Genomic DNA, 95,037 nt, shown 5'->3' on the forward strand with positions numbered 1-95,037 from the left:
GCCGCCCGTGGCGAAGGCCACGCCGTCGGCCTCCCAGCTGTAGCTGATGGGGCCCAGACCGTCCTCGTCCGCCAGATCGTTGCTGGCCGTCAGGGTCTGGTCTTCCGTGGCCGTGCCACTGATCGTCACCGTGCCCACCGGGGCGTCGTTGACGTTGGCAATCGTCTGCCCCGTGCCCTCGAACACCGTCGTGCCACCAAACGGGTCGGTGCTCGTGGCCACCGCGCGCACTTCCTTGCCCACGTAGCTCTGGTTCCCCGGGATCGCCAGGGCGCCGGTGTTCGCGCCAGCGATGTCGGTCCACACCCCGGCAATCTTTTCCTGCCAGCGGTAGGCCGTCGTGATCGAACCGTCCGCGTCCGTGGCCGTCAACGCAGCCACCAGGCTGCCGCCCTCTTGGGCTGTGCCGGTCACCGCGAGCGTGCCCGTTGCTTCGTCTTCCACGTTGGCGATCACCTGCCCCGTGCCCTCGAACACCGTCGTGCCGCCAACCGGGTCCGTGCTCGTGGCCACCGCGCGCACTTCCTTGCCCACGTAGCTCTGGTCGCCGGGGATCGCCAGCGTGCCGGTGTTCGCGCCGGCAATGTCCGTCCACACGCCTGCAATCTTCTCCTGCCAGCGGTAGGCCGTCGTGATCGCCCCGTCCGCGTCGGTGGCCGTCAGCAACGCCACCAAGCTGCCGCCCTCTTGGGCGGAACCCGTCACCGCCAGCGTGCCCGTCGCCTCATCCTCTGCCGGGGTGATATCCAGCGTGGCACTGCCCGCCGCCGAGAGACTGCCGTCGCTCACCAAATAGCTGAACTGCACCGACGTCGAATCGTTCGTGGCCGGGGTGTAGGACCAGGTGCCGTTGCCGTTGTTCACCAGGGCACCACCGCCGGTGGCTATGGCCAGGTTGGTGGCGGTGAGCGGGTTGCCGTCGGGGTCGCTGGCGTTGGCCAGGAGTTGGGCCTGCGTGATCAGGTGCGGGCCACTGTCTTCCGCGATGGCGGTCAAGGTCACGGGTGTTGTGGTGGGGGCGTCGTTGACGGGCACCACCACAACCGAATGGGTGTCGGTGCCGACGGTGGGACCACCCGACTCCGTTCCCGTGACGGTGATCGTTCCAGGACTGGTCGGCGATTCACTCGAATCGTGGTACTGGACACCCCGCAGTATCAGTTCCCACGCTGTATTGGTTTCGTTGCTGCCAGTCAAGGTCAGCACGCCCGTGGCCACGTTGTAGCCGACGGTGACGCTGTTGGTGCTCGCCGTTGCTGCGGCGCTGGCGTTCAGCGACAGCGTGCGGGTGGCCGCCGGATTGGCCATGCTCACCGTGACGGTGTCGACCTTGTCCGCATCGTTGCCATTGGGGTTGAAGATGGCCGAAGGAAACAGGTCAACCGCCGTTTGCTCCGTGAAGTTCGTGGAGCCCACACCCGTGGCGCCGTTCAAATTTATCCGGACCTGGAACACCTCCGCATAGTCCGGTGCCGAAATGGCCTGGGCCTCCACCGTCCCCGCGCTCGCCTCCAGCACCCAATCCCCGCCCAGCGCCGCGCTGCCCGTGAGGTCGGTCGAGGCCGCCACGTCGGCGCCGGTGGCCACGGAGAGCGCTTCGATGAAGGCCTGCCCCTGTGTTCCCGACGCCACGTCGCAGCCATAGATCAGGATGTCCGCCCCATCGGCCAGGTGGCTGCCGATGTCGGCCAGCACGTCCTGGTAGGCGGCCAGGTTGCCGGCGGACAACACCGTGCTGCCCAGGGTGACTTCACCGGCACCGCCGTGCGAAATGAGGTCGACCGTGGCGACATCGGTGATGATGTCCACGGCCGTGACCAGGCCCTCGTTGTGCGCCAGGAAATCGCGGATCTGCTGCACGCCGTCGCTGTGGGCGTCCAGCACCACCACGGTGGCGTCGGCGGGCAATTGCGCGATCAGCGACTGGTGGTCGGCCACGCCCGGATCGACAAACACCACCCGCGCGTTGAACAGGCCCGACGTGCTGTCGGACGCCGTCACCACATTGATGGTGGAGAGATCGATCTGGTGCGCCGTCAGGTAGTCCTGAATCTGCACATGGCCATTGGCTGCCCCATCGAAATAGGCCACCTGGTACACAGCGGGGTCGTACAGCGCCGCGAGGCTAGCGTGGCCATCCAGCTGGGTGTCGATCAAGACGGTGCGTGTGTTCATGTCGGTTTCTCCGGTATGTCGATGCATTCAACGAAGGCAGGTGCCTGAAAACAGATGGGTCAAGGGCATGCCGGCATCAGCCGGGTTCCAGCCGACTGGCCACGAACTTCAGGCCCACGCCGGTCTTGCCGTCCTTCACCTCGACCCGGACGACCTCGCCCGTGGCGCAGAGCTTCATGGGCCCGCCGGGTGTGTCCAGTGCGATTTCCAGCTCGATCAGGCTGCCCATGACCTGCAGGCCATCGGTCTGCAGAAACAGGCCAGAGGCACTGATGTCGCGGGTCACGCCCAGGCCACCTTGCCCGGACGTGACGGGCAGGGACACCGGTTCCCTTGGTTCGGATCGCTGATCGGCGCGCATGGCCCCAGTGTCAAAGTTGCAGGGAGAAACTTCATGATGGAGTTGTCACGATTTCGCCCGGCCACACTCCCAGCCAAATGGGCCCCAACCCATGACAAAGCTGTTGGTTTTTAGTCAAACTTTGTAAAAATTAAGGGCCTGCGTGTTACATATGAGGCACAGGATCGCCACCAGGCATCCCCCTCAAACCATCCAGCTTGTGACCTCTTTGAAGGCTGCCCTTGCCATCGTCCATACGTGTTCATGTGGTCGCCCCGGAGCTGTTTGCCTGGGGTCTGGCGCGGCTGGTGGAGACCGCCGCACCGGCGCTGGCGCTGGCCGGGGTGTCCCGCGACCTCGCCGCCTACCCCTCCATGGACGCCAGCGCGGAGCCCGACGTCGTGGTGGTGCACGTCGAAACGGCGGAAGCGAACGAACGGCTGCTGGACCTCCACGGCCAGAGCCGCGCGAAGATTCTGGCCGTCGGCGGCTCGGCCGACGACAGCCTGCTGGACGCGGCCATCCTCGCGGGTGCCCGGGGCTGGGTCCGTGCGAGCGACCCGCCCGACACCTTGCTGCGCGCCATCGAAAAGGTGCACCAAGGCGAGGTGTGGCTGGACCGCGGCGCGACGGGGCGGATTTTCGTGGCGATGGCACGGCAGCAAGGCGGCCGCTCGGGCCACCCGGAGCAGGACAAGATCGCCACGCTGACCCGCCGCGAGCGCCAGACCGTGGCGGCACTGACGCAGGACTCGTCCGCCAACGGAAAGCGTCTGGCGGAGCGCCTGCACATCAGCGAAAACACGCTGCGCAACCACCTGACCTCGATCTACAGCAAGCTGGGCTTGAGCAACCGGGTGGAGCTGTACGCCTTCGCGCAGCGGCACAAACGGCAGCTGGTGGATTGAAACAGCCCCTCGGGCGCAGCCATGGCAAACCGTCCACGATAATCGGCTGCCATGCCTGACGCGGCGCCCGGGCGCCTGTCCGCCCCGCGTTGGCCCCCGCCCGAACCACCCATGTCACCACGCCCCACGCCAGCGCAGGCCCACTGACCCGCCATGCTGTTCCATTCATCCATACGCAAGGAGCTGGGCCGCAGCTTTGGCGCCACCCTGGTGGTGCTGTTCACCATCGTCATCACGATGCTGCTGATCCGCACCCTGGGCCTGGCGTCCAAGGGCAGCGTCAACCCCGAGGAGGTGATGATCGTGCTGGGCTACACCGTGCTCGGCCGCCTGCCCACCATCCTCACCATCGCGCTGTTCATCTCGATCGTCTCCACCCTGTCGCGCATGCACAGCGACAGCGAGATGGTGATCTGGTACACCAGCGGCCGCGGGCTGATGGGTTTCCTGTCACCCGTGCTGCGTTTCGCCTGGCCCATCCTGCTGGCGGTGGGTGTGCTGGTGATGCTGGTCTGGCCCTGGGCCAACGAGCAGATCGACCTGCTGCGCGACCGCTTCGAGCAGCGCAGCGACCTGCAGCGTGTGGCGCCGGGCCAGTTCCAGTCGTCGTCCGACGGCCGCCGCGTGTTCTTCATCGACAAGGACAGCGCCGGCACGGCCGATGGCCGCAACGTGTTCATCTCCAACCAGGAAGACGACGGCAGCGAGAGCATCACCTCGGCGCGCTCGGGTCGGGTCGAGCGGGTGGACGGGCGGCAGATGCTGCTGCTGAGCAGCGGGCAGCGCCTGGACGTGCCTCCGCCCGATTCGGACAAGCCGGTGCGGGTCAGCGAATTCGCCGAATACGGCATACAGATCGGCGAGGAACACCCGCTGATCGGCGCCGACCGGGGTGTGAAATCCATGCCGACCTGGGAGCTGCTGGGCAACGGCGACCGGCAACGCTCGGGTGAGCTGGTCTGGCGCATCGGCATGCTGCTGACAGCGATCAACTTCGTGCTGATCGCTGTCAGCGTGTCTTCGGCCAACCCGCGCGCCGGTCGCGGGGGCAACCTGGCCTTCGTGCTGTTCGCCTTCGTCTTCTACTACAACCTGCTCAACCTCAGCCAGAGCTGGCTGGTCAGTGGCCGGCTTGGTTTCTGGCAGGTGATGCTGGGGCTGCACGGCGTGGTGCTGGTGCTGGCCGCCGGCTGGATGCTCAAGCGCCACCACAACTGGACCCTGCGCGACTTGCTGCCCGCGCCCACACCCGCAGGCGGAACCACACCATGAGCACCATACGCCGCCTGATCTACGGCGAGATCTTCAACGCCGTGGCCTATGTGCTGCTGGCCTTTCTCTCGCTGTTCTTCTTCTTCGACTTCGTCGACGAGCTGCCCTCGCTGGGCAAACCCTCGGTGTTGGGCACGGGCGACAGCTACGAGCTGCGCCACGCCCTGTTGTACGTGCTGCTGCTGGTGCCCAACCGGATCTACGAGCTGATGCCCATCGCGGTGCTGATCGGCTCGGTGTTCGTGATGGCGCGGCTGGCCCAGGGCTCGGAATTCACCATCCTGCGCACCAGCGGCCTGGGGCCTTGGCGGGCCTTGCGCACGCTGCTGGGCCTGGGCGCCATCTTCGTCTGCCTGACCTTCGCGGTGGGCGACTACATCGCGCCGCTGGCCGACCGCAGCGCGCAGGTGCTCAAGGCGCGCTTCCAGGGCCGCATCAACCTGGGCCAGACCGGCGCCTGGCTCAAGGAACGGCAGGCTTACAGCAGCTACTCGGTCAACGTCGGCTCGGTCAGCGCGCTCGGTGCCCTCAAGAACATCCGCATCTTCGAGCTCGACAACCGCGGCTTCCTGGTGTCCTCGCTGCAGGCCGAGACGGGGCAGATCGGAGACGACAGCGCCTGGCACCTCAAGCAGGTGATGCGCCGCGAGTTCAACACCGGCAGCCGCGACGCGCTGCAACTCACCCAGGAGGCGCTGCCCGAGTACCGCTGGCCGACCGAACTCAGTACCGAAATGGTGTCGGTCGCGCTGCTCAACCCGGACCGCATGCGCACCGCCGACCTCTACGCCTACATCCAGCACCTGCAGTCCAACGGGCAGACCGCGCAGAAGCACGAGATCGAATTCTGGCGCAAGGTCTTCTACCCGCTCAGCTGCCTGGTGATGGTGGTCCTGGCCCTGCCCTTCGCCTACCTGCACTTCCGCTCCGGGGGCATCGCCGGCTACGTGTTCGGTGGTGTCATGACCGGCATCAGCTTCTTCCTCCTCAACAACGTGTTCGGCTATATCGGCAACCTCAACCAGTGGCAACCCTGGCTGGCGGCCGCCTCGCCGGCCCTCATCTATTCGCTGATGTCGCTCGGCGCCTTCGGCTGGCTGGTGCTCCGACGATGACCCACACTCCCCATGACGGCCTGGCCGTGATCGTTTTTGCCCACGGCTCGCGCGACCCGCTCTGGCGCACACCGGTGGAGGCGGTCGCCGCCCGCATCGCCGCGCGTGCGCCCGGCAGTTTTGTCAGTTGCGCCTACCTCGAACTCTGCACCCCCGACCTGCCCGGCGCCGTGGCGCAGGCCCTGGCCGCGGGCGCGCGGCGCATCCGTGTGCTGCCGTTGTTCTTCGGCATGGGCAAACACGCCCGCGAAGACCTGCCCGAACTGATGACCACGCTGCAGACCACCCACCCCGACGTGTGTTTCGAGTTCATGCGCCCAGCCGGTGAAGACGAACGCCTGACCCGCTTGCTGGCCGACCTGGCACTGGAAGGCCCGGCATGAACCTGCACCAGTTCCGATTCGTGCAGGAAGCGGTGCGCCGCAACCTCAACCTGACCGAGGCCGCCAAGGCCCTGCACACCTCGCAGCCCGGCGTCTCCAAGGCCATCATCGAGCTGGAGGACGAGCTGGGCGTGGAGATCTTCGCCCGCCACGGCAAGCGCATCAAGCGCGTGACCGAGCCCGGCCAGCACGTGCTGCAAAGCATCGAGATCATCCTGCGCGAGGTGCAGAACCTCAAGCGCATCGGCGAGCAGTTCTCCAAGCAGGACAGCGGCAAGCTCAGCATCGCCACCACCCATACCCAGGCGCGCTACGTGCTGCCCCAGCCGGTGGCCAAGCTGCGCCAGATCTACCCCAAGGTGGGCATCGAGCTGCACCAGGGCTCGCCCGACCAGGTGGCCCAGATGCTGATGACCGACGTGGCCGAGATCGGCATCGCCACCGAGTCGCTGTCGCAGTACGAAGACCTGGTCACCCTGCCCTGCTACGAGTGGCAACACGTGCTGGTGCTGCCCTTCGGCCACCCGCTGCTGGACAAGGAGCGCATCCACCTCGAGGACCTGTCCAAGGTCCCGCTGATCACCTACCACCCCTCCTTCACGGGCCGCACCCGCATCGACCGCGCCTTTGCCGCGCGCCAGCTCACGCCCAACATCGTGCTGGAAGCCATCGACTCGGATGTCATCAAGACCTATGTGAAGCTGGGCATGGGCGTGGGCATCGTGGCCGAAATGGCCATGGCCGGCGAGGAAAAGTCGCCCGAGCTGGTGGCCCGCCCGGCCGGTGACCTGTTCGGCCAGAACATCGCCCGCGTCGCCTTCAAACGCGGCATTTATCTGCGCCACTTCGTGCTGCGTTTTGCCGAGCTGCTGAGCGACCGCCTATCGCGCGAACTCATCACCAAGGCCATGCAAGGCACGCCCGACGACTACAACCTCTGACCCATCCTTCCGCGACGAACGATGAACACACCCGCCCTCACCTCGCGCCTGCCCAACGTCGGCACCACCATCTTCACCGTCATGTCGGCGCTCGCCAGCGAAACCGGCGCAGTCAACCTGGGCCAGGGCTTCCCCGACTTCAACTGCGACCCGGCCCTGGTTGACGCGGTGACCCGGGCCATGCAGCAAGGCCTCAACCAGTACCCGCCCATGCCGGGCGTGCCGGTGCTGCGCGAAGCGATCTCGGCCAAGATCGAGACGCTGTATGGCCGCCGCTATGACGCCGGCAGCGAGATCACCGTCACCGCCGGCGCCACCCAGGCCATCATCACCTGCATCCTGTCGGTGGTGCACCCGGGCGACGAGGTCATCGTGCTCGAACCCTGCTACGACAGCTACGTGCCCAACATCGAGCTGGCCGGTGGCGTGGTGGTGCGTGTGCCGCTGACACCCGGCACCTTCCGCCCCGACTTCGACAAGATCGCCGCCGCGATCACGCCCAGGACCCGCGCCATCATCGTCAACACGCCGCACAACCCCAGCGCCACCGTGTGGAAACGCGAGGACATGCTCAAGCTGCAGGAGCTGCTGGCGCCCACCCAGGTGCTGCTGATCAGCGACGAGGTCTACGAACACATGGTCTTCGACGGCCAGCCCCACGAAAGCGCCGCCCGCTACCCTGGCCTGGCGGCGCGCGCCTTCATCGTCAGCAGCTTCGGCAAGACCTACCACGTCACCGGCTGGAAGGTCGGCTTCGTGGCCGCGCCGGCGTCCCTGACGGCCGAGTTCCGCAAGGTGCACCAGTTCAACGTCTTCACCGTCAACACGCCGGTGCAGCACGCGCTGGCCACCTACATGGCCGACCCCAGGCCCTACCTGGAGCTGCCGGCCTTCTACCAGCACAAGCGCGACCTGTTCCGCGCCGGCCTGGCCAAGACCCGCTTCAAGCTGCTGCCCAGCGAAGGCAGCTACTTCCAGTGTGTGGACATCTCCGACCTGGCCGTGCCCGAGCGCAGCCTGCCCGAGGCCGACTTCTGCCAGTGGCTCACGCGCGAGATCGGCGTGGCTGCCATCCCGCTGTCGGCCTTCTACGGCGACGGCTTCGACCAGCACGTGGTGCGCTTCTGCTTCGCCAAGAAGGACGAGACGCTGGTGTCGGCGCTGGAGCGGCTGGCGCGCCTGTGACCGGCCCCCGATGCGCGGTCGCGCAACGGACATGAGCGCGTCATGAAGGTGTCACGTGCCTCACCAGAATGAAAAGACCTGCCGATCCGGCAGGCTTCATCTCCGGGAGACACCCCATGTTCCGCCCCACACGCGTCGCGCTTGCCCTGACCACCCTGGCCCTGCTGCAGGCCTGCGGCGGCTCCGATCCCGCCTTCAACACCCTCAGCGGTGACGCGCCGCTGGTGATCGGCCACCGGGGCGCCTCGGGCCTGCTGCCCGAGCACACGCTGGAGGCCTACCGCAAGGCCATCGAACAGAACGCCGACTTCATCGAGCCCGACCTGGTGCTGACCCAGGACGGCGTGATGATCGCCCGCCACGAACCCATGCTGGACGGCACCACCGACGTGGCGGCCAAGTTCCCGGCATCGCGCCAGACCACGCGCAACGTGGACGGCGTGCCCACCACCGCCTACTTCGCCAGCGACTTCACCCTGGCAGAGATCAAGACCTTGCGCGCGGTGCAGGCCCGCGCCGGCCGCGACACCTCGTTCAACGGCCTCTACGCCATCCCCACCCTGGACGAAGTGATCGCGCTGGCCAAGGCCGAAGGCAACAAGCGCGGTCGCACCGTGGGCATCTACCCCGAGATCAAGCACTCGGTCTTCCACGCCACCGAAGCCGGTTTTGGTGCCCACGTGTTCGAGGACAAGCTGCTGGCCACGCTGCACGTGGCCTACGGCAACACCGGCAGCGCGCCGGTGTTCATCCAGTCCTTCGAGGTCGCCAACCTGCAGTACCTCAACACCAAGACCAACATCAAACTGGTGCAGTTGATCGACGCCGACGACGTGAAGGACGACGGCAGCATGTCGCTGGTGGCGCCCTACCACAAGCCCTACGACTTCGTGGTCAACAACGATGCGCGCAGCTTTGCCGACCTGCTCAAACCCTCCGGCCTGGACTTCATAAAGACCTACGCCGACGCCGTGGGCCCGTGGAAGCCCTACCTGCTCAAGACCGTGAAAGATGGCGTCGACCGCAACGGCGATGGCGTGGTCACCATCAACGACCGCCGCGTGGACGGCAGCACCGGCGTGATCGAGGCCGCCCACGAGCGCGGCCTGATGGTGCACACCTGGACCTTCCGCGACGACGCCAGCGGCTACGGTTTCAAGGACCCCAAGGCCGAGATGGCGGCCTACATCAAGCTGGGCGTGGACGGCGTGTTCACCGACTTCCCAGCCACCGGCGTGGCGGCTGTCGCGGCATCGCACTGACGGCCCCGTCCGGGCTCAGCTGGACAACTGGGCCCAGACCTTCTCGATCCGCTTGACGCTGACCGGCTGCGGCGTGCGCAGCTCCTGCGCGAAGAAGCTCACCCGCAGTTCCTCCAGCAGCCAGCGCAGCTCCACCATGCGCGGGTCGAGCACACCCTTGCGCTCGGCCACCAGGCGCCAGAAGCGCTGCTCCTGCGGGCGCAGCTCGGCCAGTTTGGTGGCGTCGCGCGCCGGGTCGGCACGCCATTTGTCCAGGCGCAGGGTGATGGCCTTGAGGTAGCGCGGCAAGTGCTGCAGCTGTGCCCAGGGCGTGTCCATCATGAAACGCTTGCCACACAGGCGCTGCAACTGCTGCTGCGCATCGGCCACCGCCTCGGTGGCGTTCTTGCTGTCCTTGATCTTGCGCGAGGCGATGGCGAATTCGGCCAGCACCGTGGCAGCCAGGCGCGAAACCTCGTTGGCGATCAGCGTGAGCCGGCCCCGGCCTTCGTCAATGCTGCGCTTGAAATCGGCCTCGTTCGTGGGCAAGGGGTCGAGCAGGAAGGCGCGGTCCAGCGCCACCGCGATCAGCTGGTCGCGCAGCTCTTCCTGCGTGCCCAGCGGCATGTAGGCCACGGCCATCTTCTGCAGGTCGGGCAGGTTTTTTTCGAGGTACTTGAGGGCGTCGCGTATCTGCAGGGCGAACAGCCGGCGCAGGCCGGCGCGGTGCCTGGCCGCCGCCACCTCGGGCTCGTCGAAGACCTCGATGCTCACCGCGTCGCCCTGGTCGATCAGGGCCGGGAAGCCGATCAGCGTCTGCCCGCCCTTGCGGATCTCCATCAGCTCGGGCAGCTCGCCAAAGGTCCAGGCGGTGTGGCGCTGGGCGCCGTCGGCCGCCGGCGTGGACGCCACGGCCCGGGGGCCGGCGGGCGCCTTGCCCGGCGCAGCGGTGCTGGCGGCCGGCGGCGGCACGGCGGCAGCGGTCTTGAGCCCCGCCAACGCCTGGAAGGCCCCGCGCGCCTTGGCGCCGAGTTCGGCCTTGAGCGCGCCGAGGTTGCGCCCCTGCCCCAGCTGGCGGCCGTGTTCGTCCACCACCCGCAGGTTCATGAACAGGTGCGGCGGCAACATGTCGAGCTTGAAATCACCACGCTTCACGTCCAGGCTGGTTTCGGCGCGCACCTGCCTGAGCAGGGCGTCGGTGAGGCCGCCCACACACCAGCGTTCGGGCGCGCTGAAGAACTCCGCCAGGCGCGCGGCGCTCTCGGGCAGGGGCACGAAGCGGCTGCGCGGCTTCTGGTGCAGGCTCTTGAGCAGGGCCTGGATCTTGTCCTTGAGCATGCCGGGCACCAGCCACTCGCAGCGTTCCTCGCTGACCTGGTTGAGCACGAACAGCGGCACGGTGACCGTGAGGCCGTCGCGGGCATCGCCGGGTTCGTGCAGGTAGTCGGCCGCGCAGTCCACCCCGCCGAGTTTGAGCACCTTGGGGAAGGCGCTGGTGGTGATGCCGGCGGCCTCGTGCCGCATCAGTTCCTCGCGGCTGAGCTGCAGCAGTTTGGGGTTCAGGCGTGAAGCCTCGCGCCACCAGCGCTCCAGCCCGGTGCCGCTGCACACGTCGGCCGGGATCTGCGCGTCGTAAAACGCAAAGATCAGTTCGTCGTCCACCAGCACGTCCTGGCGGCGCGACTTGTGTTCCAGCGACTCGACCTGGGCGATCAGCTTGCGGTTGGCGGCCAGGAAAGGCAGGCGGCGGAACATCTCGTCCGACCACTCCTGCCCCACCAGCGCCTCGCGGATGAACAGCTCGCGGGCGCCGGCCGGATCGACCTTGCCGTAGTTGATGCGCCGGCCCTGGTAGATCACCAGGCCATACAGCGTGGCCCGCTCCAGCGCCACCACCTCGCCGGCCTTCTTTTCCCAGTGTGGGTCGAGCAGCTGCTTCTTGAGCAGGTGGCCGCCGACCTGCTCCAGCCAGGGCGGCTCGATAGCGGCGATGCCACGGCCGAACAGGCGCGCGGTCTCCACCAGCTCGGCACAGACGATCCAGCGCCCGGGCCGTTTGCTCAGGTGCGCGCCCGGGTGCCGGTGGAACTTGATGCCGCGCGCGCCCAGGTAGACATCCTCGGTCTCGTGCTTGAGACCGATGTTGCCGAGCAAGCCGGACAACATGGACAGGTGCAGTTGCTCGTAACTGGCCGGTGTGGTGTTGATGGCCCACTTGTGCTCGGCCACCACGGTGTGCAGCTGGGTGTGGATGTCGCGCCATTCGCGCACGCGGCGGATGTTGACGAAGTTCTGCCGCAGCAGCTGCTCGTACTGGCGGTTGCTCAGCTTGTGTTCGCCGTGACCACCCCGCGCCTCGTTGATCCACTTCCACAGCTTGAGGTAACCGCTGAATTCGCTCTTGTCGTCGTCGAACTTGGCGTGCGCCTGGTCGGCCTGGGCCTGGGCTTCCAGCGGGCGGTCGCGCACGTCCTGCACGCTCAGCGCGCTGGCGATCACCATCACCTCGTCGAGCGCGCCACGCGTGCGCGCCTCCAGGATCATGCGGCCCACGCGCGGGTCCAGTGGCAGCTTGGACAGCTCGCGCCCCAGGGCGGTGAGTTCGTTGTTGTCGTCCACCGCGCCCAGCTCCTGCAGCAGCTGGTAGCCGTCGGTGATGGCTCGGCGGCTGGGCGCTTCCAGAAAGGGGAAGTCGTCCACTGCCCCAAGGTGCAGCGCCTTCATGCGCAGGATCACGCCAGCCAGCGAGGAGCGCAGGATTTCGGGATCGGTGAAGCGGTCGCGGCCGTTGAAGTCGACCTCGTCGTACAGGCGCAAACAGATGCCGTTGGCCACCCGGCCGCAGCGGCCCAGGCGCTGGTTGGCCGCGGCCTGGCTGACCGGCTCCACCAGCAACTGCTCGACCTTGCTGCGCAGGCTGTAGCGCTTGACGCGCGCCGTGCCGGTGTCGATCACGTAGCGGATGCCGGGCACGGTGAGCGAGGTCTCGGCCACGTTGGTGGCCAGCACGATGCGCCGGCCGGTGTGGCCGTCGAACACGCGGTCCTGCTCGGCCTGGCTGAGGCGGGCAAACAGCGGCAGCACCTCGGCGTTGCGCAGCGCCGGCTGGTGGCTGAGGTGTTTGCGCAGGTGGTCGGCGGCCTCGCGGATTTCGCGCTCGCCCGGCAGGAAGACGAGGATGTCGCCACTCTGGCGCGGGTCCAGCCACAGCTCGTCCACGCCGTCGGCGATGGCGTCGTTCAGGTCGTACTCGCGGCTTTCTTCATAAGGCCGGTAGCGGCATTCGACCGGGAAGGTGCGACCGCTGACCATGATGACCGGGGCAGGACCTTTGGACGATGCGAAATGCTGCGCGAACCGGTCGGCATCGATGGTGGCCGAGGTGACGACAATTTTCAGATCGGGCCGGCGCGGCAGGATCTGGCGCAGGTAGCCGAGCAGGAAATCGATGTTGAGCGAGCGCTCGTGGGCCTCGTCGATGATCAGCGTGTCGTAGGCTTGCAGCAGCGGATCGGTCTGGGTTTCGGCCAGCAGGATGCCGTCGGTCATGAGCTTGACCGACGCGTTCTTGCCCAGGCGGTCGGTGAAACGCACCTTGTAGCCCACCACCTCGCCCAGCGGGGTCTGCAGTTCCTCGGCGATGCGTTTGGCCACCGAGCTCGCGGCGATGCGCCGCGGCTGGGTGTGGCCAATCAGGCGCGGCTTCTCGCCGGGACGGGCGTTGGCGCGGCCACGGCCCATGGCGAGCGCGATCTTGGGCAACTGCGTGGTCTTGCCCGAGCCGGTTTCGCCGCAGACGATGACCACCTGATGGGCTTGCAGGGCGGCTTCGATCTCGTGGCGTTTGCCGCTGACGGGCAAGGCCTCGGGAAACTCAATGGTGAATGGCAGGGAAGACAAACGGCAATTTCAGTGAAAATCGGGCAACCACCGATTATCCGTTGCCCTTCGGTCCTCCCCCTCGCCACCTGCCCCGCCCATGTCCGCCGTCTTCAACTTCACCTTTGTGCCCTGGTTCCGCTCGGTGGCGCCCTACATCCACAAGTTCCGCAACCAGACCTTCGTGGTGGGCGTCTGTGGCGAGGCGATCGCCGCTGGCAAGCTGCCCAACCTGGCACAGGACCTGGCCCTGATCCAGAGCATGGGCGTAAAGATCGTGCTGGTGCACGGTTTTCGCCCACAGGTCAACGAGCAGCTGCGCGCGAAGGGCCACGAGGCCAAGTACTCGCACGGCATCCGCATCACCGACCCGGTGGCGCTGGACTGTGCGCAGGAGGCGGCGGGCCAGCTGCGCTACGAGATCGAGGCGGCCTTCAGCCAGGGCCTGCCCAACACGCCGATGGCGGGGGCCACGGTGCGGGTGATCTCGGGCAACTTCATCACCGCGCGGCCGGTGGGCATCGTCGACGGGGTCGATTTCCAGCATTCGGGCCTGGTGCGCAAGGTCGACGTGGGCGGCATCAGCCGCACGCTGGACATGGGTGCCATGGTGCTGCTCTCGCCCTTCGGCTTCTCGCCCACGGGCGAAGCCTTCAACCTCAGCATGGAGGAGGTGGCCACCTCGGTCGCCTGCGAGCTGCAGGCCGACAAGTTGATCTTCATCACCGAAATCCCGGGCATCCGGCTGCGCCCGGACGACGCCGAAAGCGATGACAACCCGATCGACACCGAACTGCCCCTGGCCCAGGCCGAGCGCCTGCTGGCCGCGGCGGCGCCGGCGCAAAAACCCACCGACACCGGCTTCTACCTTCAGCACTGCGTGAAGGCCTGCAAGGCCGGCGTGGAGCGCAGCCACATCATCCCCTTCGCGGTCGATGGCTCGCTGCTGCTGGAGGTCTATGTGCACGACGGCATCGGCACCATGGTGGTGGATGAAAAGCTGGAAAGCCTGCGCGAAGCCACGCCCGACGACGTCGGCGGCATCCTGCAGCTGATCGAGCCCTTCGAGAAGGACGGCACCCTGGTCAAGCGCGACCGCACCGAGATCGAGCGCGACATCGGCCACTACACCCTGATCGAGCACGACGGCGTGATCTTCGCCTGCGCCGCGCTCTACCCCTACCCCGAGGCCAAGACGGCCGAGATGGCCGCCCTCACCGTGTCGCCGCAAAGCCAGGGCCAGGGCGACGGAGAGAAGATCCTCAAGCGCGTGGAGCAGCGCGCGCGCGCCATGGGCCTGGACAGCATCTTCGTGCTGACCACCCGCACCATGCACTGGTTCATCAAGCGCGGCTTCGCGCAGGTCGACCCCGACTGGCTGCCCGAGGCCCGCAAGCGCAAATACAACTGGGACCGCCGCAGCCAGGTTCTGGTCAAGAAGCTCTGAGCGCTCAGCGGCGGGCGCGCCAGGCGCCCAGCAGCACGCCCAGGCACAGGGCCATGATCAGGCAGAAGTTGAGGAAGGACCAGTTGGCGATGCTCAGGCCAAGGAAGGTCCAGTCGATGGCCGAACAGTCGCCGCCGCCCTTGAAGATCATGGGCACGGCCCGCTTGAGCGGGAAGGTCTCGATCATTCCGTAGAAATCGCGCCCGCAGGTGACCACCTCAGGCGGGTACCACTGCAGGAAGCTCTGGCGCGCGGCCACGAAAGCGCCAAAACCGGCCAGCAACACCACCAGCCCGCTGGCGCCCAGCAGCACGGCACGGCTGCGGAACAACGCCGCCAGGCCAGCGACCAGCGCCACCAGCAGCAGCGCATAACGTTGCACGATGCACATCGGGCACGGCTCCAGGCCCACCACGTGCTGCAGGTAGAGGCCAAAGCCCAGCAAGGCCAGGGAGCCCAGGGCAATCAGGAGCAGGATGCGGCGGGGAATGAGGCCCATGCGCTCGACGAGGCCGGGAAGGGTGGTGGGCAGAACGGACGACAAGACAGAATCCTTGAACAAGACGGCAAACGACAGGGGCAGACGACACAAGGGGCCAGGCCCGGATTGTCGTGCAAGTGGCGCGCAGCGGACGCAGCCGCGGCACCCGTCAACGGATAGGGGCGCGTGGCATTAAGTTCCGCGTCACGCGGCGATATCCGCTGCAGGCCATGGACGGCGCCGGCCACGCCACCTAGAATCATTCTTTTCATTTTGCCCCGCCCTCTACCATGCCGGACACCGCTCCCAGCACCCACACCGCGCCCGCCGCGCCGGGCGGTGACCGTGGGCGGCCGCACTGGATCGTGGTGACACACCACCGCATGCGGGCGGCGTCCTTTGCCAACGCCTTCGTCTTCTGCGCCGTCCACCTCTGGGGCCAGGCCCCGGCGCCGTGAGTCTGGGCGCTGCTGGGCCTGCAGTTCCTGGTCTACCCGCACCTGCTCTACTGGCGGGCCCTGCGCGCCAACGACACCCAGCGCGCCGAGCTGGAAAACCTGCTGCTCGACTGCCTGCTGATGGGCGTCTGGGTCGCGGCCATGGGCTTCCCCCTGTGGATCACCTTCACGCTGTTCATCAGCACCACCATCAACAACGCCATCAGCCAGGGGCACAAGGGCGTGGCGATGGCGGTGGGCCTGTTCGGGCTGGGCACCAGCCTGGGCGCCTGGGCCACCGGTTTTGTCTGGGCCCCCGAGCACGGCCCCTGGGTCACCGCGCTGTGTGCCTTCGGTCTGAGCTGGTACCTGCTGGGCATTGGCCACGTGGCCTTCGCACGGGCACGCGCGCTGCGCTCCACCCGCGAACGGCTCAAGCACAGCGAGCTGGAACTGCAGCGCGCCAACGAGGCCCTGACCCAGCGCCTCACCGAAATCCAGCAGTTGCAGCAGCAGTTGCAGGACCAGGCGCACCGCGACGTGCTGACCGGCCTGTTCAACCGCCGCTACCTGCAGGACATGCTGGCGCGCGAGCTCGCCCGCTGCCACCGCGAAGGCACGCCGCTGTGCGTGATGATGATCGACATCGACCACTTCAAGCAGGTCAACGACCGCCACGGCCACCAGGTCGGCGACGAGGTGCTGCGCCGCCTGGGCCTGCTGCTGAGCACCGAGGCACGGCACGAGGACGTGCCCTGCCGCTACGGTGGCGAGGAATTCGTTCTGCTGCTGCCCCGCATGTCGCTGGAAGCCGGCCGCATGCGGGCCGAGCAGTGGCGCGAAAGCTTCAGCCGCATCGTGGTGCCCACCGCCACCGGTCACCACGCCACCACGCTGTCCGTCGGCGTGGCCGCCTTCCCTGCCCACGGCCGCACGGCCGACGAACTGCTGCGCTGCGCCGACCTGGCGCTCTACCAGGCCAAGGCCCTGGGCCGCGACCGGGTCGTGGTGCATGCCACGCCCAGTCCCGCCGTCCAGCCGGGTTGAGAGGCGCGCGCCGGCCACCCGGTCCAAAGCTTGATACAGTCGGCGCCTTGCCTGCCGCGCGCAGCGCGACCCACAGGCCATCCATACACGAAGGAATCACCATGGCACGCACCGTCCAATGCATCAAGCTCGGCAAGGAAGCCGAAGGCCTCGATTTCCCGCCCTACCCCGGCGAACTCGGCAAGCGCATCTATGAAAGCGTGAGCAAGGAAGCCTGGGCCGCCTGGCTCAAGCACCAGACCATGCTGCTCAACGAAAACCGCCTGAACCTGGCCGATGCGCGCGCCCGCCAGTACCTGGCGCGCCAGATGGAAAAACACTTCTTCGGCGAAGGCGCCGACGCCGCGGCCGGCTACGTGCCGCCCAGCGCCTGAGCCCCCTCCAGGGGTGAAGACCGCCCTGGTCATCGGCGCCGGCCTGGCCGGCGCCGCGTTGGTGCGCAGCCTCACGCGGCTCGGGGCCCAGGTCCACTGGCTGGACGCGGCCGCCGGCCCCGCTGCCGGCGCGTCGGCGCTGCCGGTGGGCATGCTCAGCCCCCACATCACCGCCCAGCCCACGCCGCTGTCGCGCCTCACCACCTGGGGCGTGGCCCACACCCGCGCCGAACTCGAACGCCTGCTGCCACCCGGCCAGGGCTGGCTGGCGACCGAGGTGGACAACCTCGGCCACGACGCCGGCCGCCACCTGGCCGCGCTGGTGCGCCCCGGCGCCCTGGTGGCGGCCTGGCACGCCGAAGCCCAGGCCACGGGCCGGCTCGGCACACACTGGAACACCCCGGTGGCGCGGTTGCGGCTGGCCGCCAACGGCGCCCCGCCCGGCTGGGAGGCCCTGGACGCGGAGGGCCAGGTGCTGGCCCGCGCCGATGCGGTGTTTGTTGCCGCCGCACACGGCAGCCTGCCCCTGTTGCGCGAGGCGGCGGACCTGGACGAACACGCGCTGCCACTGCGCCCGGTCAAGGGGCAATTGAGCTACGGCCCGCTGGACAGCGCGCCCGACGCCGAACGGCCGCAGCGCCAGGACGGCGTGTTCGTGCCCTGCTACATCGAAGACCCGCCCGGCCCCCACGCGCCGGCCCGGCTGTGGGCCATGGGCTCCACCTACACCCGGGGCACCGACGACTGCGCCGTGACCGAGGCCGACCACGCGCGCAATGCCCTGAGCCTGGCGCACCTGAACCCCGCCGCCGCCGCGCGCATGCACCGGCAGCAGGCCAGCGGCGCCCTGCTGGGCTGGGCCGGCGTGCGCTGCGCCTCGCTGGACCGCCTGCCGCTGGTGGGCGACCTGCCCGACGTCGCCCGGCTGGCCACCCTGCTGGGCCAGCCCCCGTTCCACCGCCGCAAGCCGGCGGCACACGAGTTGCCGCGCCTTCCCGGGCTGTACGTGCTGACGGCGCTGGGCTCACGGGGGCTGACGTTGGCCTCGCTGTGTGCCGAACACCTGGCACGCCAGGCCATGGGCACGCCCACCCTGTCCCATGGCGAGGCGCCGGATGGGGCGCTGTGGGCCGCCCTCGATCCGGCGCGCTTCCTCTGGCGGCGCCTGCGCCGCCAGCCTCAGCTCACTTGACGATGCCACTCATGGGCGCGGCCACCTGCACCCATTTGCCGCCCTGCACCTGGTCGATGGTCGCCATCTCCGGGCCCACGTGGTTGGCGCTGAAACCCTGGGCGGCGTAGGTGGTGAAGTCCTGGTGCTTCACGCCCTGCACCGCCTTGGCGAAACCCTCGGCCGTGAGGTTGCGCCCGGCGGCCTGCAGTCCGGCCACGAACCACGACATGTAGGAATAGGCGTTGGCGGCATTCTCGTCCGCATCGGCGTTGAACTTCTGCTTGTAGGCGGCCAGGAACTTCTGCGCCTCGGCGTCCTTGGTGTCCGCATCGTGCAGGCGCCAGCCGCCAATGCCGTAGAGGCCTTCCACCGCGTCCTTGCCCAGGCGGGCCACGATGCTGCTGCGCCCCGGCAGCGCGGTCAGCACCCGGACATTGTTCCAGCCCAGCTTCTTCACCTCGGCCATCACGCCCACCGTTTCACGCACCACCGTGCCGGCCAGGATCAGGTCCACGTTGGCGGCGCGCATGCGGGCCACCTGCGACGAGAAGTCGATGTCGCCCACCTTGTAGGCGGCCTCGGCGGCCACGGTCTGGCCGGTCTCCTTCATGGCCTGGGCCACGCCGGCGCGGATGAGGTCGCCAAACGGGCCTTCCTGGTAGATCACGCCCACCCGCTGCACCTTCCAGTTCTTGATCGCCCAGGACAGGCCGGTGGCGGTGGTGCTGTCGTAGTTCTGCACCGTGGTGAACAGCAGCGGGCTGTTGCCCGACACCTTCTGGATGATGGCCGACGCGGCCCAGGGACCGAACACCACGACGCCGGCGTCGGTCGCGGCCTTGACGGTGGCGGCATTGGGGCCGGAACCAAAGGAGTTGACGATGGCAAACACCTCGTCGCTCTTGATGAGCTTCTGCACCGCACGCACCGCCATCTGTGGCTGGCTGCCGTTGTCTTCGGTGACCAGCCGCAGCTTGCGGCCGAACACGCCACCGGCCGCGTTGGCCTCGTCGATGCGCATCTGCATGGCGTTGCGCAGCATGGGCGACCCCGCGGCCGTGGGGCCGGAGAGGTCGAGGTGGGTGCCGAGCACGATTTCGGTGTCGGACACGCCGGCGGCGTGTGCGCCGCCCATCAGCAGCGCGGTGGTGGCGGCAATCGCCTGGCGTCGGTTGAGTCTCATGCTTGTCTCCTTCTGGTGGCTACACGGGGTAAAAAACGGCAGCTCAATCGCTGGTGTACATCTGTTCGATCAGCGCGGCGTATTTCTGCGCGATCACCTTGCGCTTGAGCTTCATGGTCGGGGTCAGCTCCTCGTCCTCAGCGGTCAGCAGCTCGCCGATGATGCGGAAATCCTTGACCTGCTCCACCCGCGCCAGCTGCGGGTTGATGCGTTCGATCTCGGCACCGATCAGCGCCATCACCTCGGGGGCGCGCGTGAGGCTGGCGAAGTCGGTGTAGGGCACCTGGTGCTCCTGCGCGTGGCGCGCCACGTGCTCCTGGTCGATCATCACCAGACAGGTCAGGTACTTGCGGCCGTCGCCCACCACCACCGCATCGGTGATGTAAGGGCTGAACTTGAGCAGGCTCTCGATGTGGCTGGGCGTGATGTTCTTGCCGCCCGAGGTGATCAGGATGTCCTTGATGCGGTCGCGTATGGCCAGGTAGCCGTCGGCGTCGAGCTCGCCGCAGTCACCGGTGTGCAGCCAGCCCTCGGCGTCCACCGCCTCGGCGCTCTTGTCGGGCTGGCGCCAGTAACCGGCAAAGACATTCGGGCCACGGATCTGGATCTCGTTGTCGGCGCCGATGCGGATCTCGCTGCCTTCGGCCCGCACACCGGCCCAGCCCAGGCGTATGCCGCCCTTGGGCGTGGCGGTGCAAAAGCCCGTGGTCTCGGTCATGCCAAAGGCCTCTCGCAGCTCGATGCCACAGCCCAGGTACCAGCGGATCAGGTCGGGCGGCACCGGGGCCGCACCGGTGAGCGCGCTGCTCACGTTCTGCAGGCCCAGGAAGACGCGGATGTTGCGCAACGCGACCCACTGCAGCGCACGCGCCCACAGCCCCAGCGGCGGCGGCGTCTCGCCCCGCAGGCGGGCTTCCACGCCGGCCGCGCCGAGCGCGCGCGCGCGGGCATAGGCCCAGCGCGCCGGTGCGATGGCGTCGCGCATGAACAGGTCGATCTGCGAATACATCTTTTCCCAGAAGCGCGGCGGCGCGAACACCACATGGGGCGCGACCTCGCGCAGGTCGTTGAACACGGTGCCCGCATTTTCAGGAAAGTGGACGATCAGACCCATGGCCAGCGGATTGAACACCGAAGCCATGCGCTCTGCAATGTGGCACAGCGGCAGAAAGGACACCGACTTGTCCCCGGGCCGCACATCCAGGTACTGCGGTGCGCGGCTGAGCTGAAACACCACGTTGCGCTGGGTGATCATGGCCCCCTTGGGCGCGCCAGTGGTGCCCGAGGTGTAGACGAGAAAGGCCAGGTCATCCGGCCGGCCGGCGTCGATGGCGGCCTCGAAAAAATCCGACCGGCTCTTGGCCAGCGTACGGCCGCGCGCCAGCAGTTCGTCAAAGAACAACACGGCCGGATCGCTGAAGCCGCGCAGTCCCTCGCGCTCCATCACCACGATGTGCTGAAGCCCGGGGCAGCGCGCGCGCACGGCCAGTGCCTTCTCCAGCTGTTCCTGGTTCTCGACGAACAGCACCCGCGCGCCCGAATCCAGCAGGATGTGCAAGACCTGTTCGGCCGACGACGTCGGGTAGATGCCGTTGCCCACCAGACCCAGGCACTGCGCGCCGAGGTCGGCGTACAACCATTCGGGCCGGTTCTCGGCCAGCACACACACCACCTCGCCGCGCTGCAGGCCCAGATCGGCCAGCGCCAGGCCCACCGCGCGCACCTGCTCGTAGTAACCCGCCCAGGTGACGCTCTCCCACAAGCCCCGGTGCTTGCGGCGCAGCGCGGGCCTGTCCGCCCATTCGGCGCAGCGCGCACGAAACACGCGGGCTGGTGTGTCCTGGCCCAAAAAACGGACCGGTGATGTGCTGACATGCAACGTGGTGGCCATGGTGTCCTGGGTGTATGTCATCGCCATGTCTTGCGGCGCCTCCATCGCTGGGCCGTGCCACTGAGGCCCTGGCCCGCGGCACCGCCGAGGTAGGCCTCGCGCACATCGGCCTTCTGGGCCAGCGCCTCGCAGGTGTCGGCCGCGACGATGCGGCCCAGCTCCATGATGTAGCCGTCATCGGCATGGGCCAGCGCGATGGCGGCGTTCTGCTCCACCACCAGCACGGCGGTGCCGGTCTCGTCGCGGATGCGGCCGACGATGCCGAAAATCTCCTTGGTCAGCAGCGGCGACAGGCCCAGCGAGGGTTCGTCGAGCATGAGCAGGCGCGGCCGGCCCATGTAGGCGCGGCCGATGGCCAGCATCTGCTGCTCGCCACCCGAGAGCAGGCCCGCGTGCTGTGACTCGCGCTCCTTAAGGCGCGGGAACCACTGCTGCACCCGCGCCAGGTCGTCGCGCACCCCATCGGCATCGCGCCGGCTGTAGGCGCCCATGGCGAGGTTGTCGCGCACGCTCAGAAACGGATACACCTGCCGCCCCTCGGGCACCAGCACCAGGCCACGGCGGGACACCGCATCGGCGTCGCGGCCATGCACCGCCTCGCCATTGAAAATCACCTGCCCCTTGAACGGATCGATCACCCCGGCCAGGGTGTTGAGCAGCGTGGTCTTGCCGGCGCCGTTGGCACCGAGCACCGCGACCATGCGCCCGGGCTGCACCTCGATGTTGACGCCCTGCATGGCCACGATGGGGCCGTACCAGGTTTCGAGGTTTTGGACTTGGAGCAAGGGAGTCATGGGTGAAACACCCCCATCGCTGCCGTGGGCGCTGTTGGAAGATATGGGCGTTCGTGGCAGGCCGGGTCTCGGCCCGGCGGCCGCCTCACTTTCTTTGCTTCGCCAAAGAAAGTAAGCAAAGAAAGGCGACCCCCACTGCCCGTGACCCCTGCGCTTCTCTGCGGGGCAACCTGCGCTGCTCGCGCCGCGCGGGAAGGCCGCAAACTCGCTTCGCTCAAACATGCGTCCTTCTTTTTCCGCGCTCTGCTGCACTGCTCGGCACGGTCAGAGGGGGCCTTCTCCGGCGGCGAGTCGTCTTGGCATGAAGGGAAGTCCGAACCCGATCCCGCTTGCGCCCTTTTGGCTGTGCCGAGGAGCGCAGCGCCAGGCGGAAACAGGGACGTGCATGTTTGAGCCGCAGGCGAGTTTGCACGGTCCCCGCCTGGCGCGAGCACCGCAGGTTGCCCGCAGCGCAGCGCAGGGACACAGACGGTAGGGGTCGCCTTTCTTTTGGGTACTTTTCTTTGGCGAAGCAAAGAAAAGTACCTCGGCCGCCGGGCCGAGACCCGGCTTGCAACGCACGCCGATACCTGTCGAACAGCAGCCATACATTTCAAACAACGTGCAGCCATCTCATGCCCCCAGATACGCCGCCACCACCGCCGGATCGCTCTGCACCTGCGCCGGCGTGCCCTGCGCCAGCAGCCGCCCCTGCGCCATGCAGATCACCCGATCGGCCACGGCGTTGACCAGCGACATGTCGTGTTCGACCATCACCACGGTGATGCCGAGCTCGCTGCGGATGTCGTCGATCCAGAAGGCCAGCTCGCGCGTTTCCTCGGGGTTCAGGCCCGAGGCGGGTTCGTCCAGGAACAGCAGCTCGGGTCGGGCGCACAGGGCGCGGCCCAGCTCCACCACCTTGCGCACGCCATAGGGCAGGCCGGCGATCAAAGCGTGGCGCCAGGGCGAGAGGTCGAGGAACTCGATCACCGCCTCGACCTCGGCGCGCGCGGCCTCTTCCAGCCGGGTCACGGCCGGGGTGCGCAGCAGCTGCTGCCACCAGCGGCCGTGGTCGAAGCGGTGGCGGCCCAGCAGCAGGTTGTCCATCACGGTGGCGGCCTCGAACAGCTCGATGTTCTGGAAGGTGCGGGCCAGCCCGAGGTGGGCCACACGGTGGCGCGGCACCTGCGTCATGTCCTGGCCCTTGAAATGGATGCTGCCGGCGCTGGGCCCGAACACGCCGGTGACGGTGTTGAGCAGCGAGGTCTTGCCTGCACCGTTGGGGCCGATGATGGCCAGCACCTCGCCGGCGTAGACATCGAGGCTGAGGTCTACGATGGCCTTGAGGCCACCGAAGGACAGCGCCAGCTGACGCACGCTCAGCAGCGGCAGGGGCAAGGCTGGGTTCTGGCTCACCGGTAACGCTCCGATTTCATGTAGCGCTTGTTGCGCTTGAAGGTGTCACGCCGGTAGAGCGGGAAGCTCTCCAGCAGCGCGCGGGCCTTGAGCCAGCGGCCGTTGAGGCCGGTGGGCTCGAACAGCACGAACAGCGCCAGCACCAGACCGAAGATGAAGATCTCCAGCCCGAACTGCTTGGCCACGGACTCGGGCAGCCAGGGCTTGAGGCGCGAGATGGCGGTGGGCAGCAGGCTGATCAGCACCGCCCCGAGCAGGGCACCACGCAGGCTGCCCAGCCCGCCGATCACGACCATGAGCACCAGTTCCAGCGAGAGGATGAGGGTGAAACCGTCGGGCGTGAGGTACTTGAGGTGGTGGGCCAGCAGCGCGCCGGCGAGCCCGGTGACGCCGGCCGACAGCGCAAAGGCGCCGGCCTTGACGCCCTGCACGTGGATGCCCAGGGCGTAGGCGGCGGCCTCGGAGTCGCGCACCCCCACCATGGCGCGGCCGATGGCCGAGCGCAGCAGATTGAGCAGGCCCAGCAGCACGGCCACCAGCAGGGCCAGACAGAGGTAGTAGAAGGCGCGTGGCTTGCCCAGATCGAAGCCGAACACGCGCGGGTCGGCCACGGCCAGGCCGGTGAAGCCGCCGGTGACCGAGTTCCAGTGGCCGATGAGCTGCTCGACGATGATGGCAAAGGCCATGGTCACCATGGCCAGGTACAGGCCCGACACGCGTATGGCCGGGATGCCCACCAGCAGGCCGGTGGTGCCGGTGAGCACCGCCGCCAGCAGCAGCGACAGCGGCAACGGCAATCCCTTGGACAGGCACCAGGCGTGTGCATAGGCACCGATGGCGACAAAGGCCGCGTGGCCGAGCGAGACCTGGCCGGTGAAGCCGGTCAGCAGCATCAGGCCCAGGCTGGCGATGCACAGGATGAACACATAGGCGAGCTCGCCGAGCAGGAAGGGCGTGACCACCCAGGGCAGGACACACAGGGCCAGCAGCAGCAGGCCATAGAGCACACGCTCGTCGGTGTGGCGCAGCAGCGCGAAGCTGTCGCGGTAGCGGGTGTGGTAGTTGAATCTCATCGCTGTTGTTGTTCTTGTGGTTCTCGTGGTTCAGGTCCCACGCTGCTTCGGCCACGGGCACTGCCTGCCCGACTCCGCTCATGTCCCCCGGGCGCTGCGCGCCCTCCTCCTTCACTTCGCTGCATCGGGCAGGCAGCACCCGTGGCTACCAACACGTGGGTGGTGCGGCGATGGGCCAACCGAACATGGTTTGGCCCGGGGTGGTGTGCTGCCCTGCAGAGCGAAGTGAAGGCGGAGGCCGGCGCAGCCGGCCGGAGGACATGAGCGGCGCAGGGCAGCACGCCGCCCCGGGCCCGCGAAGTGGTGGCGCGAAACAAAAAAGACAGAAGCAACCTCACACCCGCCTCCCATGCGCTTCACCCAGCAGCCCCGTGGGCCGCACGATCAGCACCGCGATCAACACCAGGTAGGCCACGATGTCCTTGGAGCCGTCGGGCATGTAGACGCCGGCGTACTGCTCGATCAGGCCGATCAGCAGGCCGCCCACGATGGCACCGGGCACACTGCCGAAGCCGCCCAGCACCAGGGCCGCCAGGGCCTTGAGGGTGACGAACCACAGGCTGATGTCCACCAGCGTGATCGGTGCCAGCAGCACACCTGCGACAGCCGCCGTGGCGCCGGCCAAAGCCCAGACCAGCGAATTCACCCGCTTCACGCGCACGCCGTTGAGGTAGGCCGCCAGCTGGTTCTGCGACGCCGCCTGCATGGCCACGCCCAGGCGCGTGTTGCGAAAGAACACGAACAGCACCGCCGTCACGCCCATGGCCACACCCAGGATGACCAGCTGCAGGTGCGCCACCGCCAGCCCGCCGATCTGGCTGCTCTGCCCCGTCCAGGGCGTGGGGTAGTTGCGCGACTCGGGGCCGAAGAACATGCTCACCAGCCCCCGCAGCATGAAGGCCAGGGCGATGGTCAGCATGACGCCGGCAAACTGCGGCTGGCCAGCGATGCGGCGGATCACCAGCGCGTCCAGCCCGTAGGCCAGCACGGCCACCAGGGCCACGGTGAGCAGCAGCGCGGCCCAGAACGGCAGGCCGGCCACCGTGATCAGGCCCCAGGCCGAAAAGGCCGAGACCACCAGCAGGTCGCCGTGGGCGAAGTTCAACACCTCGGTGGCCTTGTAGATCAGCACCAGGCCCAGGGCCACCAGCGCGTAGATGGCACCGACCGATATGCCGTTGATGCCCAGCTGCGCCCACACCTGCAGCGACGTGTTCATGCCTGCGGTCCTTTCGCCATGTCAAAGGCCACTTCCCAGGGCTTGAGCGGCTGGTGGCAGTGGCCACAGGCCACGCGCGGCACGAAGTCCTTGCCACAGGCGTGGTGGAAGGGCCGGATGGAGCTGGGTTCGTGGAAGTGCTCGCGGCTGGCCCAGGTGGACAGGCAGACGATGTAGCCGAACAGCCCACGACTGGCCGCCGTCAGCCGGTACACACGGCGGCGCGCATCGTTGCGGTCCACCTGGCATTGCAGCAGGCCCGACTCGACCATGCTGGCCAGACGCCGCGTGAGCACGCTGGGGCCGATGCGCAGCACCTCGGACAGCTGGTCAAAGTAGTGGCAGCCCAGGATCACCGCCGACACGATCAGCAGGCTCCAGCGGTCCACCCGCAAGCCCAGCCCCATGCCGGGCGCGTCGCTGCGGGTCATGCGCGGGGTGCGCAGGGGCGAGGCGGTGTCGTGGGGCAGGCGCGGGTTGGGCAACAGCTGGAAGCGCAGGTCCGTCATGCTGGCCGCCTCGCCACAGGCGCTGCAGGCCAGCTCGGGCATGAAGGCGTGGCCACAACGCAGGTGGGTCAGGCGGGTGGGCAGTGCCACGTCGCGGTCGCCGAAACGGTGTTCCCACTCCCACACCATCAGCACCGCGTCGTACATGGCCATGCCCTTGGCGGTCAGGTGGTAGGCGTAGCGTTCGGGGCGCTCCTGGTACAGGCGCGGGCGCAACATGTCCATGAGCACCAGCGACTTCAGGCGATCGGCCAGGGTGTGGCGCGGGATGCGCAGCTGGGCCTGCCAGTCGTCGAAACGGCGCACGCCCATGAAGGCGCCCAGCAGCACCTGCGCGGTCCAGCGGTCGCCAAACACCTTGAGCCCATGGCTCAGCGTGCTGGTGGACAGCGCGTCGCGGGTCAGTTCGAGGTTGACGGAATGGGGCATGGGTGGCGGGACCGGCGTGGAACGGTCAGAGGCGCTCGATGACCATGGCCACGGCCACACCGGCCGCACCACAGATGGCGATGACAGCGCGCCGGGCATCGCGCCGCTCGAGCTCGTCCAGCGCCATGCCCACCAGCGCGCTGCCGGTGGCCCCCATGGCGTGGCCCAGCGCGATGGCGCCGCCGTTGACGTTGAGCCGATCGTGCGGCACCTGCAGGTGTTTCATGTAGTGCAGCATCAGCGCGGCAAAGGATTCGTTGACCTCGAACAGGTCGATGTCGGGCACGCCGAGGCCGGCGCGGGCCAGCGCCTTGCGGGTGGCGTCGACGGCGCCAGTCAGCGCCAGCGTGTGGTCCACCGACACGTCGGCCGTGGCCAGGATGCGCCCGCGTGGCCGCAGGCCCAGGCGTTGTGCCGCGCCCGCACTGGCCACCAGCACGGCGGCCGCGCCATCGGCCATGGCGGGCGAGTTGCCCGCGTGTTGCACGTGGTCGATGCGCGCCAGGCCATAACGCTGGGCCATCAGGGCGTCCACGCCCGATTGTCCGCCCAGGGCGGCAAAGGCCGGTGCCATGGCGGCCAGGCCCTCGGCCGTGGTCTGGGGGCGCGGTGTTTCATCGGCGTCCAGCAGCACACGGCCATCGTCCGCGTGCACCGGCCGCAACGACACAAACCGCCCACCCTCCCGCGCCGCCACCGCGCGTTGCTGCGAGGCCAGCGCGTAGGCGTCGCAGTCGGCGCGGCTGAAGCCTTCGAGCGTGGCCACCACGTCGGCCGCGATGCCGATGGGCACCAGCCCGGTCTGGCGCTGGAAGTCGAGGTCGTGGGTCAGCGGGCCCCGGTCGGCCGCCATGGGCACCCGCGACATCATCTCGATGCCGCCGCCCAGCGCCAGCGCGTCGTTGGCCAGCGCCTGCTGGGCCGCGAACTGCAGCGCGCTCAGGCCCGAGGCGCAGTAACGGTTGATGCTGACGCCCGGCACGGCGTCGCTCCAGCCGGCGCGCACCAGGGCCAGCTTGGCGATGTTGGCGCCCTGCTCGCCGGTCTGCGTGACACAGCCGATCACCGCGTCGGCCACCTCGGCGGTGTCGAAGCCGCCGCGGGCCTGCAGCGCGGTGAGTTGCTGCGCCAGCAGGTCCACCGGCTTGAGGGGTTTGAGGCTGCCCTTGTCGTTGCCACGGCCGCGCGGGGAGCGCACGGCGTCGATGATGAGTGCGTGGGTCATGCGGCGCCCTGGGTCAGAGCCCACGTTCGACGACGAAGCTCACCACCGTGCCACAGGAGCCGCCGATGTTGAGCGTCTGCATGCGGCTGGCGCCGTCGATCTGGCAGTCGCCGGCCTGGCCCGTCACCTGGCGCGCCGCATCGAACAGCATGCGCGCGCCGGTGGCGCCCACCGGGTGGCCACCGCCGATCAGTCCGCCGCTCATGTTGACCGGGCAGCGCCCACCGGGCTCGATGACACCGGACTCCACCGCCTGCCAGCTCTGGCCGGGAGGTGTGAGACCCAGGTGGTCGATGGCCATGTACTCGGTCATGGTGAAACAGTCGTGGGTTTCGATGCCGCTCATGGCTTCGACTCCAGGCACACCGGCGCGGCGCCAGGCGTCTTCCAGCGTCTGGCGAACGTGCGGGAACACGTAGGGCTGGCCCTGGCTGCGCGCGATCTTGTCGGACAGGCGCAGGCCCGCGTTGTGGTGGCCCCAGCCCGCGATGCGCGCGAGCCGGTCCAGCGTCTGGCCGCGCCGCGCCGCGTGGGCCTGGGCGAAGCGGGCCGAGGCCAGCACCACGGCGCAGGCGCCGTCGGTGATCTGGCCACAGTCCTGCCGGCGTGTGCCGGGCTCGATCACCGGGTTGGCCTCATCGTCGTCGGTGAAGCTCAACGCGTCGAAGCGCCACTGGCGCGTCTGCGCCAGCGGGTTGCGCCGCGCGTTGGCGTAGTTGAGTTCGGCGATGCGGTTGAGATGGCGCCGGTCCAGGCCGTAGCGGCGCTCGTATTCCTGCGCCAGCAGACCGAACACCGCTGGCCACATGTAGGTGCAGCTGATGCCCTCGTGGCCCTGCCAGGCGGCGGCGTTCTGGTTGACCGAGGCGGTGTTGCCGTCGGTGTTCTTGAACTCCTCCACGCCCAGCACCAGCACGCAGTCGTAGCGGCCAGCCTCGATCTCGGCCATGGCGCTGAGCACGCCCAGCGAGGACGAGGCGCAAGCGCCCTCGTGGCGCATGGCGGGCACGCCCCACAGCTCGGGCACGACCTGCGCGACCATGGAACCCAGGTGGGCCTGCTGGCGCTGCAGCTCGGCAAAGGCGTTGCCCACGTGGATGCTCTGGATCTCGGACGCGTCCAGCGCACTGGCGGCCAGCGCGCCCAGCGTGGCCTCGCGCACCATGTCGGAGATGTCCTGGCCCTGGCGGGCCCAGGCCTTGGCAAAGTCGGTCTGGTGACCGCCGAGGATGAAGACCGGTTCGTTCATCTGCTGCTCCTTCACATGCCGTAGGGCAAGCCCGCCAGGCGCCGCGTGGCCTGGGCGTATTCGGTGGCCAGGCGGTCCACCACCGTGGCCACCGGTTCCACCGCGCGCACACTGCCCAGCCCCTGGCCGGCGGCCCACACGTCCACCCACTTCTTGCCGGCAAACGACTGGCTGCTGTCGTACTGGCGCGAAGGCGCGGCCGGCATGTTGTCCGGGTCCAGGCCATTGGCGCGCAACGAAGCCTTGAGCCAACTGGCTGGCGTGCCGGTGACGCCAGCGCTGACCACCAGGTCGTCCACCGTGCCCTCCACCACCATCTGCTTGTAGGCCTCGGGCGCCAGGCTTTCCACCGTGGGAATGAAACGGGTGCCCATGTAGACCAGATCGGCCCCGGCCGCCACCGCACCGGCCACGCCCCAGCCGTCGCTGATGCCACCGCCCACCACCACCATGCCGTCAAAGAAGTCGCGGATCGCGCCCACGAAGGCAAAGGGCGACAGGAAACCGGTGTGCCCGCCCGCCCCCGCCGACACACAGGCCAGGCCGTCGGCGCCCGCCGCCACGGCCTTCTTGGCCAGACCGATGCTGATGACGTCGGCCAGCACCAGGCCACCGTAGGCGTGCACCACCTCGATGGCCGGCTTGGGGCTGCCCAGCGCCGTCACCACCACGGGTGGCTTGTACTTCGCGATCAGCTCCAGGTCCTGCGGCAGCCGGGTGTTGGACGAATGGGTGACGAGGTTGGCGCACCACGGCCCGATGGTCGCCGCCGGCTGCGCCTCGCGCGCCGCCGCCAGGCCTTCGGTGATCTGCTTCATCCAGTCGTCCAGCGCTTCGATCGGGCGGGCGTTGGGCGTCGGGAAAGCACCGACGATGCCGGCCCGGCACGCGGCCAGCACCAGTTCCGGCCCGGAGATCAGGAACATGGGGGCCGCGACAACGGGCAGGCGCAGGGAGAAAGAAGGAGTCATGGGTGTCTTGTCGTGTATTGGGCGTTGTGGTGGCTGAATGGGTCTGCGTGGCAAGCCAAACGAAAACGACACGCCTGTCACTCTGTCGCCTTGAACCCCGAAATCCGCACCGCCTCCGCCCAGCGTTTCGAATCCGCCGCCATGAAGCGGCTCAGCTCGTCGGGCGTGGAAGGCAGGGTCTCGAAGTCCATGGCGCGCCATTTCTCCCGCACCTCGGGCGACTGCAGGGCCTTGACGAACTCGGTGTTGAGGCGGCCGATCACCGCGTCGGGTGTGCCCGCCGGCGCGCTGATGGCGGCCCAGATGTAGATTTCCAGGTCGGGGTAGCCCTGCTCCTTGAAGGTGGCCACGCCCGGCATGAGCGCCGAGCGCTGCGGGCTGGTGACCGCCAGCACCTTGACCTTGCCAGCCTCCCAGTGTGGCTTGACCGCCAGCAGCGGCAGGAAGGCGGCGTTGACCTGGCCACCCACGAGGTTCTGCACCGCGGGCGGCGTGCCGTTGAAAGGCACGTGGGTCATGTCGATGCCGGCGCGCTGGTTCAGGATCACGCCGCTGAAATGCGAGGAATTGCCCGCCGTGAAGGAGGCGTAGGACACCTTGCCGGGCTGGGCCTTGGTCCAGGCCACGAACTCGGCCAGGTTGTTTGCGGGCACGCTGCTGTGCACCGCCATCACCATCGAGGTGCCGAGGAAGTTGCTCACCGAGCGGAAGCTCTTCTCGGGGTCGTAGGGCAACTTGCCGAAGGTGTGCGGGTTGATGGTCATCATGCTGGTGTTGCTCAACAGCAGGGTATAGCCATCGGGCGCGGCCTGGGCCACGGCCTGGGCAGCGATGATGCCGGAGCCCCCGGGCTTGCTGTCGATCACCAGCGCCTGGCCGGTGTTCTGCTTGAAGACCTCGGCCACCACGCGCAGCGCGGTGTCCAGCGTGTTGCCCGGCGCGAAAGGCACGACGATGCGCACCGGGCGATCGGGAAACGCGGGCTGGGCCCAGGTGCCGCCCAGGGGCAGCGTGGCGCCCAGCGCGACGGCGCCCAGGGCTTGCAGAAAATGACGACGTGGCATGTGGGTGTCTCCGGTCAGGCATCAGACGGGCTGCGGCGCGGCGCGCCACAACGTGCGCAAGGCGGCCGCCACCTCCGTGGGCCGCTCCATCGGTGCCATGTGGCCGGCACCTTCAATCCAGATCAGTTCGGCGCCGGGGATCAGGGCCGCGGCTTCCTGTGACAGCTCCGGGGGCGTCACGCGGTCGCCCCGCCCACAGACCACACGCACCGGCAAGGCCAGCGCCGCCAGCCGTGCACGGTGGTCGGCGCGGGCGGCGATGGCACGGTTCTGGCGGATCGCCACCTCGGCCCCCACGTCCAGCAGCATCCGGCGCATGCGGTCCATCAAGGGCACATCGCCCTGGTTGGCCGGGTCGGTGCTGAAGGCCAGCACACCCTCCACCACGGCGGGAAACCGGCTTTGCATCGCGGCGATGGTCTTCTCGCGCAGCGCGGCGCTCTCGGCGGATTCGGGCCGCGTGTTGGTGTCGATCAGGGCCAGGCCTTGCACGGTGCGCGGCGCCCGGGCCAGCATCTCCATGGCCACATAACCGCCCATCGAGAAGCCGGCCAGCAGCAGCGGCGTGGCGACGGGCACATCGGCCAGGGCGGACCAGCTGTCACGCGCCATGTCGACGAGGCTGGCCTGGGCGAACAGGCCGCCCACCCGCAGCTCGACCTCGGGCGCCAGCACGGCCGCCACGTCGGCCCAGACGCGGGCGTCGTTGAGCATGCCGGGCAAGAGCAAGAGCACCGGCTTCATGCGTGCACCTCCGGCGCGGCCAGCGCCCGGGCCCGCACACGCAGTTCGCGCTTGAGCACCTTGCCCACCGGGTTGCGCGGCAGTGCGTCGAGCAGCAGCAGGTGTTCGGGCAGCTTGTAGACGGCCACCCGCTTTTCGCGCTGCAGGAAGTGCTTGATGCCAGCCAGCGTGACCTCGCAGTCCGGTGCGGCCACCACACAGGCGCAGACCTTCTCGCCCAGCACCGCGTCGGGCACGGCCACCACGGCGGCCTCGCGCACGCCGGGGCAGGCCATCAACAGGTTCTCCACCTCTTCCGACGAGATGTTCATGCCACCACGGATCACCAGGTCCTTGGAACGGCCCACGTAGCGGTAGAACTGGGCCTGGTCGCCCGCGATCTCGAACAGGTCGCCGGTCTTGTAGAAGCCCTGCTCGTCGAAGGCGCGGGCCGTGAGTTCAGGCGCACGGAAGTAGCCGCTGAAGATGGTCGGGCCATCAAAACGCAACTCGCCGGCCTGGCCGGGCGCGGTGATGTCCTCGCCACTGTCCAGGTCGACCAGGCGCGTGCGAATCTTGCGGGAGGTGGAGATGCGCCAGTCGAATCCGGGCACACCGGCACGCGGGAAAAACTGCGCGCGCAGGGCCGGGTCGGGGATGTCGACGTCGCTGCCCGACAGCGCCGCGCCTTCGTTGGAGCCGAAGTAGTTGACGATGCGCACACCGTGGCGGTCCTCGAAGCCCCGCACCATCCAGTCGGACAGCGGCGCCGATCCCGAGCCGATGCGCGACAGGCGCTGGAAGTCGATGCCCTGCAACAAGTCCTCGTTCTGCAGCAGCATGTTGAGCACGGCCGGCGGCGCCACGGTGTAGTCGATGCGCTCGTCGCGCAACTGCTGCAGGAACACCGGCAGGTTGAACGGCTGGTGCTGCACCACGGTAGCGCCCAGCACCAGCCAGGCGGTGAAGGCGGTGGAGAAGCCCGCCATGTTGATCAGCGGAAAGGGGTTGAGCAAGCGCGCGTGCGGCGACAGGCCACCGGCCTCGATGATGGAGGGCGCCACCACCAGCCACTCGTTGTGGCTGCGCGGCACGCCCTTGGGCGCCGCCTCGGTGCCCGAGGTCCAGCAGACCGTGAAGACGTCGTTGGCGGTGACCGCCGCCGCCCGTTCGGCCTCTCGCAGCCGGGTGTGCTGCACCCCCGCGAGCGGCTGGTCGGCGGCGTCGGGTGTATCGGCATCCAGGGCCATCACCTGCCGCAGGCTGGGGTGGCGGGCCTGCAGGCCACGCCACATGGCCGCGCAGTCGTGGCCCTTGCCGGGCAGGCCCACGGGGCCGATGTGTTCGAAGGTGGCCACGGCCACGGCCTGCGTGAGGCCCAGGATGTGGTCCAGCTCGTGCTCGCGGTACTGGATGGGCACGGGCGACACCACCAGGCCCAGGCGCGCGCAGGCCAGGTAGACCACGTACTGCTCGACGCCATTGGGCAACTGCACCAGCAGCAGGTCGTCGCGTCGCAGGCCCAAGTCCAGCAGGCGCAGCGAGAAGCGGTCGATCTCGTCGGCCAGCGCCCGCCAACTCAGGCGGCGCGGCGCACCGCGGGCAAAGTCGGCGCGGTTGGCCGCGTCCACCACCGCCTCGGCCTGTGGCTGTTCGCGCAGGTTGCGCGCAAACAGGTCCCACAGCGTCTGCTCGCCCCACCAGCCGGCGGCCGTGTAGCGCGTGATCTTGTCCCGGGATACCAGCACCATGTCGTGTCTTGCCTCGGTCGTGTGGTCGGACTCAGTGGCCGCGCTGGAGGCGCTCGCCGCTGACCCAGGTGGCGTGGAAGCCGTTGGGCACGCGCTGGGGCAGGCGGATGCGCGCCACCGGGCCCTTGGTGATGTCGTGGGCGTCGAAGATGGTCACATACGAGGCCTGCTTCACGTCGTCCCACAGGAAGCCGACCAGGTAGCCATCGTCCTCGTTTTTCCAGTTGTCCTTGGGCGCAAACGGCGCTTCGCTGAACCACTTGTGCACACCTTCGTGGTAGCTGGTGCAGCTGTCGCGTTGCAGGTCGTAGCGCACCAGGCCACAAAAGCGCGGGTCCTCGGCACGGTTGCTGCGGCCCATGAGCACGTTCCAGGAGTAGCGCGTCTTGAAACCTTGCATCCAGGAGTTGATGACCGGGAATTCCTGGTTGACGATGTCGTCGATGACACGCTCCCGGGTCTGGCCGGTGCGCAGGTTGAAGCGCCATTCATAGAACATGAAGTCGTGTTCGAGGTTGGCCAGCATCTTGGGGAAACGGTCCACGTCCACGTTGCCGCGCCAGTCGCGTGGCAGGCGGAAGGGTGTGCCGGTCATGACGATCTCGGTGCCACCTCGGCCGTCGTCTTCCTCCCACGCGTTGGACACGTGGTACATGTAGGTCGGGCTGGCCTCGAACCAGCGGATCTGCTCGGGTGTGCCGTGGCGCGGGATGACGCCGAAGCGCGACGGGATCTGGTGGTGGAACTTGAGCTTGTGGCGGCCTGCCGCGAAGGCATCCATGTCGTAGAACAGCGGGAAGTCGTGCACCACGCTGTAGTTGGGCGTGATCGCCATGTCGTGGGGCAGGCGCGGGCCGGGCAGCTGCACCGGCATGAAGGTCTTGAGCGCGCCAAAGCGGTCCATCACGCCGTAGTGCATGTAGGGCGCTTCCTTGCCGTAGGCGAAGAACAGGAACTCGCCGGTGCGCTCGTCCACCTTGGAGTGGGCCGACACCGGCAGGCCCTTCAAGCGCGGATCGAATTCGAGCTTGCCCACCGTGGACAGGTCGTCGGGCCGGACCTGGTAGACCGCGCCGCCCAGGTACCACATGGACACCAGGTGACCGTTGTAGAACTTGACATCGGTGTTGGAGGTGTTCTTGAGCGGCGCGTCGGGACGGTCCTTGCGCGGCGGGTCCTTGATGCCTTGCCACAGGGCCTGACCGGCGCCCAGCTCCTCGCGCAGGCCGTCGGTCATGACCCAGCGGTTGCGGTACTGCGCCCGGCCGCCCTCGAAGTGCACGGCGTGCAGCATGCCGTCGCCGTCGAACCAGTGGTAGCGGCCCGCGGCCTCGAAGCGGCGGTTGGGCCCGTTGCGCACATAGACGCCGGTGAGGTCCTTGGGGATCTCGCCCTCGACCTCGGTCAGGTCCAGCGTGAGCTCATGGTCGATCGGCGCGAAGCCGCCTTGCAGGACCGGGATTTCATTCATGCCCATGGGAAGTCTCCTCAGGTGGACGCTCGTGCCGGGCGGCGCGATTGCGAAATGCAGAAGCGGCTGGCGACAAAGGCCAGGTTCGTGAGGCTGGCGTTGCCGGCCGGGTTGAGACCGGTGACGTGGTAGTCGCTGTAGGCGGCGGCGAAGTTCAGCGGCATGGCGCCGGTCAGGTTGATGGTGAGCTGGGCGCCGGCCCGGGCGTAGGCGCGCTCGGCGCGGGCGATGAAGGCCTCATCGGTCGCGTACAGGAAGGCGGTGAGGCCGCCGAACTCGCGCACGTCGCGGGTGGCCTGGTCCAGCGCGTCGTCGGCGTCGGCACAGGCGATGACGAAGCTGACCGGGCCGAAACGCTCCTCACCGTAGAGGTCGCGGTCCTGGGTGCCGAGCTGCAGCATCAACGGCGTGCTGGTGCGGGCGTCGGGGAACTCGGGGTGTGCATAGGCGCGCGGCTCCAAAAGCACCTGGCCCCGCTGGGCGCCCTGGTCGCGCAGGTGCTTGAGCAGCGCCAGGGTCTGTGGGCTCTGGAGGGTGGCCAGGATCATGGCCGCCTTCTTCGGGTCGGCGGTCAGGGACTCCACCGCCGCCGCCAGCCGGCGCGCCACCTCGTCCAGGGGCACGGTGCCGGCCGGCGTGTGCACACCCTCGCGCGGCACGTAGATGTTCTGCGGGCTGGTGCACATCTGGGCGCTGAACATGCACAGCGTGGTGGCCAGGCTGCGCAGAGCGGCATCCAGGTCGTCGGCCGCGGTCAGCACCACCGTGTTGCAGCCGGCGGTTTCGGTGAAGGCCAGGGCCGGGTGGGCGTGGCGCTCCACCCACTGGCCAAAACGCACGCTGCCGGTGAAGTCGACGATGGCGGTGCGGGGGTGCTGGACCAGCAGCTTGCCGATGGGGTCGTCCACCGTGTCCAGTGCCAGCGTCACGAGGTTGGGGTCGAAACCAGCCGCCCGCAGCACCTGGCGGAACACCCGCACCGTGATGGCCATGGGCAGCACCGTGGCCGGGTGCGGCTTGACGATGACGGCGTTGCCGGTGGCCAGGCTGGCCAGCATGGACGGCCAGGCGTTCCAGGTGGGGAAACTGGCGCAGGCGAAACACACGGCCACCCCGCGGGGCACCAGGCGGTAGGTCTTGTCGAGCACGATGTCCGAAGGCCCGAAGCGGCGCGCCCAGCGGGCCTGGGGGGTGACGGCGCGCATGGCCTGCTCGGCGTAGACCAGGGCCTCGATGCCGCGGTCCAGCGCGTTGACGCCCGAGCCGGCGTAGGCCATGTTGAAGCTTTGCCCCGCGGTGTGCATCACGGCCTGCGCCACCTCGAACAGGTGCTCGCGGTAGATCACGTCCAGCGCCTGCATCAGCACGCCGATGCGGGTCTCGATGCCGGCATCGGCCCAGGCGGGCATGGCGGCTTCGGCGGCGTCGAACAGCTGCTCGATGTCGGCCTGCGGGTAGTGGATGCCCAGGGCCTGCTGGGTGTAGGGCGAAACTTCCTCGCCCACCCAGCGCAGGGGGCCGGGCTGGTCGAGTTCGAAACGCTGGCCCCGCTGCGCCTCGAAGGCCTGGCGCCCGCGGGTCTGGGCGACCTCGGCGTCGGGGTACTTGGCCGGCATCTCCGGAAACGGACTCCAGCAGTGGCGCTCGCGGCAGGCCTGCTGGGCGCGCTCAAAAACAGCGCGGTGGGTCTCGTACAGCAGGTCGCTCACTGGGTAACCTCCGTGCTGTGCACTGCGGTGCGAGCTTGCTTGGGGCGGCCCGGCGCGGCGCTCATGCCGTGACTCCCCGGGTCCAGATCAGCCGGTGGTGGCGCAGGACGGCGCTGCCGGGCAGTTGGTCGGACGCCGACAGGGTCAGCGTGCCGTCGGCCCCGAAGTCCATGCGGCGCACCTGCTCCGTGCCAACGAAGTTGGGGTTGAGCGCGTGGCTGACGTGGTGCACCACGTGGGGCTGGCCGTCGATGTCACGTATTTGGTAGCGGCCGGCGTACTGGAAGTAACTCTCGAACGCGGCCAGGCGCTCGGCTTCGGGTGCGCTGCGCACGCTGTCGCTGGACAGGCGAGCGCGGCCGGCGCGGGCGATGCAGGCCGACATGCCGCCGTCGTGGGTGTACTGGATCAGACCGGTCGCGTCCGGACCAAAGGGGTGGCTGCTGGGCCGGCCGTCGCCGTAGGCGATCTCCCAGCGCAGCAATTGCCAGCTGCCCAGCAAGGGATTGTTGGCCAGTTCATCGGCGATGTTGTCGGAACGGCTCACACCTTGTCTCCATTCACTGTCTTTATTGAACCAAGTTTAGGCAGCAAAACCGGCGCCTGACAAGGGTGCAAACCCCGGTCAAGTGCGAAAAATGCCCCGTTGTGTCACACGGGTGTCAGCGGGCAGGCAGGGCCAGCGGGCCGTCGCGCAGGTCGGTCCCGTTGGCCCAGCACGAATGGGTGCCGCTGCACAGCTTGTGCGGCAACTCGACGCGGCAAACCGGACCGGCCTCGAAGCGTTTGCAATCGATCAGCAACAGCTCCGAGCGCTGGGTGTTCTCGTTGGTGATGAAGGTGACGAGGTAGCCATCGTCCTCGTCCCGCGCGTGGATGCGCGGGGCAAAAGGCGCCTCGCTGGCGTACTGGCCCTCGGGCAGGCGGAACTCCCAGGAGGCGCCGCTCACCAGGTCGTGCTTCACGTAGCCGTGGAAGAGAAACCAGCCCGGCACCTGCACCGCGCTGTACGCGTAGCGGTAGGGCCGGGTGGCGTAGCGCTGGTTGAACATGCCGAACTCGAGCACCCGGTCGTCCAGGCGCTGTTCGGTGGTCTGGCCGGTGCGCAGGTTGAAGCGCCAGCGGTGCAGGTGGGTGCCCATCTTGTGCTGATCCAGGTAGGACATCATGCGCTCGTAGCCGGCCGGCGCACCGTCGTAGTTGCGCGGCATGGGCTCGTCCTGGAAGTAGCCATCGAGCACGATCTCGTCGCCCTCCTCGTAGGCGTTGAGCCAGTGCAGCACGAAGGTGGGTGCGGCCTCGAACCAGCGGATGTCCTGCGGCTGGCCACGGCGCGGAATGATGGCGAAGCGCGAGGGCTGGTCCTTGAAGTAGCGCACCACGTGTTTGCCCTCTTTCAGCAGCTCGGGATCCCAGTACAGCGGAAAGTCGTTGAGGATGGCGTGGTGTTCGGTGTAGGCCATGTCGTGCGGCAGGCGCGGCCCGGGCAGGGGCACGGGCACGTAGTGCACGAGTTGGTCGTTCCTGTCGACCACGCCGTAGTGCATGTAGGGCGCGTGTTTCGAGTAGTTGAAGAACAGCATCTCGCCCGTGCGCTCGTCGACCTTGCAATGGGCCGAGATGCCGTCCAGCGGCGACCACGGCGGAATGCCCTGCTGCTGCAGTGTCAACGGGTCGAGCCGGTAGCCCTCGCCACACTGGTAGTAGGTGGTCAGCGCCCGGCCAGCGTGCACCACCACGTCGGTGCTGGACGCGTCCTTGATGCCGCCGTGTGCGCCCCAGCCCGGGCGCTGCGACAGGGCCGGGTCCTCCAGCAGGCCGGCCCACAGGCGGTGGCCTGCCTCCATCTCCGCGCCCAGACCCTTGGTCTGGATGAAGCGGTTGCGGTAGCTGACCCGGCCGTCGCGGATGGCGGCCATGTGCAGCATGCCATCGCCATCGAACGGGTGGTAGCGGCCCAGCGCCTGGTAGACCGGGTTCTGCGTGTTGCGCAGGTAGACGCCATCGATGTCGGTCGGCACCTGGCCTTCCAGCACCTTGAGGTCGGTCGCGTTGACCTCCTCCAGCAGCGGCGTCCAGGCGCCCTGCAGGTAGGGGTGGTCACCGGGCAACAGGTCGCTGCGGTAGCGGCGGACGATTTCCGTGGGCATGGTTGTCTCCTGGGGTCCACTGGAAGCATTTCACTTCTCTTGTTGGACCCAGTATAGGCAGACACCCACGGCCCGGTGAGTAACCCAGATGACAGCCCGGCCAGGCGGTCAGCCCAGGTGCACCGACGGCTTAATTACCCAAATACATATATCCATCACGAAAAGATAGTTTGGGATATGAGGGGATGCTTTTACAGTCGCCGTCCATGCACGATCTCGCCTTTGTCTTCGCCGGTTTTTTTGTCGGACTGGTCGTCGGTCTGACCGGTGTCGGCGGCGGCTCGCTGATGACGCCCATCCTGATCTTCTTCTTCGGTGTCAAACCCTACCTCGCGGTCGGCACCGACCTGCTCTTCGCCGCCTTCACCAAGCTCGGCGGCACCGTCAATTTCGCCCGCCAGCGCCTGGTGCCCTGGCGCGTGGTGGGTCAGCTCTGCGCCGGCAGCATCCCGGCCGCATTGGTCACCCTGTGGGTGCTCCACACGGTGGGGCCGGCCAACCCGCAGGTGCAGACCGTCATGACCACCGCCCTGGGCGTGGCCCTGCTGCTGACCGCCGCCGCCATGCTCTACAAGGCCGCCCGGGGCAAGACCGCGCCGCGCACGCTGGATGCCGCCCACGCCGCGGTGGCCACCCGAGCCCGCCACTGGAGCCTGCCGCTGCTGTTCGGCGCCGTCATCGGCACCCTGGTGACGCTGACCTCGGTCGGCGCCGGCGCCATCGGCGTGACCGTGCTGCTGCTGCTGTTTCCCTTGCTGCCGCTGCCGCGCATCGTGGCCGCCGACATCGCCTACGCCGTGCCACTGACCTTGGTGGCCGGCCTGGGCCACGCCTCGTTGGGCTCGGTCGACTGGCCGCTGCTGGCCAAGCTGCTGGCCGGCTCGCTGCCCGGCATCTGGCTGGGTTCGCGGCTGATGCGCCACACCCCCGAGCGCCTGGTGCGCTCCCTCCTCTCGCTGCTGCTGGCCTACGCCGGCGTCAAGCTGATCGCCATCTGATTTTTTGAAGCAGACACCATGTACCAGTACAACGCATTCGACCGCCAGTTCGTGCAGCAACGCGCGGACCAGTTCCGCGACCAGCTTGAGCGCTGGCAGGCCGGCACGCTGAAGGACGACGAATTCAAGCCGCTGCGCCTGCAGAACGGCTGGTACGTGCAGCGCCACGCCCCCATGCTGCGCGTGGCCGTGCCCTACGGCGAGCTGTCCAGCGCCCAGGTGCGGGTGCTGGCCCGGATCGCCCGCGAATACGACCAGCCCACGGCCCAGATCTTCCAGGGCGCGGTGGCCGCGCAAAACCGCCTGGGCGACATCCAGCTGCGCAACGGCCAGGCCATCGGCAGCAAGCTGACCACCGGCTACGCCCACTTCACCACGCGCCAGAACGTGCAGTACAACTGGATTCCGCTGTCGGACGCCGCCGACGTGATGGACCTGCTGGCCAGCGTCAACATGCACGGCATCCAGACCAGCGGCAACTGCATCCGCAACATCACCAGCGACGAACGCGCCGGCATCGCCGTGGACGAGATCGCCGACCCGCGCCCCATCGCCGAGATCCTGCGCCAGTGGAGCACGCTGCACCCCGAATTCGCCTTCCTGCCGCGCAAGTTCAAGATCGCCGTCACCGGCGCCAAGGAAGACCGCGCCGCCACCGCCTGGCACGACGTTGGCCTGCAGTTGGTGCGCAACGACGCCGGCGCCCTGGGCTTTCGCGTGCTGGTCGGCGGCGGCATGGGCCGCACGCCGGTGGTGGGCACCGTCATCCGCGAGTTCCTGCCGTTTGACCAGATCCTCAACTACCTCGAGGCCGTGGTCCGCGTCTACAACCGCTGGGGCCGCCGTGACAACATCTACAAGGCCCGCATCAAGATCCTGGTGAAGGCCGAGGGTCAGCGCTACACCGACGAGGTGGAAGCCGAGTACAAGCGCATCGTCGAGCAGGACGGCGCCCCACACACCATCAGCGCCGCCGAATACGAGCGCGTGTCGGCCTTCTTCACCGCGCCCGCGCTGCAGCAGTGCGACCGCAAGAGCGCCGACGCCAAGATCGCCCACATCCTGCGCGCCGCCGCCGAGGACGATGTCGAGTTCGGCCGCTGGCTGCAGCAGAACGTGGCCGCGCACAAGAACCCCGACCTGCGCGCCGTGACCCTGTCCTTCAAGCGCCTGGGCCAGGCACCGGGCGACGCCACCGCCGACCAGCTCGACGCCGTGGCCGCCCTGGCCGACACCTACAGCGCCGGTGAAGTGCGCGTGACCCACGACCAGAACCTGCTGCTGCCCTGGGTCAGCTGCGACCAGCTGCCCGAGCTGTGGCGCGAAGCCCGCCGCCTGGGCCTGGCCAAGCCCAACATCCGCCTGCTGACCGACATGATCGCCTGCCCCGGCGGCGACTTCTGCGACCTCGCCAACGCGCGCTCCATCCCGGTGGCCGAGGCCATCACCGCCCGCTTCCAGGACATGGACGAGCTGCACGACCTGGGCGAGATCGACCTGCACATCAGCGGCTGCATCAACAGCTGCGGCCACCACCACAGCGGCCACATCGGCATCCTGGGCGTCGACAAGGACGGTCAGGAGTGGTACCAGATCACGCTGGCCGGCTCCGACGGCTCGGCCCTGAGCGGTGCGCCGGTGGCCGGCAAGGTGGTGGGTCCGTCCTTCGCCGCCAACGAGGTGACCGAGGCGGTGGAAGCCATCCTCGACGTCTACCGCGCCGAACGCGCCCCGGGCGAAAACTTCATCACCGCGCTCAAGCGCGTCGGCCACGACCCCTTCAAGGCCGCCGCCAACGCGGTGCGCGTGGCCACCGCCCGCACCCCGGCCACCGAGGCCGCCTGAGCAGGCACGGAGAACAGACATGCAATTGATCAAAGCCCAAACCGCCGCCTTTGAAGACGCCAGCGTGCTCCGCGTGGCCAACGACACCGACATCGAGGGCGTGAGCCTGGACGGCATCACCACCGTCGTGCTGCATTTCCCCAAGTTCACCGATGGCCGCGCCTTCAGCCAGGCCTTCGAACTGCGCCGCCGCCGCGGCTTCAACGGCAGCGTGGTCGCCACCGGCGACGTGCTGGTGGACCAGCTGCTGCAGATGAAGCGCTGCGGCTTCAGCGCCGCCGTGCTGCGCGAAGACCAGAGCCTGCCGGTGGGCGAAAAACTGCTGCGCCACTACCCCGCCTTCTACCAGGGTGACGTGGAGCAGGCCGCTCCCCTGTTTGCCCGCCAGGCCGCCTGACCGGCCAAGGACAGCCGCCATGAGCGCCATTGCCCTCTACAACCGCCCCTCGGCCAACTTCGACGCCAAGGTCGCGGCCAGCATCGCCCTGCTGCGGCAGAGCGCGGCCCTGCACCCGGCCCTGACCCAGGCCTCCAGCCTGGGCGCCGAGGACATGGTGGTCACGCATCTCCTCCACCTGGCCGGTGTTGAATCTGGCGTGTTTGTGCTGGACACCGGCAAGCTGCACGCCGAGACCCTGGCCCTGGTCGCCAAGATCGAGCGCCGCTACAACCGCAGCGTCGAGGTCTACCGCCCCAAGGTGGAAGCCACCATCAAGTTCGTCAAACACCATGGCGAAGACGCCATGTTCCAGAGCGTGGACCTGCGCAAGCAGTGCTGCGACATCCGCAAGATGGAGCCGCTGGCGCGCGCACTGGCCGGCAAGGACGGCTGGATCACCGGCCTGCGCCGCGAGCAGTCGGGCGCCCGCGCCGACGTGCCCGACGTGGTGCAGGAGCCCGGGCGCGTCAAGATCAACCCCCTGGCCGACTGGACCTGGGGCGATGTGTGGCACTTCATCGCCACCCACGCGCTGGACTACAACGAGCTGCACGACCAGTTCATGCCCAGCATCGGCTGCGCGCCCTGCACCCGCGCCATCGCGGTGGGCGAGGACTTCCGCGCCGGCCGCTGGTGGTGGGAAACCAGCACCAAGGAATGTGGCCTGCATGTGCAAGCCCTGCCCGAAACACCAACCCAAGGACAGCCGGCATGAACGCCCGCACGGAACCCCAATTGCTGCAAGCCCAACGCTCCGCCCTGCCCCAGCGCTCCCACCTGGACGCGCTGGAAGAAGAAACCATCTTCATCCTGCGCGAAGTCGCGGCCGCCTTCGAGCGCCCGACCCTGCTGTTCTCGGGCGGCAAGGACTCGCTGGTGCTGCTCAAGTGCGCCGAAAAGGCCTTCGGCGTGGGCCGCATCCCCTACCCGCTGCTGATGATCGACACCGGCCACAACTTCCATGAGGTGACCGATTTCCGCGACCGCCGCGCCGCCGAACTGCAGGCCCGCCTGATCGTGCGCAGCGTCGAGGATTCGATGGCCCGCGGCACCGTGCGCCTGTCCCGCCCCGACGAGTCGCGCAACGCCCACCAGTCGGTCACCCTGCTCGAAGCCATCGACGAGTTCCGCTTCGACGCCCTGATCGGTGGCGCCCGCCGCGACGAGGAAAAGGCCCGCGCCAAGGAACGCATCTTCTCGCACCGCGACAGCTTCGGCCAGTGGCAGCCCAAGGCCCAGCGCCCCGAGCTGTGGAACCTGTTCAACACCCGCCTGCAGCCGGGCGAGCACTTCCGCGTGTTCCCCATCAGCAACTGGACCGAACTCGACGTCTGGCAGTACATCGCCCGCGAGAACATCGAACTGCCGTCGCTCTACTACGCCCACCAGCGCGAGGTGGTGGAACGCCGTGGCCTGCTGGTGCCGGTCACGCCCATCACGCCGCCGCGCGAAGGCGAGACTGTCGAGACCCGCACCGTGCGTTTCCGCACCGTGGGCGACATCACCTGCACCTGCCCGGTGGAGAGCGAAGCCGCCACCGCCGACGACATCGTGGTGGAAACGCTGACCGTGAGCGTGAGCGAACGCGGTGCCACCCGCATGGACGACAAGACCAGCGACGCCTCGATGGAGAAGCGCAAGAAAGAAGGGTATTTCTGATGAACGCACTGAAATTCATCACCTGCGGCTCGGTCGACGACGGCAAGAGCACGCTGATCGGCCGCCTGCTGGTGGACAGCCGCTCGGTCCTGCAGGACCAACTGGCCAGCGTCACCTCCGCCGGTGCCCACGGCGCCGATGACGAGGTCGACCTGGCCGCGCTGACCGATGGCCTCTCCGCCGAACGCGAGCAGGGCATCACCATCGACGTCGCCTGGCGCTATTTCAACACCCAGGCGCGCAAGTTCATCATCGGCGACAGCCCGGGCCACGAGCAGTACACCCGCAACATGGTGACCGCCGCCAGCAGCGCCGACGCCGCCGTGGTGCTGGTCGATGCCACCAAGCTCGACTGGGCCGACCCGGCCCTCAAGCTGCTGCCCCAGACCCGCCGCCACAGCCTGCTGGTGCACCTGCTGCGGGTGCCCTCCATCGTCGTGGCCATCAACAAGCTGGATGCCGTCGAGAACCCGACCGTGGCCTTTGAGCACATCCGCGCCGCGCTGGAAGGCTTCGCGGCCGAAGCCGGCATTCCGCTCAAGGCGGTGGTGCCGATCTCGGCCCTCAAGGGCTACAACGTGGTGACCGCCGCCGATGGCTGGGCGGGCTACCAGGGCCCCAGCCTGCTGGACCTGCTGGAGCACCTGCCCAACACCGTGGCCGAAACCGAGCTGCCGTTCTCGTTCGCGGTGCAGTGGGTCGAGAAATTCTCGTCGTCCTCGGACACCTCCCAGGGTCGCCGCGTGTTCTGGGGCCGGGTGACCACCGGAGGCGTGCAGGTCGGCCAGACCGTGCGCGTGCTGCAGGGCCCGCAAGGCACCGGCCAGACGGCCACCGTGGCCCAGGTGCTGGACCACGCCCGCCAGCCCCATGCCGTGCTGGCCGGGCACAGCGCCGGCATCGTGCTGGACCGCGAACTCGACGTCTCGCGCGGCGACTGGCTGCTGGCCGTCGACGCCAGCGCCCCGGGTGCCGACGAATTCGACGAGGCCCCGGCCTCGCCCATCCCGGTGGCCCGCGAGGTGAGCGCCACCATCGCCTGGCTGGACAACGAGCCGCTGGTGCCTGGCCGCGTCTACTGGGCGCTGCATGGCCACCGTTGGGTCAAGGCCAAGGTGCGCCGCATCGTGCACCAGATCCACATCGAGACGCTGGCCGAAACCGACGCCACCCAGCTGCCGCCCAACGCCATTGGCGTGGTCGAACTGGTGCTGCAGGAGCCCATCGCCACCCTGCCCTACACCCGCTCGCGCGGCTTGGGCGCGCTGGTGCTGGTCGACACCGCCAGCCATGCCACGGCCGGTGCCGTGATGCTGCATTGAATGCCAACTGAGCCCCGTCGCTTGACTTCCATCAATCGGCGGGGGCATTGCGCACCTTGTCCTGCCCAAAACCCTAAAATCTGGGGTTTCCACCGATTTCGCTCTACACCATGACCCACGTTGTCACCGAAGCCTGCATCCGCTGCAAATACACCGACTGTGTGGATGTCTGCCCCGTCGACTGCTTCCGCGAAGGCCCAAACTTCCTGACCATCGATCCCGACGAGTGCATTGACTGCGCGGTGTGTATTCCCGAGTGCCCGGTCAACGCGATCTACGCAGAAGAGGACGTGCCGCGCGACCAGCAGCACATGACCAAGCTCAACGCCGACCTGGCCCGCCTGCCGGGCTGGAAAAGCATCACCAAGCGCAAGGCCCCATTGCCCGACGCCGACGACTGGAAAGACCGGACCGGCAAACTCGACCAACTGGTGCGCTGACACGCATCGAAGCGCGCAATGGGCCGGTCGCCCCACGAATCCGTTATCACCGCTGAACCCCTATGGACCCGAAATTGAACCAGCAAGTCATTGACACCGCCAACGCCCACGAAGGGCCGATCGAAGCCGACGCCGTGATCGTGGGCGCCGGCCCGGTGGGCCTGTTCCAGGTGTTCGAACTCGGCCTGCTGGAGATCAAGGCACACGTCATCGATTCACTGGCCTACCCGGGTGGCCAGCCGGTGGAGCTGTACCCCGACAAGCCGATCTACGACATCCCCGCCATTCCGGTGTGCACCGGCCAGGAACTGACCGACGCCCTGCTCAAGCAGATCGAGCCCTTCGGCGCGACCTTCCACCTGGGCCAGGAAGTCACCACTGTGCAGAAGCAGGACGACGGTCGTTTCTACGTCGAGACCTCGAAGGGCACGCGTTTCCTGACCAAGACCATCTTCATCGCCGCCGGCGTGGGCGCCTTCCAGCCGCGCACCCTGAAGGTGGACGGCCTGGAGCAGTTCGATGGCTCGCAGCTGTTCTACCGCGTCAAGAACCCGGCCACCTTCGCCGGCAAGAACCTGGTGATCGTGGGCGGCGGCGACTCCGCCCTGGACTGGACGCTGAACTTCGTGGCCGAAGGCCCGAACAAGGCCGAGAGCGTGATCCTGATCCACCGCCGCGATGGCTTCAAGGCCGCGCCGGCCAGCGTGGCCAAGATGCGCGAGCTGTGTGACCAGTACGAGATGCAGTTCATCGTCGGCCAGGTGACCGGCTACGAGGAAAAGGACGGCAAGCTCACCGGCGCCAAGGTGACCGGCGCCGACGGCGTGACCCGTGTCGTGCCCATGGACATGATGCTGGTCTTCTTCGGCCTGTCTCCCAAGCTCGGTCCGATCGCCGAATGGGGCCTGGAGATCGAGCGCAAGCAGCTGATGGTCGACACCGAGAAGTTCTCGACCAGCATCCCCGGCATCTTCGCCGTGGGCGACATCAACACCTACCCGGGCAAGAAAAAGCTGATCCTCAGCGGCTTCCACGAATGTGCCCTGGCCGCCTTCGGCGCCGTGCCCTTCATCTTCCCCGAGAAGAAGGTCTTTCTGCAGTACACCACCACCAGCCCCAAGCTGCACAAGGTGCTGGGCGTGGAATCGCCCGTTTTTGACTGACCAGATGACAGCATGACCCCGCCGCTGCGCGGATGTGATGACTGCGCTTCGCGCGATGACAAGACCCAGGTATCCGGGATACCTGGGTCTTTTTTTCATCCAGTGCATCCGCGTCGTGCCTGGCCGCGCAGCAGCGGCGTCACGATGTCATCAGCCCACAAAAAAACCGCCCGAAGGCGGTTTTTTTGTGGGAGCGTGAAGGCTCAGGCGGTTTCGCCCAGCACGGTCACGCTGACTTCGACGTTGACGTCGGTGTGCAGGGACACGTTCACGGTGTAGTCACCGACGGCCTTCAGGGGGCCGTTGGGCATGCGGACTTGCGACTTGGCAACGGCGAAGCCTTGCTTGGTCAGCTCTTCCGACACGTCGTGGTTGGTCACCGAGCCGAACAGGCGGCCGTCAACGCCGGCCTTCTGGGTCAGCTTGACGGTGATGCCGGCCAGCTTCTCGCCCAGGGCCTGGGATTCGGCCAGCTTGGCGGCAGCCACTTTTTCGAGTTCGGCACGGCGTGCTTCGAACTCGGCAATGGCGTTCTGGGTGGCACGGCGGGCGCGGCCAGAGGGGATCAGGAAGTTGCGGGCGTAGCCGTCCTTGACCTTGACGATGTCGCCGAGGCCGCCGAGGTTGACCACTTTGTCGAGCAGAATGATTTGCATGTTGAGGCTCCTTCTTACACGCGGTGCTGGTCGGAGTACGGCAGCATGGCCAGGAAGCGCGCGCGCTTGATGGCGGTGTTGACCTGGCGCTGGTAGATCGCGCGGGTACCCGTCAGACGGGCGGGGATGATCTTGCCGTTTTCGGCGATGAAGTCACGCAGGACATCGACGTCCTTGTAGTCGACTTCTTCCACGCCTGCCACGGTGAAGCGGCAGAAACGCTTGCGCTTGAACAGCAGCGACTGGGTGTTGCGCTTGGGGCGCTTGTCTTTGTTGAAACGCTTGGGTGCAGCCATGATGGAGCTTCCTTAGGATTCTTTGAATGCTTGAATGTGGAACACAACGCCTTTGTGGTTCCGTGCGGTCGTCAGAAAGCCGTCGAATTCGAGCGCGGTGTTCAGGGCGAGCCTGCTCAGTGTTTGCGCATCGGCCCCGAAAGCCACGGCTTTCAGGATCAGACTGACTTGTCGCTTGAGGCCCATCTCCAGCACATCGGACTGGTGCTCCAGCACCAGGTTGACGGCGGGCACACCGGCCGGGGTGTAGCGCAGGGTATCGACCTGCACCACCACGGCCGCGAGGCTCAGATGGTTCAACTGACGACGACCTTCACGGCCATTTACGCTGCGGTCTCCTGCTGTGCGGACTTGCGAGCTTCTTCGCGCTCGACGGTCTTCATCATGGAAGACGGGCCGGTGTCGGCCTTCTTCTTGAGGACGGTCAGGTGACGCAGCACGGCATCGTTGAACTTGAACGCGTGTTCCAGTTCGGCCATCACGGCCTGGTCGGCTTCGATGTTCACGCACAGGTAGTGCGCCTTCGACAGCTTGTTGATCTGGTAAGCCAGCTGGCGGCGGCCCCAGTCTTCCACACGGTGGATCTTGCCGCCACCGTTGGTGATCATGCCTTTGTAGCGCTCCAGCATGGCGGGGACTTGTTCGCTTTGATCCGGGTGGATCAGCAGAACGATTTCGTAATGACGCATGGACACTCCTTTTGGATGAGGCCGCCGTATCAGGTGGCGACTCGGGTTTCAGCCGCCCCCGGCGTCAGACGGGGTGCAGCAAGGGAAAGCCCATGATTCTAACAAATTCCCGGCGCCCTTCCAAGACAGCCCCGGCCAAGCCTCATTCGCGCCGCTCCGTCGCCTCGGCGCGCAGTTCCGGGTAGCGCACGTGGTCGACCAGCGCCTGGGCCCGTGCGGGCGGGCGTGGCGTCACCAGGCTCAGCAGCACGATGACGGCAAAACCGACCGGCACGCCGAACAGCCCGGCCGAGATGGGCTGTATGCCCCACCAGAGCTCGATGGGCGAGGTGACGCCGAAGAGGCCGCGCAGCCAGGGCTGGTTGAGCACCATGTAGTAGAAAGTCACGCCGACCCCGGCCACCATACCCACCGACGCCGCGAGGCCGTTGGCGCGCTTCCAGAAGATGCCCAGCACCAGCGCCGGGAAAAAGGCCGCCGCCGCGAACGAGAAGGCCGCCGAGACAAGGAACAGGATGTCGGCCGGCTTTTGCGCCGCGACGTAGGCGGCCGCCAGCGCCACGATGAGCAGCAGCACCTTGGAGATGGTGACGCGCCGCGCGGTGGAGGCGTTGGGGTCGATCATCTTGTAGTAGAGGTCGTGCGAGAGCGCGCTGGCGATGGTCAGCAGCAGGCCGTCCGCCGTGGACAGCGCCGCCGCCAGGCCACCGGCCGCCACCAGCCCTGAGATCACATAGGGCAGCCCCCCGATCTCGGGCGTGGCCAGCACCACGATGTCGCCGCCGATGGTGAGCTCGTTGAGCTGCAGCAGGCCGTCCTTGTTGACGTCGGTGATGGACAGCAGCGCCGGGTCCACCTTGTTCCAGGCCGACACCCAGCCGGGCAGCTTGTCGATGGGCATGCCCACCAGCACGTTGAACACCTCGTACTTGACCAGCACCGCCAGTGCCGGGGCCGTGAAGTAGAGCAGGAAGATGAAGAACAGCGACCAGGTGACCGACTCGCGCGACTGCCGCACGCTGGGCACGGTGTAGTAGCGCATGAGGATGTGGGGCAAGGCGGCCGTGCCCACCATCAGGCAGAACACCAGCGCCAGGAAGTTGCGCCGCGAGTGATCGAAGGCCTCGCGCGCCTGCGGGCTGCCGTCTGGGTCGCCAGCGTACTGCTGGGTGTGGGGCGGCATGCCGTTGAGCGCCTGGGTTTTGTCCTGCGCCACTTTCATCTCGCGGGTCCACTGGCTGCGGGCCGCGTTGGCGTCCGAGGGCAGGGCCGCCAGCGCGCGCTCGGCCGCTGCCACGGCGGTCAGGCTGGCATCGCGGTCGCGCAACTGTGCCAACCGGGCTTCGGCGCGGGCCTTGTCGGTGGCCAGCGCGGCCGCCGGGTCCTTGAGCTTGTCGCCCAGACTGTTGGCGCGCGCCTCGAACAGGCGGCGCACCTCCAGCTCTTTGGGGTCGGACGCCAGCGCCAGCTCCTTGGCCGAGACCTTTTCCAGCTGGTAGCCATACACGAGTTGGGGCACCGGCACGCCGGTCTGCTTGACCGACAGCCACACCACCGGGATCAGGTAGGCCACGATGAGCACCACGTACTGGGCCACCTGCGTCCAGGTGACGGCGCGCATGCCCCCCAGGAAAGAACACACCAGGATGCCGCCCAGGCCCAGGAAGACGCCCAGCTCGAAGGCCACGCCCAGCAGGTGCGAGGTGATCAGACCGACGCCATAGATCTGGGCCACCACGTAGATGAAGGAGCACAGCAGCGCCGCGCAGATGCCGACAAAACGCGGCAGGTTGCCGCCGTAGCGCTCGCCCAGGAAATCGGGGATCGTGAACTGGCCGAACTTGCGCAGGTAGGGCGCGAGCAGCAGGGCCACCAGACAATAGCCCCCGGTCCAGCCCATGATGAAGGCCAGGCCGTTGTAGCCCGACAGGTAGAGCGTGCCGGCCAGGCCAATGAAGGAGGCGGCCGACATCCAGTCCGCCCCCGTGGCCATGCCGTTGTACATGGCCGGCACCCTGCGCCCGGCCACGTAGTATTCGGCGGCGTCGGTGGTGCGGCTCATGATGCCGATGCCGGCGTACAGGCCGATGGTGGCGAACAGGAAGATGAAACCGATCCCGCGGCGCGACAACCCCAGTTGCTCCAGCCCGGCCAGCACCAGCACGAACAGCAGAAAGCCCAGGGTGTACCAGGCGTAGACCTTGTTCAGCTGGCGCTTGAACGCGCGCTGGGTGGCGCCGCTGCCGGAGCCTGTGCGGGGCAATCCGGGCATCTTCAATCCTCGAACTCGTCGACGCCATGCAGCACATCGAGGCGGTGCATGTACCAGGCGTAGCAGCCGACGATCAGCACGTAGACCAACAGCGCGCCCTGGGCGGCCATCCAGAAGCTGAAGGGCCAACCAAAAAAGCGAAAGCTCAGGTCCCGGGCAAAGTAGCTGACCACGAAGGTCACCACGAACCAGATCGACAACAGCACGGCCGTGAGCGCGAGGTTCTTGCGCCAATACCGCTCGTGGTGGGGGGTCAATGCCATCTGCTCTGTCTCCGGGCCGGTTGCTGCGCTGCTGCGCGCGCTGGCGCTAGCGTACCGCATGCCGGCCCCCTGCCCTGGCCAGACCACCGCCCAAAGACAAACGCCACCCGCGGGGGTGGCGTTTGACGCGCCCGGCCAGGCCGGGTCACACCACAGGTCAGCTGGCTTGCTGGATACCCGCAAGCACCCAGCCGCCGCTGCCCTGGCGCGGCTTGACCAGGTGCCACAGCTCGTCAAACGCCTCGGCCGGGGCCTGGGCCTGGGCCTGGGCCGCCTCGCGGATGGTGCCGGTGAAACGCACGCTGACCACGTAGCGCTGCGCGTCTTCGACGACCTCGATCACATCGGCGTCGAGCTGCAGCACCTCGGTGTTCTGCACGGCACCGGCGCGCTCGGCCATGTCCATCTGGATCTCGGCAAACATCTCGGGCGTGGTGAAGCCACGGATGTCGTCCAGGTTGCCGGCGTCGTTGGCGGCCTGCAGGCGGATGAACTGGACCTTGGCATTGCGCACGAAGCTGGCGACATCGAAATCGGCCGGGATCTTGCCGCCCACCGGGGCCGGCGCCAGGTTGGCACCGATCATGGAGCCGCCCGTCGGCGTGGCCGCCGGTGCGGGCATGGCCACCTCGAAGGCGCGTGCGCCCGGCTCGGCGCCACCGGCACCCGCGCCGGCAAAGGCGGTGCGGGTGCCCTGGGCACCCGCCTGCGCGGCGGCGCGCTTGCGCATGACAAAACCCACCACCGCCAGCACGGCCATCACCGCCAGGCCAATCATCAGCATGGAAGCCAGCTCATCGCCAAAGCCGAAATGCGAGGCCAGCGCTGCCAGGCCCAGGCCGGCGGCGATGCCGGCCAGGGGCCCCATCCACGAACGCTTGGGCTGTGCGGCGGCGGCGGTGCCGGCAGCCGCAGCGGCGGGAGCCGCAGGGGCGGCGGCCGAGGCTGGCGTGCCGGGCGTCTGCGCCGGCGTGGCCGTGGGTGCCTTGTCGGGGGTGGTGGCCTGCCGCTGCATGCCCACCGACTTGCCGCCGCCAATGCGGCGGGCGGCTTCGGCGTCACCGGCGCTCATGCCCACGCCCAGGGCCAGCACGAGAGCGATCACGGAAAAGAATTTCATGAGGGTGTCTCCATCGGAAAAAATTGAAACGCTGCCCAGCATAGCCGATTCAATTCACACAAAAAATCAGATAAACAATGAACCACCCTTCGAAAATACCGATCAATCAAGCCTTGTCAGGCGCGGCGTCCGTTCACCACCGAGGCCCCCGCTGACGCGCGGGGCCAGGCGCAGCGGACCCAGCCGTGCCCACTGACCAGCAGAATGCCGGCCAGCACCAGGCCGCTGCCCAGCACAAAACCCAGTTCGACCGGTTCGTCCAGCAGCCAGATGCCCAGCACGACACCGAACACCGGGGTCAGGAAGGAGAACACGCCCAGCGGCGTGGCCAGGTAATGCCGCAGCAGCCAGAACCACAGCAGAAAACTGGCGAAGGAGACGATCAGAACCTGGAAACCCAGGTGAGCCCAGGCGGCCGACGTGGCCTCGAAGCGGAACTGGCCCAGCAGCGCGGACGCCGGCAGCAGCAGGCCACAGGCCACCACCAGTTGGTAGAGCAGGGTTTCGCTGGCCGGCGCCGCCGCCAGGCGGGTGCATCGGATGGTGACCGTGGTCGCGCCCCAGGCCACGCCGCCCAGCAGGGCCAGCAGGTCGCCCAGCAGCACATCGCCGCTGAGGCCTGGCGCGCCGGGCGTGCGCCCCAGAAAGGCCAGCGAGATGCCACCGAAGGCCACGGCGATGCCCACCCACTGCAGCCAGCGCAGGCGCTCGGCCGGCAGTTTCCAGTGCAGGCCCAGGGCCGCGAAGATGGGCGCGGTGTAGAGGAACACCACCACGTGCGAGGCGTGGGTCAGGCGCAGCGCCTCGGCCACCAGCAGGTATTCAAGGGCGAACAACGCGCCCACCACCAGGCCTGGCCGCCAGCGGCCGGTGTGCAGCATCAGGCCTTCGCCGCGCGCCCGCATCAGCGCGGCCACCATCAAGCCGGCCAGGCCCGAACGCAGGCCCACCATCAGCATGGGGCTGATGTCGGCGGACACCGCCTTGAGCGAGATCTGCTGCAGGCTCCAGACCAGGCACAGCAGCAGCATGGCGCCGGTGGCGCGGGCATCCAGGGGAAGGCGGGTGGGCATGGTGAAAACATCCATCGAGAACGAAGGCGGCGATTGTGGTGTTGGCGCCTTTGCATCAGATAACGAAAATCCGACAATCGATACCGCCCCCCGGACAAGCCCGCCCCACCCCATGCCCCGACCCGCCCACAGCCTGCACCAGCCGCCCTTTCACGACGCGTTGCCCGCGCCCATCGTGTTTCGCAGCGCGCAGATGCCGGCCCACGCCAGCTTCCCGCAGCACAGCCACGCCTGGGGCGAGTTCGTCTATTCCTTCAGCGGCGTGATGGAGGTGCAGCTGGCCGATGAACACCTGATGTCAACGCCGCAGTACGGCGTCTGGCTGCCGCCCCATGTCGAGCACATCGGCCTGAACCGGCAGGCCACGCTCTACAGCTCGCTCTACATCACCAGCCACCTGTGCAAGGACCTGCCCGACACCACCTGCGTGCTGACCGTCAGCCCGCTGGTGCGGGCCATGCTGGAGCACCTGCGCCAGCACCCGCCCACCCTACCCCAGAGCCGGGCCGACCAGCACCTGCTGCAGGTGCTGGTGGAGCAACTCGAGCAGGCCCGCCGCGTGGGCAACTACCTGCCTCACTCCAGCGACACGGTGCTGGGCGCGCTGCTGCAGGCGCTGATCGAGGCCCCGGGTGACGAACGTTCGCTGGCCGAACTGGCCGCCGCCTTCCACAGCACCGAGCGCACCCTGAGCCGGCGCTGCCAGCGCGACCTGGGCATGTCCTTCGCCGAATGGCGGCAGCGGCTGCGCGTGGTCAAGGCCTTGCCGCGCCTGGAGGCCGGTGACAAGGTGGAGGCAATCGCGCTGGACCTGGGCTACGCCAGCGCCTCCGCCTTCATCGCGATGTTCCGCCGGATGACGGGGCTGACGCCGGACGAGCACCGGCGCGGGCGGGGCTGAACACGGAAGGATGCCGTCAGGCGGCGGGCGCCACCGACAGCAGCGGTTGCCCGGCGAAAAACGCCTGCAGGTTGTCGAACACGCGGTCGGCCATGGCCTGGCGCGTCTCGCGGGTGGCGCTGGCGATGTGGGGCAGCAGCACCACGTTGTCCAGCGCCATCAGCTCGGTGGGCACGTGGGGTTCGTCGGCGAACACGTCCAGCCCGGCACCGGCGATGCGCTTGTCCTGCAGCGCCCGCACCAGCGCCGCCTCGTCCACCACCGAACCCCGCGCCACGTTGATCAGGAAACCGTCCGGCCCCAGGGCCGTGAGCACCTCGTCGTTGATCAGGTGGTGGGTGGACGGCCCACCGGCGGTGATCAGCACCAGGTAGTCGCACCAGCGGGCGAGTTCGATCAACGACGGCTCGTGCGGCAGTTCCACCTCCGGCACGGGCCGTCGGGTGTGGTAGCGCACCGTCATGTCGAAGCCGGTGGCGCGCCGCGCGATGGTGCGCCCGATGCGCCCCATGCCCACGATGCCCAGGCGGGCCCCGCTGACCTTGCGCCCCAGCGGGAAGGCGCCGGCCGGCCAGCGCCCGGCGCGCACGAAGCGGTCGGCGCTGCTGGCGCCCCGCGCGACATCGAGCAGCAAGGCGAAGGCCAGATCGGCCACACAGTCGTTGAGCACGTCGGGCGTGTAGCCCACGGCCACGCCGCGCTGCTGGGCAAAGGCCACGTCCACCTTGTCCAGCCCGACGCCGAAGTTGGAGATCACACGCAGGTTGGGCAAGCGCTCGATCACCGCGCGGCCCACGCCGATGGCGGCCGAACTCGTCAGCGCGGTGAACTCAGCGCCACGCTCGCGCAGAAAGGCCTCGGGGTCGGACACGTCCGACAGGGTGGTGAGCGTGTAGGCCTCGGCCAGTTGTTTTTCCAGCGAGGGCGGCAGCCGCCCGACATTGAGCAGGGAAGGTTTCATGGAGGCGAGTATCAGTCCACGGTGATGTTGCCATCCTTGACGATCTTGGCCATGGCCGGGATCTCGCTCTTCATCCAGCCCTGGAACTCGGCCGGCGTCATGCCCGACGGCTCGGCGCCCAGGGTCGCGAGGCGCTCGCGGATGTCGGGCAGCGCGGTGATGCGCGTGACCTCGGCGTGCCACTTGTCGATCACCGCCTTGGGCGTGCCGGCCGGGGCCAGCAGGCCCTGCCAGCTGCCGGTCAGGAAGCCGGGCAGCGTCTCGGCCACCGTGGGCACGTTGCCCAGCTCGGCGTTGCGCTTGGCGCTGGACACGGCCAGCAGCTTGATCTTGCCGGACTTGACATGGGGGTAGGTGGCCACCATGCCGTTGAAGGTGGCGTCGACCTGACCGCCGATCAGGTCGGTCATGGCCTGGGCGCCGCCCTTGTAGGGCACATAGCCCCACTTGATGCCCGCGCGCTGGGCGAACACCACCCCCGCCAGGTGGGTGGCGCTGCCGGTGCCGGCGGCGGCGGCGAAGTTCAGCTTGCCGTTCTGCGCCTTGGCATAGGTCACGAACTCGGCCAGGTTGTTGGCCGGCACGTTGTTGCTGACCACCAGCAGGTGGGGCGAATAGCCCACCATGGCCACCGGCGCGAAGTCGTTGAGCACGTTGAAGGGCAGCTTGTAGAGCGCCGGGCTGATGACCAGGTTGCCCACGTCCATCAGCACCAGGGTGTGGCCATCGGGCGCGGCCTTGGCCACCGCGTCGGCGCCCAGGTTGCCGTTGGCGCCGGGGCGGTTCTCCACCACCACCGGCTGGCCCCAGCTTTCGGTCAGCTTCTGCCCCACCAGGCGGGCCAGCACGTCCGAGGTGCCCCCGGCCGGGAAAGGCACGACGATCTTGATCGGCTTGCTCGGAAAGGCCGGCGTCGCCGACTGGGCCCAGGCGGGCAGCGTGAGGGCCAGGGTGGCGCAGGCCAGCAGGCTGCGGCGGAAGGAGTGGAACATGGTGATGCCTTGCAGGGGTCGGTGGGTTGAATCGGATGGTTGGACACGAGCCTTGGCTCATGTTGTACGACATCCTATATCTAACAAGCTCATCAACCACCAAGGGTTTGTACCCATCCGTCACCCACCCGTGTTCGTGCACGCACGTTCAAACGAAAAAAAGCCGCTCCAGGAGCGGCCGTTGCCCGCAGCGGCTTGCCTCAAGCCTTCTTGAGCATCTCGGTATCAAAAGGCAGGCTGCGCAGGCGCTTGCCGGTGGCGGCGAAGATGGCGTTGGCCACCGCCGGGGCGATGGGGGGCGTGCCGGGCTCGCCGATGCCGCCGGGCTTTTCGGTGCTGGCCACGATGTGGACCTCGACCTTGGGCATCTCGGTCATGCGCAGCACCGGGTAGTCGTGGAAGTTGCCCTGCTCGACCCGGCCGTCCTTGAGCGTGATCTTGCCGTAGAGCGCGGCACTCAGGCCGTAGACGATGGCGCCCTCGACCTGGCGCTCGATGATGGCGGGGTTGACCGTCTGGCCGCAGTCCACCGCCGCCACCACGCGGTGCACCTTGGGCGTGCCGTCGGCCGCCACCGACACCTCCACCACCTCGGCCACGTAGCTGCCGAAACTCTGGGCCACCGCGATGCCACGGAACACCCCGGCCGGCAGCGGCTTGCCCCAGCCGGCCTTCTGCGCGGCCAGCTCCAGCACCTGCTTGTAGCGCGGCTGCTTGTCCAGCAGGCTGCGGCGGTATTCGTAGGGGTCCTTGCCGGCGGCGGCGGCCAGCTCGTCGATGAAGCCTTCGATGAAGAAGATGTTCTGCGAGTGGCCCACCGAGCGCCAGAACCACACCTGCGGCCCGGGCTCGACGCGGCCATAGCTGAGCTGCTGGTGGGGAATGTCGTAGGGGTGGTCGCTGATGCCTTCCATGGCGAAGTTGTCGACGCCGGTGTCCGGGATCTTCATGAAGCCCGAGGCCTCCATGATGGACGGCGAGCCGACGCCGGCCTTGAGCACGGCTGGCCGGCCGCTGGCGTCCAGCCCGCCGGTGAATTTGGTGACCGAGGCCGGGCGGTAGAAGCCGGCGGCCATGTCGTCCTCGCGGCTGTAGACCAGCTTGACCGGCGCGCCGCTGATCTTGGACAGCAGCGTGGCGTCGATCACGAAATCGGGCGCGAAGCGGCGGCCGAAGCCCCCGCCCAGCATCATGGTGTTGACATTGACCTTGCCAGGATCGACCGAGGCCACCTGGCCCAGGATGCCCTGCACCGGCCCCTGGCTCTGGGTGCCGGCCCAGATCTCCACGCCGTCGGGCTTGACCCAGGCGGTGCAGTTCATGGGCTCCATGCAGGCGTGGGCCAGGTAGGGGGCCTCGTAGGTGGCTTGCACCGTGCGCGCGGCGGCGGTGTCGGGCGCGCCAGCCTTGAGCGCCACCTTGTCGGCCTGGGTGGCGCCCTCGCTCAGCTGGGCCGTGACCTTGGCGCTGGACAGGCCGGTGCTGGCGCCCAGGTCCCAGTCGACCTTGAGCGCGTCGCGCCCCTTCTTGGCCGCCCAGTAGCCGCCGGCCAGCACCGCCACGCCGGTGGGCAACGTGATGACCTGCCGGACGCCCTTGACGGCCTTGGCCGCGCTGTCGTCCACCTTGAGCAGCTTGGCGCCGGGCTGTGGCGCGCGCGCCATCACCGCCACCAGCATGCCGGGCAGGTCGACGTCGATGCCGAACTTGGCGCTGCCGTTGGTCTTGCCCACGGTGTCCAGGCGGGCCTTGCGCTGGCCGATGATCTTGAATTGTTTGGGGTCCTTGAGCGCCACCTTCTCGGGCGCGGCCTGGCGGCTCGCGGCCTCGGCCAGCTGGCCGTAGGTCAGCGACTTGCCGCCGTGGCGCACGCGGCCGGCCTCGGTGCGGCAGGCGCTGGCGGGCACCTTCCACTGTTCGGCGGCGGCGGCCACCAGCATGGCGCGCGCGGTGGCGCCGGCCTGGCGCATCACGTCCCAGTGGCCACGCACGGTGGTGGAGCCGCCCGTGGCCTGCATGCCGAAGGCCGGGTTGTTGAAGGCGGTGTTGGCGGGCGCCTGCTCGACCCGCACCTGGGCCCAGTCGGCGTCGAGTTCCTCGGCCAGCATCTGCGGGATGGCGGTGAGCACGCCCTGCCCCATCTCGGCCGAGCCACAGACCACGGTGATGCGGTTGTCGGGCGTGATGCGCAACCAGGCGTTGGGCGTGAAGGCCTGGGCGGCGGCCTGGGCGTGCACCCGGCCGGCCACCGGCAGCGTGAAGCCCACCACCAGCGCGGCACCGGTGCCGGCCATGAAGCCGCGGCGGTTCAGGCGCGGCGTGTCAAGCGTGTTGTGGTCCATGCTCAGGCCCCTTTCGACAGGCTGGCCGCGGCGTCCTGGATGGCGACGCGGATCTGGTTGTAGGTGCCGCAGCGGCAGATGTTGCCGGCCATGGCGCCGTCGATGTCGGCGGCGCTGGGCTGGCGCTTGCTGGCCAGCAGCGCGCAGGCGCTCATGATCTGGCCCGACTGGCAGTAGCCGCACTGCGGCACGTCGCGCTTGACCCAGGCCGCCTGGATGGCCTTGCCGGCCGGCGTGGCGCCCACGGCCTCGATGGTGGTGACCTTCTTGCCGGCGGCGGCCGACAGGGGCGTGGAGCACGAACGCACGGGCTGGCCGTCCAGGTGCACGGTGCAGGCGCCGCACAGGGCCATGCCACAGCCGAACTTGGTGCCGGTGAGCTTGAGGTCCTCGCGCAAGGCCCACAGCAGGGGCATGTCGGGTTCGGCGTCGAGCGACGCCGATTTGCCGTTGACGTTCAGGGTGATCATGGGTGCTCCTCTGTTGTTGGAATCAACAGCCAGCGTGCCCGAGCCCGCACCCGTGCGCGGGACGCCGGAATTTTGTCCCAGCGCCTCAGTGGGGTATCGGCGGCCTGGCCCTTCAGCGCAGGTGGTGCACCGCCGCCTGGCCATAGACGGGCGTGGGGATGCCCTCGTAGCGCGCCTTGAGCTGCAGCGACAGGAACTGCGAGTAGTGCCGGCTCTGGTGCAGGTTGCCGCCGTGCACCCACAGCTGCGGCTGGTTGGTGGGCTTCCACATGTTGCGCAACTCGCCTTCCCACGGACCCGGGTCCTTGGTGGTGCTGGAGCCCAGGCCCCAGACCTTGCCCACGCGGTCGGCCACCTCGGGCGACACCAGATCGGCCAGCCAGTGGTTCATGGAGCCGAAGCCGGTGGCGTAGACGATCACGTCGGCCGGCAGCTCGGTGCCGTCGGTCAGCAGGACCGAGCGCGGGTTGATGCGCTCGATGTTCACGCCGCTCTTGAGCTTGATGCTGCCGTTGGCCACCAGCTCGCTGGCGCCCACGTCGATGTAGTAGCCCGAGCCGCGGCGCAGGTACTTCATGAACAGGCCCGAGCCGTCGTCACCGAAGTCGAGCATGAAGCCGGCTTTCTCCAGCCGGCTGTAGAGGTCGGCGTCGCGCTTCTTCATCTCGTCGTACACCGGGATGTGGAAGCTGTGCATGATCTTGTAGGGCACGCTGGCGAAGATCAGGTCGGCCTTGTGATGGTCGATGCCGTTCTTCACCGCCTCCTCGGAATACAGGCCGCCCAGGGCCAGCTCCATCAGCGACTTGGACGGCGCGATGTGGGTGCTGCTGCGCTGGAGCATGGTCACGTCCACATCGTTTTCCCACAGCGCGGCGCAGATGTCGTGGGCCGAGTTGTTGGAGCCCAGCACCACCACCTTCTTGCCCTTGTAGCCTTCCGGCCCGGGATGCTTGCTGGAATGGTGCTGGTCACCCTCGAAGGTGTCGGCACCCGCGATCCTGGGCACGTTGGCGTAGCCCGACACCCCGAGCGCGAACACCAGCTGCTTGGGCCGCAGCAGCACCTCTTCGCCATCGCGGTCCACCCGCACCTCCCACTCGCCCGTGACCTCGTTGAAGCTGGCCTTCTTGGCGGTGGTGGAGCCCCAGTAGTTGATCTCCATCACCTTGGCATACATCTCCAGCCAGTCGCCCACCTTGTCCTTGGGCGCGAACACCGGCCAGTCGTCCGGGAAGGGCATGTAGGGCAGGTGGTCGTACCACACCGGGTCGTGCAGGCACAGCGACTTGTAGCGGTTGCGCCAGCTGTCGCCAGGGCGGGGGTTCTTCTCCACCACGATGGTGGGCACGCCCAGCTTGCGCAGGCGCGCCGCCAGGATGATGCCACCCTGCCCGCCGCCGATGATCAGCACATAGGGCTGCTCCTCGTAGCCCAGCCGCGCTTCCTCGTCCTGGCGCCGCTCCAGCCAGCTCTTGCGCCCTTTCTGCGAGCCGTGCTCCGCGCCCGCGATGCGGTTCACGCCGCGCTTCTCCTCAAAGCCCTTGAGCTCGGTCATGGTGGTCAGCAGCGTCCAGGCCTGGTCGCCCGAGCCACCCGCCTTGAGCCGCAGGTGGCCACGGCCGCGCGCCACCTGGGTCTCGAAGGTGAACCAGGCGTCCACCACCCCGTCGGCCTCGGTCGCCTCGCCTTCCAGCGCAAAGCCGTGGGGCGCCGTGTCGGCCAGCCGGGCCGACAACATGTCCGCGATCGCCGCCCGGCCCTCCTGCGTGCGGATGTTCCAGGTGAAGGCCACCAGATCGCGCCAGAAGCCGTCTTCGGTGAAAAGCGATGTGGCCGCGTCGATGTCGCGTCGGGTCAGCGCGGCCTCAAAAGCCGCCAGCCAGTGGGATGCCCGTTGAGAAGGCGTAGGGGTCATGGGTCTTGTCTCCAGTGTTGTGGGCCGCCTTCACCATGAAGGGCGTCCAGGCGCTGTAGTTCAAGAGCCGTGCCATGGGGGTTGTGTGTTTAAGTGATTGATTTTTAAGGAGAAGCTGTGGTACGCGGGGTGGTGCAGGTGTAGAGGGTGTGACAGGTTGGGGGTGACAGGTGTCACGGGGAAGGTGTGGGTTGACCGGGGAGACAGCTTGCGACCCTGAAGAGTCATTGAGCCACAAGGCCCAAAGCCGTCGATCAGTCGCCAGTCAGCCGCCAAAGGCCAATGAATCCAACGGGCTGGCCGTGCCGCCAGCTGCCACCTTCAGCACATGGGTGTAAATCATGGTGGTGGACACATCGCTGTGCCCCAGCAGTTCCTGAACCGTGCGGATGTCGGTGCCAGATTGCAGCAAGTGCGTGGCAAAACTGTGGCGCAATGTGTGTACCGAAACCGGCTTGCAAATGCCCGCCTGCGCCACCGCCTTTTTGATGGCGCGTTGCAACCGCTCCTCAAACAAATGGTGGCGGCGCTCCACCCCCGAAACCGGATCAACCGACAGCGTGGGCGATGGAAACAGCCAAAACCACCCCCAAGTGCTGCCCACCTTGGGGAATTTTTGCTCCAGCGCGTGCGGGGTCTGCACCCCGTGTCGTTGGGCTTGCCGGTCTTGCTCCCAAACACTGCGGACAGCCCCAAACTGCTGCCGCAGACGAGGAGCCAACGAGCGCGGCAACATCACCACACGGTCTTTATTGCCCTTTGCCTCGCGGACGACGACGACGTGGCGGTCAAAGTCCACATCTTTGATGCGCAAGCGCAGCCCCTCCATCAACCGCATGCCCGTTCCGTAAAGCAACTGCGCCAGCAAGCGCATGTCATGGCCCAGAAATTGGAACAAGGTGCTTACCTCCTCTTTGGTCAGCACGCTGGGAATTCGGCGCTTTTGCGCCGGGCGGTTGACACCGTCCAACCAAGGCAGGTCAATGCCCAGCACCTCCCGGTACAGAAACAGAATGGCACTGAGCGCTTGATTGTGGGTTGAAGCGGAAACCCTGCGCTCATTGGCCAGCATGTTCAGAAACGCCTCCACCTCTGCCGCGCCCATGTCGCGCGGATGCCGCATTTCGCCATTGCGGCCATGCCACCGAACGAAAAACCGCACCCAATGCAGCTAAGCCTTCTCGGTGTTGAGGCTATAGTGAAGATAACGAATCCGCTCCCGCAACTGGTCAAGAAGCCGTGTGGAGCGAAAAACAGGCGTGCCGGGTTTCATGGTTTGTTTATGCCTGTGTTTTTGAACAGTAAATCGACCCCAAACCCAGGCAGCAAGCCATTCTCAGGAGGAAGCCGTGACCAGAATATCCCGCATCGTCCGTTTTATCCCGCAGGTTATGCGGGATACATTACGTTAGACCACTCATGATCTGGTTCGTCCTACTGCTATATCTCCTGATACCTGCGCTCGGCTTATTTTTGCTTTGGGTCGCGTATCAAGTGCAATATAAAAAGCGCTATTCGCTGCTGCGGGACCATCAAAGAACGCCGCTTGCCAACGGTCAGCTCATTGCGGGGCGCTTTGCATGCATGGCTGCGTGTGGCGGTATTCTTGTGCTAGCTCTGGCAGTGGCAATTCCTTTCGCGGGGCTCTCCTTCGGAACGTGGCATTTTTACATTGGCACCATTGCAGGTCTCTTGGGAATTTGTTGGAACCTGCTTATGCTGCGTTACAAGAGGCTGGAACGGTCTAACCCCAACTTCAAGCGGACGCCTGACGGCGCCGCTTAATTTGAACGTTAGGCGTCGCGGCCACCCCGCTTCGTGCGCAACGAGATAATCAAGGAATGGCGATCGAACTTCTTGGAGTCATTGCTGGTGGCGGAATTGGCCTACTTGGTGGCCTTGGCGGGGTGCTGCTCGGTCATGTCTTGGCCAGGAAGAGAGAGTCCGCGAATCGCTCGATTGATGGTCTTCGCTTGGTTGTACAAGAGATCAATCGCTTCAGTCGCATCGCTCTCTTCTTCGAGCAGCAGATCAATATCGCCATGCGTGAAGAGGTATCACCGTCAGCTTGCGCCACGCGCCTGATCGCAGTTCCCGACTGGCAAAAGGCAACGCACGAACTTCAGGAGGCCCACTGGCGCTTCCCGTGCATGGCTTATCTTCCAGAGGCAAAGGAAGACTTCGCCGCTTTGGATCGCCTGATTGGCTATGTGATGGACCCTTACGTTCGCACGCCGAACGACGTTCACGACAGAACAAGCGAGCAGGCATGGGAAGAAATGAAGCAAAGGATGGTGCGCATTCAGGAACTTGTCGAAGCGCGGCTCGCGCGGCTCCTGTGAACTCAGCGACGCCTAACCCCTCGGTCGAGGCGAGGCCCAACGGCAAGCCAACCCGCCCGCTTCCAGGTTGTACGCATCATCCCTCCAGCGGGCGGGTCGTCTCGCCGTCGGTCCCGCCTCACCTCGAACGTTAGCCGTCTCCAAATGACCGCCGCAGCGCAGCCCTGGTCGTACGCTCTGTCCGTCAAAGAGGCAGTTCGCCTACCCCTGCTTTCCGAAGATCTCACGTTTGCGGAACTAACGAGCAAGATCGTGAGCGGCCTTCGCGTCCTTTGCTGCCATCGCAGCGAGATCGCAGGAACCGACTTTCGGCGACCCGTCTACACACTCGACATCGGGCGCCCGCTCTTCGATTCGTTCTTCAACTCTCCGTTTGGGTACCGCGCTGCGTATTTCCGGTCTCCAGGCGCCGGACTCGACGCCAATGTCCAGTTTCTCGCTGCCGTCGCGGAGCGACTGGTCTCCGATCCGCAGAGCGCTACGGCAGCGCTCTCCTCTGAGTTCATCCGCGAATCGCTCCGTACCCCGTCGGCAAAGGCGTGGCTTGCCGAACACGGGAAAGAGGTTGATCGCAAGTGCCCGAACTGCAAAGGCGAATGGAGCATCGGAGCCTGCGGCTCACCTGAACTGGCAGAGATTCGAAATGGTCGATGGGAAAGTACACCCGGGCAGAATGCGGAGTGGGGGCGCAAGGCGCCGTATCTCACCAAGCTTCGCGTCATGGGAGCATTCCTCAATGATCGCTATCACGAGCTTGTGCCGCATGACAAACGACTTCGTGCGTACGACATTCACCAGTTTGGCTGGTCCTGAGAGGGCTAACCCTTCGCTCCAGCCGACGTGCTACGGCCTGCGGCCTTCGCACGCGGCTGAGCTCAAACGTTATGGCTCGCAAACGACACCGCGCTACGAACGGCAGGTCTCTGATGAGCAGCGGCCATAGGGTGAACCGCAGGTCGAATGTCAGGTGATGATCGACGCAGCCGCTGAGGCAATCGCACGCGAATGACTCAGATCAGCCTTTAACGGACTTGGTCCGATGACCTGTGACCGACCACTCCTGGCCGCCAACTGACAGCCAAACACCCCCTACCCCGCCCGATTCGGTGCTACCAGCCCCGCCCGCTTCATGCGCCGGTACAGCGTCATGCGCGACACGCCCAGGGACCGGGCGGCGGCGCTGACGTTCCAGTGCAGCCGGTTCAGGGTGTCGCGCAGGCTTTCGTCGCTGCCACCCTCCGGCGCTGAAGCCTCCACCGGCACCCGCGCCGGCGGCAGCGCGCCCAGGGCACGTAGCTCGGGCAGGTCGTCCACGGTGATGTGGTCGCCTTCGCACACGCTGGCGGCGAAGTCGAGCGCGTTGCGCAGTTCGCGCAGGTTGCCGGGCCAGGGGTGGGCCAGCAGGCGGGCGCGGGCGGCGGGGCTCAGGGTCTTGTCGCGCAGCATGCGGTCCATCATGGCGCCGAGGTCGGCGCGTTCGCGCAGCGGCGGCAGGCTGATGTGGGCGCCGTTGAGGCGGTAGTACAGGTCGTCGCGGAAGCGACCGGCGCGCACCAGGGTTTCCAGCGGCGCGTGGGTGGCGGCGATCACGCGCACGTTGACGGGCACGGGCTTGAGCGCGCCCACCGGCAGCACCTCGTGTTCGGACAGCACGCGCAGCAGCCGCGCCTGCAGGGCCAGGGGCATGTCGCCGATTTCATCGAGGAACAGGGTGCCGCCGTCGGCCTCGGGGATGAGGCCGCGCTTGCCCTTGGGCGCGGCGCCCGAAAAGCTGCCGGGCAGGTGGCCGAACAGCTCGCTTTCGATCAGGCTTTCGGGGATGGCCGCGCAGTTGACGGCCACGAAGGGTCGGTGGCGGCGTTCGCTGCTGGCGTGCACGGCCTTGGCGAAGTACTCCTTGCCCACGCCGGTCTCGCCAGTGACGAGCAGGCTGATGGGCGAGTTGACGAGGCGAGCGGCGCGGTCGATCTGGCGCTGCAGGGCCGGGTCGCCGGCCGAAAGCGCGGCCAGCGGGCCGGGCACGGGCGTGGCCTGGGTGGCGTGCACCACGGCCAGCCGGGTGGTGGGCGGCGTGGCCGACAGGAACAGCAGCTGCCGCTGGCCGCGTGGCATGAGGGCGCGCTGGTCGGACGGGCGGGCCTGCACGAAGTCGCCGATGCGCGAGAACGGCAGGTCGAACAGGTCCTCGAAGCGCTGGCCCAGCAGGGCCTGCCCCTGGGGGTGCTTCAAGGCCAGCTGGGCGCGGCGGTTGTGGCCAGTGACGCGGCCGTTGCCGTCCAGCGCGAGCATGAGTTCGGGCTGCACGTCCAGGAACTGCGGCGCCGCCGACAGGCGCAGGATCCAGTCGCGCCGGTGCTGGTGCAGAAAGGCGGCGTTCTCGATGTCGCGGGCGAACATCTGCACCAGCTGCAGCGCCAGGTGCTGGCTGTCCTTGGGCTGCTGCGAACTCAGCTGCGAGATGTCCAGCACTGCGCTGAGCTGGCCCCGGCTGTCGAAGATGGGCGCGGTGGTGCAGGTCAGCGGGATGTGGGTGGCGTCGAAGTGGTCGTCCAGGTGGACCGTGAGCGCCTGGCCGGTGCTGATGCAGGTGCCCACGCCACAGGTGCCGGCATGGGGCTCGCTCCAGTCGGCGCCCAAGTAGAGGCCGGCGCGGCGCAGGCTGGGCTCGAAGACGAGGTCGCCCAGGAAGTCCACCGTGACGCCGCGCGCGTCGGTCAGCAGCACCACGTAGCCCAGACCGGCCACCTTGCTGTAGAGCGATTCCAGCCCGTGCCGGGCGATGTGCAGGAAGGCCTCCATCTGGTCCTGGTGCTCGCGCAGCCGGGCCTGGGGCAGGATCACCGCCTCCTGCATGCGGGTCGGGTCCAGCCGGTGCTCGTGCACGCAGCGGTGCCACGACTCGCGGATGATGGCCTCGCGCGAGGCGGCGGCGCTGGCGCGCAGGCCGTTTTCGGCCACCTGCATCACGCGGGTCATGTGCTGGTGCTGGCTGGCGTTCATGAAGGGGGTGTCCAGGTCGGGGGTAAAGCGTGGACGTTCCGGCCTGGGCGGCGCGCTGTCAACCAAGGGATTACCCGAGGTTTTTGCACCACGGCGGCGCCGATGCCCCCTTTCCGGGGCGCCCGGCGGCCTGCCACGCCCGCCCTTGGTGCGGCACCCATCACTTTGCCGACCGTTCATCGGTGAAACACCCAAGGAAACGGGCACGGAAACTGCTGAATTCAACCCATGGATACCTGGCTTTGATGCCGTCATGCAGCACGTTTCCGGCACACGTCCCCCCTCGGCGCCCCCCACATGTCGCCCCTTCGGATCGCCATTCACCATGGACACCCACAGCGTGGCTGATGCGCTGGAGGACGCCGCGTCCTTCGGTCGCTGGCGTTACCAGCCCGCCACGGGCGAGGTGGAGCTGTCGGCACGCGCGGCGCGTTACCTCAACGTCGACCCCGGCACCCACGGCCACGTGGACACCTGCTTCGTCAACGTCGTGGACGAGGACATGCCGCCGCTGGTGCGGGTGCTGCGCAGCGCCACCCGGGCCAGCCCGCCGCCCACGGTCGACTTCCGCGTCATCCAGGTCCGCGACGGCATGCGCTGGATGCGCCTGGCCACCCTGCCCGGGCCGGCCCAGGCGCCGGGCTGGGTCGAAGGCGTGCTGCTGGACATCACGCCCGTCAAACACGCCGCCATCCGCGAGCGCCTGGGCTTCGAGCTGACCTCTTTCCTGGTGGGGTCGCACTCCCTGGGCGAGGTCATCACCAGCGTCATCCAGCTCATCTGCAAGAACCTGGGCTGGCAGTGGGGCGCCTACTGGGCGCCCAACAACAGCACGGACGGCGAGAGCACGCAGCGGCTGAGCTGCCAGTTCCACTGGCACCCGCCGGAACACGACATGAGCGCCTTCAGCGCCGAAAGCCTGGCCCTGCAGATGGCGCCCAGCGAAGGCCTGGTGGGCACGGTGTGGCAGACCGGCGAGGCCAGCTGGGTGGAGGACATGGCGAACGACCCGCAGTTCCTGCGGCGCGCCGGCGCCAACCGCTGCAAGCTGCTGTCGGGCTACGTGTTCCCGGTCACCTACACCTCCGAGGATGGCCGCGTGCACAGCCCCGGCGTGCTGGAGTTCTACAGCTGCCTGACGCGCCAGCCCGACGCCCACCTGCCCGGCATGTCGGCCACCATCGGCGCCCTCATCGCCCAGGCCGCGCAGCGGCTGGAGGAGCAGGCCAAGATCCTCTACCTGGCGCAGGTCGACGAACTCACCACCCTGGCCAACCGCAGCCACTTCCACGCCCTGCTGAGCCAGGCCTGCGTCAGCGCGCGGCAAAGCGGCGCCACCTTCGACCTGATGTTCGTCGACCTCGACCGCTTCAAGCCCATCAACGATGCGTTTGGCCACGAGGTGGGCAACTTCGTGCTGCGCGAATTCGCGCGGCGCCTGCGCGAACTGGCCCCGCCCGATGCCGTCGTCGGGCGCCTGGGTGGCGACGAGTTCGCCCTCTTCATGCACCGCGCCAGCGGGGCCGAGATGCACGCGCTGGCCCAGGTGGTGCTGCGCGCGGCGCGCACGCCCTTTGTCTACGAAGGCGTGGAGCTCAGCGTGTCGGCCAGCATCGGCATCAGCACCTTCCCCGACAACGGCCTGAGCGGCGAGGAGCTGCTGCGCAACGCCGACGCGGCCATGTACCGCATCAAGCAGAACGGCCGCAACGGCGTGGAGCGCAGCCTGCCCGGCACGCTGGAGCAGCAGCAGGCGGCACTGGCGCGCCGCCTGACCATCGAGACCGAACTGCGGCACGCAGTGCTGGGCAACGAGCTGTTCCTGATGTACCAGCCCATCGTCGACGCGGTCAGCGGGCGCATGCACGCGGTGGAGGCCCTGGTGCGCTGGCGCCAGCCCGACGGCACGGTGGTGCCGCCCGACGTGTTCATCCCCATAGCCGAACAAAGCCACCTGATCGTGCAGCTGGGCCGCTGGGTGGCGCAGCAGGCCTGCCGTGACCTGGCCCAGCTGCACGCCGCCGGGCTGCCGGGGCTGCGGGTGCACGTCAACATGGCGGCCTCCGAATTCGCCAGCGACAGCCTGCCGCTGGAGCTGCTGGCCATCGCCGAGGCCGCCCGGCTGCACCCCAGCCACGTGTCGCTGGAGCTGACCGAGGGCATGCTGATGCGCCGCCCCGAGCAGGTGATCCCGGTGATGGCGCGGCTGCGCCAGGCCGGCTTCGAGATCAGCCTGGACGACTTCGGCATGGGCCACTCCTCGCTGGCGCTGCTGCGCAACCTGCCGATCTCGTCGATCAAGATCGACCGCTCCTTCGTGCGCGACCTGGCCCAGAGCAGCCAGGACCGCGCGGTGCTGCAGACCATCGTCGACCTGGGCCGCCACATGCACCTGGCGGTGGTGGCCGAAGGGGTGGAAACCGCCGAGCAGCTGGCCGTGCTGCGCCAGTCCGAATGTGGCCTGGTGCAGGGCTACCTGCTGGGCCGGCCCATGCCGCTGCAGGACCTGATCGCCACCCACGCCCGCCAGGCCTGCGCCGGCGCGAATTGACCGGCAGCGGGCCCCACAAGACCCGCGCCACCCGCAAGAGAGCGACCGTCAGGGAGACGCCTTGGAACCACCATGTTGCTGCAGAAATTGAGTTTGTCCCGCAAGTTCGTCGTGCTGGGCCTGATGGCCTTGCTGATGGCCGCCATCCCCACCACCTTGCAAATGAGCCGCTCGCTGGCGGACATCCACACCGCGCAGCGCGCGGTCAGGGGCATGGCGCCCCTGATGGCGCTGCAGAAGGTGGTGCAGTTCGCGCAGCAGCACCGGGGCCTGTCGGCCGGCATGCTCAACGGCAACGAGGCCATGAAGGGCCGCCGCCCGGGCGCGCGCGACAAGGTCAACCAGGCGGTGTCCGAGGTCGACCGCCTGCTGGCCGCCGCCGGCGCCGACCCGACCGCCACCGCCCACTGGACCGAACGCAAGCAGCGCTGGGCGGCGATCGAGGCCGCCGTCGCGGCCGGGCAGCTCAGCGCCGCCGACAGCACGCGCGAACACAGCCAGTTCATCGCGTCGGTCATGGGCCTCACCGGTGAGCTCATGGACGGCTTCGGCCTGACGCTGGACCCCGACATGGCCACCCACCGGCTGATCCGCGCCTCCTTCGTGAGCGCGCCCTGGCTGACCGAAAAACTGGGCGTGATGCGCGCCATGGGCAGCGGCTTCCTGACCCAGGGCCAGTTGCCGCCGCAGGGCAAGGGCACGCTGATGGGCCTGCGCGACCGCGTGACCGAGCTGCACGACGAGACCATGAACCACCTCGGCGTGGCCACCGCGCTCAGCCCATCTTTCGAGCAGGCGCTCAAGGCACCGGCCCAGGCGCTCAAGGCCCAGGTGGGCCAGACCCTGGCCCTGGCCGACCAGCAGCTCATCAACGCCACCGAACTGAACCTGCCGGCCACCACCTACTTCGACGAATTCACGCGCACCATCGACGCCGTGTACCAGTTCAACGGCCAGGCCATGGCGGTGCTGCAGGACGAGCTGGCGCGGCGCGTGCGTGGCCTCTACCTCGACATGGCCTGGGTGCTGGGCGCGCAGCTGGCCTTGCTGCTGGCGGCCATCGGCGTGGCGGTGCTGTTCGTGCGCAGCATCACGGTGCCGGTGCGCCACGCCGTGCGCGTGGCCACGGCCGTGGCCCAGGGCGACCTGACCGTGCCCTGCCCGCCCCACGGCAGCAACGAGATCGGCCAGCTGCTGGCCGCCCTGGCCGCCATGCAGCACCAGCTCTCGACGCTGGTGGCCACGGTGCGCGCCGACGCCGAAGGCGTGGCCACCGCCAGCACCCAGATCGCCGAGGGCAACCACGACCTGTCGGCCCGCACCGAACAGGCGGCCAGCGCGCTGGAGCAGACGGCGGCATCGATGGCCGAACTCAACAGCCACGTGCACAAGAACGCCGACCACGCCCGCGAGGCCAACCAGCTCGCGCAGCAGGCGCAGGACATCGCCGTGCGCGGCGGCGCGGTGGTGCACCAGGTGGTCAACACCATGGGCGAGATCAACGACGCCTCGCGCCGCATCGCCGACATCATCGGCGTGATCGACGGCATCGCCTTCCAGACCAACATCCTGGCGCTCAACGCCGCCGTGGAAGCCGCGCGCGCCGGCGAGCAGGGACGTGGCTTCGCGGTGGTGGCCGGGGAAGTGCGCAGCCTGGCTCAGCGCAGCGCCGGCGCGGCCAGGGAAATCAAGGACCTGATCCAGGCCAGCGTGCTGCGTGTCGATCAGGGCTCGGCCCTGGTGCAGCAGGCCGGCGCGACCATGGACGAGGTGGTCTCCAGCATTCGCCGGGTGACCGGCATCATGTCGGACATCAGCGCCGCCAGCGTGGAGCAGAGCACCGGCGTGGCCCAGGTCGGTGAGGCGGTGAGCCTGATGGACCAGGCCACGCAGCAGAACGCGGCGCTGGTCGAGGAGATGGCGGCGGCGGCCTCGGGCCTGAGCTCGCAGGCCGGCCAGCTGGTGAGGGCGGTGTCGGTGTTCCGCACCGACGACAGCGACAACAGCGGCCTGCTCCAGCTGCAGGCGCCGCGCCGGCAGCCGCGCCTGCTCGCGCTGTCCTGAGTCAGGTGGCCTTGGACTGGCGTGCCTCGGCCGCCATTTCCACCAGCGCCCGCAGGCCCATGGTGTAGGAGCGCCAGCCCAGGCCCTGCAAGGTGGCCTTGACCGCAGGCGAGATGATGGAGTGCGCGCGCCAGGCCTCGCGCGCGGCGATGTTGGACATGTGGACCTCCAGCACCGGGAAGGGCATGGCCTTGATGGCGTCGTGCAGCGGCACGCCGTGCTGGGTGAGCCCGGCCGGGTTGAGCAGGGCGCCGTCCACCTCGTCGATGCGCTCGTGCAGCTTGTCGATCAGCACACCCTCGTGGTTGGACTGCAGGATCTCGATCTCGACGCCCAGCTCGGCGGCCAGCGCCGTCAGCCGGGTGTTGATCTCGGCCAGCGTCATGGTGCCGTAGATGTGGGGTTCGCGGCGGCCGAACAGGTTGAGGTTGGGGCCGTGGAGGATGAGGAATTTCATGGCGGGTGTCTCTTGGGCGGCGGCTGACCGGTTCAGCGCTGGACGCGGGCGAGTTCGTCGTTGTAGAGCTTGACCACGGCGGCGTCGTAGCCCGCGGCCAGCTTGTCGGTCACCGGCTTGACGGTCAAGGCGATGCGGCGCTGTTCGGCGGCGCTCAGTTCGTTGTAGGCCATGCCCTTGGCCTGCAGCTCGGCCACCGCCTTCTGGGCGGCGGCACGGCTGGCCTGGCGCTGGTAGGCGCGGCTTTCATCGGCGGCCTCGTGCAGGATGCGTTGCTCCACCGGCGAGAGGCGGTCCCAGAAACGCTTGCTGACGAGCAGGATGTTGGCGGCGTAGACGTGGTTGGTGGCGCTGACGAACTTCTGCACCTCGTAGAACTTGTTGGACAGGATCACCGCGAAGGGGTTTTCCTGGCCGTCCACCGCGCGCGCCTCCAGCGCGCCGTACAGCTCGCCAAAGGCCATGGGCACGGGGTTGGCCTTGAGCGCCTTGAAGGTCTCCAGGAACACGGGGTTGGGGATCACGCGCAGCTTCAGGCCCTCGAAGTCCTCGACCTTGGTGATGGCGCGGCGGCTGTTGGTGGCGTTGCGGAACCCCAGGTCCCAGTAGCCCAGCGAGACCAGGCCTTTTTCGGGCAGGCGCGCCAGCAGGGCCTGGCCGAAAGGGCCGTCGAGCAGCGCGTCAGCCTGGGCGAAGTTGGCGACCGAGAAGGGGAAATCGATCAGGCCGAATTCCTTGACGATGCCGGCCAGCGAGGTGGTGGCCGGCGCCGTCATCTCCTGCACGCCACCCTGCAGGGCCGACTGCTGCTGCATCTCGTTGCCCAGGGTGGACGATGGGAATTCCTGCACCTTGAGCTTGCCGCCACTCTTGGCAGCCACCAGCTCGCCGAAGCGCTTGACGCCCAGGCTGACCGGATGGTCGGTGTTGTTGAGGTGGCCGAACTTGATCACGCGGTCCTGGATGTCCTGCGCGCTGGCCAGCGAAGCGGCGGCGGCGATGCACAGGGTGATCAGGCTGCGAACAAACAATGGGCGCATGGAAAGGTCTCCTTTGTGGTTGATGGCGCTATTCTTCGGTGCCGGCAGGAAACACTTTCCTGATTGGAAAATCGTTTCTTAATACGAAATATCGGAAACCCATGAGCGTTGCACTGGACCGGGGCCTGGCCCTGCTGGAACAACTGGCCGCCCACCCCGACGGCCTGCCGCTGGCCACGCTGGCGGCCGACCTGGACATGCCCCTGAGCGCCTGCCACCGCCTGCTGGGCGCGCTGCAGGCGCGGGGCTACGTGCGCCAGCCGCGCTCGCACGGCGACTATGTGCTGACCACCAAGCTGGTGTCGCTGGGGCTGGGCTACCTCAGCGGCGCCGGCCTGGTGGACATCGCCGAGCCGCTGCTGGAGCGCCTGGCCAAGGCCTCGGGCGAGCTGGTGCGGCTGTCCATCGTCGACGAGGACCGCCTGACCTGGGTGGCCAAGGCCCAGGGCGTGCGCAAGGGCCTGCGCTACGACCCCGACATGGGCGCCGAGGCGCGGCTGTCGTGCACCGCCTCGGGCCACGGCTGGCTGCTCACCATGAGCGACGAGCGGGCGCTGGCGCTGGTGTCGCGCCAGGGCTTTGGCCTGCCCAAGGACTACGGCCCCAAGGCGCCCACCACGGTGAAGGCGCTGCTGGGTTTCCTGCACGCCGCGCGGGTGCGGGGCTACGCCATGATCGACGAGGTCTTCGCGCCCGGCATGACGGCCATGGCCGCGCCGGTGATGCGCCGCCGAGAGGCCATCGGCGTCATCAGCATCGCCGGCCCGCGCATCCGCCTGACCCAGGCCCGCATGCACGAACTGGCGCCCGCCCTGCTGGCCGCCGCGGCCGAGCTGGGGCCGGTCAGCAACGCGTCCAGCCTGTTCGGGCGGCCGCCGCTGGGCAAGGGTTGAGTGAAACAGGCCACCCCGTCGCTTGCCCGCTGCGCGTGGCCGCATCCCCCTCAAGGGGCGACACCGGCCGTCCGGCCAAGCCGGCCCGGCGGCGTCCGCCGGTTCGACCGTTTCATGCGTCGCGGGTCGCGCTTCGGCGCGATGAAAAACCGATACGGCTTCGCCTCAGAACGTGTTTGCGATCTACAAGAGGTCGCGCAAGCGCCTTTTCGGGATGGGCTGCCAGGCGCAAAACGCAGACGGGCCGGTGGCCCGTCGAGGCTTTGCAACGCCGCAGGCCGCCCGAAAAGGCACTTGCCCTTCGGGTTGGGACGAAATCGGGCGATTTGCCCACCCATCCCCTTGCATGGCCATGAGCCCATGCGGCGGGTCTGTGCGGTCAACTCATCCCGATTGCGTTCCAACGCGACCCCTTGTAGATCGTCAACACGTTCTCAGGTTGTGTGCTTGCGCGCGATGCGCGCCCAGTCGCGCAGGGTCTGCAGCATGCGGTTGCGCGAGTTGGGGTGGCTGTCGCCGAAGGACTGGGTCAGGCGCGTTTGCAGCGCCTCGCCGGGGGGTGGCGTGCCGGTGGCCTTGAGCTGGTCGATCAGCAGCATCACGGTCTGGTAGTCCTGGGCGTCCAGGGCCAGTTCCAGCATGCTCTTGCCCCCGGGCGTGAGGTCCGCCACGTCGGCGCCGTGGGCGATCATGTGCCGGACCAGGCCGGCCTTGCCGTGCTGGCAGGCCCAATGCAATGGCACCAGGCCACCCTCGGCGGGCAGGTTGAAGTTGGCGCCGGGCGCCAGGGCCTCGGGGGCCAGCGGCCAGCCGGAGGCCTTGATCATCTGCCGGGTTTTCCAGTCGCTCATGCGGTTGGCCTGTCTTGGGGGGTTGCGCCGCCATCGGGCGGCGGATCGAGGGCGTCGCGGTCCAGCCGGCGCCGCAGTTCGGCCAGCGGCAGCGCCTTGGCGTAGAGCCAGCCCTGCGCATGTGTCACGCCCTGGGCCCGGAGGTAGCTGGCCTGGGCCTGCGTTTCCACGCCTTCGGCCACCATCCTCAGCCCCATGGACTTGCCGATCTCGATGATGTGCGTGATCACGTTCTTGGTCACGGCGTCGGTGCCTATGGTGTCGACGAACACCTTGTCGATCTTGAGCGCGTCCAGCTCCAGCATGGTGAGGTAGGACAGACCCGAGTAGCCGGTGCCGAAATCGTCGATGGCGATGTGGGTGCCCAGCTCGCGCAGCTTGCGTATGCTGTCGCGCACCTCGTTGGCCTGGATCAGGGCACGTTCGGTGATCTCCACCGTGACCTGCCCGGTGGCGATGCCACCGGCCGCCAGCGCATGCCGCAGCCGCTCGACCGAACACGCGCCGGCAAAATCGTGGGCCGAGAAATTGATGCTGAAGTGAAAGCCCGGGTGCCGCCGGTGCAACTGCGCCACGTCGCGGCCGAACAGCTCGATCACGCGCGCCGTCAGGTCCTGGATCAGCCCGTGTTTCTCGGCCACGGCGACAAACACATCCGGCGGCACCAGGGTGCCATTGGGCAGGCGCCAGCGCGCCAGCGCCTCGGCCCCGCTCCAGCGCCCCGACGCCAGCTCGACGATGGGCTGGTAGACCAGGAACAGTTCGTCGCGGCGCAAGGCCTGGCGCAGGCGGTTCGCCAGCGACTGCCGCCGCTTGGCCTGCACCACGATCAGGGCCGCCAGCGCCAGGCCGGACACCAGGGCCAGGGGCGCGAGGATCAGGGCGTTGGTGGCCAGCTCGTCCTGCATCTCCGACAGCGGCAGGGCGGCGTAGACCGCGTAGTCGAACTGGGCCGAACGCTGCACCACGACCAGGTGGCCGGCGCCCTGGAACACGCGGCTGGCGCCGGCTTCCAGGGGCTCTGCCAGCCAGGCCTCGGTCATCCGGAACGCGCCACGGCTGACCGTCAGCCGCCGGGTGGTGGCACCGAACACCCCAAAGGAGCCGGCGCTGGCGCCAGCCATGAGATCGCTCATCAGTCCGGGCACGATGAAGGCGGTGAAACCACTCTGCCCGTGGGTGGTGGAAACAAAACGGTTGTTGCCCGCGATCGGCAGCGCCACGGCCGAACGCAGCTCGAAGCCGTTCTTGCTCACGTGGTCGGGCGGCCCCATGGGAATGCCCTCGCCGTGGCTGCCGTAGGACGAACACATCAGGCGGTTGTTGCTGACGTGGCCGATCAGGCGCAGCGAGCGTGCGTTGATCGCCAGCCGGCGCATCATCTCGATCGAATCGGGGCTGCAAGGGTCGCGCGAGGGATGGGCCAGCAAGGCCTTGAGCGCCGTGTTGTCGAACTGCACGCTGACCGCCTGGCCCCGCGCCAGGACCTCGCTGGCCAGGTGCCGCGTCTGGTCTTCCAGCGACTGCAGGCTCTTCCAGTAGGCCAGCGCCCAGGCGACGGACAAGGCGAGCGCCACCACCAGCACGCCCAGGGCATAAGGGATGGGTCCGATGGTCTTGTCGTACTTCATGGGGCGGCGGGTGGTCCTTGGCCTCGCACTGGCATCCGTGCCAGCGGGATGGCCGATTGTCACACCGCCCCGCCCCCCGGGCGGTGCCCCGGCTCGGTACCTGTTCAGGCGCTCACTGCTCCAGGTTCTCGTGGTGTTCGGAGACGCCGCGTTTCCAGTAGGCCGCGACCCGCATGGCTTCGCGCGGGTGGCCCTTGGCGTCGATCAGGACCTGGCGCAGGCGGGCCATGCCGGACGCCTCCCCCGCGCCCCAGGCGAAGCCTTCGCCGGGCGGCAGCGGCAGGTCGCGCACGGTGGCCAACAGTTCGTCGGTGCTGACGACCCAGCGCAGGTCCAGGTCCACGTCGGTGGCCATCGTGCGCCGTTCGGCCGGGTCGTGGGCCTCCAGCACCGCCAGCACCCGCGTGCCGCGCGGCAGCTCCTCCAGGCGCCGATGAACCGCCGGCAAGGCCGTGGCATCACCCACCAGCAGGTGCCAGTCGTAGTCCATGGGAATGATCATGGAGCCGCGCGGGCCGCCGATGGTGGCGCGCTGCCCGGGCGCCGCCTGCCGCGCCCACCGCGCGGCCTGGCCTTCGCCGTGCAGCGCGAACTCGATGGTCAGCTCGCGGCGCACCGGATCGAAGCGGCGCGGCGTGTAGTCGCGGCGCACCGGCTCGCCGTCCGTGCCGTCAAAGATGAACTTGACGTGGTCGTCGAAGGAGGCGGAAACGAAGTCGGCGAGCGCCTCGCCCGCGAAGGTGACGGCGACAAAATGAGGACCGATGGGTTCGACGCGGGTGACTTCCACGTCGCGGCGTCGCAGTTCGTGGCGGACCCGCTGCACGCGGCGCACGGGATTCGGGATGCTCATGGATGTATCTCTTGGTTGATAATGTCATCCATTATGAGCAAATTGGTTGATACTGTCAAACAATCGACACCCGGACCGGCCGACGACGTGCTGGAAGCGGTGCACACGGTGATGCACCTGTTCCGCGCGCAGCAGTACCGCGTGCTGCGCGATGGCCCCCACAACGTCACGCACATGGACGGCAAGGTGCTGGGCTTTTTTGCCCGGCACCCCGGTGCCACCCAGAGCGAGCTGGCGACGCACTCGGGCCGCGACAAGGGCCAGATCGGCCGCCTGATCGCCGGCCTGAAGGAGCGTGGACTGCTGGAAGCGCGGACCGACGACACCGACCGCCGCAACGTGCGGCTGCAGCTGAGCCACGAGGGCAAGACCGTGCAGCAGGCGCTGGAGCGCCAGCGCCGCCGGCTCGCGGACGCCGCCGTGGCGGGCCTGAGTGCCGGCGAACGCCAGCAACTGGTGAGTCTGCTGGACCGGGTCCGCGCCAACCTCGACACGGCGCCCTGAGCGGGCCGGCCGGGCCGCCCGGCACCTGTTCAGGCGTTCAGAACGATTCCCAGTCGTCGCTGCCCTGGCCCATGGGCCGCGACACGGCCACCGGGGTGGACGCCGGGGCCTTGAGCGCCGCCGCCCTGGGCGCCGGCTTGGGCTTGTTCAGGACGGGACGTGGCTGCACCTGGGGCGCCGGACGCGCCGCGACGGGACCTTGCGCGCGCAAGGTGTGTGTGCCCGAGGACACGCTGTCGCCGGCCGACAGCCTGAACGTCGCAACCGACTGCACCAGCTCGTGGGCCTGGCCGCGCAGGCTGCTGGCCGCCGCCGCCATCTCCTCCACCAGCGCCGCGTTCTGCTGCGTGGCCTGGTCCATCTGCTGCACCGCCTCGCCGATCTGACCCACCCCCGCGCTCTGCTCGCTGCTCGCCGCGCTGATCTCCGCCATGATGTCCGTCACCCGCCGGATGCTGCTCACCACCTCGGTCATGGTCGTGCCGGCACGGTCCACCAGCGCGCTGCCCTGTTCCACCCGGCTCACGCTGTCGGTGATCAGGTCCTTGATCTCCTTGGCCGCCGCCGCGCTGCGTTGCGCCAGGTTGCGTACCTCGCCCGCCACCACCGCGAAGCCCCGGCCCTGCTCACCCGCGCGCGCCGCCTCCACCGCCGCGTTCAGCGCCAGGATGTTGGTCTGGAAGGCGATGCCGTCGATCACGCTGATGATGTCGGCGATCTTGCGCGAGCTGTCGTTGATGCCCTTCATGGTGTCCACCACCTGGGACACCACCTCGCCGCCCTGCAGGGCCACGGTGGAGGCGCTCTGCGCCAGCTGGTTGGCGGTCTGGGCGTTGCCCGCGTTCTGCTTGACGGTGGAGCTGAGTTCCTCCATCGACGCGGCCGTTTCCTCCAGCGCGCTGGCCTGGGCCTCGGTGCGCGCGCTCAGGTCCTGGTTGCCTTCGGCGATTTCGCTGCTGGCGGTGGACACCGATTCGGAGCCCTGGCGCACGTTGGAGACGACCTTGACCAGGTTGTCCTTCATGTGGCGCATGGCATCGAGCAGCTGGGCGACTTCATCGCTGCCCTGGGACCGCACCTCCACGGTCAGGTCGCCGGACGCCACCGTTTCGGCCACCTTCACCCCCTGCGCCAGCGGCGCGGTGATGCTCTTGGTGATGGCCATGGCCAGCACGCCCGACATCAGCACGGCGATCACGATGGCCACGATGGACAGCGTGTGCGTGCGTTCGCTGTCGATGTCGCTCTGGGCGTCCACCTGCTTGGCGAACTGGACGAGGAAGACCACCAGTTCGTTCAGCAAGTCGTCGGCCACCTTGAAGCTGGCGGCCGCCTCGCCGTTGACCACCGCCACGGCGTCTTCGGTGCGGTTCTCGTCGGCGAGCTTCATCGCCTTGTCCGCGGCTGCGGCATAGAGGGGCCAGGCCGCCTCGATCTTGGCGATCAGCGCCTTTTCCTCCGGCGCGAGTTCGGTGGCCTTGTACTTGGTGAACAGGCGCCTGTACTCGTTGATCCGCTCCGCAATGTGCGCCTTGACCTGGTCCTTGGCGGCGCGGTCGGAGGCGATGACGTAGTGGTAGAGGTCACGGTTGATGTAGAGCGCCTGGATGTTGGCGCTGGACACGTCGGCGATGGGCTCCAACTGGTTGCTGTACATGCTGCTCATGGCACGGGCCTGGTGGTCCGTCGAGCTCATGCCCAGGAGGCCGATCAGCAGCGTGATCAGGGTGGTGATCGCGAAAGCGGCGATCAGCCGGGCGCGTATGCGCAGCTTGTTCAGGATATTCACGGTGACTCCCTTTTTTAAGAATGCTTTTCAGGGAGGGTGCGCCCTCCCCACCCGACATAATGTAAAACATCGTTGAGGCATCACCGTGAACGCCCGCGCATGGGCCGCCGGGCGGTCGCCCCCGGCCGGGCTCAGGCCGCGTCGGCCGCAGGGTTCTCCAGCGCCTTGACCAGCACGTGCAGCAGCCGGTTGGCCGGCGTGGCGACACCGAGGCGCTCCCCCTGACGGACCACGTAGCCGTTGAGGTGGTCGATCTCGGTGCGCTTGCCCTTGCGCAGGTCCTGCGCGGTGGACGAGGACTGCGTCGGCATCGTGCGCGGAATGGCATCGACCGCCGCCCAGGGATCGCCCTGCACGGTCACGCCCAGGGACTGGGCCACGGCCAGGCACTCCAACACCACGTCGCGCACCACGGCGGCGATGCCTTCGCGGCGGACCAGGGGGCCATAGGGCAGGCCGGTGATGGCCGACAGGGCGTTGTAGGCGCAGTTGACGATCAGCTTGGTCCACAGGGTGCCGACCACGTTGTCGGAGACCAGCACCGGCACGCCGGCGTCGATGAGCAGTTGGGCCAGGGCCCCGCTGCCCGCCGAGGCCCCGATGACCAGCTCGCCGCGCCCGTGGTGTTTCACGTGCCCCGGCCCGGCCATCTCGGTGGCCACGTAGACCACCGCCGGCGTCACCACCTGCGGGATCAGGGCCTGCAGCCGCTCGGCGTTGTCCACGCCGTTCTGCAGGCTCAGCACCTGCGTCTGCGGCGCCAGGTGCGGCCGCAGCGCGGCGGCGGCGCTGTCGGTGTCGGTGGACTTGACACAGAACAGCACCAGCTCGGCGCCACGCGCCGCCGCCACGTCGGTGGACGCCTGCAGGGGCACGTGCTCCCGGAAAGACAGGGTGTCGAGCAACAGCCCGTGCCGCGACACCGCCGCCACATGCACCGGCCGCGCGATCAACGTCACCTCGTGGCCCGCGCGCGCCAGCATGCCGCCGTAGTAGCAGCCCACGGCGCCCGCCCCCATCACCGCGATCTTCATGCTTCGCTCCTTCATCCACAACAGCCCACATGCTGACACAGGTCCGCCCCGCCAGCCTTGCGCTTAGAATGCGCCCGTTGGTGCTCGCGGCCCGGTTCATGGGCTGCAGTTCAACGGGAAGCTGGGGGGAGTGGCCTGTCACGCAGGACCGCTCCTAACCAGCGCTGCCCCCGCAACGGTAAGCGGACGGGGTGGGTCACCACCCCCGCAGCCATCACGGCCACTGGGCGCCTGCCAAGGCGTTTGGGAAGGCGATGGCTGTTGTCTCCGCCAGCCCGGATACCGGCCAACAAGGTGGTGCCACGCCTGCGCGTCAGGGGCGGCACCGTAAGGTCCATTCACCGTCGGGGAAGGCGGTGCGGACATCCTGGCTTGTTCTTGTTCATGAAAACCCGCTTCTTCCGCACGCGCCGTGCCGCGTGGGTGATGGCCGCCTGCGCCACGCCGCTTTGCCACGCCCAGACCGCCCCCGCCTCGCTGTCCGAAACCCTGGTCACCGCGACCCGCACCGAACAGGCGCTGACCGACGTGGTCGCCGATGTCACGGTGATCGACCGCGCCGAACTGGAACGCAGCGGCGCCAGCGGCCTGGCCGACGTGCTGGCGCGCCAGCCCGGCCTGTCCATGGCTCGCAACGGCGGCCCGGCCGGCACCACCAGCGTCTTCGTGCGCGGCGCCGAAAGCCGCTTCACCGCCGTCATCATCGACGGCGTGCGCATCGACTCGCAGTCCACCGGCGGTGCGTCGTGGAACGCCATCCCGCTGTCGCAGATCGAGCGCGTCGAGATCGTGCGCGGCCCGGCCGCCGCGGTCTACGGCTCGGACGCCCTCGGCGGGGTGATCCAGATCTTCACGCGCCGTGGCGAGCAGGGCTTCGCGCCGGCCATCAGCGTGGGCGCCGGCAGCCACGGCACCTACAAGGCCGACGCCAGCCTCAGCGGCCGCGAAGGCGCGTTCGACTACGCGCTGGGCCTGAGCCGCGAGGTCAGCCAGGGCTTCAACGTCCAGCCCGCCGGCAACAACCCCGACCGCGACGGCCACCGCCACAGCGGGGCCACCGCCAGCCTGGGCTGGCAGCTGAACGCGGCGCACCGCCTCGAAGCCACCGCGCTGAGCAGCGACCAGGACGCGCAATACGACGGCAGCCGCGCTGGCCGCGACGACCACGCCCTGCAGCAGTTGCGCACCGTCGGCCTGCAGTGGCTGGCGCAGTGGAGCGACAGCCACCGCACCCGCCTGAGCACCAGCCAGAGCCGCGACCGCTACGAAACCCGTCCCTCGCCCTACGTCACCGACACCCGCATCACCAGCCACCTGCTGCACAACGAATGGCGGCTGGGCGCACACCAGTGGACGGCCGACATCGAGCGGCGCGAGGACCAGCTCGACAACGCCAGCACCGTCCCCACGCGCACACAGCGTTCGCAGGACGCGCTGGCCCTGGGTTACGGCCTGCACAGCGGCCCGCACACGGCCCAGCTCAACCTGCGCCACGACCAGGACAGCGAATTCGGCGGCAAGACCACCGGCAGCCTGGCCTACGCCTACGCGCTCACGCCCGCGTGGCGCGCCAGCGCCTCGGCCGGCACCGCCTTCCGCGTGCCCACGCTGTTCCAGCGCTTCAGCATCTACGGCACGCCCGACCTGCGGCCCGAATCGAGCCGCAACATCGAGTTCGCGCTCCGCTACGCCGGTGCCGGCCGCAACGCCAGCATCGTCGCCTACCGCAACCGGGTCGACAACCTGATCACCTACGTCAGCGGCCCGGGCAGCTGCATCAACGGCACCGCCAGCTTCCCCGGCTGCTACGGCAACACCGCGCGGGCGCAGTACAGCGGGCTCACGCTGTCGGGCGACCAGCGCGTGGGCGCCACCCTGCTGCGCGCCTCGCTCGACCTGATGAACCCCAAGGACCTCGACACCGGAAAGCAGCTGCGCCGGCGCGCGCAGCGCCAAGCCACGCTGGGCGCCGAACAGCGCGTGGGCGACTGGCATCTGGGCGGCGAGGTGCAACTCGTGGCCCACCGCTTCGACGATGCCAACAACACCCAGCGCCTCGGCGGCTACGGCGTGCTCAACCTGCACGCCAGCACATCGCTGGGCAGCGACTGGACGCTGCTGGCGCGCATCGACAACCTGGGCGACAAGTTCTACCAGACCACGCGTGGCTACGCCACCGCCGGACGCAGCCTGTACCTGGGCCTGAAATGGGCGCCGAAGTGAGTGCCGGCGCAACACCGCACGCACCGGTGTTGTGCCCGGTCGTGCTGGTCGCCGCCCCCGCCTCGGGCCAGGGCAAGACCACCGTGGCCGCGGCCCTGGCGCGGCTGCACAGCCGCGCCGGGCGCCGGGTGCGGGCCTTCAAGTGCGGGCCGGACTTTCTCGACCCGCACTGGCTGGGCCTGGCCTGTGGCCACCCGGTCGACAACCTCGACCTCTGGATGACCGGCGAGGACGAGGTCCGCGCGCGCCTGCACGCCGCCGCCAGCCAGGCCGACCTGCTGGTCGTCGAAGGTGTCATGGGCCTGTTCGACGGCACGCCCAGCGCGGCCGACCTGGCGCAGCGCTTCGGCCTGCCGGTGCTGGCGGTGATCGACGCCTCGGCCATGGCCGGCACCTTCGGCGCGCTGGCCTTCGGCCTGCAGCACTACCGCCCCGGCCTGCCCTGGGCCGGCGTGCTGGCCAACCGCGTGGCCAGCGCGGGCCACGCCCAGATGCTGCAGGCGGCGCTGCCCCCGGCCGACGGCGGCACCCGCTCGCCCTGGCTGGGCGCCGTGATGCGCGACGCCGCCTTCACCCTGCCCGAACGCCACCTGGGCCTGACCCTGGCCAGCGAGCTGCCCGACGCCATGGCGCGCCTGGACGCCGCCGCCGACGCGCTGGCGGCCACCCCGCTGGCCCGGCTGGACAGCGAGGCCATGGCCCGCTGCCAGGTGCGCTTCGAGGCGCCCGCCACCGGCGCCGCCGTGCCGCGCCTGCTCGATGGCCTGAGCATCGCCGTCGCCCGCGACGCCGCCTTCTGCTTCATCTACCCGGCCAACCTGGACAGCCTGCGCGCGCTGGGTGCCCGGCTGGTGTTCTTCTCGCCGCTGGCCGACGAGCCCCTGCCCGACTGCGACGCCGTCTGGCTGCCCGGCGGCTACCCCGAACTGCACACCCCCCTCCTGGGCGCCGCCGGCCGTTGCCGCGACAGCCTGCGCGCCCACGTGTCGGCGGGCAAGCCGGTGTGGGCCGAGTGTGGCGGCATGATGGTGCTGTTCGAGCACATCGCCGATGCCGAAGGCCGCGCCCAGCCGGCCTGGGGCCTGCTGCCCGGCGAGGTCCACATGCAGACCCGGCTGGCCGCGCTGGGACCGCAGCAGCTGACGCTGGCGGCCGGCACGCTGCGCGGCCACACCTTCCACTACTCGCGCTGCGACACCCCGCTGCCGGCCGTGGCCCGGACCACGTCGGTGCGTGGCGGCGTCACCCGCCCGGGCGAAGCCGTCTACCAGCAGGGCAGCCTGCGCGCGAGCTACTTCCACGCCTGGTTCGCCTCGGCGCCCGAGGCCACCGCCGCCCTGTTCCGGAGCGCGCCATGGTGAGCCCGGCCGTCGCACACAGCGAACTCATCCTGGGCGGCCAGAAAAGCGGCAAGTCGCGCCGCGCCGAACTGCTGGCCCAGGCCTGGCTCGCGGCCGACCCTGCCCACGAGGCGCTGCTGATCGCCACCGCCCAACCCTGGGACACCGAAATGCGCGAGCGCATCACACGCCACCAGCGCGACCGCGCCGAGCGGGTGCCCGGCCTGCGCACGCACGAGGAAGCCCATGCGCTGGCGCACGCCCTGCGCCAGCACGGCCAGCGCCACACCCTGCTGGTGGTCGACTGCCTGACCCTGTGGCTGACCCACCGGCTGATGCCGCCCGAGGGCCAGCCCGCGATGGACGCCGGACGCCTGTCCGCCGCCATCGACGAGCTGTGCCAGGCCATCGCCACGGCCCCCGGTCCGGTGGTGCTGGTGGGCAATGAAATTGGCCTCGGCGTGATCCCGATGGGACGCGAAGTGCGCGCCTTCGTCGACGCGCTGGGCCAGCTCAACCAGGCCGTCGCGGCCGGCTGCGAACGTGTCACCCTGATGGCCGCCGGCCTGCCACTGACCCTGAAGGACAAACCATGCGCACGGTAAAACGGTGGGCCCACGTGGCCTGGCTGCTGGCCCTGGCGGCGGGCCAGGCACTGGCCCTGCAGGTCACCGACGACCGCGGCGTCAACGTCCAGTGGGACAGCCCGCCACAGCGCATCGTGTCGCTCCTGCCCTCGCTGACCGAAAGCGTGTGCGAGCTGGGCCAGTGCCACAAGCTGGTGGCGGTGGACCGTTACTCGAACTGGCCCCAGCAGATCGCGGCCCTGCCCCGCGTGGGCGGCGGGCTGGACCCGAACATCGAGGCCATCGTCGCCCTGCGGCCCGACGTGGTGCTGCTGTCGCACGCCTCGCGCGCCATCCCCCGGCTCGAGGCCCTGGGCCTGAAGGTGGTGGCGCTGGAGCCCAAGTCCCACGCCGACGTGCAGCGCGTGCTCGGCAAGGTGGCCACCGTGGCCGGCCTGGACGCCGCCGCCGCCCAGGCCGTTTGGCGCCACATCGACGCCGCGGTGTCGGCGGCGGCGCAGTCGCTGCCCCCCGGCGTGCGGCGTACCCGGGTGTACTTCGAGGTCAACCCCGGCCCCTACGCGGCGGGCGAGGCTTCCTTCATCGGCGAGACCCTGGCCCGCCTGGGCGTGCGCAACATCGTGCCCGCCGCGCTCGGCCCCTTCCCCAAGCTCAACCCCGAATACATCGTGCGCGCCAACCCCGACCTCATCATGGTCGGCCAGCGCAGCGTGGCCGGCATGATGCAGCGCCCCGGCTGGCACAGCCTGCCGGCCATGCGCGGGCAGCACCTGTGCGTGTTCCCGGCCGACCAGTCCGACATCCTGGTGCGGCCCGGCCCGCGCATGGCCGAAGGCGCCCGCCTGATGGCCCGCTGCCTGGCCGAGAAGGCCCCGGGCCGCCCCCAGCCAGATCAACCCCCGGCGGGGGCAGCGACCCGCTCAGCGGCGGAGCGTGGGGGGAACACATGAACGCCGGCCGTGCGTCCTGGCTGCTGGCCGGCCTGCTGTTCGCCGCCCTGGCGTTGGCCGCGCTGGGCGTGTGCGTGGGCAGCGTCGGCTTCGAGAACCTGCTCGGCCCCCTGCTGCACCCCGAGGCCGACCCGGCCGCCACCGCCATGGCGCGCCAGATCGTGGGCGAGATCCGCCTGCCGCGCACACTGGGCGCCTGGGGCGCGGGCGCCCTGCTGGGCCTGGGCGGCGCGGTGGCGCAGGGCCTGTTCCGCAACCCGCTGGCCGATCCCTACCTGCTGGGCAGCGCCTCCGGCGCCTCGCTGGGCGTGGCGCTGGCGCTGGCGGCCCTGGGCGGGGCGGGCGGCATGCTGGGCGCCGGCATGATGAACAGCGGCGTGGCCGTGAGCGTGTTCTCCAGCAGCGTCTGGGTGCGCCTGGGCCTGACCGGCGCGGCCTTCGGCGGCGCGGTGCTGGCGGTGCTGCTGACCCTGGTGCTGTCGCGTGGCGTGCAGCACACCCTGCGCCTGCTGCTGGCCGGCGTGGTGGTGGGCGTGGTGCTGGGCGCCACGACCCACCTGGTGCTGCTGTTCTCGCCCGAATCGCTGCAGGCCATGCAGGCCTTCATGCTGGGCTCCACCAGCTTCGTGGGCTGGACCGCCTGCACCCTGATGGCCGGCGTGTGGGCCGGCTGCACGCTGGCCGCCTGGCTGCTGGCGCGCGTGCTCGACGGCCTGAGCCTGGGCGACGCCACCGCGCGCAGCCTGGGCCTGCCGCTGGGCCCCATGCGCGCGGCGCTGGTGGCGGTGCTGGCGCTGGCCACCGGCACCGCCGTGGCGCAGACCGGGCTGATCGCCTTCGTCGGCCTGGCCGCGCCCCACCTGGTGCGTTCGCTGGTCAAGACCACCAGCGGCCGCCTCATGCTGCTGGCCAGCTGCATGGGCGGTGCCCTGCTGATGGCCGCCGACACCCTGGCGCGCTGGCTGATCGCGCCGCAGGAGCTGCCGGTGGGCGTGCTCACCGCCGTGCTGGGCGGCGGCTACCTGCTGTGGTTGATGCACCGGGGCACCCGGCCGGGCACGGGAGGTGGGCTGTGAACACCACGCCGTCGTCACCCGGCGCCGCGCTGGAGGTCCACCAGCTGGGCGTGCGGCTGGGCCAGGCCGAGATCCTGCACGGCATCACGCTGGCGCTGCCGCGCGCGCGCTGGACCAGCATCGTCGGCCCCAACGGCGCCGGCAAGTCCACCCTGCTCAGGGCGCTGGCCGGCCTGCTGCCCCACGGCGGCCAGGTCGCCCTGCTGGGCCGGCCGCTGGCCGGCTGGCCCCACCGCGCGCGGGCGCGGCAGCTGTCGTGGCTGGGCCAGAACGAGACCAGCGCCGACGACCTCACGGTGTGGGACGTGGCCATGCTCGGCCGGCTGCCGCACCAGGCCTGGCTCAGCCCGCCCGGCGCGGCCGACCGGGCCGCCGTTGAACACGCGCTGCGCGCCACCCAGGCCTGGGACTGGCGCGCCCGCACGCTGGGCCAGCTCTCGGGCGGCGAGCGCCAGCGCGTGCTGCTGGCCCGCGCCCTGGCGGTGCAGGCCGAGGTGCTGCTGATGGACGAACCGCTGGCCAACCTCGACCCGCCCCACCAGGCCGACTGGCTGGCCATCGTGCGTGAGCTGGTGGGCCGGGGCCACACCGTGGTCAGCGTGCTGCACGAGATCGGCATGGCCCTGCACGCCGACGAACTGGTGGTGATGGCCCAGGGCCGCGTCACCCACCAGGGGCCGTGCGCCGAGGCCGCCACCCACCGCGCGCTGGAGGCCGTGTTCGACCACCGCATCGCCGTCCACGCCCTGCACGGGCAGTGGGTGGCGCTGCCCCGGGCCGGCGCCGCCGCCCACAACGATTTTTCAACCCGCGTTGGCGACAACGCATTGCCCAAGGAGCCGTCAGATGCACATTGAACCTGGATTGGTGGACAGCACCAAGATCGCGCTGAGCTACGCCACCGCCGCCGCCGCCCTCGGCTGCGCGGCCAAGCTGTCGCTGGACATGGCCCGGCGCGAAGGCGTGGCGGCCCTGCTGCTGCGCAGCGCCATCGCGGTCGCGCTGGTGTTCTGCTTCTTCGAGGTGTTCCCGCACCACCCGGTCGGCGTGTCCGAGGTCCACCTGATCCTGGGCACCACCCTGCTGCTGCTGTTTGGTGTGGCGCCGGCGGCCCTCGGCCTGGCCGGCGGCCTGCTGGTGCAGGGCCTGTTCTTCGAGCCGGCCGACCTGCCGCAGTACGGCATGAACGTCACCACCCTGCTGGTGCCGCTGTTCGCCACCGCCGCGCTGGCGCGCCGCGTCATCCCGGCCAACGTGGCCTATGTGGACCTGCGCTACGGCCAGGCCTTCAAGCTGTCGCTGGCCTACCAGGGCGGCATCGTGCTGTGGGTGGGCTTCTGGGCGCTGTACGGCGGCGGCACCGACGCGGCCAACCTGGCCAGCATCGGCGGCTTCGCGGCGGCCTACATGAGCGTGGTGCTGGCCGAGCCCCTGATCGACCTGGTCGTGCTGGCCGCCGCCAAGGCGCTGCACCGCCTGCAGGGCAGCGGGCTGGTCCAGCCGCGCCTGCACCACGCGGCCTGAGGTGGCGCCCCATGTTGATTGAAACGCCCCCCCTCCAGCGCGACACCCCAAAAGCCCAGGGCGAGCGGCGCGGCCTGGTCATGGTCCACACCGGCAACGGCAAGGGCAAGAGCACGGCGGCCTTCGGGCTGGCCCTGCGCGCCCACGGCCGGGGCAAGCCGGTCAAGGTCTATCAGTTCATGAAGGTGCCCTCTGCCCGCTTCGGCGAACACCGGCTGTTCGAGCAGCTCGGCATCCCGATCGAAGGCCTGGGCGACGGCTTCAGCTGGAAAAGCCGCGACCTCGATCACTCGGCCGAACTGGCCCAGGCCGGCTGGGCCAAGGCCGAGGCGGCCATACGCGCCGGCGAGCACTTCATGGTGGTGCTGGACGAGATCATGTACCCGCTGCGCTACGGCTGGATCGCGCTGGAGGCGGTGCTGGCCTGCCTGCGCGAGCGCCCGCCCTCGGTGACGGTGGTGCTGACCGGGCGCAACGCGCCTGCGGAGCTGGTCGAACTGGCCGACACGGTGACCGAGATGACCCTGGTCAAGCACCACTTCAACGCCGGCGTGCCGGCCCAGCGCGGCATAGAGGATTGACATGGCGCTGCGTACCCGGGCGCCGGCCGCCGCGTTGGCCGTGATGGGGATGCTGGGCTGGTCCGGGGCCCTGGCCCAGCAGCGCATCGTCACGCTGTCGCCGTCGCTCACCGAGGCGGTGTGCGCGCTGGGCCGCTGCGCCGCGCTGGTGGGCACCGACCGCCACTCCACCTGGCCCGAGGGCGTGCAGCAGCTGCCCCGCGTCGGCGGGCTGGCGGACGCGCAGATCGAGCACATCGTGCTGCTGCGGCCCGACCTGGTGCTGCTCGGCCCGCGCAGCCGAGCCGAGGAACGCCTGCAGTCGCTGGGCGTGCCGGTGCAGAAGTTCGACGCCCGCACCCACGCCGACCTGCGGCAGACCCTGCTCGACCTGGGCCGCCTGCTGGGCGAGCCGGAGCGGGCCCGGGCGCTGCTGCGCCGCATCGACGCCGAGCTGCAGTCGGCCGCCCAGCGCATGCCCGCCGCGCTGCGGGGACGCAGCGTGTACGTCGAGGTCGGCGGCGGCTCGGCGGCCAGCGCCGGCAGCTTCATCGGCGAGACCGTGGCCGCGCTGGGGCTGAACAACATCGTGCCGGCCGAGATGGGCCTGTTCCCCAAGGTCAACCCCGAGATGGTGGTGCGCCGCGCGCCCGACCTCGTCATCGCGCCCCAGGGCAGCGGCCAGGCCATGGCCGACCGCCCGGGCTGGCGCGCCATGGGGGCCGTGCGGCAGGGCCGCCTGTGCCTGCTCGACGACAGCCGCATGGACCTGCTCTCGCGCCCCGGCCCCCGCGTGGGCGAGGCGGCCCAGATGCTGGTGGACTGCCTCAGGAACCTGCCCGCCAGCCCACGCTGAAACCCTTTCTTCCACCCCCCATTTTGCCCAGGCCCGACATGAGCTTCCAGAAGATTCCCACCACCGTCGTCACCGGCTTCCTCGGTGCCGGCAAGACCACCCTGCTGCGCCACCTGCTGACCCACGCCCAGGGCCGGCGCATCGCCGTCATCGTCAACGAGTTCGGCGAGCTGGGCATAGACGGCGAGCTGCTGCGCGCCTGCGGCATAGGCTGCGACGAGAACGGCGACAGCAACGGCCAGCTGTTCGAGCTGGCCAACGGCTGCCTGTGCTGCACCGTGCAGGAAGAGTTCGCCCCGGTCATGGAGCAGCTCGCCGCGCGGCGCGACCAGATCGACCACCTGGTGATCGAGACCTCGGGCCTGGCGCTGCCCAAGCCGCTGGTGCAGGCCTTCCAGTGGCCCAGCCTGCGCACCACCTTCACGGTGGACGCGGTGGTCACCGTGGTGGACGCGCCGGCCGTGGCCGCCGGCCAGTTCGCCGACAACCCCGTGGCCGTGGACACGCAGCGCCGCGCCGACGAGAACCTGGACCACGACGCGCCGCTGGCCGAGCTGTTCGAGGACCAGCTGGCCACCGCCGACCTGGTGGTGATCCACAAGACCGACGGCCTGGACGCGGACACGCTGGCCCGGGTCGAGTCCAGCGTGCGCGCCCAAACACCCGAAGGCGTGAAGCTGGTGCGGGCGCAGCAGGGCCGGGTCGACATCGGCCTGCTGCTGGGCATGGGCCGCGCGGTGGAGGACGTGATCGACCAGCGCCCAACCCACCACGACGCGGAAGAGGACCACGACCACGATGAGTTCGACTCGCTGTCGCTGACGCTGGAGGTGGCCGACCGCCAGCGCCTGCTGGACGCGCTGGCGGCGCTGGTGCGCCGGCACGAGATCTACCGCGTCAAGGGCTTCGTGGCGCTGCCCGGCGTGTCCATGCGCCTGCTGGTGCAGGGCGTAGGCCAGCGCTTCGACAGCCAGTTCGACCGCCCCTGGCGCCCCGGCGAGCCGCGCGCCAGCCGCCTGGTCTTCATCGGCGACCACCTCGATGCCGCCATGCTGCGGCGCGAACTGCAGGCCAGCCTGGACGCCGCCGCCACGGCGGCCTGACGGCGGGAGGCGCGCATGCACCTGCTCTCCACCCGACCGGGCGGCCACGTCGAGGACGGCGGCCAGGGCGTGGTGCGCGTGGCGCAGACGCCGGGCGACATCGTGGTGCTCAGCGCGGCCGACACCACGCTGTCACTGCTGGCCGACGTGGTGGAAACGCTGCCAACGGATTTCCCTTCGGTGCGGCTGGCCAACCTGATGTGGCTGCGCCAGCCGGCGTCCATGGACATGTACGCGGACGAGGTGCTGCGCCACGCGCGGGTGGTGGTGATCGACCACCTGGGCGCCCCGGCCGACTGGGCCTACTTGGTGGAGCAGGCGGGCGCGCTGGCGCGCCGGCACGGCCAGTGGCTGGCGCTGTTTTCAGGCGACCAGGACGAAGACCCACAGCTGCTCATGCGCGGCACGGCGGCGGTGGCCGACGCCCGCTTCCTCTGGCGCTGCCTGCGCGAGGGCGGGCGCGACAACGCGCGCGCCTTCTTCGGGCTGATCGCCCACCGCGCCCTGGGCCGGGGCGCGCTGCCCGCGCCGCCCCAGCCCATGCCCGCCGTCGCCCGCTACCACCCGGCCCAGGCCCTGTCTTGGCTGCCGGGGGCGCCGGTGGCGCTGCTGCTGTTCTACCGGGCCCACGCGCAATCGGGCAACACGGCGGTGTTCGACGCCCTGCTGGCGGCGCTGCACGGGCAGAGAGTGAACACGCTGGCGCTGGCGCTGGATTCGCTGAAGTCGCCGCCCTCGCTGGCCACCGTGCAGGCCGTGGCCGCCGAACACGCGGTCGACGTGGTGCTCAACGCCACCAGCTTTGCCGTCGGCGCCCTGGACGACGACGGCGCGGATGGCGTGGACGCGCCGCCGCTGGCCGGCGACGCGCCGGTGCTGCAGCTCATCACCGCCGGCTGTTCCATCGAGCAGTGGTCGGCCGACCCGCACGGCCTTCAGCCGCGCGACCTGGCCATGCAGGTGGTGCTGCCCGAGGTCGACGGCCGCATCGGCACGCGGGCCATCAGCTTCAAGGGCCTGGCCTGGCGCTGCGAACGCGCGCAGGTGGACGTGGTGCGCTACCTGCCCGATGCCGGGCGCATCGCCTTCGTGGCCGAGCTGGCCCGACGCTGGTGCCAGCTGCGCCACACGCCGATGGCGCAACAGCGCCTGGCCCTGGTGCTGGCCAACTACCCCCACAGCGACGCCCGCCTGGCCAACGGCGTCGGCCTGGACACGCCGGCCTCGGTGGCGCGCATCCTGCAGGCGCTGCAGGCCGGGGGCTGCGCCACCGGCGAGCTGCCCGCCCACGGCGATGCGCTGATGGCGCGCCTGATCGCGGGCGTGACCAACGACCTCGAGGCCAACGCCGCGCGCCCCACCGGGCAGAGCCTGTCGCTGGCCGACTACCTGGCCGATTTCCGCGCCCTCGCGCCCGAGCGGCAAGCCGAGGTCAACACGCTCTGGGGCCCGCCCGAACACGACCCCATGCTGCGCGGCGGCCGCTTCATGGTGCCCGGCCTGCGCCTGGGCCAGGTCTTCGTCGGCATACAGCCGGCGCGCGGACGCGACCTCGACCGGGTGGCCAGCTACCACGACGCCGACCTGGTGCCGCCCCACAGCTACCTGGCCTTCTACTTCTGGCTGCGCCGCGCCTGGCGCGCCGACGCCGTGGTGCACGTGGGCAAGCACGGCAACCTCGAATGGCTGCCGGGCAAGAGCGTGGCCCTGGGCGCCGGCTGCTGGCCCGACGCCCTCCTCGGCCCGCTGCCCCACCTCTACCCCTTCATCGTCAACGACCCCGGCGAGGGCAGCCAGGCCAAGCGCCGCACGCAGGCGGTCATCATCGACCACCTGATGCCGCCGCTGACGCGGGCAGAGACCTACGGCCCGCTGCAGGTGCTGGAGCGCCAGATGGACGAGTACTACGAGGCCCTGTCGCTGGACCCGCGCCGCGCCGCGCGGCTGCGCCAGGCCATCCTCGACCAGGTGCTGCGCCACGGCCTGCACGCCGACCTGGGCGTCGAGGCGCCGGCCGGCGAGGCCGCGCGCGAGCGCCTGCTGGAGCGGCTGGACGCCTACCTGTGCGAGATCAAGGAATCGCAGATCCGCGACGGCCTGCACGTGTTCGGCGCCTCGCCCCAGGGCCGACAGCGCACCGACACCCTGCTGGCCCTGGCGCGTTTTCCGCGCGGCAAGGGCCCGGCCCAGGCCAGCCTGCTGCGGGCCCTGGCCGCCGACCTCGGGCTGCACGGCTTCGACCCGCTGGACCCCGACTGGAACCGGCCCTGGCACGGACCACGTCCCGCGCCACTGGCGGCCCTGGGCGACGGGGCCTGGCGCCACGCCGGCCACACCCGCGAGCGCCTGGAACACCTGGCCAGCCGGCTGCTGGACGGCAGCGAAGCGCGGGACCTGACCCGCTGGCCCCACGCCACCCCGGTGCTCGACGAGGTGGCCCACCGGCTGGCACCCCGGCTGGACGCCTGCGGCACGCAGGAGATGACCCAGCTGCTGCGCGGGCTGCGGGGCCGCTTCGTGCCGCCCGGCCCCAGCGGCGCGCCCTCGCGCGGGCGGCCCGACGTGCTGCCCACCGGGCGCAACTTCTATTCGGTCGACACCCGCGCCGTGCCCACGCCCACCGCCTACGCCATGGGCGCGCTGGCGGCCGAGCGCGTGATCGAACGCCACCTGCAGGACCACGGGACCTGCCCGGCCTCGGTCGGCCTGTCGGTCTGGGGCACCAGCACCATGCGCACCGGCGGCGAGGACATCGCCCAGGCCATGGCCCTGCTGGGCGTGCGGCCCACGTGGGCGCCGGGCAGCCAGCGGGTGGTCGACATCGAGGTGCTGCCCATGGCCATCTGCCAGCGGCCGCGGGTGGACGTGACCCTGCGCATCTCGGGCTTCTTCCGCGACGCCTTCCCCAACGTGATCGACCTGTTCGACACGGCGGTACGGGCGGTGGCGGCGATCGCGCCGGAGGACGAGCCCGACGAGGTCAACCCGGTGCGTGCGCGGGTAGCGCGCGAGGCGGCCGAGGCGCGCGCGCGCGGCCTGTCCGACGAGGCGGCGCAGCGGCAGGCGAGCTGGCGCGTGTTCGGCCCGCGCCCCGGCGGCTACGGCACCGGCCTGCAGGAACTCATGGACGGCGGGCGCTGGGAGGGCCAGGACGACATCGCCCAGGCCTACCTGCGCGCCGGTGCCTTCGCCTACGGCCAGGGCGAACACGGCGCCCCCGCGCGCGCGAGTTTCGAGCGCCGCGTGGCCGGGCTCGACGCGGTGCTGCACAACCAGGACAACCGCGAGCACGACATCCTCGACTCCGACGACTACTACCAGTTCCAGGGCGGCATGGCGGCGGCCGTGTCGCACCTCGCCGGCCGGCCGGCCGCGCTCTACCACGGCGACTTCAGCACCCCCGGCGCGCCACGCATACGCAGCCTGGGCGAGGAGCTGGCGCGCGTGGTGCGCTCGCGCGTGGCCAACCCCAAGTGGATCGCCGGCGTCCAGCGCCACGGCTACAAGGGCGCGTTCGAGATGGCGGCCACGGTGGACTACCTGTTCGGCTTCGACGCCACCACCGGCCAGATCGGCGACCACCAGTACGCCCTGGTGGCCGACGCCTACCTGCACCACCCGGCCAACCGCGCCTTCCTGCGGCAGCACAACCCGCAGGCGCTGCGCAGCATCGGCGAGCGCCTGCTCGAAGCCATGCGGCGCGGCCTGTGGCAATCGCCTGGCGACCACCGCGAGCGCATCGCGCAACACCTGCTGGAACTCGAACACCGCCTGGAAACCCAGGGCGAAGGACCGATCACATGAGCCCCACACCTTGCACCGCGCCGCTGCTGGAGCCGGCCAGCGAAACGCGTTTCCCCTTCACCGCCCTGGTGGGCCACGAGCGCCTGCGCCAGGCCCTGCTGCTGGCGGCGGTGGACCCCGGCATAGGCGGCGTGCTGATCACCGGCCCGCGCGGCACCGCCAAGTCCACCGCCGCGCGCGCGCTGGCCGCCCTGCTGCCGGGTGCGCCCTTCGTCACCCTGCCGCTGGCCGCCAGCGTGGAACAATTGGTGGGGACGCTCGACCTCGAGGACGTGCTGCGCGACGGCCAGGTGCGGCTGGCGCCCGGCCTCCTGGCGCGCGCGCACGGCGGCGTGCTCTACGTGGACGAGGTCAACCTGCTGCCCGACGCGCTGGTCGACGCGCTGCTGGACGTGGCGGCCAGCGGCATCAACACCATCGAGCGCGACGGCATCTCGCGCCAGCACGCGGCGCGCTTCGTGCTGGTGGGCACCATGAACCCGGAAGAAGGCGATCTGCGCCCGCAGCTGCTGGACCGCTTCGGCCTCGCGGTGGCGCTGGACAACCCGGCCGAGCCGGCGCTGCGCCAGGCCATCCTGCAGACGCGGCTGGCCTTCGACCAGGACCCGGCCGCGCTGGTGGCGCGCCACGCGCCCGAGCAGGCCCGCCTGGTGGCGGACATCGCCGCCGCCCGGGGCCTGCTGGGCGCGGCCGAATGGCCGCAGGCGGTGCTGCGGCAGGCGGCCGAGCGGGCCCTGGCGGCCGGGGTCGACGGCCTGCGCGGCGACCTGGTGCTGCTCAAGGCCGCCCGCGCCCACGCGGTGCTGGCCGGCCGCACCCTGGTGGACACGCCCGACCTGGACGCGGTGGCGGCGCTGGCGCTGGACCACCGGCGCACCCGGCCCGACACGCCCCCCGCCGGCAGCGGGCAGGCGGCGTCGCGGCCGGACGGCGGCGCCCCGCCCCCCCCCCCCCCCCGCGCCCCCGGTCGCGGCGGCCCCC

General features: G+C 69.0%; 83 protein-coding genes and 1 riboswitch. Of the genes, 40 read left to right on the plus strand and 43 right to left on the minus strand.

Annotated features, from left to right (window positions below):
• Both AAHB17_RS11745 and AAHB17_RS11750 read right to left on the minus strand, forming a co-directional pair.
• Nucleotides 1–2,175: DUF4347 domain-containing protein (locus AAHB17_RS11745; protein ID WP_342130763.1), on the minus strand; the 2,175-nt coding region annotated here is incomplete at its 3' end.
• A gap of 76 nt (nt 2,176–2,251) precedes the next feature.
• Nucleotides 2,252–2,536 carry a PilZ domain-containing protein gene (locus tag AAHB17_RS11750; RefSeq protein WP_342130764.1) on the minus strand — a complete coding sequence of 95 codons (285 nt, stop codon included), beginning with the start codon at nt 2,534–2,536 and terminating at the stop codon, nt 2,252–2,254.
• Between the two features lie 221 nt (nt 2,537–2,757).
• Between AAHB17_RS11750 and AAHB17_RS11755 the strand changes: the two genes are divergently transcribed.
• From AAHB17_RS11755 to AAHB17_RS11785, 7 genes are all read left to right on the plus strand, one after another.
• On the plus strand, nt 2,758–3,423 hold the full coding sequence (locus AAHB17_RS11755; protein ID WP_342130765.1) for a response regulator transcription factor: 666 nt from the start codon (nt 2,758–2,760) through the stop codon (nt 3,421–3,423).
• A 153-nt stretch (nt 3,424–3,576) separates the two neighbouring features.
• Nucleotides 3,577–4,695: an LPS export ABC transporter permease LptF gene (lptF, locus tag AAHB17_RS11760; protein ID WP_342130766.1), complete on the plus strand. Its 1,119-nt coding sequence runs from the start codon at nt 3,577–3,579 to the stop codon at nt 4,693–4,695.
• Complete coding sequence (lptG, locus tag AAHB17_RS11765; RefSeq protein ID WP_342130767.1) at nt 4,692–5,810, plus strand: LPS export ABC transporter permease LptG; 1,119 nt, start codon at nt 4,692–4,694, stop codon at nt 5,808–5,810. The genes lptF and lptG overlap by 4 nt, the downstream gene beginning before the upstream one ends.
• On the plus strand, nt 5,807–6,193 hold the full coding sequence (locus AAHB17_RS11770; RefSeq protein ID WP_342130768.1) for a sirohydrochlorin chelatase: 387 nt from the start codon (nt 5,807–5,809) through the stop codon (nt 6,191–6,193). Before lptG ends, AAHB17_RS11770 begins: the two co-directional genes overlap by 4 nt.
• On the plus strand, nt 6,190–7,134 hold the full coding sequence (locus tag AAHB17_RS11775) for a CysB family HTH-type transcriptional regulator (protein WP_342130769.1): 945 nt from the start codon (nt 6,190–6,192) through the stop codon (nt 7,132–7,134). The genes AAHB17_RS11770 and AAHB17_RS11775 overlap by 4 nt, the downstream gene beginning before the upstream one ends.
• A gap of 21 nt (nt 7,135–7,155) precedes the next feature.
• Nucleotides 7,156–8,319, plus strand: coding sequence for a pyridoxal phosphate-dependent aminotransferase (locus tag AAHB17_RS11780; RefSeq protein WP_342130770.1), 1,164 nt, complete (start codon nt 7,156–7,158; stop codon nt 8,317–8,319).
• 116 nt (nt 8,320–8,435) lie between these two features.
• Nucleotides 8,436–9,581 (plus strand): glycerophosphodiester phosphodiesterase, encoded by a 1,146-nt coding sequence (locus AAHB17_RS11785; protein WP_342130771.1) that lies wholly within the window; start codon nt 8,436–8,438, stop codon nt 9,579–9,581.
• 15 nt (nt 9,582–9,596) lie between these two features.
• Here the strand turns inward: AAHB17_RS11785 and hrpA are convergent, their stop codons facing one another.
• Complete coding sequence (gene hrpA / locus AAHB17_RS11790) at nt 9,597–13,451, minus strand: ATP-dependent RNA helicase HrpA (RefSeq protein WP_342130847.1); 3,855 nt, start codon at nt 13,449–13,451, stop codon at nt 9,597–9,599.
• 88 nt (nt 13,452–13,539) lie between these two features.
• Here hrpA and argA point away from each other — a divergent pair, with 88 nt between their 5' ends.
• Nucleotides 13,540–14,886 carry an amino-acid N-acetyltransferase gene (gene argA, locus AAHB17_RS11795; protein WP_342130772.1) on the plus strand — a complete coding sequence of 449 codons (1,347 nt, stop codon included), beginning with the start codon at nt 13,540–13,542 and terminating at the stop codon, nt 14,884–14,886.
• A gap of 4 nt (nt 14,887–14,890) precedes the next feature.
• On the opposite strand, the gene AAHB17_RS11800 is transcribed toward argA, so the two are convergent.
• Nucleotides 14,891–15,385: a disulfide bond formation protein B gene (locus AAHB17_RS11800; protein WP_342130848.1), complete on the minus strand. Its 495-nt coding sequence runs from the start codon at nt 15,383–15,385 to the stop codon at nt 14,891–14,893.
• 272 nt (nt 15,386–15,657) lie between these two features.
• Here AAHB17_RS11800 and AAHB17_RS11805 point away from each other — a divergent pair, with 272 nt between their 5' ends.
• From AAHB17_RS11805 to AAHB17_RS11820, 4 genes are all read left to right on the plus strand, one after another.
• Complete coding sequence (locus tag AAHB17_RS11805) at nt 15,658–15,825, plus strand: hypothetical protein (protein WP_342130773.1); 168 nt, start codon at nt 15,658–15,660, stop codon at nt 15,823–15,825.
• A gap of 12 nt (nt 15,826–15,837) precedes the next feature.
• Nucleotides 15,838–16,851 (plus strand): sensor domain-containing diguanylate cyclase, encoded by a 1,014-nt coding sequence (locus AAHB17_RS11810; protein ID WP_342130849.1) that lies wholly within the window; start codon nt 15,838–15,840, stop codon nt 16,849–16,851.
• Nucleotides 16,852–16,952: 101 nt separating this feature from the next.
• Nucleotides 16,953–17,225: an oxidative damage protection protein gene (locus AAHB17_RS11815; RefSeq protein ID WP_342130774.1), complete on the plus strand. Its 273-nt coding sequence runs from the start codon at nt 16,953–16,955 to the stop codon at nt 17,223–17,225.
• Nucleotides 17,226–17,238: 13 nt separating this feature from the next.
• A complete protein-coding gene (locus tag AAHB17_RS11820) occupies nt 17,239–18,417 on the plus strand; it encodes an FAD-dependent oxidoreductase (RefSeq protein WP_342130775.1) in 1,179 nt (392 codons plus the stop codon).
• Here AAHB17_RS11820 and AAHB17_RS11825 read toward each other — a convergent pair.
• The 17 genes from AAHB17_RS11825 to AAHB17_RS11905 form a co-directional block, all read right to left on the minus strand.
• Complete coding sequence (locus AAHB17_RS11825; protein WP_342130776.1) at nt 18,410–19,582, minus strand: ABC transporter substrate-binding protein; 1,173 nt, start codon at nt 19,580–19,582, stop codon at nt 18,410–18,412. The genes AAHB17_RS11820 and AAHB17_RS11825 overlap by 8 nt on opposite strands.
• 43 nt (nt 19,583–19,625) lie before the next feature.
• Complete coding sequence (locus AAHB17_RS11830) at nt 19,626–21,494, minus strand: AMP-dependent synthetase/ligase (protein ID WP_342130777.1); 1,869 nt, start codon at nt 21,492–21,494, stop codon at nt 19,626–19,628.
• Complete coding sequence (locus AAHB17_RS11835) at nt 21,491–22,267, minus strand: ABC transporter ATP-binding protein (protein ID WP_342130778.1); 777 nt, start codon at nt 22,265–22,267, stop codon at nt 21,491–21,493. The genes AAHB17_RS11830 and AAHB17_RS11835 overlap by 4 nt, the downstream gene beginning before the upstream one ends.
• A 612-nt stretch (nt 22,268–22,879) precedes the next feature.
• Nucleotides 22,880–23,662, minus strand: coding sequence for an ABC transporter ATP-binding protein (locus AAHB17_RS11840; RefSeq protein ID WP_342130779.1), 783 nt, complete (start codon nt 23,660–23,662; stop codon nt 22,880–22,882).
• Complete coding sequence (locus tag AAHB17_RS11845) at nt 23,659–24,735, minus strand: branched-chain amino acid ABC transporter permease (RefSeq protein WP_342130780.1); 1,077 nt, start codon at nt 24,733–24,735, stop codon at nt 23,659–23,661. The genes AAHB17_RS11840 and AAHB17_RS11845 overlap by 4 nt, the downstream gene beginning before the upstream one ends.
• A 334-nt stretch (nt 24,736–25,069) precedes the next feature.
• On the minus strand, nt 25,070–25,954 hold the full coding sequence (locus AAHB17_RS11850; RefSeq protein ID WP_342130782.1) for a branched-chain amino acid ABC transporter permease: 885 nt from the start codon (nt 25,952–25,954) through the stop codon (nt 25,070–25,072).
• Nucleotides 25,951–26,892, minus strand: a complete 942-nt coding sequence (locus tag AAHB17_RS11855) for a winged helix-turn-helix transcriptional regulator (RefSeq protein WP_342130783.1) — start codon at nt 26,890–26,892, stop codon at nt 25,951–25,953. The genes AAHB17_RS11850 and AAHB17_RS11855 overlap by 4 nt, the downstream gene beginning before the upstream one ends.
• Before the next feature lie 25 nt (nt 26,893–26,917).
• Nucleotides 26,918–28,117, minus strand: coding sequence for an acetyl-CoA C-acyltransferase (locus AAHB17_RS11860; protein ID WP_342130784.1), 1,200 nt, complete (start codon nt 28,115–28,117; stop codon nt 26,918–26,920).
• A gap of 13 nt (nt 28,118–28,130) precedes the next feature.
• A complete protein-coding gene (locus tag AAHB17_RS11865; protein ID WP_342130785.1) occupies nt 28,131–29,366 on the minus strand; it encodes an acetyl-CoA acetyltransferase in 1,236 nt (411 codons plus the stop codon).
• A gap of 11 nt (nt 29,367–29,377) precedes the next feature.
• On the minus strand, nt 29,378–30,337 hold the full coding sequence (locus AAHB17_RS11870; RefSeq protein WP_342130787.1) for an NAD(P)H-dependent flavin oxidoreductase: 960 nt from the start codon (nt 30,335–30,337) through the stop codon (nt 29,378–29,380).
• A 77-nt stretch (nt 30,338–30,414) separates the two neighbouring features.
• Complete coding sequence (locus AAHB17_RS11875; protein ID WP_342130788.1) at nt 30,415–31,401, minus strand: Bug family tripartite tricarboxylate transporter substrate binding protein; 987 nt, start codon at nt 31,399–31,401, stop codon at nt 30,415–30,417.
• Nucleotides 31,402–31,422: 21 nt separating this feature from the next.
• Nucleotides 31,423–32,145 carry an alpha/beta fold hydrolase gene (locus AAHB17_RS11880; protein ID WP_342130789.1) on the minus strand — a complete coding sequence of 241 codons (723 nt, stop codon included), beginning with the start codon at nt 32,143–32,145 and terminating at the stop codon, nt 31,423–31,425.
• On the minus strand, nt 32,142–33,875 hold the full coding sequence (locus AAHB17_RS11885) for a class I adenylate-forming enzyme family protein (RefSeq protein WP_342130791.1): 1,734 nt from the start codon (nt 33,873–33,875) through the stop codon (nt 32,142–32,144). Before AAHB17_RS11885 ends, AAHB17_RS11880 begins: the two co-directional genes overlap by 4 nt.
• 31 nt (nt 33,876–33,906) lie before the next feature.
• On the minus strand, nt 33,907–35,352 hold the full coding sequence (locus tag AAHB17_RS11890; RefSeq protein ID WP_342130792.1) for a carotenoid oxygenase family protein: 1,446 nt from the start codon (nt 35,350–35,352) through the stop codon (nt 33,907–33,909).
• 11 nt (nt 35,353–35,363) lie between these two features.
• Complete coding sequence (gene paaN, locus AAHB17_RS11895; RefSeq protein ID WP_342130793.1) at nt 35,364–37,055, minus strand: phenylacetic acid degradation protein PaaN; 1,692 nt, start codon at nt 37,053–37,055, stop codon at nt 35,364–35,366.
• A gap of 61 nt (nt 37,056–37,116) precedes the next feature.
• The gene (locus tag AAHB17_RS11900; RefSeq protein WP_342130794.1) at nt 37,117–37,602 is read right to left on the minus strand and encodes a lipocalin-like domain-containing protein; all 486 of its coding nucleotides are present in this window, start codon (nt 37,600–37,602) and stop codon (nt 37,117–37,119) included.
• Between the two features lie 115 nt (nt 37,603–37,717).
• Nucleotides 37,718–39,205, minus strand: coding sequence for a carotenoid oxygenase family protein (locus AAHB17_RS11905; protein ID WP_342130795.1), 1,488 nt, complete (start codon nt 39,203–39,205; stop codon nt 37,718–37,720).
• A gap of 206 nt (nt 39,206–39,411) precedes the next feature.
• Here AAHB17_RS11905 and AAHB17_RS11910 point away from each other — a divergent pair, with 206 nt between their 5' ends.
• From AAHB17_RS11910 to AAHB17_RS11945, 8 genes are all read left to right on the plus strand, one after another.
• Complete coding sequence (locus AAHB17_RS11910) at nt 39,412–40,203, plus strand: sulfite exporter TauE/SafE family protein (protein ID WP_342130796.1); 792 nt, start codon at nt 39,412–39,414, stop codon at nt 40,201–40,203.
• Nucleotides 40,204–40,221: 18 nt separating this feature from the next.
• On the plus strand, nt 40,222–42,048 hold the full coding sequence (locus tag AAHB17_RS11915) for a nitrite/sulfite reductase (protein ID WP_342130797.1): 1,827 nt from the start codon (nt 40,222–40,224) through the stop codon (nt 42,046–42,048).
• A 19-nt stretch (nt 42,049–42,067) separates the two neighbouring features.
• Nucleotides 42,068–42,445 (plus strand): DUF934 domain-containing protein, encoded by a 378-nt coding sequence (locus AAHB17_RS11920; protein WP_342130798.1) that lies wholly within the window; start codon nt 42,068–42,070, stop codon nt 42,443–42,445.
• Nucleotides 42,446–42,464: 19 nt separating this feature from the next.
• Nucleotides 42,465–43,202 carry a phosphoadenylyl-sulfate reductase gene (locus AAHB17_RS11925; RefSeq protein ID WP_342130799.1) on the plus strand — a complete coding sequence of 246 codons (738 nt, stop codon included), beginning with the start codon at nt 42,465–42,467 and terminating at the stop codon, nt 43,200–43,202.
• On the plus strand, nt 43,199–44,146 hold the full coding sequence (cysD, locus tag AAHB17_RS11930) for a sulfate adenylyltransferase subunit CysD (protein ID WP_342130800.1): 948 nt from the start codon (nt 43,199–43,201) through the stop codon (nt 44,144–44,146). The genes AAHB17_RS11925 and cysD overlap by 4 nt, the downstream gene beginning before the upstream one ends.
• The gene (locus AAHB17_RS11935; RefSeq protein ID WP_342130801.1) at nt 44,146–45,468 is read left to right on the plus strand and encodes a sulfate adenylyltransferase subunit 1; all 1,323 of its coding nucleotides are present in this window, start codon (nt 44,146–44,148) and stop codon (nt 45,466–45,468) included. Before cysD ends, AAHB17_RS11935 begins: the two co-directional genes overlap by 1 nt.
• 110 nt (nt 45,469–45,578) lie before the next feature.
• Nucleotides 45,579–45,908, plus strand: coding sequence for a ferredoxin FdxA (gene fdxA / locus AAHB17_RS11940; protein ID WP_342130803.1), 330 nt, complete (start codon nt 45,579–45,581; stop codon nt 45,906–45,908).
• 62 nt (nt 45,909–45,970) lie between these two features.
• Nucleotides 45,971–47,071 (plus strand): NAD(P)/FAD-dependent oxidoreductase, encoded by a 1,101-nt coding sequence (locus AAHB17_RS11945; RefSeq protein ID WP_342130804.1) that lies wholly within the window; start codon nt 45,971–45,973, stop codon nt 47,069–47,071.
• A 203-nt stretch (nt 47,072–47,274) separates the two neighbouring features.
• Here the strand turns inward: AAHB17_RS11945 and rplI are convergent, their stop codons facing one another.
• The 8 genes from rplI to AAHB17_RS11985 all read right to left on the minus strand — a co-directional run bounded on the left by rplI (nt 47,275) and on the right by AAHB17_RS11985 (nt 53,440).
• Nucleotides 47,275–47,727 carry a 50S ribosomal protein L9 gene (rplI, locus tag AAHB17_RS11950; RefSeq protein WP_342130805.1) on the minus strand — a complete coding sequence of 151 codons (453 nt, stop codon included), beginning with the start codon at nt 47,725–47,727 and terminating at the stop codon, nt 47,275–47,277.
• A 14-nt stretch (nt 47,728–47,741) separates the two neighbouring features.
• The gene (gene rpsR / locus AAHB17_RS11955; protein WP_342130806.1) at nt 47,742–48,023 is read right to left on the minus strand and encodes a 30S ribosomal protein S18; all 282 of its coding nucleotides are present in this window, start codon (nt 48,021–48,023) and stop codon (nt 47,742–47,744) included.
• Between the two features lie 12 nt (nt 48,024–48,035).
• Nucleotides 48,036–48,323 (minus strand): primosomal replication protein N, encoded by a 288-nt coding sequence (priB, locus tag AAHB17_RS11960; RefSeq protein ID WP_342130807.1) that lies wholly within the window; start codon nt 48,321–48,323, stop codon nt 48,036–48,038.
• Between the two features lie 23 nt (nt 48,324–48,346).
• A complete protein-coding gene (rpsF, locus tag AAHB17_RS11965; RefSeq protein ID WP_342130808.1) occupies nt 48,347–48,712 on the minus strand; it encodes a 30S ribosomal protein S6 in 366 nt (121 codons plus the stop codon).
• A 142-nt stretch (nt 48,713–48,854) separates the two neighbouring features.
• A complete protein-coding gene (locus tag AAHB17_RS11970) occupies nt 48,855–50,984 on the minus strand; it encodes a sodium:solute symporter family protein (RefSeq protein ID WP_342130809.1) in 2,130 nt (709 codons plus the stop codon).
• Nucleotides 50,985–50,986: 2 nt separating this feature from the next.
• A complete protein-coding gene (locus AAHB17_RS11975) occupies nt 50,987–51,247 on the minus strand; it encodes a DUF4212 domain-containing protein (protein ID WP_342130810.1) in 261 nt (86 codons plus the stop codon).
• 157 nt (nt 51,248–51,404) lie between these two features.
• Nucleotides 51,405–52,367, minus strand: coding sequence for a Tim44 domain-containing protein (locus AAHB17_RS11980; RefSeq protein WP_342130811.1), 963 nt, complete (start codon nt 52,365–52,367; stop codon nt 51,405–51,407).
• Between the two features lie 116 nt (nt 52,368–52,483).
• Complete coding sequence (locus tag AAHB17_RS11985) at nt 52,484–53,440, minus strand: DMT family transporter (protein WP_342130812.1); 957 nt, start codon at nt 53,438–53,440, stop codon at nt 52,484–52,486.
• Nucleotides 53,441–53,552: 112 nt separating this feature from the next.
• Here AAHB17_RS11985 and AAHB17_RS11990 point away from each other — a divergent pair, with 112 nt between their 5' ends.
• Nucleotides 53,553–54,341 carry an AraC family transcriptional regulator gene (locus AAHB17_RS11990; protein WP_342130813.1) on the plus strand — a complete coding sequence of 263 codons (789 nt, stop codon included), beginning with the start codon at nt 53,553–53,555 and terminating at the stop codon, nt 54,339–54,341.
• A gap of 16 nt (nt 54,342–54,357) precedes the next feature.
• Here AAHB17_RS11990 and AAHB17_RS11995 read toward each other — a convergent pair whose 3' ends face one another.
• The 6 genes from AAHB17_RS11995 to AAHB17_RS12020 all read right to left on the minus strand — a co-directional run bounded on the left by AAHB17_RS11995 (nt 54,358) and on the right by AAHB17_RS12020 (nt 62,186).
• Nucleotides 54,358–55,302: a 2-hydroxyacid dehydrogenase gene (locus tag AAHB17_RS11995; RefSeq protein WP_342130814.1), complete on the minus strand. Its 945-nt coding sequence runs from the start codon at nt 55,300–55,302 to the stop codon at nt 54,358–54,360.
• Between the two features lie 11 nt (nt 55,303–55,313).
• On the minus strand, nt 55,314–56,294 hold the full coding sequence (locus tag AAHB17_RS12000) for a Bug family tripartite tricarboxylate transporter substrate binding protein (protein ID WP_342130815.1): 981 nt from the start codon (nt 56,292–56,294) through the stop codon (nt 55,314–55,316).
• Between the two features lie 200 nt (nt 56,295–56,494).
• Complete coding sequence (locus AAHB17_RS12005) at nt 56,495–58,636, minus strand: xanthine dehydrogenase family protein molybdopterin-binding subunit (protein WP_342130816.1); 2,142 nt, start codon at nt 58,634–58,636, stop codon at nt 56,495–56,497.
• A gap of 2 nt (nt 58,637–58,638) precedes the next feature.
• Complete coding sequence (locus AAHB17_RS12010; RefSeq protein ID WP_342130817.1) at nt 58,639–59,106, minus strand: (2Fe-2S)-binding protein; 468 nt, start codon at nt 59,104–59,106, stop codon at nt 58,639–58,641.
• Between the two features lie 112 nt (nt 59,107–59,218).
• Nucleotides 59,219–61,024: an NAD(P)/FAD-dependent oxidoreductase gene (locus AAHB17_RS12015; RefSeq protein ID WP_342130818.1), complete on the minus strand. Its 1,806-nt coding sequence runs from the start codon at nt 61,022–61,024 to the stop codon at nt 59,219–59,221.
• A gap of 265 nt (nt 61,025–61,289) precedes the next feature.
• Nucleotides 61,290–62,186 carry an integron integrase gene (locus AAHB17_RS12020; RefSeq protein ID WP_446719590.1) on the minus strand — a complete coding sequence of 299 codons (897 nt, stop codon included), beginning with the start codon at nt 62,184–62,186 and terminating at the stop codon, nt 61,290–61,292.
• A 257-nt stretch (nt 62,187–62,443) separates the two neighbouring features.
• On the opposite strand from AAHB17_RS12020, the gene AAHB17_RS12025 reads away from it, so the two are divergent.
• From AAHB17_RS12025 to AAHB17_RS12035, 3 genes are all read left to right on the plus strand, one after another.
• Entirely contained in the window at nt 62,444–62,809 is a 366-nt protein-coding gene (locus AAHB17_RS12025) for a hypothetical protein (protein WP_342130819.1), read from the plus strand.
• A 56-nt stretch (nt 62,810–62,865) separates the two neighbouring features.
• Nucleotides 62,866–63,366 carry a hypothetical protein gene (locus AAHB17_RS12030; protein WP_342130820.1) on the plus strand — a complete coding sequence of 167 codons (501 nt, stop codon included), beginning with the start codon at nt 62,866–62,868 and terminating at the stop codon, nt 63,364–63,366.
• A gap of 144 nt (nt 63,367–63,510) precedes the next feature.
• The gene (locus tag AAHB17_RS12035; RefSeq protein ID WP_342130821.1) at nt 63,511–64,179 is read left to right on the plus strand and encodes a hypothetical protein; all 669 of its coding nucleotides are present in this window, start codon (nt 63,511–63,513) and stop codon (nt 64,177–64,179) included.
• Nucleotides 64,180–64,455: 276 nt separating this feature from the next.
• Here the strand turns inward: AAHB17_RS12035 and AAHB17_RS12040 are convergent, their stop codons facing one another.
• Nucleotides 64,456–66,366 (minus strand): sigma-54-dependent Fis family transcriptional regulator, encoded by a 1,911-nt coding sequence (locus AAHB17_RS12040; RefSeq protein WP_342130822.1) that lies wholly within the window; start codon nt 66,364–66,366, stop codon nt 64,456–64,458.
• A gap of 325 nt (nt 66,367–66,691) precedes the next feature.
• Here AAHB17_RS12040 and AAHB17_RS12045 point away from each other — a divergent pair, with 325 nt between their 5' ends.
• Together AAHB17_RS12045 and AAHB17_RS12050 are read left to right on the plus strand one after the other, a co-directional pair.
• Complete coding sequence (locus AAHB17_RS12045; RefSeq protein WP_342130823.1) at nt 66,692–68,917, plus strand: GGDEF domain-containing protein; 2,226 nt, start codon at nt 66,692–66,694, stop codon at nt 68,915–68,917.
• 72 nt (nt 68,918–68,989) lie between these two features.
• Nucleotides 68,990–70,981 (plus strand): methyl-accepting chemotaxis protein, encoded by a 1,992-nt coding sequence (locus AAHB17_RS12050; RefSeq protein WP_342130824.1) that lies wholly within the window; start codon nt 68,990–68,992, stop codon nt 70,979–70,981.
• Nucleotide 70,982: 1 nt separating this feature from the next.
• Here AAHB17_RS12050 and AAHB17_RS12055 read toward each other — a convergent pair whose 3' ends face one another.
• Entirely contained in the window at nt 70,983–71,438 is a 456-nt protein-coding gene (locus AAHB17_RS12055; RefSeq protein ID WP_342130825.1) for a type II 3-dehydroquinate dehydratase, read from the minus strand.
• A gap of 32 nt (nt 71,439–71,470) precedes the next feature.
• Nucleotides 71,471–72,478, minus strand: coding sequence for a TRAP transporter substrate-binding protein (locus AAHB17_RS12060; RefSeq protein ID WP_342130826.1), 1,008 nt, complete (start codon nt 72,476–72,478; stop codon nt 71,471–71,473).
• A 101-nt stretch (nt 72,479–72,579) separates the two neighbouring features.
• Between AAHB17_RS12060 and AAHB17_RS12065 the strand changes: the two genes are divergently transcribed.
• A complete protein-coding gene (locus tag AAHB17_RS12065; RefSeq protein ID WP_342130827.1) occupies nt 72,580–73,371 on the plus strand; it encodes an IclR family transcriptional regulator in 792 nt (263 codons plus the stop codon).
• Between the two features lie 434 nt (nt 73,372–73,805).
• Here AAHB17_RS12065 and AAHB17_RS12070 read toward each other — a convergent pair whose 3' ends face one another.
• The 3 genes from AAHB17_RS12070 to AAHB17_RS12080 all read right to left on the minus strand — a co-directional run bounded on the left by AAHB17_RS12070 (nt 73,806) and on the right by AAHB17_RS12080 (nt 76,706).
• Entirely contained in the window at nt 73,806–74,222 is a 417-nt protein-coding gene (locus tag AAHB17_RS12070; protein ID WP_342130828.1) for an ankyrin repeat domain-containing protein, read from the minus strand.
• Nucleotides 74,219–75,853 (minus strand): EAL domain-containing protein, encoded by a 1,635-nt coding sequence (locus AAHB17_RS12075; RefSeq protein ID WP_342130829.1) that lies wholly within the window; start codon nt 75,851–75,853, stop codon nt 74,219–74,221. Before AAHB17_RS12075 ends, AAHB17_RS12070 begins: the two co-directional genes overlap by 4 nt.
• 112 nt (nt 75,854–75,965) lie before the next feature.
• Nucleotides 75,966–76,706, minus strand: a complete 741-nt coding sequence (locus tag AAHB17_RS12080; protein WP_342130830.1) for a siderophore-interacting protein — start codon at nt 76,704–76,706, stop codon at nt 75,966–75,968.
• Nucleotides 76,707–76,739: 33 nt separating this feature from the next.
• Here AAHB17_RS12080 and AAHB17_RS12085 point away from each other — a divergent pair, with 33 nt between their 5' ends.
• Complete coding sequence (locus AAHB17_RS12085; protein ID WP_342130831.1) at nt 76,740–77,210, plus strand: MarR family winged helix-turn-helix transcriptional regulator; 471 nt, start codon at nt 76,740–76,742, stop codon at nt 77,208–77,210.
• Between the two features lie 37 nt (nt 77,211–77,247).
• Here the strand turns inward: AAHB17_RS12085 and AAHB17_RS12090 are convergent, their stop codons facing one another.
• The gene (locus tag AAHB17_RS12090; protein WP_342130832.1) at nt 77,248–78,999 is read right to left on the minus strand and encodes a methyl-accepting chemotaxis protein; all 1,752 of its coding nucleotides are present in this window, start codon (nt 78,997–78,999) and stop codon (nt 77,248–77,250) included.
• Between the two features lie 131 nt (nt 79,000–79,130).
• Nucleotides 79,131–80,033 (minus strand): ketopantoate reductase family protein, encoded by a 903-nt coding sequence (locus AAHB17_RS12095; RefSeq protein ID WP_342130834.1) that lies wholly within the window; start codon nt 80,031–80,033, stop codon nt 79,131–79,133.
• 63 nt (nt 80,034–80,096) lie between these two features.
• Nucleotides 80,097–80,337: riboswitch (cobalamin riboswitch) on the plus strand.
• 80 nt (nt 80,338–80,417) lie between these two features.
• Here AAHB17_RS12095 and AAHB17_RS12100 point away from each other — a divergent pair.
• The 12 genes from AAHB17_RS12100 to AAHB17_RS12155 form a co-directional block, all read left to right on the plus strand.
• Nucleotides 80,418–82,256, plus strand: coding sequence for a TonB-dependent receptor domain-containing protein (locus AAHB17_RS12100; protein WP_446719591.1), 1,839 nt, complete (start codon nt 80,418–80,420; stop codon nt 82,254–82,256).
• On the plus strand, nt 82,241–83,617 hold the full coding sequence (locus tag AAHB17_RS12105) for a cobyrinate a,c-diamide synthase (RefSeq protein ID WP_342130835.1): 1,377 nt from the start codon (nt 82,241–82,243) through the stop codon (nt 83,615–83,617). Before AAHB17_RS12100 ends, AAHB17_RS12105 begins: the two co-directional genes overlap by 16 nt.
• The gene (locus AAHB17_RS12110) at nt 83,611–84,201 is read left to right on the plus strand and encodes a bifunctional adenosylcobinamide kinase/adenosylcobinamide-phosphate guanylyltransferase (RefSeq protein ID WP_342130836.1); all 591 of its coding nucleotides are present in this window, start codon (nt 83,611–83,613) and stop codon (nt 84,199–84,201) included. The genes AAHB17_RS12105 and AAHB17_RS12110 overlap by 7 nt, the downstream gene beginning before the upstream one ends.
• Nucleotides 84,189–85,133 carry an ABC transporter substrate-binding protein gene (locus AAHB17_RS12115; RefSeq protein WP_342130837.1) on the plus strand — a complete coding sequence of 315 codons (945 nt, stop codon included), beginning with the start codon at nt 84,189–84,191 and terminating at the stop codon, nt 85,131–85,133. Before AAHB17_RS12110 ends, AAHB17_RS12115 begins: the two co-directional genes overlap by 13 nt.
• Nucleotides 85,130–86,209, plus strand: coding sequence for a FecCD family ABC transporter permease (locus tag AAHB17_RS12120; protein WP_342130838.1), 1,080 nt, complete (start codon nt 85,130–85,132; stop codon nt 86,207–86,209). The genes AAHB17_RS12115 and AAHB17_RS12120 overlap by 4 nt, the downstream gene beginning before the upstream one ends.
• On the plus strand, nt 86,206–87,066 hold the full coding sequence (locus AAHB17_RS12125) for an ABC transporter ATP-binding protein (protein WP_342130839.1): 861 nt from the start codon (nt 86,206–86,208) through the stop codon (nt 87,064–87,066). Before AAHB17_RS12120 ends, AAHB17_RS12125 begins: the two co-directional genes overlap by 4 nt.
• The gene (locus tag AAHB17_RS12130) at nt 87,056–87,733 is read left to right on the plus strand and encodes an energy-coupling factor ABC transporter permease (RefSeq protein ID WP_342130841.1); all 678 of its coding nucleotides are present in this window, start codon (nt 87,056–87,058) and stop codon (nt 87,731–87,733) included. Before AAHB17_RS12125 ends, AAHB17_RS12130 begins: the two co-directional genes overlap by 11 nt.
• Before the next feature lie 11 nt (nt 87,734–87,744).
• Nucleotides 87,745–88,314 (plus strand): cob(I)yrinic acid a,c-diamide adenosyltransferase, encoded by a 570-nt coding sequence (gene cobO / locus AAHB17_RS12135; protein ID WP_342130842.1) that lies wholly within the window; start codon nt 87,745–87,747, stop codon nt 88,312–88,314.
• Nucleotide 88,315: 1 nt separating this feature from the next.
• Nucleotides 88,316–89,149, plus strand: a complete 834-nt coding sequence (locus AAHB17_RS12140) for an ABC transporter substrate-binding protein (protein WP_342130843.1) — start codon at nt 88,316–88,318, stop codon at nt 89,147–89,149.
• Nucleotides 89,150–89,187: 38 nt separating this feature from the next.
• The gene (cobW, locus tag AAHB17_RS12145) at nt 89,188–90,252 is read left to right on the plus strand and encodes a cobalamin biosynthesis protein CobW (RefSeq protein WP_342130844.1); all 1,065 of its coding nucleotides are present in this window, start codon (nt 89,188–89,190) and stop codon (nt 90,250–90,252) included.
• Between the two features lie 15 nt (nt 90,253–90,267).
• The gene (gene cobN, locus AAHB17_RS12150; protein WP_342130845.1) at nt 90,268–94,056 is read left to right on the plus strand and encodes a cobaltochelatase subunit CobN; all 3,789 of its coding nucleotides are present in this window, start codon (nt 90,268–90,270) and stop codon (nt 94,054–94,056) included.
• On the plus strand, nt 94,053–95,037 hold a 985-nt coding region (locus tag AAHB17_RS12155), incomplete at its 3' end, for an ATP-binding protein (RefSeq protein ID WP_342130846.1). The genes cobN and AAHB17_RS12155, both read left to right, overlap by 4 nt.

Origin of the sequence: Hydrogenophaga sp. OTU3427 (assembly GCF_038440225.1) — a bacterium.
Taxonomy (GTDB): domain Bacteria; phylum Pseudomonadota; class Gammaproteobacteria; order Burkholderiales; family Burkholderiaceae_C; genus Hydrogenophaga.

Excerpts from the sequence above, each read along its gene's own strand:
- AAHB17_RS11785 (WP_342130771.1), top strand. The coding sequence starts at position 8,436 with ATGTTCCGCCCCACACGCGTCGCGCTTGCCCTGACCACCCTGGCCCTG.
- AAHB17_RS12140 (WP_342130843.1), top strand. The coding sequence starts at position 88,316 with ATGGCGCTGCGTACCCGGGCGCCGGCCGCCGCGTTGGCCGTGATGGGG.
- AAHB17_RS11800 (WP_342130848.1), bottom strand. The coding sequence starts at position 15,385 with ATGGGCCTCATTCCCCGCCGCATCCTGCTCCTGATTGCCCTGGGCTCC.
- AAHB17_RS12025 (WP_342130819.1), top strand. The coding sequence starts at position 62,444 with ATGATCTGGTTCGTCCTACTGCTATATCTCCTGATACCTGCGCTCGGC.
- AAHB17_RS11915 (WP_342130797.1), top strand. The coding sequence starts at position 40,222 with ATGTACCAGTACAACGCATTCGACCGCCAGTTCGTGCAGCAACGCGCG.
- AAHB17_RS12105 (WP_342130835.1), top strand. The coding sequence starts at position 82,241 with ATGGGCGCCGAAGTGAGTGCCGGCGCAACACCGCACGCACCGGTGTTG.
- AAHB17_RS11830 (WP_342130777.1), bottom strand. The coding sequence starts at position 21,494 with ATGACATACACCCAGGACACCATGGCCACCACGTTGCATGTCAGCACA.
- AAHB17_RS11995 (WP_342130814.1), bottom strand. The coding sequence starts at position 55,302 with ATGAAACCTTCCCTGCTCAATGTCGGGCGGCTGCCGCCCTCGCTGGAA.
- AAHB17_RS11910 (WP_342130796.1), top strand. The coding sequence starts at position 39,412 with ATGCACGATCTCGCCTTTGTCTTCGCCGGTTTTTTTGTCGGACTGGTC.
- AAHB17_RS12070 (WP_342130828.1), bottom strand. The coding sequence starts at position 74,222 with ATGAGCGACTGGAAAACCCGGCAGATGATCAAGGCCTCCGGCTGGCCG.
- AAHB17_RS11870 (WP_342130787.1), bottom strand. The coding sequence starts at position 30,337 with ATGACTCCTTCTTTCTCCCTGCGCCTGCCCGTTGTCGCGGCCCCCATG.
- lptF (WP_342130766.1), top strand. The coding sequence starts at position 3,577 with ATGCTGTTCCATTCATCCATACGCAAGGAGCTGGGCCGCAGCTTTGGC.
- AAHB17_RS11860 (WP_342130784.1), bottom strand. The coding sequence starts at position 28,117 with ATGACCCACGCACTCATCATCGACGCCGTGCGCTCCCCGCGCGGCCGT.
- AAHB17_RS12075 (WP_342130829.1), bottom strand. The coding sequence starts at position 75,853 with ATGAAGTACGACAAGACCATCGGACCCATCCCTTATGCCCTGGGCGTG.
- AAHB17_RS11805 (WP_342130773.1), top strand. The coding sequence starts at position 15,658 with ATGCCGGACACCGCTCCCAGCACCCACACCGCGCCCGCCGCGCCGGGC.
- AAHB17_RS12005 (WP_342130816.1), bottom strand. The coding sequence starts at position 58,636 with ATGGACCACAACACGCTTGACACGCCGCGCCTGAACCGCCGCGGCTTC.
- AAHB17_RS12095 (WP_342130834.1), bottom strand. The coding sequence starts at position 80,033 with ATGAAGATCGCGGTGATGGGGGCGGGCGCCGTGGGCTGCTACTACGGC.
- AAHB17_RS12035 (WP_342130821.1), top strand. The coding sequence starts at position 63,511 with ATGACCGCCGCAGCGCAGCCCTGGTCGTACGCTCTGTCCGTCAAAGAG.
- AAHB17_RS11945 (WP_342130804.1), top strand. The coding sequence starts at position 45,971 with ATGGACCCGAAATTGAACCAGCAAGTCATTGACACCGCCAACGCCCAC.
- AAHB17_RS12120 (WP_342130838.1), top strand. The coding sequence starts at position 85,130 with ATGAACGCCGGCCGTGCGTCCTGGCTGCTGGCCGGCCTGCTGTTCGCC.
- AAHB17_RS11880 (WP_342130789.1), bottom strand. The coding sequence starts at position 32,145 with ATGAAGCCGGTGCTCTTGCTCTTGCCCGGCATGCTCAACGACGCCCGC.
- AAHB17_RS11780 (WP_342130770.1), top strand. The coding sequence starts at position 7,156 with ATGAACACACCCGCCCTCACCTCGCGCCTGCCCAACGTCGGCACCACC.
- AAHB17_RS12130 (WP_342130841.1), top strand. The coding sequence starts at position 87,056 with ATGCACATTGAACCTGGATTGGTGGACAGCACCAAGATCGCGCTGAGC.
- AAHB17_RS11975 (WP_342130810.1), bottom strand. The coding sequence starts at position 51,247 with ATGGCATTGACCCCCCACCACGAGCGGTATTGGCGCAAGAACCTCGCG.
- lptG (WP_342130767.1), top strand. The coding sequence starts at position 4,692 with ATGAGCACCATACGCCGCCTGATCTACGGCGAGATCTTCAACGCCGTG.
- AAHB17_RS12055 (WP_342130825.1), bottom strand. The coding sequence starts at position 71,438 with ATGAAATTCCTCATCCTCCACGGCCCCAACCTCAACCTGTTCGGCCGC.
- AAHB17_RS11920 (WP_342130798.1), top strand. The coding sequence starts at position 42,068 with ATGCAATTGATCAAAGCCCAAACCGCCGCCTTTGAAGACGCCAGCGTG.
- AAHB17_RS11905 (WP_342130795.1), bottom strand. The coding sequence starts at position 39,205 with ATGCCCACGGAAATCGTCCGCCGCTACCGCAGCGACCTGTTGCCCGGT.
- AAHB17_RS11835 (WP_342130778.1), bottom strand. The coding sequence starts at position 22,267 with ATGACTCCCTTGCTCCAAGTCCAAAACCTCGAAACCTGGTACGGCCCC.
- rpsR (WP_342130806.1), bottom strand. The coding sequence starts at position 48,023 with ATGGCTGCACCCAAGCGTTTCAACAAAGACAAGCGCCCCAAGCGCAAC.
- AAHB17_RS11980 (WP_342130811.1), bottom strand. The coding sequence starts at position 52,367 with ATGAAATTCTTTTCCGTGATCGCTCTCGTGCTGGCCCTGGGCGTGGGC.
- AAHB17_RS11825 (WP_342130776.1), bottom strand. The coding sequence starts at position 19,582 with ATGAGACTCAACCGACGCCAGGCGATTGCCGCCACCACCGCGCTGCTG.
- AAHB17_RS11990 (WP_342130813.1), top strand. The coding sequence starts at position 53,553 with ATGCCCCGACCCGCCCACAGCCTGCACCAGCCGCCCTTTCACGACGCG.
- AAHB17_RS12010 (WP_342130817.1), bottom strand. The coding sequence starts at position 59,106 with ATGATCACCCTGAACGTCAACGGCAAATCGGCGTCGCTCGACGCCGAA.
- AAHB17_RS11865 (WP_342130785.1), bottom strand. The coding sequence starts at position 29,366 with ATGAACGAACCGGTCTTCATCCTCGGCGGTCACCAGACCGACTTTGCC.
- AAHB17_RS12000 (WP_342130815.1), bottom strand. The coding sequence starts at position 56,294 with ATGTTCCACTCCTTCCGCCGCAGCCTGCTGGCCTGCGCCACCCTGGCC.
- cobW (WP_342130844.1), top strand. The coding sequence starts at position 89,188 with ATGAGCTTCCAGAAGATTCCCACCACCGTCGTCACCGGCTTCCTCGGT.
- argA (WP_342130772.1), top strand. The coding sequence starts at position 13,540 with ATGTCCGCCGTCTTCAACTTCACCTTTGTGCCCTGGTTCCGCTCGGTG.
- AAHB17_RS11770 (WP_342130768.1), top strand. The coding sequence starts at position 5,807 with ATGACCCACACTCCCCATGACGGCCTGGCCGTGATCGTTTTTGCCCAC.
- AAHB17_RS11885 (WP_342130791.1), bottom strand. The coding sequence starts at position 33,875 with ATGGTGCTGGTATCCCGGGACAAGATCACGCGCTACACGGCCGCCGGC.
- AAHB17_RS12015 (WP_342130818.1), bottom strand. The coding sequence starts at position 61,024 with ATGACCCCTACGCCTTCTCAACGGGCATCCCACTGGCTGGCGGCTTTT.
- AAHB17_RS12060 (WP_342130826.1), bottom strand. The coding sequence starts at position 72,478 with ATGCGCCCATTGTTTGTTCGCAGCCTGATCACCCTGTGCATCGCCGCC.
- AAHB17_RS11970 (WP_342130809.1), bottom strand. The coding sequence starts at position 50,984 with ATGCCCGGATTGCCCCGCACAGGCTCCGGCAGCGGCGCCACCCAGCGC.
- AAHB17_RS12065 (WP_342130827.1), top strand. The coding sequence starts at position 72,580 with ATGAGCGTTGCACTGGACCGGGGCCTGGCCCTGCTGGAACAACTGGCC.
- AAHB17_RS12030 (WP_342130820.1), top strand. The coding sequence starts at position 62,866 with ATGGCGATCGAACTTCTTGGAGTCATTGCTGGTGGCGGAATTGGCCTA.
- AAHB17_RS11750 (WP_342130764.1), bottom strand. The coding sequence starts at position 2,536 with ATGCGCGCCGATCAGCGATCCGAACCAAGGGAACCGGTGTCCCTGCCC.
- AAHB17_RS11875 (WP_342130788.1), bottom strand. The coding sequence starts at position 31,401 with ATGCCACGTCGTCATTTTCTGCAAGCCCTGGGCGCCGTCGCGCTGGGC.
- cobN (WP_342130845.1), top strand. The coding sequence starts at position 90,268 with ATGCACCTGCTCTCCACCCGACCGGGCGGCCACGTCGAGGACGGCGGC.
- rplI (WP_342130805.1), bottom strand. The coding sequence starts at position 47,727 with ATGCAAATCATTCTGCTCGACAAAGTGGTCAACCTCGGCGGCCTCGGC.
- AAHB17_RS12050 (WP_342130824.1), top strand. The coding sequence starts at position 68,990 with ATGTTGCTGCAGAAATTGAGTTTGTCCCGCAAGTTCGTCGTGCTGGGC.
- AAHB17_RS11845 (WP_342130780.1), bottom strand. The coding sequence starts at position 24,735 with ATGAGATTCAACTACCACACCCGCTACCGCGACAGCTTCGCGCTGCTG.
- AAHB17_RS11890 (WP_342130792.1), bottom strand. The coding sequence starts at position 35,352 with ATGGGCATGAATGAAATCCCGGTCCTGCAAGGCGGCTTCGCGCCGATC.
- AAHB17_RS11925 (WP_342130799.1), top strand. The coding sequence starts at position 42,465 with ATGAGCGCCATTGCCCTCTACAACCGCCCCTCGGCCAACTTCGACGCC.
- cysD (WP_342130800.1), top strand. The coding sequence starts at position 43,199 with ATGAACGCCCGCACGGAACCCCAATTGCTGCAAGCCCAACGCTCCGCC.
- AAHB17_RS12110 (WP_342130836.1), top strand. The coding sequence starts at position 83,611 with ATGGTGAGCCCGGCCGTCGCACACAGCGAACTCATCCTGGGCGGCCAG.
- AAHB17_RS12085 (WP_342130831.1), top strand. The coding sequence starts at position 76,740 with ATGAGCAAATTGGTTGATACTGTCAAACAATCGACACCCGGACCGGCC.
- AAHB17_RS11775 (WP_342130769.1), top strand. The coding sequence starts at position 6,190 with ATGAACCTGCACCAGTTCCGATTCGTGCAGGAAGCGGTGCGCCGCAAC.
- AAHB17_RS11985 (WP_342130812.1), bottom strand. The coding sequence starts at position 53,440 with ATGCCCACCCGCCTTCCCCTGGATGCCCGCGCCACCGGCGCCATGCTG.
- AAHB17_RS11935 (WP_342130801.1), top strand. The coding sequence starts at position 44,146 with ATGAACGCACTGAAATTCATCACCTGCGGCTCGGTCGACGACGGCAAG.
- AAHB17_RS12040 (WP_342130822.1), bottom strand. The coding sequence starts at position 66,366 with ATGAACGCCAGCCAGCACCAGCACATGACCCGCGTGATGCAGGTGGCC.
- AAHB17_RS12115 (WP_342130837.1), top strand. The coding sequence starts at position 84,189 with ATGCGCACGGTAAAACGGTGGGCCCACGTGGCCTGGCTGCTGGCCCTG.
- AAHB17_RS12080 (WP_342130830.1), bottom strand. The coding sequence starts at position 76,706 with ATGAGCATCCCGAATCCCGTGCGCCGCGTGCAGCGGGTCCGCCACGAA.
- AAHB17_RS12045 (WP_342130823.1), top strand. The coding sequence starts at position 66,692 with ATGGACACCCACAGCGTGGCTGATGCGCTGGAGGACGCCGCGTCCTTC.
- AAHB17_RS12100 (WP_446719591.1), top strand. The coding sequence starts at position 80,418 with ATGAAAACCCGCTTCTTCCGCACGCGCCGTGCCGCGTGGGTGATGGCC.
- rpsF (WP_342130808.1), bottom strand. The coding sequence starts at position 48,712 with ATGCGTCATTACGAAATCGTTCTGCTGATCCACCCGGATCAAAGCGAA.
- AAHB17_RS11850 (WP_342130782.1), bottom strand. The coding sequence starts at position 25,954 with ATGAACACGTCGCTGCAGGTGTGGGCGCAGCTGGGCATCAACGGCATA.
- fdxA (WP_342130803.1), top strand. The coding sequence starts at position 45,579 with ATGACCCACGTTGTCACCGAAGCCTGCATCCGCTGCAAATACACCGAC.
- AAHB17_RS11815 (WP_342130774.1), top strand. The coding sequence starts at position 16,953 with ATGGCACGCACCGTCCAATGCATCAAGCTCGGCAAGGAAGCCGAAGGC.
- AAHB17_RS11855 (WP_342130783.1), bottom strand. The coding sequence starts at position 26,892 with ATGCCCCATTCCGTCAACCTCGAACTGACCCGCGACGCGCTGTCCACC.
- cobO (WP_342130842.1), top strand. The coding sequence starts at position 87,745 with ATGTTGATTGAAACGCCCCCCCTCCAGCGCGACACCCCAAAAGCCCAG.